This window comes from Nocardia sp. Root136, from assembly GCF_001427185.1.
In the GTDB taxonomy this organism is placed as follows: Bacteria; Actinomycetota; Actinomycetes; order Mycobacteriales; family Mycobacteriaceae; genus Nocardia; species Nocardia salmonicida.
Window position 1 is genome coordinate 112,113 of sequence record NZ_LMFE01000004.1, and the last position, 115,343, is coordinate 227,455.

Here is a 115,343-nt window from a genome sequence, read left to right on the forward strand (position 1 = left end):
TGGCTCGACCAGCAGGGCGGCATCGAAGCGCTCGCCGAAGATTTGCAGTAACGCACCCGCAACGACCGACTCGCAGAAGGTAATCATGAACGGCAGCAACATTTTTCGTCGGCCGGTGTCGACTACCGAGCGCATGTATTTCCCGATGCGCGAGCTGGCCCCGCCGTTCCTCATGCAGTTGGTCGTTCCCGGTGAGGGCAACATCGAACCGGAGTCATTGCGCACAGCGGTATCGGCAGCCGCATCGGTCACTCCCGGCGCGCGACTGCGACGCCACGGCACCGAGTGGATCGACAGCGAGATCGCCCCGGCGGTGCGGGTGATATCCGACCACCGGCTGAGCTACCCCGCGCTGGAGACCGACCCGGTCCTCACCGGTGAGATCGGGCCGACCCCCGACACCACCGTCGAGGTCCTGTTGCTCACCGGCGCATCGACGACGCTGATCTTCCGGGTCTTCCACGGCGTGATGGACGGCGTCGGCATGGTCGCGTGGGCGAGCAATGTGCTGCGCGCACTGCGCGGCGAGGACCTCGTTCCCCACCTCGATCCGGTCGCCGACCAGGAGCTCGTGGCGCGGGTCGGCGCACCGGGCAGGCCGACGCCGATGGTCCCGCGCTACCGCGCGGCCGTCGGGCGAGGCAGGCAGCATCGTGATCTCGCACCTCATCTGCTGCGTCATCGGCGCATCGATGCCGCCGGGCCCGGCGCGCTGGCCCGCGTCTGCGCCCTGCTGGCCGCCGAGACCCCGGGCATCTCGCGCATCATGATGCCCGTCGACCTCCGTCGCCACGACCCCGCGCTGCGTTCCACCGCCAACCTCGCGCTCCCGCTGTTCCTCGATATCGAACCCGGCCGTGAATGGACCGCGATCAAGGACCAGATCAAGACAGGACTACGCGAACGGCGTGAGCTGAATCAACTCGCCAACACCCGCATCACGCTGGTACCCGACCCGATCAACCGCGCCGTGCTGCGCACCACGAACTGGCTCGGTGCCCGCCTCGGCCGAAACCTGGCCTCGGCCACCGTGTCCCACATGGGTCGCTTCACCGCGGCGGAACTCGCCGTGCCCGGCTTCCGCCCGACCGGACTGTTCGTCCTGCCTCAGCACAGCATCGCCATGCCCCTGCTGTTCGGGCTGACCGAATTCGACGGCCACACCCACCTGACCGTGTCAGCACGCAACGGCGCGGGCATCGAGTCCCGCCTCGAAGCCCTACTCGACCGCATCGTCGCCATGCTCGAAGCCGAACTTCGCGCACCGAGCCCGGCAGACCAGCGGCCGTGACCCCGCCGCACGGCCGAGCGGCCAGGTCGCTACCGCGACTATCCTGAACCTCGTGGGCATCATCGGCGAACTCTTCCCAGGTAAGAAGCTGCAGAACGAAGGCAGCGGCGACTCCAACGGCCAACCCCACCTCGACTTGGATCTGGAGGCGGGCGTCATCCGTCTGTCCGGCACCACCACCCCGCACCCGACCGGCGACGAATCCGACGCCTGACCTGCGAACTCCCGTTGTCGGGTCCGCGCGCCCGGCTGGGCAGTGCACCACCGATCGCATCGCTGCAATGCGATCGACGCGCCCGCCGTCGGTGGACAGAATCACCCAGCTGAGCAGGTAGGTGTCGTCCACCAGATCGGCGGGCAGGCTACTGAGACGGTGTGGTCGTTGCGGTCCGGCTCGCGCGGCACTATCCACCGAGGAAGGCCGTCCAGGCGAACAGCGAGGCGGCGAGCGCGTTTTCCCATTCCGGTTCGCGCTCCCGCGGCTCGTTCGCCGACCCCGAAGGCGGAATCACCTGCCGATTCGCCGACCACACGACCCGATCCCGCCACCGGCGCCCACTCCAGTGGATGTCTTCACCGCCCATCGCTACCGTCGCCATCACAGCGCCGAGCGTGCGTCGGCCAGCGCCCCCCGGCACGGCCCAGGTAGCGCGTCTCACGACGCACCCGCGCTCACGACAGCGGCAACGAACGCGGCGGCGTCGGCCCCGCCGACCACCCGGCCCTCGTGTACCACCAGCACCTCACCGTGATAGCCGGCGAGCCGTGTCACCGCCGTACCCACCGGCTCGGTGGTGCCGACGAACGCGGGCGGCGGATCCAGATGCGCCTCGATCGGATCTTCATCGGGTGCGCCGACGAGCCGGGCCTGTGTCGCGGTACCGAGTACCTCGGCGACCACCACCGGCCCGGCGGTCTGCCTGGCGAGGACGACGGGAAGCGATCGGCGCGAAGCGAGTTCCCCGCGCACCGAGGACACCGTCGCTGTCGACGGGAGCAATCGAGCCTCGGCGAGCACCGACGAACCTGTCCCGGCCGAGCGGGCGCCCTCGACCACACCGAGCGCCGAACCGACTGTCGGCTCACCGTGTACCGCGAGCAACGGAAACCCGAACTGCCCGAGCCACCTGTCGTCGAAGTACTTCGACAGGTATCCGCGTCCCGAGTCGGGCGCGATCACCACCACCACATCCTCGGGTCCGAGCCCACGGGCCACCCGCAGCGCGGCGGCGATCGAGGTGCCGGAGGAACCGCCGAGCAGCAGGCCTTCCTCTTTGGCCAATCGGTGCAGCACCCGCAGCGATTCGCCGTCGGTGATCCGCTCGATCCGGTCGATCACCTCGGTGTGGTACGACTGCGGCCACTCGTCGAGTGCGGTTTCCGGATGCCGGTAGTGCCCCACCGATTCGACGTACCAGGCGCGACCGTCACCGCCGCCGTACACCGACGTCTCGGGATCGGCCCCGATGACCTGGACCCGACCGCCCGAGGCTTCCTTCAGGAATTCCCCTGTGCCGCTGACAGTTCCGCCGGTGCCGATGCCCGCCACATAGTGCGTGACGCCGCCCGCGGTCTGGGCCCAGATCTCGGGTCCGGTGGTTTCACGGTGCGCGGTGGGGTTGGCCGGGTTGTCGTACTGGCCTGCGAACCACGCGCCGGGGATCTCCTCGGTCAATCGCAGGCCGACGCTGCGCAGGTGCTCGGGGTGCCCGACCGGGCGACCGGCGGGAGTCACATGAACCTCGGCGCCGTAGGCCCGCAACAGCGCGATCTTGTCGCGGCTGGACTTGTCCGGCACGACCACCACCGTGCGATAGCCACGTGCCGCCGCGATGGCCGCCAACCCGATGCCGGTGTTGCCGGAGGTCGCCTCCACCACGACCCCACCGGGCCGTAGCTCCCCTGCGGCTTCGGCGGCGTCGAGCATGAACAGGGCCGCTCGATCCTTCACGCTCCCACCGGGATTGAGATACTCGAGCTTCACGTACACCGTGGCGGTGATGCCGTCGGTGATCCGGTTCAACCGAACCAGCGGGGTGTGCCCGATAGCCTGGTCGATGGAGTCGAACACCGCGGCGGTGCGCCGGGTGTCCTCGATGTCGATGGTCATGCCGCCGACCTTCCTGTCTCGCCGACGCTTCAGGGCGGTTTCCAGATTCCCCGCAACCCCACCGCGCCGACAGGTTTGTTCTCACCCGGATTCGATCGGCGCCTGATGAATTACTCGCACCGATGCGTCGAATCATTGCGCCTGGATAGCGCGATGACGATAGTTCTCGGCACGCCGTCGAGTAGGAGCAGGAGGCCGCCGTGACCGCGACCGAACCCCCACGTTCCGGTGCACAAGCCGTCGACCGTGCCGTGCACGTGTTGAACTGCTTTCAGGGCGGCGACCCGGAATTGTCGCTGAGCGAGTTGGCGCAGCGGGCCGGGTTCCCGGTGAGCACCACCTTCCGGCTGGCGCAGGCGCTGGTGCGCGGCAGGCTGTTGGAGCAGGACCCGTCGACCGATCGCTACCGGATCGGGCACGGACTGGCGTGCCTGGCCCGGCCCGCGCTGTCGCGGCTCGGCCTCGACGACGCGGCGCCACATTTGTACGCGTTGGCCGCCGGCATCAAGATCACCGTCAGTCTCAGCGTCGCCGATGCCGACGAAGCCCTCACGGTGTTCCAGGCTCGGCCACCGATCCACTTCTGCCACAACCAGATTCCGCAGGAGCGTAGACCGTTGAGCACCAGCGCCGTCGGTCACGCGCTGCTCGCGCACACCACGGCGGGACTCGACCGCGGCAACGGCGAGCTGTTCGACACCATCCGCCGTCGCGGGTTCGCCATCGAGGAGATCGACAGCGACGAACCGATCCGCGCGATCGCCGTTCCGGTCCTCGGGCCGGATCGACAGGTGTGGGGCGCGATCGGTGTGCAGGCGCGCGCGGTACGCCTCGATCGCGATCTGGTTCGCGCCGTACTGCCCGCCATCCACCAGATCGCGGTGCGCATCGGCCCCTATTTCCATAACGCAGCCACAGGTGAGGGATTCGACGCACCATGATTTTCACGATGTGGAAACAGTATTGCCGAGTCGTAATCTGTTGACGCACTATTGAATCGAGGCGGCGTCCCCTATGCCGACCACTTTCACGAAAGTCATACCATGATCGAATCCCCCGCGCTCGTTCGCCGCCGTACGGTGGACTTGATGCGCCTGTCCCCCGGATTCTGTCGCAGCTGAAATAGCGGCGACATTCCTCCGTCGTCGAACTCCACTTTCTCTCATACCCCGCTAATCCGCCCTTTGTGTGTGGATCGTCGCGGCGTGCGCCCGTTGCGGTCCGCCGCGTAGTCCTCCCACGCCGTAGAAAGAAATCGCGAACCATGTTGTCCACTACCTTCCGACGACGTCCGCTGCGTGCGCTCGCCGCCGCGCTCGTCGCACCCGCCGTCCTCGCGGTCGTCACCGCCTGCGGCGGCACCGATGCCGTGACGACCGCCGACGGCAAGACCGTGCTGCGCTACCAGGGACAGACCGGACAGGTCACGCCCTACGAGCTCGCCGACAACCTGGGCTACTTCACCAAGATCAGCTTTCAGTGGGAGGGTGACACCACCAGTGGCCCGGCTAATATCCAGGCGGCCGCCACCAAGCAGGTCGAATTCGGCAGCGCGTTCAACGGCGCGGTGGTCAAGCTCGCCGCGGGCGGCGCCCCGGTGCAAGCGGTGCTGAGCTCCTACGGCTCCGATACCAAGTCGTTCACCGGCTACTTCGTCCGCGACAATATCGGCATCACCAACGCCCGTGACCTGATCGGCAAGAAGGTCGGCGTCAACACCCTCGGCGCGCACCACGAGTTCGTCACCCGCGAATGGCTGCACCAGCAGGGCCTGAGCGAGGCCGAGATCAAGCAGGTCCAGCTGATCGTGGTGCCGCCGGTCAACACCGAGGAGGCGCTGCGCAGCGGGCAGATCGACGTCGGCGCGCTCGGCAGCGTATTCCGCGAGACCGCCGTCGAGCGCGGAGGCTTGCACCCGCTGTTCACCGACAAGGACATCTTCGGCGAATTCGATTACGGCACCTACGTTTTCCGCAAGGACTACATCGCGCAGAACCCCGAAGCCGTCAAGGACTTCGTGCAGGGCACCGCGCGCGCCACCCGCTGGCTGCAGCTCACCCCGCGTGATCAGGTCGTCGCCAAGTTCACCGAGATCATCAACAAGCGCGGCCGCAACGAGAACCTCAAGCTGCTCGACTACTGGCGCAGCCCCGGCCTGCCGGTGCCCGGAGCGGTGATCGCGGACAAGGAGATCCAGATCTGGATCGACTGGCTCGAGCGCAACGGCGAACTGCCCAAGGGCAAGATCACCGCCGAGGACCTGTTCACCAACAAGGACAACCCCTACGCCAACGGCACCTACCAGCCGACCAGCGGTCCGACCGGAGAGGTGGTGGCCGCGAAATGACCGGCACCCCAGCCAAACTCGCGCTGCGATCGGTGAGCAAACAGTTCGCCGTGCGCGGCACCGACGAGAAGTTCACCGCGATCGACGACATCTCCATCGAGGTCGGAGCAGGCGAGTTCCTCGTCCTGGTCGGGCCGAGCGGCTCGGGCAAGTCCACGCTGCTCGACCTGCTGGGTGGACTGAGCAAGCCCAGCTCCGGACAGATCCTGCTCGACGGCGCCCCGATCACCGGCCCCGGTCTCGACCGCGGAGTGGTGTTCCAGCAGTACGCGCTGCTGCCGTGGCGGACCGCTCGCGCCAATATCCAGTTCGGCCTCGAGGCCAAGGGCATCGCTCGCAAGGAGCGCAAGGCGATCGCCGAGCACTACCTCGAGTTGGTCGGCCTGGCCGGCTTCGGTGACCGGTACCCGCACGAGTTGTCCGGCGGTATGAAGCAGCGCGTGGCGATCGCCCGCAGCCTGGCCTTCGATCCCGAGGTGCTGCTGATGGACGAGCCGTTCGCGGCACTCGACGCACAGACCAGGGAGTCGCTGCAGGACGAGCTCCTGCGGATCTGGCGCACCACCGGCAAGACCATTCTGTTCATCACCCACGGCATCGATGAAGCGGTGTATCTGGGCCAGCGCGTCGCGGTGCTCACCTCACGCCCCGGCCGGGTGAAGGCCGTGATCGATATCGACATCGACCGCAGCGGCGATATCGACGTCCGCTCCAGCGAACAGTTCCGCGACTACCGCCATCGGATCTGGACGGAACTGCAGAGCGAGGTGAGCCGGGCCCAGCGCCTGGAACTCGCCGCCGACGACACCACGGCCGCCGCGGCGGTCGCGTCCACCGACAGGAGTCCCGCCCATGTCTAGCGCCGTCCCCCTGCTCGTGCGCCCCGTCGAGGTCGCCGCCGCACCGGCCGCACCCCCGCGTACACGCACCGCGGTGCCTGCCGCTCGGTCCGCGCTCGGTCGAGCGGTCGGCTCGGCAGGAAGCACTGCACTTCGCATCGCCAAACCACTGCTCGCCTTCGCGCTGCTGCTCGGCGCGTGGGAGTTGGCGCCACGGTTCGGTCTGGTCGACGAGGTATTCCTCCCGCCGTTCTCCACGGTGGTGCAGGCCTTCTTCGAGTTGGCGGGCAACGGCCAGCTGGCCGAACACACCTCGGCCAGCCTCACCCGATCGGTCACCGGCTTCTCCTTCGCCCTGGTGATCGCCGTCCCGGTCGGCATCGCCATCGCCTGGTACAAGCCGGTGTCGGATTTCCTCAATCCGGTCCTCGAACTGTTCCGCAACACCGCCGCGCTCGCGCTGCTTCCGGTGTTCGTGCTGATCCTCGGCATCGGCGAGACCTCGAAGATCGCGCTGATCGGCTACGCCACGTTCTTCCCGATCCTGCTCAACACCATCACCGGCGTGCGCACCGTCGACCCGCTGCTCGTGAAATCGGCAGTCTCACTGGGCTTCTCGCCACTGCGGTTGTTCCAGAAGGTGATCCTGCCCGCGGCGATCCCGTCCATCTTCACCGGCATCCGAATGGCCGCGGCCGGCTCGATCCTGGTCCTCATCGCCGCCGAGATGATCGGCGCGCGAGCCGGTCTGGGCTATCTCATCACCGCCGCGCAGCAGAACTTCCAGATTCCGCAGATGTACGCGGGAATCGTGGCGATCTCGCTGATCGGTCTCGGTTTCAACTTCGCCCTCGTCGCCCTGGAACGCCGGCTCTCGCGCTGGCGCACCTCACCGACCAACGCCTGATCAGGAGATCACCATGTCCGGCAGAACCTTTCACCTCAACGCCTTCCTGATGGGCGTCGGGCACCACGAGGCCGCGTGGCGCCATCCGCGCACCGACGAGCAGCGTGTGCTCGATGTGCGCCACTTCCAGGAACTGGCGCGCATCGCCGAGCGCGGCAAGCTCGACTCGGTGTTCTTCGCCGACACCCTCGCCGTGGGCCCGCGGATCGAACGCAACACCCTCACCGTGTTCGAACCGATCACCCTGCTGTCGGCGATCGCCGCGGTCACCGAGCGGATCGGCCTGATCGCCACCGCGTCGACCAGCTACAACGAACCGTTCAATCTCGCACGCAAGTTCGCCTCGCTCGACCACATCAGCGCGGGCCGTGCCGGGTGGAACATCGTCACCTCCGGCAATGTCGACGAGGCCTACAACTTCGGGCTCGACGCGATCCCCGAGCACGCCCGCCGCTACGAACGCGCCGAGGAGTTCGTCGACGTGGCCTTGGCCCTGTGGGACAGCTGGGAAGCCGAGGCGATCGTGCTCGATACCGAGACCGGAGTTTTCGCCGACCCTAGCCGGGTGCACACCCTCGACTACGAGGGCGAACGGTTCCGTGTACGCGGCCCACTGAACTCCCCCCGTGGACCGCAGGGTCGACCGCTGCTGGTCCAGGCCGGCTCCTCGGAATCGGGCAAGGAGTTCGCCGCCCACCGTGCCGAAGCCGTGTTCACCGCACAGCGCACCCTCGACGAGGGCGTGCAGTTCTACCGCGATCTCAAGTCGCGCCTGGCGAAATACGGTCGCGCACACGACGACTTGAAGGTGCTGCCGGGCCTGGTGCCGTTCATCGCCGACACCGTCGAGGAGGCAAAGGCCCTCGAGCAGGAGTTCACCGACCTGATCTCGCCCGATTACGCACTGCGCCAACTCTCCTCGATGCTCGGCGTCGACCTGACCGCACACGCGCTGGACGCACCGTTGCCGCCGTTGCCCGCCGAGAGCGAGATCGAGGGCGGCAAGAGCCGGTTCACACTGGTCAAGCAACTGGCCGAATCCGAGGACCTCACCGTGCGTCAGCTCATCGGCAAGCTGGGCGGCGGTCGTGGTCACCGCACTTTCGCCGGCACCCCCGAACAGGTGGCCGACGAGCTGCAGAGCTGGTTCGACGCGGGCGCGGCCGACGGATTCAACATCATGGCTCCCTACCTGCCCGGCGGCCTGGCCGATTTCGTGGACCGCGTGGTGCCGATCCTGCAGGAGCGCGGCCTGTTCCGCACCGAGTACGAATCCACCACACTGCGCGGTCATTACGGGCTCGCTCCGGTGGAAAGCCAGTTCGCCGAGCAGGATTCACGGGTGAGCGCCTGATGCGCGCCCGACGACTCGACATCGAGTTCATGCGGGTGGTGAGCAGTTCCTGTCGGGAATGACGACTTCCCACAACCCGGCGACAGACTTCACACGAAGGACCACCGACATGACCACCATCGAAAACCCCCGCGTCCGCACCGCTCTCGAGATCACCCAGGTCGCAGGCCACATCGGCGCCGAGGTGACCGGCGTCGACCTGCGCGAGGAACTCACCGACGCACAGGTCGACGAGCTCACCGCGGCGCTGCACCGGCACAAGGTGCTGTTCTTCCGCGACCAGCAGATCGGCCACACCGAACAGATCGCGTTCTCTCGCCGCTTCGGCGCGGTCACCCCGTCGCATCCCTACGACGACGACGCGCCCACCGAGCACCCGGAGATCCTGGCCGTCGACAGCCGCCTCTACGAGAAGAAGTTCGGCCGCAAGAAGTTCAGCTACACCAACAAATGGCACACCGATGTCTCGCCGCTGATCAACCCGCCCGCGGCCTCGATCCTGCGCGCCGAGATCGCACCTGAGACCGGCGGCGACACCCAGTGGACCAACCTGGCCGCGGCCTACGCCGGTCTGCCGGAATCGCTGCGCACCTTCGTCGACGGGCTGCGGGCCGAGCACCGCTTCGGTGGCCGGATTCCGCCGTGGGAGGCGGGTAGCGAGTACGCCCGCAAGATCGCCGCGGCACCGCTGGTGACCGAGCACCCTGTCGTGCGCGTCCACCCGGTGACCGGTGAGCGCGTGCTGTTCGTCAACCCCGGCTTCACCACCCGGATCCTCGGCCTGACCCCGCCCCAGAGCGATGCCCTGTTGCAGTTGCTGTTCGACGAGATCTCGCACCCCGCCTACACCGTCCGCTTCCGCTGGGAAAAGGGCAGCATCGCCTTCTGGGACAACCGCGCCACCGCGCACTTGGCTCCCAGCGACCTCGACCACCTCGACGTCACCCGGGTCCTCTACCGCACCACCCTCGAGGGCGACATCCCGGTCGGCGTCGACGGCGCGGCCTCCACGCCGATCGCCGGCGCGAAGTTCACCGGCGCCTGAGAACCGTTGCGGTGCCCGCACCTTCGTGTCGGGCACCGCACCCCGGCCCTCGGTGGCCACGACCCTGCGCGCGGCGCGCGCCGACACACACAGGAGCACATATGACCGAACCGTGGCACACCAGTACCGACGTGCTCATCATCGGCGGCGGTCCCGCGGCGTCCTGGGCCGCGATCCACGCCCGTGAAGCAGGCGCCGAGGTGATCCTTGTCGACAAGGGCTACTGCGGAACCAGCGGCGCCACAGCGCCTTCCGGTACCGGCGTCTGGTACGTGGCCCCCGAAGCCGCCGCCCGTGCCAACGCGAAGGCGAGCAGGGAGGCACTCGGCGGTCACCTCGCCGACCACTATTGGATGGATCGCGTCCTCGACCAGACCTACGCCAACATGAACCGGCTCGCCGTCGAGGGCCGCTACCCGTTCCCGGTGGACCCGGCCACCGGTGCGCAGTTACGCACCGGCGTGCAGGGGCCGGAGTACATGCGCCGAATGCGGGCGTGGCTCACCCGGCTCGGTGTGCAGGTCCACGATCACTCCCCCGCCCTGGAACTGCTCGTCGACGAGACGGGCGCGGTGCGTGGCGCGGCGGGCTATCAGCGTCAGCTGGATCGGGAGTACCGGATCACCGCGGGCGCGGTAGTGCTCGCCACCGGCGGTTGCGCGTTCCTCTCCCGCGCACTCGGCACCGATGTCGACACCGGCGACGGCGCGTTGATGGCGGCCGAGGCGGGCGCGCGGTTCTCCGGCATGGAGTTCTCCAACGCCTACGCCATCGTGCCCAAGGGTTCCACCATCACCAAGACCGCCTACTACGGCTATGCCACCTTCTTCGGCGAGGACGGCCGGGTGCTCGAGGAGGCCGGGTCGACCAAGGGTCGCTCGGTGATCGCCCGAACCCTGTTGCAGGAGAAGGTGTTCGCGCAGCTCGATCGCGCGGATGAAACGGTGCAGGCGCAGATGCGGATGGGTCAGCCGAACTTCTTCTTGCAGTTCGACCGGCGCGGTATCGATCCGTTCACCGACCGGTTCGAGATCGACCTGCTCGCCGAGGGCACGGTCCGCGGCACCGGCGGCATCGATGTGGTCGACGATCACTGCGCGACAACGGTTCCCGGCCTGTACGTCGCGGGCGACGCGGCCACCCGTGAGCGTATCTGTGGTGGTTTCACCGGCGGTGGTAGCCATAATGCCGCCTGGGCGATGTCGTCGGGAAGCTGGGCGGGCGCGGGCGCCGCGCACTATGCCACGACAGCTGACCGATCAGATGGTGCGGTGCGTGGAATCGGTGGAGTCGGCCTGCGCCCCACCGAATCACCGTCGGTCACCGCCGCCGAGGTCGTCACCGCCGCGCAGGACGAGTTGATCCCCTTCGAGAAGAACTATCTGCGCCACGGTGACCGGCTGCGCCCCGCTCTCGCCCGGCTCGACGACCTGTGGGATGCCGCGTCGGCGGGTCTGGGCGGCGGGACCGGCGACGAACGGGTCAGGGCCCGGCAGGCCGCGGCGATCACCGCGGTCGGGCGTCTCATGTACCGATCCACGTTGGCGCGCACCGAGACGCGCGGGATGAGTAAACGCGCCGATCATCCCGACCTCGATCCGGCACAGCATCACCACCTGCATTCGGGTGGGCTCGACGAGCCGTGGGTCGATTCGGCGAGCACCCGCAACTCGGGTCTGGCGGTGGCGTCGTGATCGAACTGCTGCGTGCGCAGGACTGCATCGGCTGCGACAAATGCGTGACGGCCTGCCCCACCAATGTCTTCGATCGCGTCGAGGGCGGGATCCCGGTTATCGCACGGCAATCGGACTGCCAGACCTGCTTCATGTGCGAGGCGTACTGCCCGACCGATGCCCTCTACGTCGCGCCCGAGGTCACGCCGCTGCCGCCGGACGCGGCGGTTCCCACCGAGCACATCGGCCGGTATCGCGAGAAGCTCGGTTGGGGGCACGGGCGCACCGCGGGCGCCCAGGTCGCGGTGGGGCCGCGACTCCCACACGGGGCGCCGCCGCCACGGCTCAACCCCTGAGCGTGGGCGGTATCGGGTGTCGCAGCGGGCCGAACAGCGGGTCGTCGAACACGCTCTGTTCGACGACCGGGTCCGGTTCACGCAGTAGGCCGGCGGTGCTGACATCAGACCAGTCGTATCGTCCGTCCTCGCACTGCAATTCGACCATCGAGACCGCGGATACCGTGTCGTCGAGGGCGAAGTCGTCCAACCCGTCCTCGGCGAGCGCGGTGCGGATCTCGTGCAGCGGTGTCGGGTGGGTCGCGTGGGCCAGCGCCAGGTAGGGGCGCAGCGGCTCACCGTAGTCGGGGATCCGTTCCCGGATCCACACCTCGGTCAGCGCGTCGGTCAAGTCCGCCCGCACCCGGAGCAGTTCGTCCGAGACGGTGATGGGCAATCGGATCGATTCGGCGGTGACCTCTGGCGGTCCGAACGCGAGTTGGAACGGCGCGAGCTGGGCGAGGAGATCGCGTGCGCCTGCCACCAGGGCCGCCAGGTGCACCCCTTTGACCCCGTCGGCGAACCCGATGCCCTGCACACCGATCCGCAGCCGCGCGGCGTCTACCTGTTCGAGGCCGGGCAGGCGTGAGAGGGTGGGCGCGAAGATCTCGAGCAGTTTGTCGGCGACCGGCTGGCTCGGCGTGATCTGCCAGTTGTAGAACGAACGACCCGGTGTCCACCCCGGACGCCACCACCAGCGGCTGGCAACGGTCATCTCGCTCGCGATCATGGTGCGCAACCTCCCGACCTCGCCCGGCACGATCGGCATCGATGCGATGCCGGCTACCTCACAGCGACGGTATTCCCGGTGTGATCGGCGAGCAACCTGGCGAGACCGTTCCGTTGCGCCTTCGACGCACTACACTGACTGCCATGCCCGTTCGTCGGCTGATCACGCTTTCCGCGTTCGCCCTCCTGCTTCCCCTCGCCGTTTCCGCGTGCACCATGACCGGACCCGGCACCACCTCCGAATGCACCGTGAGCGGCTGCACCGTCACCTTCGACCGGGGCGTGAGCGCCAAGGCCTCGATCCTCGGTATCGACACCGAACTCGTGGCCGTGAACGGTGACATGGTCACCCTGAGCGTCGGCGGCCAGCAGATCACGGTTCCGGTCGGCCAGTCCCAGGCCAGCAACGGCACCGATGTTCGCGTCAGCGAGGTGACCGACGACAAGGTCGTCGTCGTCTTCGCCACCGGCCTGAACCCGAACTGATCAGCCGGGCACGTTCGACCGAACTGCCGGTGCACCGACCACCCAGGGCGCGTTCGGTTGATCGAGGATCCAGCGCCAGCTGCCGTCGGGCTGCCTGCGTGCCACCTCCACGGTCGCGCCGGGGCCACCGGGCAGACGCGACGATGTCAGCGCCAGATCGCCCGCCAGTAAGGCGGGCGCCTGGTGACCGGGTTGGAACACGGGTCGATCGGCGACCAGTCGCGTATAGGCTGCCCTGATCTCGTCCACCCCGGTCGCGACGACCCCATCCGGCAGTGCGAGCACCGCGTCGGACTCGTACAGCTCGACGAGTCCGTCCACATCACCGGCGTTCAATCGCTCGACCACCAGCCGGCTCAGATCTTCCGGGCGCTGCGCACGTTCTCGCACATTCTCGGCCATCGCCACCCTCCCTCGACTCGGGTTGTGCGACAACGGTAACGCCGGGGTACGACACGAATCGGGCCTGCGGCACGGTGGTCAGGGGTGCTCGTGCAGCGTCACCGCGAATCGGTACCAATTACCGTCATAGGGCGTATAGACGGGCTGATATCCCGCACCGCCGTGATCCGGCGGCGGAGTTCCCGGCGGAAAGTAGGCCAAACCGCCGACGATCGCCATGTCATCGATAGTGAACTGGCATCCACCGTCGTCGGGCCTGACGCCAGTGGCCCGAATGACCCCGAACCACTGACCCTCCGATTCCCGGCAATTCCGGGCGGCATCGGTCATCGCCGCGGACGACAGCCACCATCCCACTTTGTCCGGCACCCCGAACCACACCAGGCCCAGCCCGACGATCACCACCACCGGGGCGACGACGACGGCCCGATACTCCCGATACCGAGCACACCCGATCGGCGCCAGGATCATCCAGGACACCCCGCAGGCCAGCAGCATCACTACCGCGACAACCCAGCCGAGAAGGTCGATGTGGGTGGCGTCGACCACGAGCGTCACCGCGATCGCCACCGTCGCGAACCCGGTGGTGACCCACATCGCCACCGACCATCGCCGTGGCGCCTGATCTGTCGTGCGCGTCCCCACCGTCGTCATCAGCCCACTCTACGATCGGCTCGCCCGCCGAGGAACGGCGAAACCCCCGAAAGCCAACGGCCTCCAGGGGTTTCACAGAAGCAGCGTGATCTCAGCCGATCACAGCGGCGGGAATCCCGACGATCCGGTCGCCATCCAGTTCCAGAACTCGGTGACGCGGTTGAGGACCAACGCCATGATGTCGAGGGCAGTGCTTCCCATTGTCTTCCTTCACATTCGGACGAACACTTCGCGCCTTCACCATAGCAACCGGCCTCGAGTGAGCAACGTTGTGATAACAGACAGATGACGACCCCCGTACTGGTTTCCGACAACGACCCCATACCGGTCACCGGCCCCGCGCGGCGGATATAACCGGCCGACAATCCGCGGATGCACCGATCGCCATATAACGAACGACATATATGAATCGCGGCAGGTGAACGCAAGGGAAACAAACTCGGACGACCGCCCCCGCCAGTGTGATCGTGCATACAAGGATCATCCCATCCGGAATGAACAAAATATCTGGAGACAATCACGTACCCGAATGCGCCTACTTCCAACACTGAAGCACGGCAAGAGAACCCGTCACGCGATGACATAAAACGGCAGGCGACAGACTTTTGTTCAATGAAACCGTGATGCCCGTCACCGTCTTCCTCTCAGCAGAATCACATATACGATCACTCACGCCGAGGCTTCACGGAAATGTCTTACCGCCGAAGTTCGACGCATCAGGTGACACAGTGCGGTGTTCTCCCGAATCCCACCCTTCCGCCGCTTCGGCATGCATTCGTCACGAGGTGAACCGGTCATGGAATACACCCACCTGTCCGAATTCGAAATCCGTTCAGGCGTTTTGTCGATGTGGACGCCCGAACTCGCCGCCGACGCATGGCGGCTCGACGATCGTCCGCTGACCAGCGTGCACGCCGATTACTGCGCGAGCGTCGATCCCGCCGATCCACTGCCCGGTCGCGGCCGCTGGATCGGCACCGTCTTCGAGATGGACGCCCCGCTCGACGCCCCCACCTGGGGCGAGACGCTGCGGCGCTGGCACGCCAGGCACGAGGGCCTGCGCACCACGGTGAGCACCGCGGCCTCGGGCGAACCGCGCAGACTCGTCGCCGCACCCGCCGCCGTCGGCATCGCCGAGCAGCCGGTAGCCGACCTCACCGACGGCACCCGGATCAATGAATTCCTTCGTGGCACGCTCGAAGAGCGTCTGTCGCCACTGGTGTGGCCACACTGCCTCGCGGCCACGATCGAGCACACCGACACCGGCGATTTCACGGTCCTCGTCGCCGCCGATCACTCCGTGATGGACGCCTATTCCCAAGCCATTCTGATCCTCGAGCTGCGCACGCTCTACCGCGAGGTCGCGGCGGGCGACCAGGCGCGCGAGTCCGTCACTTTCGGTAGCGCGGCCGACTTCGCCGTCCTGGAACGGGCGAGCGCGGCCGAACTGGTTCCGGCCTGCCCCGCGGTCGCGACCTGGCGCGAGTTCCTCGCAGACGGTGCGATGCCGCGCTTCGCCCCGCACGCCCAGCGGCCCGCTCCCGCGGACCTACCCCAGCCCAGCGTGTCGCGACGGCTGCTCGATCTCGACGAACTCGAGCAGATCGAAGCGATCCTCGACCAGGTGCGGCACCGGATGTCGGTAGCGGTCTTCGCCGCGTTGGCCGTGGCCAATCAGCAGCGGTTCGGCGCGAACCGGATGCGCACCGTGATGCCGATCGCGACCCGCCCCGACCTGCGCTGGATGGAATCGATGGGGTGGTTCGTCAATGTGGTGCCGGTCGATATCGCCCTGCCCACCGGCTCGGGCATCGCCGAGGCCATGGACCTCGCACGGGCCGCGTTACGTCGTTCGCGCACCGCCAACGACGCCTCCTGGTCGCGGGTGCTCGGTCTACTCGATGTCACCGAGACGCCGCGGTTCGGCATCTCCTTCCTCGATATCCGGGTCCTGCCGGGCTACGAGTTGGTCGCCGACCTGCGTGGGCGGACCTTGCGCGCGGAGTCGTACTCACCCGACGAGGTGTTCCTGTGGGTGGTGCGCGCGGCCGACGGGCTGTACGTGTCGACCCGGTACCCGGCGGGGTTCCCCGCCGAGGTGATGGACGAATTCCTGACCGCGTTCGGGCAGGCATTGTCGTCGGTCACCGCCGCGGTACATGCGGGTCCAGCTACCGACGCGCTCCGTGTCGCCGTGCAGGCGGGATGAGCGGATGCGGTCACTGTTGGCTTTCACCGGCAGCCGAGGAGACGCCCAGCCCGGCATCCTGCTGGCCCGTGCGCTGCGCGAGCGCGGTCACGACGTGACGTTGGCGCTCGCGCCGAACCTCGTCACCTTCGCCCATGACCACGGCGTTCCCGCGGTGCCGTTCGGCCGCGATACCGCCGATCTCCTGCACGCGCAGCGCACCGACCGACGCTTCACCAGCCGCGATCCACGCGCCCGGCTGCGGGCACTGTTCGACCTGCAGCGACGTGGGGTGCCCGAACAGATCGAGGACTTGCGTGCGCTGGCACCCGGACACGATGTGGTGGTCGCGGGAATGGCCGGCGAGGAAGCCGCCGAGTCGGTGGCGCGGGCGGTCGGACTGCCGTTCGCGGCCGTGCACTTCTTCCCGATCCAGCCCAACAGCGCGGTCCCTGTCGCACCGGTGCGCTGGGCTGCCCACCTCCCCGGGTTCCTGCACCGATGGGGTTGGTCGGTGCTGGCCCGCGCCCGAGCCGCGGCCCTTGCCCCGGTCCTGCCCGTCATCACCGAGCCGAATGCGGCCAGCGTGCGAATTCAGGCTTACGACCCACGACTGTTTTCTGGTGTAGACGAACAGTTGCCAGGTCCGTTCGTCGGTTTTCCGGTCGATTCGAACGGATTCCTCAGCAGTGCAGCGGTTTCCGAGCCCCCGATGTCGTCGCCGAGTCTGGATGCCTGGCTGGATGCGGGATCCGCGCCGATCTACGTCGGATTCGGCTCCATGGATGTCGGCGATCCGGCCGCGTTCGTCGCGACCCTGCGCGAGGTGTGTGCCCGGCGAGGTCGTCGGCTGCTGCTCGCGTCGGGCTGGGCGACGATCGGTCCGGGATTCGAGGACGCCGTCGCGATCGTCGGTCAGGTCGATCATGCCCGGGTGCTGCCGCGTTGTGTCGCGGCCGTGCACCACGGCGGCGCCGGGACGACCGCGGCCGCACTGAGAGCGGGTGTGCCGCAGGTGATCTGCTCGATCCAGGCAGACCAGCCCTACTGGGGCCAAGCGTTGCGGCGACTCGGCCTCGCGGCCACGATTCCCGCGAAGAAGCTCACCGGCGAACGCCTCGACGCACTACTCGATCTGGTCTCGCGTCCCGACGTGGTCCTGCGCGCGGCGTCCTACTCCGCCGATTTCGCCACCGACGGTGTCGAGCGAGCCGCCGATGTCGTCGAGGCGCTGGCAGGTTCTCCGGTCCCCGCCGACCTGCTCCATTCCGCCGGGAGGCAACTGTGAATACCGATATCGCCATCCGCACCACCGGTCTCGGCAAGTCCTACGGTGATTTCACCGCCGTCGGCAGCGTCGATCTCGCCATCGCGGCGGGCACCGTCTTCGCCCTGCTCGGCCCCAACGGCGCGGGCAAGACCACCACCGTCCGCATGCTCGCGACCCTGGTCCGTCCCGATCGCGGCACCGCCGAGATCTTCGGCTACGACATCGCGCGCGACGCCACCGCCGTGCGATCGATGATCGGGCTCACCGGCCAGTACGCATCGGTCGACGAAACCCTCACCGCCGGTGAGAATTTGCGGCTTTTCGGCCGTCTGCTCGGGCTCTCCCGCCGTGATGCCGCGCGCCGCAGTGTCGAACTCCTGGAAGAATTCGAACTGTCGAAGGTCACCGACCGGCCGGTGAATCAGTTCTCCGGCGGCATGCGGCGGCGGCTCGATCTGGCGGCCACCCTGATCACCGACCCGCCGCTGATCTTCCTCGACGAGCCGACCACCGGCCTCGACCCGCATACCCGCGAGAAGATGTGGGGCGTGATCCGGCGGCTCGTCGCCCGTGGCGCGACCGTCCTGCTCACGACGCAATACCTCGAAGAAGCCGACGCATTGGCCGACCGGATCGCCGTCATCGATCGCGGGACGATCGTCGCCGAGGGCACGGCGGCGCAGCTGAAGTCCTCGATCGGCGACCAGGTGCTGCGCCTGGAACTCGCCGATGCCGCCCAGTCCGCCCATGCGGAGGCCATCGTCGTCGAGCTCACCGGCGAGGTACCCGAAGGGTCTTCGGCGGGCATGCTCACCGTCGCGCTCACCGATGCCGGCACCGCCGCCGATATCGTCGCCGCCTGCCGCGCCGCGGGCATCGCGCTGCGCGGTTTCGCTGTCGACCGTCCCGATCTCAACGAAGTATTCCTCGCTCTGACCGGCACCGACCGCGTCGCCGCCTGATCCGAAAGACCGAGGCCACCATGACTGCCACCATCACCGAGATCGCCGTCGAGCAGACCACGCCTCCGATGATCGACCGCCGCCCCCGCATCACCCATGTCAGCCTGCGCGCCTCGCTGTTCCAGTCGCTGATGATGGCGTGGCGAGGTCTGCTCACCTTCCGGCACAGCCCGCAGTTGCTCTACGACGCGCTGCTGCTGCCGATCGTGGGGCCGCTGCTGTTCGGCAGCATTTTCGGCACGGCCATCGCGGGCAGCACGCAGGCATACCTACCGATTCTGATTCCCGGCGTGCTGGTGCAGATCGTGCTCACCTCGTCGGTCGCCACCGGAGTGCAACTGTCCGAGGACATTCGGTGCGGGGTCTTCGATCGGTTCGTCGCTATGCCGATCGCCCGGTCGGCGCCGGTCGCCGGGGCGCTGCTGGCCGGGGCCACCAGGTATGTCATCGCCGCGACCACGGTGGTGATCGTCGGGTTCGCGATGGGTTATCGCCCGGATCATCCGGTCGGATTCGTCGCCGGTGCGGTGCTCGTGGTCCTCGCCACCATCGCGATCAGCTGGTTGTTCGCGTTCATCGGAGTCATCGTGTCCAGACCCGCCGCGGTGCAGGGCATGTCGATGCTGGTGCTCACCTTCTTGAGTTTCGCTTCCAACGCGCTGGTGCCCGAGTCGGCGATGCCGACCTGGCTTGGCTACGTCTCCGACTACAACCCGGTGTCCTACCTCGTGTCCGCGGTGCGCGGGCTCGCCGAGGACGGTGTCGTCGGCACCGACGCGCTCTGGTCGGTGGTGGCCTCGCTCGTGATCGCCGCCGTCTTCGCGCCCCTGACCGTCCGCACCCTGCGTGCTCGCTGAGGAGTTCTGATGACGCTCACTGCCCCGGCCATCGTTACCGCGTCCGTTGCCGTCAACCGGCTCACCGCCGACGACGACCTGTTCCTCAAGCTGCACAGCCTCTACGGCAACGCGCTGGTCAATCAGCTCGCCTGGCGGTTCGACGAGCCACTGGCGCCCGAGCTGCTGGCCCGCTTCCACGCCCACTTGGCCCGGGGTTTCCTGGCCCGCCGTGTGCAACCGACCCGGGTTCCGTTCGCCCGTCCCTATTGGCTCCCCGCGACGGAATCGCTGCCGCTGGGCTGGGATCCGGTGCCCGTCGCCGACGAGGAGATCCTCGACTGGTATTTCGCGCAGAGCCGAGTGGACTTCGATCCCGAGACAGGACAGGTGTGGCGGCTGTCCGCGGCGCCGACCACGGCGGGTGGGACGCTGGTGTCGCTGGTGACCTCGCATGTGGCATCCGACGGCGGCGCGGTGCTGTTCGCCGTGGGCGACGCGCTGGCACGGCTCGATGAGAGCCCGGACTTCACAACCGGTTCGGGCCAGCTGGTGGGCAAACCACCGCAGAACTCGTTGAGCGCGAACGTGCTCGATGCAGGCCGACAGCTGCGTGCGGTCGCGAAGGGGATTCGCGCGGCGATCGCCACCCGTGGCGTCACCGAGCCGGACCGCACCGTCCGTCCCGCACTCCCAGCGCTCCCCCTTCCGACCCAGTGGTCACCGGCCGACCTGGTGGTCCAGCTCGACCTCGCCGAGTGGAACGCCGCCGCCACAAGGCATTCCGGCACCACGAACGGGCTCCTGATCGCGCTGGGCGCCGGCATCCTCGGTCGCAGCGGGCGCGTCGGCGACACCGCCGACATCCGCGTGGACATCCCCCATTCCATGCGCACGCCCGACGACCCCCGCGCCAACGCCACCACCGGCCTGCCGATCTCGGTCACCTACCGCACCGGCGAACGCATCGACCTCGCCGCCGTCCGCTCGGCCGTGAAGCGGGCCGCCACCGCCTACCGAGACCCGGCCACCACACCTGCCCTGCAACACCTACAACCGTTGCAGATGATCCTCCCCCGCTTCGTCCTGCGTCACTTCGCCCGCACCGCCAAAGCCCCGGAATGCCTGTGCACCAACCTCGGTGAAACCGCCAGCGGCGTAGCGGATTTCGCGGGCAATCACGCCTCCGCCGTTCTCATGCGCCCGGTCGTCTGCACCAACGACACCACCATGTTCCGTCGAGTAGAGGTAGGCGTGAACCTCTCCTTCTCCACCGACGGCCACATGGTCACCTTGGCTGTCACCGGTGCTGACCCCGACCGCTTCCCCACCCGCGCTGCCCTGCGCGAGCTGTTGTCGGCAGAGTTCGAATCGTGGGGCCTCACACCCAGCTTCTGGTGACTTTCGAGGTGGTCATCGACCCTCTGCCACCGCACGGACCGCTGCCCTCGCGGCGACGAGGACGGGGTCCCACACCGGTGAAAACGGTGGTGCGTAGCCGAGATCGAGGGCGGTGACCTGTTCGACTGTCATTCTCGCGGTGAGAGCCACCGCCGCGATGTCGATGCGCTTGGCGGCTCCATCGCGACCGACGATCTGCACACCGAGCAGGCGACCGGTGCGACGTTCGGCGAGCATCTTCACCGTCATGGGCTCCGCACCGGGAAAATACCCCGCGCGGCCGGTGGATTCGATGGTGACACAGTGGAACTGCAACCCGGCGCGCCGAGCGTCCTTCTCCCCCAAACCGGTTCGAGCCACCTCCAGGTCACACACTTTGCTCACCGCCGTGCCGACCACACCGGGGAAAGTGGCATAACCGCCACCGACGCCCGATCCGATCACCTGCCCGTGCTTGTTGGCGTGGGTGCCGAGCGGGATGTGCCGGAGTGTGCCCGACACCAGGTCCAGCACCTCCACGCAATCACCACCGGCCCAGATGTCGTCGTACCCGCGCACACGCTGGGCGAGATCGGTGAGCAGACCATCGCTCTCGCCCAGCGGAAGCCCCGCCTGACGGGCGAGATCAGTCGCCGGGCGTACGCCTATCCCCAGCACGACCACAGCGGCCGGATACTCGGCATCGGCGGTGGTCACCGCACAGACCTTGCCATCGGCGGCCGTCCGCATGCCGGTCACCTCGACATCACGGATGATCCGTATTCCCATCCCTTCCATAGCTTTTCGCACGAGCGCGCCCATGTCCGAGTCCAGCGTGGACATGGGTTCAGCGGCTCGGGTGATCATGGTGACCTCGAATCCCCGACGCACCAGTGCCTCAGCCATCTCGACACCGATATACCCCGCACCCACCACGACGGCTTCCCGTCCGGTCGCCGACTCCAGCCCGTCGATGAGCGCCTGCCCGTCATCGAGGGTCTGCACGCCGTACACGCCCTCGGCGTCGATACCGGGTAGCGGCGGGCGAACCGGCGTCGCGCCGGTGGCCAGCACGAGCTGGTCGTAACCCGTCCACCCCTGCGCACCGGTGTCGAGATCGCGAGAAAGCACCCGTCGCCCCACCGGGTCGATCTCGGTCACCTCGGTCCGCATCCGCAGATCGATATCACGAGCGCGGTGTTCGGCCACCGACCGCGCGATCAGATCATCGGCACCGGGAACATCCCCGGCCACCCAGTACGGAATCCCGCACGCCGAGTACGAGGAGTGGTTGCCCTTCTCGAACACCACGATCTCGAGCTCACCGACATCGCGCAACCTCCGCGCCTGCGACGCCGCCGCCATCCCTGTCGCATCCGCACCGACAACCACCAACCGTCCGCCCATGCCACCACCGTACGAGAGCACGTCGCGGTTTCGGCCACCAGCACCGCGAGTCACCGGTTCAGGACGGACGCCGAGTGCCGTTCTCGCGGACATATCGCGCGATTCCTAGATCGTGCGCCGCTCCCATTGCAATGCGTCGAGTCGACTTCCCTTGCGCTCCAACCACTCCCAGATGAGGTCAGCGACCGTTTCACCGTCTCGCACGGTCGTCGAGGCCAACTCGTCGAGGGAATCGGGTGAGCGGATCTCAAGGTAGTAGTCGGTGTCGCTGTGGCGGTAGGTCTGGATGAATTCGGGGTGGTCGGGACGGGATACCGTCATGAACGGGCCGCCGCGACTGTATTTCAGTTTGCTGATCCAATAGCCGAGTTGGATGCGGGTGAGTGTGGTCAGGGTGCGCTCGCCGACCGTCACGTCCAGGTTTCGGTGGATCGTCGGCGCCGCGTCCGGTAGTACATCGGTCCACTCGTGGCCGGTTTCGTCATTCTTCATCCGGATACCCCCAGTCGAAAGCCACGCGGGCCTGCGGGACGAGTGCTGTCACCCGGCGGGTGAGGCGATCTTCGAACGCCCCACTCCAGCGGAAGAATCCGCTGAAGATCACCGGGTAGTCCGATTTCGCGCGGACGAACAGGCCGTCCGCGGTCTCCTCCATCCAGACGAAGACCTCGTCCTCGAGTCGCTCGTCCTTGAAGACCTCGACGAGCAAGTCGGTCATCCCCACCCACTCGCGTTCGTTCGCGAGCCCCCGAACAGTCAGGGCGACATCGATATTCACTGACACCGGACGAGACTATCGTCAGGCACCGACAACTCTCCCGGGCTGCGCGCTCAGGATTCGCGGGCGGCGATCGCGGCTTGGATTCGGCGTAGCGTGCGCAGGCCCTTCTTCGCGGCGACGCTGACCATGCCGTCGAAGACGGTGGAGCCACGATCGTCGGCCATCAGTCGTTCCAGTGTCGGCACGGCGCGATCGTCGCCGGTCGAACCGAGGGCGACGGCCGCCCAGTACCGCTTGTCGGGATCGTCGCCTGCGGCCGCCTCGATCAGCCTCGGAATGATGTCCGGGGCGAATTCCGACAACGCGCTGGCGATGTAGCCGATGCGGTAGTAGCGGCGATTCTCGAATTCGTCCCAGAGGGCGGCCAGCGCCGCGTCGCCGCCGATCATGCCGAGCGCTTCGGCGGCGCGCTCGCGCATTCCGCTGATCGAGTCCTGCAGCAGGGGCGCGAGGACCGGGACGACCGATTCGTCGCCGAGTACGCCGAGGGCGATCACCGCCTGATCTCGGGCAATGTCCTGCGGGTGATCCAGCATCGCGACCAAGCCCGGGACCGCCTCCTGGATGCCGAGGGCCGCGCAGCCCATCGCGGCCCACGCCTGACAGTTGTAGCGAGTGTCGGCAAGGGACGCGAGCAAAGGTTCGCGCAGGGTGTCGTCACCGAAGACCTCCGCCCGGTTCAATGCCCTGCTGTAGAGCGACCGGTGGTAGTCGGGATAGTCACGCACGAGCGCACGCAATGTCTCCTTGGCGGATGTATCGCCGTCCTCAGCCCGCACGAGCAGGAGCCGCAGATTGTCCTCGCGGGTCTCGAGATCGCCGTCTTTCAGGAGTCGCACATCAGCTGGGTTCACCGCCCAACGGTACCTGGCGATCAGTCGGATACTCGACACGCCGCAGGTCACAGCGCCGTACCCTTGGTACACCATTGATCAGCGCCCAGACCACGCGAACGCTGGACCGACAAATCCCGCGTTTCTCGAATGTGCCCTCTTGGCGCCGCCGCTTCAGGAGGTCACTGAGTGAAGTAGATCAGTGCCACTGCCAATCGGGTCGGGAAGGCCACCACGGAAGATCTGGCGGGGCGGCCGGCGAGGGGCTCGAGCCGAACGGGCTCTCCGCGGTACTCGTGCTGCGGCGGTTCGCCGACCCCACCCTGCCGGTACCACCCCGAATCGCGGACCCGCCGTGAAGCTTTCGGGGACCAGCCTTCCGATCGCCAGCGGTGACATCTCGACAATCGCGCCCCGGCAGCTGCGTCGCCCGCTCGGATCGGGGTATCCCACACAGTGAAGGGCGGTGACGCCGGGTAACTGTGCACCATGGCATCCCGATCGTCGGTCCGCTCATCGACTCGACTCGCACGCGGCCGGCGGGCGAGCGGCACCACACGCATACCGGCGTCACCGGATTCGGAGACTGTCATGATTGTTTTCCTCGGCCTGGTCCTGCTCATCGCCGCGGTCGTGATCGGCACGGCGGGCGTACTGAGCAACAGCGGACCCGCCCACACACTCAGCGACGACTTCAGCCTGCTCGGCTACCACATCACCGCAACGTCGGGCACGTTGTTYCTGTGGGCAGTCGTGCTCGGAGCCCTCGGCATGCTCGGCCTGGTCCTGCTCACCGCCGGCGCGCACCGTTCGTCGCAGCGCCTGCGTCAGACCAAGGCCGATCTTCGGCTCGCCCGTCGCACCGGCACGAGCAGGCGGACCTTCCGTCCTTCGGCCGAACCGAAGGAGAAGGNACGGCGGGCGTACTGAGCAACAGCGGACCCGCCCACACACTCAGCGACGACTTCAGCCTGCTCGGCTACCACATCACCGCAACGTCGGGCACGTTGTTCCTGTGGGCAGTCGTGCTCGGAGCCCTCGGCATGCTCGGCCTGGTCCTGCTCACCGCCGGCGCGCACCGTTCATCGCAGCGCCTGCATCAGACCAAGGCCGATCTTCGGCTCGCCCGTCGCACCGGCACGAGCAGGCAGACCTTCCGTCCTTCAGCCGAACCGAAGGAGAAGGCGACCGTGCTCGCGAAGACACCGCGTAGTGCGAGCGCACGCCGCACCTGGCGACATCCCCTCGGTGACCGCTCCGCCGACGCCGTGACGCACTGACCCGACCGCACGGAATCGTCATCGACACCCACCGACACATTGCCTACGTGGCCAACCGCGAGACCGGTAGCGTCCACGCGATCGACATCCGTTCCCGGACACTGACAGCCACCGTGAAGGTCGTTCGCGACGCGGCACACCTTGCACTCGATACTGCGGCGAACACGGTCGTCGCAACGGTTGATGTCGGCGGCAAGCCGCAAGGCATTGCCGTTGATCCACGCACACAGAATGTGTATGCGACCGACTCGGAACGAGGCACGGTCATCGTACTCGCGGGGCGCCGGTAACTGCGTTGCCCCCGAGCCGTCTCTTGGGGATGGGAGTCCAGTATGCCCCGATTGGGATGCTCCGTGCTGGCTACGACGATCGGTAGACGCCCTCTGTACTCGAACGAAAATGGATCCCTATGGCACGCAAAGTCATTGTCAGCCTTGTTGATGACTTCGACGGCACCTCCGAGGCCGACGAGACCGCCACCTTCGAATCGACGGAGTCGCCTACGAAATCGACCTGTCCGATACCAACGCCACCAAGTTGCGCGACACGTTCGACCAGTGGCTCCCTTACGCCCGCCGAATCGGCCGCGCCAAGATATCCACCGGCCGACTCACCGCGCAAACTCCTGCGAGCGCACCGATTCGGCGCAACGATCTTGCTGACATTCGTGCATGGGCCAGCAAGAACGGTCACACAGTGTCGACCTGCGGACAGATCTCGACCGAATTTATCGCCGCCTACGAGGCTGCGTCTGCGTAGAGCAGAAGGTTGGTCGGCACGAAGCTGGGTGATGTTCACCTTGATACCGACGTCCCCACCTGCGGAGACCCCCGTCAGCGACACCAGTCCCGACCATCCGCCAACGGCGAGCAGCCCTGCGGTGTGCCCTGCGGTTCGGGTGACGCGACCGGGCCGGGTACTAACCGGCGCGTCGACGGAGGTTCTGAACGCTGCGGACCACTTCGACCCACCCGCTACGTCTGTGCAGCGGCCAGCAACCTCCGATCACTCTCGGCGCCTACGTGCTGTAAATCCTCAAGTAGCACAGCACACGGGCGGCCGAATCGAGTTGGTGCTCTGGTGATTCCATACTCGATGGACCAACATGGCTCGAAACCAGATCCTTCAGTTTCCGGTAGGCATCGGCCACCGCTTGACTAGCGGTATCGGACACCCCACCACTGCGCCTACCGCGACCGCCGCAGCCACGACTCCAGGCACCGACCCCCAGACTCGCCACACCCATGACCGGCGCAGCTCTGACATTCTGACCCGGAATGAGGCTGCTAGCGTAGACCATTCGGGAGGATGAAGGCCCCCGTCACTCCTCTCGGCAGGACACGCATACAAGAGTTGGGAGGGCCCCGACTCCTCCGAACCAACCAGGGTCGAATTCGGCCGCACGCTTCGCGTGATGGGCGCCGTCGGTCGTTACCCCGCGGTCGCGCCTTCTCGATGTCCGGTCATGCGCGCGGGCGGTCACTGCGTATCCTCAGGACCACCACGGCCGCTGAGCTCGGCCTCGACATGTACGGCCTCGACCTCCAAGGAAGCTGGTGTAGGCGTGGACGCGCACGAGCACGGCGTCGCAGTGGTCGAGGGGGCGTGTACCGATCGAGCCTACGGGTGCCGAGCCTGGCTCGGGCCCCGCCACCGAAGTCAACAGCGTCGCGGTCAACGCCGCCGAAGTAGCTGACTGCGGCCCGGTACGGTGACGACCTCTCTCCAATCCTCAGCGTCGGCTTCGGTCACCGGACTCTGCGATCAACCTAAAGGCATGCTCTCGGCGGAGATCGATTCGAAGGGTTCGGCAACACCATCGAGCACACAGCCGAACAGTGTCAGATCAGCGGACCGAGACCGCAAGAGTGAACGTGTTGCGCAGTCCAGAAAGAGAGCTTCTCGACCGCCGGCGTAGATGAAGCTGCGGGCGAATCGGCCAGCACTACCATTTGTTGACGTGCAGTACTGTGTCGAGCGGGGCGCGTTTGGCGAGCTTGAAGTCGGTGCCCTTCGTGTAGGCAACAGGCAAGAGCACACCCTGCCGAATACTCGGGGGAACTCCCAGCGCCTCGGCGACCTCTCGTTCGTACTCCAGATGCAGTGAGGTCCACGCAGACCCGAGGCCGCGCTCACGCAGTGCGAGCGCGAAGCTCCAGGCGGCGGGGAGCAGCGAACCCCACAGACCGGCCTGGTTCCCCTCCGGCATCTGCCCACCCGGAACGTGGATCGCACCGATCACCAGCACCGGTACCTGCTCCATCACCTCCGCCAGATAGGTCGCACTCGAAGCCACCTTCTCCGCGGTATCGGCGTCCTTCGGCGGCTTCGCCTGCCGCACGGCCGCACCCGCCGCAGCGTAGGCGGTGTAGGACTTGCGGTAGTACTCCGCCACGATCTTCTTGGGCTCGGGATCGGTCAGCACGATCCAATGCCAGCCTTGCAGGTTACTGCCCGACGGCGCCTGGAGCGCCACCTCCAATGCGTCGGTGACCACCTCCAGCGGCACCGGCCGATCCAGGTCGAGACGTTTGCGCACCGACCGGGTCGTGGTCAGTACCTCGTCAGCGGACAGGTCGAGATGCGGGAACTCGACAGTCATACGTTCTCCCATCTTGCGCTCGGTATCAGGATCGCCCCGTCATCCTGTCACGGGCATCGCCATCTTCAGCACACCACGAATTCGACTGCCCATCCGGTCGCGGGCTCGGCGATCCGGCTGTAATCAGAAATGCGGCCCGAGGGGCAGAGAATGAGCGTGCCCCGCGGCGCGCGCGGGGATCGCGCTAGTGATTTCTCGATTGATTGCGACCGCTTGTAACGGGAAGCCATGAACAACAACGATATCCGGCAACCGGAGTTCACTGGTGGCCTGTCGCGGTTCTCGCTGGTCGGCGATGCCGCACGATCGCAGGAGGTGTTGCATTGTCTGTCGACCAACGCGACGGGGATGTCGCGACGGGCGCTGACAGCTCCGTCGTCGCGCATCACAGCGAGGCCGAGGCCGCCGAACGATTCGCTGTCCGCAGTGCCGCGGCGTTACTCGGCGCTGTGGGCATCGGTATCGGGTTCGGGGTGCTCACCGCACTGGTCCGGACGCGGTGGGAACCGATGCAGACCGCGGATCAAACGGTCACCGACCACCTGGTCGCCGTGGTGGCGGATAACAAGGCCCTGCAGAGCATAGTCACCGGCATCACCGAACTCGGAGCGACCAGCACGCTGGTTGTGGTGCTGACCGTCGCCACCATCTGGCTGCTGCTGCGTCGTCTCCCCCGACTTGCCGTCTACGTGGTGCTCACCGCCGCGGGCGGCCTGATCCTCAACCCGGTCGTCAAAGAGCTTGTCGCACGGTTACGTCCGGTGGTGGACGAGCCCGTCTACACCACGGACGGTTGGAGCTTTCCCAGCGGACACGCGATGAGTTCACTGGTGTGTTACGGCGTTGTGCTGCTGGTCTTCACGCCCACCTGGCAAGCGGGCGCACGCCGCGCGGCGACCGTGTTCGCAGTGGGGATCGTGATCGCCATCGGGGTGAGCCGGATAGCGCTCGGCGTGCACTACCTCACCGATGTCCTCGGTGGCTGGTTGCTCGGCACATTGTGGCTCGTACTGGCAACTGTCGCCTTTCACCGGTGGCGTCGCGACGCCCGGATCGACAGCACCGGCCCCCTACCCGGCGACGTCGCCCCGGCCGAAGAAGACGACTTGCGACCGGTCCCGGTTCAGCATCCGCCCACGCTGCCGCACCCATGGCGAGGGATCGGCGAGCTCGCGGTCGCGTGGGTGCTGCTCGTCGGTGGGCTGGTGGGAATCGGCAAACTGGTGCGGACCTTGGACACCGACACCGCTGTCCTGGGGTGGGATCACCGCGTCGTGGCGATGCTCGCCGAGCACCGTAATTCCACGCTCACGTCGATCCTCGGTGTGTTCGGCGAGATCGGAAATACTTTCGCGATCATCACGGTCGCTCTGATCGTCGCAGCACTCGCGGTGGGCATCGCGCGCAGCTGGCGACCGGTGTTGTTCCTCGGCATGGCGCTGCTGGGCGAGATCACGCTATTCCTCACCACCGCTGCGATCGTCGACCGGGACCGGCCCCGGGTCGCACACCTCAATCCCGACCTTCCCCCCACGGCCAGTTTCCCTTCCGGGCACGTCGCCGCCTCACTGACGCTCTACGCCGGCACCGCCGCGCTGGTGTGGGCCACCACACGCCGATGGCAGTACCGGGTCTTCGCCGCCGCGGCACTCCTGATTTCGGCGCTGGTAGCGGCGCAGCGACTCTATGCCGGAGCCCACCACCCCACCGACATCATCGGCTCGATCCTGCTGGCCTCGATATGGACCGCGATCGTCTGGTGGGTCGTGCGACCCGTCTCGACCGGCGATAGGTCGGCACTCCCACAGGCTCGGCTTGCCCGGCGCAGTTCATCCGCGAGCTGATCGTCGGCCGAATCGACCAGGGCCACCCCGACCAGCGCACGGTGACGCTGACGATGCTCTCGCGCCTGCACGACCTGCTGTCGCTGTTCACCCGCGACGGCCGGTCCAAGCTGGTGGAAGAATGCACTACCCGCTGACCGGGCGCCGCTGCGTCGGCCGAATCTACAGCGACTACGCAAAATTCGAACTCGGCGCCGCACAGGTCGGTGTCCGCGCGACCTACGGTATCTCGCTCGACGAATTACGGATCAGAACGGGAATACACTTCGCACACTGAGCACTGAGCACTGAGCACTGAGCACTTCAACCGAAACGTCAACCTCCTAATACGCGAGGCCATTACCAGCTGGCCTCGAGACTCGATTAGGTCTGCGCCACCACTGGTTTGATACCGTGCCGATCTCCGATAGTGGGATGCTCGATGGATGAGTGTGCAGAACTTCCGGGACGTGGCCACAACCCGATTGCGCGGGTTCGATGTTCAAGCCGTGGCGGATGAACCTGGGAGGCGGCGCGCGACAGTGGTGCTGTGTGTGCTCGAACATGACGGACAGCCCTGCGTGATCGTGATCAAACGCGCCTACCGCGGCCGCAACGCCGGGCAATGGGGACTGCCCGGCGGACGGGTCGACGGCGACGAGACCACTGTCGCGGCCGGCCTGCGCGAATTGCAGGAGGAGCTCGGCCTCGATGCCTCCCCCGCAGAGGTGCTCGGCCGGCTGGACGATTTCCCCGCGGCCTCCGGTTTCGCGATCACGCCGATCGTAGTGGCGCTCGACAACCCCGGCGTCCTCTCTCCCAACCATGAGGTGCACCAGGTGCATTTCGTTGCTCTCGATCGGCTCGCCGCCGACGGGGTTCCATACTGGGCCGATCAACCGGATGGAACCCGCCTGCTGCAGATGCGACTCGGCGATGCCATGACCATCCACGCTCCGACCGGCGCGATGCTGCTGCAGTTCCGTGATGTCGTGCTACTCGGTCGCGAGACCAGGGTCGCGGACCTGCTGCAGCCCGTGTGGACACATAGGTAGCCGGTGACGACGGATTCCACATCGGCAGGTTTCAATGAGGTTGAGGACCGGGTTGTCGGCTTGGCAAGTGAGTTTCCTTGGCAGTCAGGCGGTCTCGACGATCTTTCGGAACTGCGGCGTCGATCGAGCCTTCCAGCCCGTCGGTTGGGCAGCGCACGTTCGATTCCACTCTGACCACCGGTAAGAGAGGGTTTTCGGCGGGAAGCTATGGCCTGGTCACCGGCGTGACGATGCTGCTGGCCACCTGTGGGGCGATCATCGCGGGTTCGCCCACGGCGTGGTTGCTGGAACGCTACAGCTGGCGGGAAGTCTTCGCGGTCGCCGCGGTCGCCGGAGTTGTGCTATCGGTCGCGGTGGCTGCCGTGGTTCGTAACCGGCCGCCACACAGTCTCGTTGAGGCCGGCGTCCCGAGCGGTGGGGCGCGGGCAGGTCTGCGCACCGCCCTGCGGCGACGCGAACTGTGGCCGTTGCTGTTGGCGACGGTCGGCACCAACAGCACCTTCTACGCCTTCGCTGGACTGTGGGGCGTTCCGTTGCTCACCGAAACCCGCAGCCTGTCCAATACCGTTGCCGCCGCGTACACCACCGCCGCATTGGCTGTGTACGGCGTGGGTTGTCCGGCGATCGGTGTGTGGTCGGACCGGGTCGGTAGCGATCGCAGGCGCAGCGAGGGCTTCTCGGGGGATGTCGACGGGCTACCTGGACGGCAGGACGCCAATTCGGAAAGTCGATCGGCTCGTGCCTGTACATTCGCCAAACCGCGGAAGCCAGGAAGGCTTCCGCCTCCTTCTCCCCCACCGTCTGAAGCACAGGAATCGCGATGGGGCCGTCCTTTTCAAAGACCCCGGCTCGTTCATGGATGGGCGATCGCCAAGCGGACATTGCAGTAAAGAAGCGCACGTCGCCAAGCCTCGAGTCATGCCCCCGAGGCTTGGCGATGAAGGACTTCCGATGCGATCAGGGCACCCTCACAGAAGCCGGCGACGCCAGCACATGGTCCATGATCTTCCGCGAGGGCTTTGATGGAGGGAAACGTCGAGCTCAACCACCCGTCGCGCGGATCGATGGTCCCCGCCTAATGGTTCAGTTGAACGTGCAGCCGGTGATCGGCTTATCGGCCAGGCGATCGAGCAGGTAGGTGATCGCGTTGTCAGGTCCGAATCCGTCGATCAATTCGGGTCCGAAGTGATTCGGAATGGTCGCGCCGGAAAGGATCGGCGGCAGGTTATTGGTGCGGAAGGTGACCGTGGCACCTTTCGCGCACCAATCTTCGGCGAGTTGGCGAGCCTGGCCGTAGGGGACGGTGTCGTCGTTGAGGCCGCTGGTGATCAGCACCGGTGTCGGAGGAGCGACGCTGCCGATACGAAGTTCGGCGAGGGCGGGAGCGGCCTCGGGGATGTCGCGCAGATGTTCGATCAGTGGGCGGCCGTCGTTGGTGAGCGAGCTGGTTTTGAGGAACGGGTGTTTGATGATGATGTCGCCGACGCACTCATTGCTGAGGGTTTCGAGCATGGCTCGTCCAGCCGGGCTGGTCACACGGTCAACAGCCGCGTTCAGTTCGGGGTAGCGGGCGAGCAGTCCGTTGATGGCGAATCCGATGGCGCCGCCGATCAGGGCACCGTCGATACGGGCAAGGATCGCGGCGAGATCGGCGGTGGGTCCGCCTGCCCAAGTGCCCTTGAGATTGAGTTCAGGTGCGTAGCTGTCGTGCAGTTCCGCGGCACCCGCGGTGGCGCCGCCGCCCTGGGAGTAACCCCAGAGGACAAGAGGTGTTTCCGGCCCGACGCCGCCGAGGGCGTTGGCTGCGCGAGCGCCGTCGAGGATGGCGTGCCCACCTTCGATCCGATTGGCGAAGGTATGGATGCCCGGAGTGCCCAGACCGATGTAGTCGGTGACCAGGACGCGCGCTCCCAGTGCACTCCAGGCCGCCGAGGACGGCAGTTCCTGGTTGGCCGACAACGACAGCGAGGGATCGGCGGACAAGGTGAGGCCGGTGGAGAAGGCGACCGACATGGCGCACTGATCGCCTTGGCCTGCGGTACCGGGCCCGATGACGACGGTCGGGCGAGCCCCCGCGCCCTGCCATGGCCCCTGGGGCTCGATGTAGGTTCCGGTGACCGCGGCGGGAGAGCCGTCCTGATACTGCGTCGTGTACATGACACGCGTGGCATCGATGGGCCAGCCCGCAGCGGTAGGCGCCGTCGCGAGGATACTCATCGGTTCGGTCTTGACGATCGCGCCGGGCGTGCTAGAAATCTGCGCGGGCGGGGTGTAGAACGCGCTCACCGGAGCAGCGGCAGCTTGGGGTACGCCGATGCCTCCCACTGCTACGCCGATGGTGGCGACACACGCAGTGGCTACCGTCGCGGCCACCACCCGAACCGAACTGGGCAGAGCACTCGCCATCGAGCGCAACCCATGATTCCTACGCATTCAGATACTCCCCGTGGATTCAATTCGGCACCGTCGCCGAGTAACTCAGGTCTCGATTGACATCAGAGATGATGTTCATCACGTCAACGCGACTTCGGAACGGTAACATGGTTACTCATCAGTACGGAACCCCTCGTTCGACGCCGCGCCTGACGGCGTCACCGGGTGATGGCCAAGGCCCTCTCGACACCCCACCACGGCCGTGATCAAGACGCCCCCGGTCAGACCCCCACCAGCAAGGAACCTCCACCGATGCTCAGCGCCGAATACGCCAACAACTCCCCATCGGCGGCATCTGGGATCCGTTCCCGCCCCACCAGAACAACGGCAGCTACATCGCCCCTGCCGTCTCGTCGCCCACTTCCACAGGGGTAGGTGGCGAGGGCGTGGATCGCTCAGCGGCCAGGGCGAACTCGGGCTCAAGCGTGTTGCGGGCGGCGTTAATAATGCGTAGATACGCATATCTAAATTTATACATGCATTTACAGAGCTGTTCAGGCAGTCCAATGAGCCTGCTGCGACGAGTACATCCACTTGATGCCGAACCACAGCATCCGGCCACCACTGCCTGAACGGACGCGTCCGACATGACTGCCGCGCCACCGATATCCGCCAAAGTTCAGCGCACCGAAGAGAACAACATGCGCACGGACCGCGCGCACGTCTTCTTCTGGACCGAGCTCTGCATCGCCGCTGGCGTCAGCGGGGTCGGCAACGCAACACAAGCCGTCCTCCACACAACCGCCCTGACAGCAGTCGCAGCCGCCGTTGCTGTCATCCCTTACCCGGATCACACATCTGGGCCCGAGAGGCAACTACGGCGGAAGTTATGCTGGCGGCCGATAGGTCACTTCTCTAGCTACCGCTTCGTCGATCTGCTCAGGAGTCAGCAGACCCACCGTGTGTGAGACAGCCGCACCAGCAGCTGCGGTACGAATCGCGAGCGCTGCGGCTGAGACATCGTCCGGCACATCGCCGATAACGATTAGGTCGTCCTCGCCGAATGCGAAGTAACAAGCTTCTACTCGGCCACCGACGCTCTCCACCATCTCGGTGATGGCCGCACGGCGGGCACTGCCGCCCTCTGCGAGGAGGCCTTGCGCTCCCTCTTGAAGATAGCTGACCCGCCACATGTATTTCGGCATACTTACCAGCCTCCGCTGCTCAGGGCGATCTCGGCGAGACCGACCATACGGCCTCCCACCAAGAGACCATCCGGGGCACAGACACCGTCGTCGCTTTGATGCGGCAACGTAACCACGGCGATATCCGAAACCCTGAGCGCTGGCTACGAGACCCCCGACGATTCTGCAACCGAGCCCGGTGTCCGAGCCGAGTTGATCTCAGCAGCCCGGTTCCGTGTGTGACCTTTTTGAGCGTGACAAGCTGGTATTCAAGGTGATCTCCGGTGACGGCAGAGGCCCCGCCTCGGATGTCTCCGACGCGGGGCCTCAAACGAAAAGAGCTGCTACGAGCTACTTTTCAAGAACGCGACACTACTACTTCTGCGCGGCCTTGAACTCGCGGCGGCGCCGGTGCAGGATCGGCTCGGTGTAGCCGTTGGGCTGCGTGGTGCCTTCCAAGACCAGTTCCTTGGCGGCCTGGAACGCGATGTTGTCATCGAAGTTCGGGGCCAGCGGGCGGTAGGTCTTGTCGTTCGCGTTCTGGCGGTCGACGACCGGGGCCAAATGCGTTGTGTCATAAAGTAATTCGCGCTCGCTCGTGCTGCCACTCCGGCCCATGCCCGCTCGGCTGGGCAGCCGTCGAAGGGACGTCCCTGCGAGAGCAGCGTTGCGGCGAAAGCGTGAAGCTGGGGGCGATCACAGAGTCACAACCACATTCGTATCGGTTACATTCGGGCACAGGCCGAGGATTGCGCGAAATCCTTCCGCTATCGAACCGGTCATGGCAGCAAGATCCGGGACCGCTTCGACATCGGCATTGATCCCGACGCAGCATCGCTCTGCGTAGGACAGCAGGGTGATGTTAAATGCCGACCCGAGTGTCGGGCTGAAGGCGTAGTAACGCAGAATCTCCGCCCCTGCGACGAACAGTGGTACCGGGGATCCGATGACGTTCGAGCCGACGAAGTCGACGTGTTTGAGCATGCTCCCGAGTATCGAAGCCGGAAGAAGATTCAATGCACCGGCGATTATCGGTGACAACGCGATCGCAGGCTCGTTGCGCCACGTCTCGGTGGTGGAATGCACTCTGCGTACCAGCTCACCGGGGTCAGCGATGTCGGCAGGGAGCGCAAATCGTGCCAAGCTGATGCGGTTGCCACCCAGCGGGTCCGTCTCGGCACGTAGGCTGATCGGCAGCGTCACCCGCAGTTCGCTGATCTCGGTGCTGTGATGTCGGTGATACCTCGCCATTCCCAGCAGGACGGCAGCCAGAAACGCGTCGTTGATCGAGCCGGCGGCGGCTGCGGCCGCCTGAGCCACCGCCCCCACCGGCACGTCGAGTACCGCGCAATGGCGCCGCGTGCTGCGTTCTGTCATCACAGGCGACAGCGTCGAGACGACAGGACGCGCAAGGCGCACCGTTGAGCCGGCAACCGCCGAGGCCTCACGACACGCGGAACCCGGATCGCGCATCACCCGAACACTGTTCCGGCCCAATGCGTTCGCCGCCCTCCGGGCCACGTCTTCCATTGTCGACCGATACCAGGAGAGGCAAGACGGCGAAGGCAACGAATCTCGGTGTGCCAGCGGCGACTCAGGGAACCCATCGCCCGCGTTCCGGACCCCCTCCCGGGTCAGATCCACGATCTCCCGGGCAATCTGCATACCCCCGACTCCGTCGGTGAGCGAGTGATGCACTTTCATCACCAGGACGGACCTCCCTTCGTGCAGTCCATCGAGAATCGTGAACTCCCAGAGCGGGCGATCCTTGTCGAACGCGGCCATCTCGGCTGTACGGACGAAGTCGAGAACCATATCCCACGTACCGGGTTCGGTCAGGGTGTAGCGACGAAGGTGCCAACTGAGATCGAAATCCTGATCGTCCACCCACCTCGGCGGGGCAAGGCCTTTCGAGTCCTCCACCTTTCGCCTGAAGAGAGGAACCAGGTCGACCGCCCGGTGCATCATGTCGACGAATCGGGACTGATCGGGACTGCGGTCGAGCAACGCGACCGCGACGATGGTCGAGCGGAGAATCGGATCTTCCTCCATCCGCCACGACATGAAATCGGTCTGGCTCATATATCTCTGATTCGCGTTGCTCACATCGGTCAACTCGTTCCTCGATGGGCCTGCTGTCAGATTGTCGTCGCGCTGCCCCAGTCCACCTCACGAGGTTGTCCGGGATGATGCCCACGATCAGCAGTCTCCAGAACGCGACGGCCTCCTCATTCCTGGTCAGCGGCATCATCGAGGTGATCCGCTGTACTACATCCAGTATCTGCCTCCGCGACCGATTTTTCACAATGTCTTTCGACCATTTCGGACCTCGACACGGGGCTTGCGCCATGTGATTGAATATCAGTCTCCGGAAGACGCTCCGGCTTCGGCGGTCACCGGAGTCAGTACCGCGATCGCACTGGCGAGGGCGAGTACAGGCCACACGAGACGACGCCGGGCCGCGGGCCACACGCTGCATACGGCGAGCAGGCCAGCGGTCAACCGAGCCAAGACCACGATGAAATGGACGAACAGTACGTGCGCGGGCAACCCGCCGACCGTAGACACACCTCAGTATCCTGCAGAGTCCCGTGAAAGCACTCTGAGCAAGGCGCCGAAATCCTCGCCGAAATCCAACGGTCTGTGACCGTTTTTGTGACCGGTTCGAGCGCGACGAGCCGGTATCCACGGTGATCTCCGGTGACGGCAGAGGCCCCGCCTCGGATGTCTCCGACGCGGGGCCTCAACTCGATATCACTACTTCTGCGCGGCCTTGAACTCACGACGACGCCGGTGCAGGATCGGCTCGGTGTAGCCGTTGGGCTGCGTGGTGCCTTCCAGGACCAATTCCTTGGCGGCCTGGAACGCGATGTTGTCATCGAAGTTCGGGGCCAGCGGGCGGTAGGTCTTGTCGTTCGCGTTCTGGCGGTCGACGACCGGGGCCAGGCGCAGCCAGTTGGCGACCAGCTGGCTCGAGATGCGCAGGGTGGCACGGTCTTCCATCAGGCCGATGTCGTTGATGTCGGGCACCTTGGAGCAGCCGACACCGTGATCGATCCAGCGGACCACGTAGCCCAGGATGCCCTGGGAGTTGTTGTCCAGCTCCTGACGCTTCTCCTCGTCGGTCCAGTCGGTGGACTGGGCGAGGGGGATCTCGAGGATCTGGTCGACGGTGGCGCGGGGGCCGCCCTTGGCGATCTGCGACTGCTGCTTGAACACGTCCACCAGGTGGTAGTGGGTGGCGTGCAGAGTGGCGGCGGTCGGCGAGGGCACCCACGCGGTGTTGGCGCCGGCCTTGGGGTGGCCGATCTTCTGCTCGAGCATGCCTGCCATCAGGTCGGGCATGGCCCACATACCCTTGCCGATCTGCGCCTTGCCGGGCAGACCCTTGGCCAGGCCGGTGTCGACGTTCCAGTCCTCGTAGGAGGTGATCCAGGTCTGGGCCTTCATCTCGGCCTTGCGGACCATCGGCCCGGCCTCCATGGAGGTGTGGATCTCGTCGCCGGTGCGGTCGAGGAAGCCGGTGTTGATGAACACCACGCGGTCCTTGGCGGCCTCGATCGAGCCGGCGAGGTTGACCGTGGTGCGGCGCTCCTCGTCCATGATGCCGACCTTGAGGGTGTTGCGGGTCAGGCCGAGGACGTCCTCGATCCGGCCGAACAGCTCGTTGGTGAACGCGGCCTCGTCGGGGCCGTGCATCTTCGGCTTCACGATGTAGACCGAGCCGGTGCGCGAGTTGAGGCGAGTGTTGTCACCGTTGAGCGAGTGCACGGCGATCAGCGAGGTGATCAGGCCGTCCAGGATGCCCTCGGGGACCTCGTTGCCCTCGGCGTCGATGATCGCGTCGGAGGTCATCAGGTGGCCCACGTTGCGCACGAACAGCAGCGAACGACCGTGCAGGACCAGCTCGGAACCGTCGAGTGCGGTGAACACGCGGTCGGGGTTCATGGTGCGGGTGAAGGTCTTGCCGCCCTTGGAGACTTCCTCGGCCAGGTCGCCCTTCATCAGGCCGAGCCAGTTGCGGTAACAGACGACCTTGTCGTCGGCGTCGACCGCGGCGACCGAGTCCTCGAAGTCCATGATCGTGGTGAGCGCGGACTCCAGGACGATGTCCTTGACACCGGCGGTGTCGGTGGAGCCGATCGGCGAGTCGGCGTCGACCTGGATCTCGATGTGCAGCCCGTTGTGCTTGAGCAGGATCGAGGTCGGGGCCTCGGGATCGCCCAGGTAGCCGACGAGCTGCGACGGGTCGGCCAGGCCGATGTCGGTGCCGTCTTCCAGGCCGATCTCGAGCTCGCCGTCGACGATCTTGTAGTACGACGAACCGATGTGCGAACCGGTGATCAGGGTGACGGCGTCGTCGAGGAAGTTACGGCCCCACTCGATGACCTTGTCGCCGCGCACGCGGTTGTAGCCGCTGCCCTTCTCCGCGCCGTTGGCCTCGGGGATGGCGTCGGTGCCGTAGAGCGCGTCGTAGAGCGAGCCCCAGCGCGCGTTGGCGGCGTTGATCGCGAAGCGCGCGTTCATCACCGGCACCACGAGCTGCGGGCCCGCGGTGGTGGCGATCTCGGTGTCGACGTTGCCGGTGCCGATCTGGAACGGCGCGGGCTCGGGCCGCAGGTAACCGATCTCGGTCAGGAACTGCTTGTAGGCGGCCTTGTCGTAGCCGGTGCCCGGGTTCTCGCCGTGCCACGCGTCGAGCTTGCCCTGGAACTCGTCGCGCTCAGCGAGCAGAGCGCGGTTGCGCGGGGCGAGGTCGTTGATGATCTGCTCGGCGCCTGCCCAGAACGCGGCGGAATCTACGCCGGTACCGGGGAGCGCCTCGTTCTCGATGAAATCGTGGAGAACGCTCGCCACCTGGAGCCCGCCGACCTGAATCCGCTCTGTCATCTACTGCCTCACTTTGGTGAAAACCGGGTGGGATAAGTCGATGTCATGTTACCCGTGGGTAGAGGTGACACCTCGTGTGGGTTCGAACGCCCTGCGGGCTCCGTCCATTCCGCCACGCCGAGCCGCCGAGGTCGGGGGCATGGGCGCGGCGGATCACCCCTTGATTGTAGGTGCGGGGACAATTAATGTACTGATCGGAACATTAAGTCGGGAGCCGGACCGAACGGAGGCGCCGTGACAACCGAACCGGTATCCCCCATGCGTCGTCGCGGACGTCCCCGGGCCACCGAGCGCGCGGACACACGGGAGCGGATCCACGACGCGGCACTCGAGCTGTTCGCCGAACGCGGTTTCCATGCCACCGGGGTCGCCGAGATCGGTGCGAAAGCCGACGTCCAGCGGGGTGCGCTGTACTACCACATCGGCTCGAAGGAAGACCTGCTGTGGGCGATCCTGCGCGACTACACCCGACTACTGCTCGCCGACGCCGAACGCATCGTCGAGGCAGGCGCCGACCCTCTCGAGACCGTGCGCCTGCTGATTCGCAGCCATGTCGAACTGATCATCACGCACCGGCGCGCGGTGGCGGTACACCTGCGCGACGCCGACGCGCTCACCCGCGAACACGCGGTCGTCCTGCAGCAGCTGCGCGACCGGCTCCAGCACCTCTGGCAAGACGTCATCGACGCGGGCCACGCGGCCGGGCAACTGCGCACCGCCGACCACATCGTCACCAACGGCATGCTCGGCATGCTCAATTCCCTCGGCTACTGGTACCGCGAGCGCGGCACCCACTCCCCTGCCGAGATCGCCGACATCCTCACCGACACCGTCCTGTCCGGGCTACGCGCCACCGGCGACAACACGAAAGGCTGACCATGGCTTGGGATTTCGAGACCGATCCGGAGTACCAGCGCAAGCTCGACTGGGTGGCGGAGTTCGTCCGCACCGAGGTCGAGCCCCTGGATCTGCTCTACCCCAACCCCTACGACCGGAGCGACCCCGAGATCCGGGCGCTGATGCGGCCGCTGCAACAGCAGGTCAAGGACGCGGGCCTGTGGGCTTGCCACCTCGGTCCCGAGCTCGGCGGGCCCGGGTTCGGTCAGCTCAAGCTGGCACTGCTCAACGAAGTACTCGGCACCTCGATGTGGGCACCGCTCGTCTTCGGTTGTCAGGCACCGGATTCCGGTAACGCCGAGATCCTGGCCCATTTCGGCACCGAGGAGCAGAAGGCGAAATATCTGCAGCCCTTGCTCGACGGCGAGATCGGCTCCTGCTACGCGATGACCGAGCCCACCGGCGGCTCGGACCCGACCGCGTTCCGGACCACCGCGGTGCGCGACGGTGACGAGTGGGTGATCAACGGCGAGAAGTGGTTCAACTCCGCCGCCGAGTTCGCCACCTTCCACATCGTGATGGTGGTGACCGATCCCGAGGCCGAACCCCACCAGCGGTTGTCGATGTTCATCGTCCCCGCCGATGCACCCGGCCTCGAACTGGTGCGCAACTTCACCGTGCCCGGGTTCAGCGAACACGAAGCACACCTGCGATTCACCGATGTCCGGGTGCCCGCCGATCATCTGCTCGGTGCCGAAGGCGCGGGGTTCGTCGTCGCGCAGACCCGTCTGGGCGGCGGCCGGGTGCACCACGCGATGCGCACGGTCGCGTTGGTACGCAAGGCCTTCGACATGATGTGTGAGCGCGCGGTCTCACGTCCGGCCCGCAAGGGCGTGCTCGGCGGCTTCCAGATGACCCAGGAGCGCATCGCCGACAGCTGGATCCAGATGGAGCAGTTCCGGCTGCTGGTCCTGCGCACCGCCTGGCGGATCGACCAGGCCCAGGACTACCGCGCCGTCCGCAAGGACATCGCCGCCATCAAGATCGCCATGCCGACCGTCATGAACGACATCGCCCGCCGCGCACTGCATCTGCACGGCGCGATGGGCGTGAGCACCGACCTCCCCTTCCTCGACATGACCACCTACGCCGAGGTCATGGCCATCGCCGACGGCCCCACCGAGGTCCACAAGATCACCCTCGCCAAGGAAGTGCTCAAGAATTACACACCGGCGGATCCGGTGTACCCCAGCGGCTTCCGACCCAAGCTCATCGAAGAAGCTCGCGACCTCGTCGCCCGCCGCCTCGAACGCGAGGTCGGCAACCTCTGATCGTGGGCCACCGAGAAGTTCGGACGGTCACCGGCGAGGGTCGATGTGTGGACTCAGTCCACTCGGCGCACGCCGGTGGTGTCGGCGGTGACCACCGCACCGGACCGATCGCGGGGAGACAGCTCGGCGAGCTGTCTCCCGTCACGGTCCACCAGTGTCGAGCGGGGTTCGTCTTCGGCGAAGGCATGGCGTTCTCCCCACTGCCGTAGCGTGACGATGGTGGTGAACAGGTCCTGCCCGGCGCGAGTCAGCTCGTAGACGTGACGCTTGCCGCACGGGGGTGGCGCTGGTGCGGAGGATGCCGTCCTCGACGAGTCGGCGGAGTCGGTCGGCGAGGATGTTGCGCGCGATGCCGAGCTGCTGCCGGAACTCGGTGAGCGAGGCCGGTCCGCGCCGGATTGTTCGCGGTCGTCGTGCAGGTTACGGTCGCCTATGTCGCCGCCGCGTCGGCGCCGGGTGAACGCGGCCGCAACGTCGGCGCCGTCACATCGGGTGTGGTGATCGGCATCCTCGGCGCCCGGGTCGTCGCGGGAGTATTGGGTGACGCGCTCGGCTGGCGATCGGTCTATGTCCTGCTCGCCGTGCTCTACGTGACACTCGCCCTGGTCACCCGAGGTAGCCTGGACCCCGACGTCAGAACATCCGGCGCGCGGTACACCCAGATTCTGCCCGGGTGGTCGCTGCTCTCGCTCGCCGCGTCCTGGCTGCTCATCGCTCGGACCGGTCCGACTCTGGCATTGCTGGTCATCGGGCCTCCTGCGTGACCGGCGCGTTCAACGCCGTGGCCGGTCTCGTCGTGTGGGCTTTCGTGACGGCTGGAACACGAGGTCGGCAACCGGTGAAGGTCCCCGATCTACGGGCGAGAACGAACTAGCCTGCCTCGCATGGGCGGTGTCAGCAAACCCGGAGACAACGGCACTGAACTTCCACCTACCGGGACCGCGCAGGACGTGGTCCCGGTACATCCCGTAGCCGGGCGGCGCTCGGTCAACAAACCGGTCTTCGGGCTCGCGGCCGGCACCGTGCTCGCCTTCGGGATCTGGGCGTTGGCCGCACCGGAGAGCGCCGAGACCGTTGTCGGCACGGTCAAGACCTTCATCTCCACCTGGTTCGGCTGGTGGTACTTCGTGCTCGCCACGGCCATCCTCGGCCTCGTCGTTTTCCTCGGTGCCAGCCGCTACGGCCGGTATCGGCTGGGGCCGGAGGAATCGCGGCCGGAGTACAGCCTGTTCTCCTGGACGTCGATGCTGTTCGCGGCCGGTATCGGCATCGATCTGATGTTCTTCTCGGTCGCCGAGCCGGTCTACAACTACCTGCATCCCCCACTCGGCGAGCCCGCCACCAACGCGACTGCCCGCAACGCGGTGGCCTGGACGATCTTCCACTACGGCATCACCGGCTGGGCGATGTACGCGCTGATGGGCGGCGCGCTCGCCTACTTCGCGTTTCGGCACAACCTGCCGTTGACGATCCGTGCCGCGCTCTATCCGATCTTCGGCAAGCGGGTCCACGGCCGGTGGGGCGACGCGATCGACGTGGCCGCGGTGCTCGGCACCATCTTCGGCATCGCCACCTCGCTCGGTATCGGCATCGTGCAGCTCAACTACGGCCTGAACCAGCTGTTCGGGATTTCCCAGGGCAAGGCCGCCCAGATCGGGCTCATCGCGCTGTCGGTCGCCATCACCACGATCTCGGCTACCACCGGAGTCGACAAGGGCATCCGGCGATTGTCGGAGCTCAATGTCATCATGGCGATCGCGCTGCTGATCTACATCCTGGTAGCGGGCAATACCTCTTTCCTGCTCAACGGTCTGGCCCAGAACGCGGGCGACTACCTGTCGACCTTCCCCGACCGGACCCTCGACACCTTCGCCTGGGAGCGCAATCCGGAGACGGCGAACACCCCGACGACCTGGCTGGACAGCTGGACGCTGTTCTTCTGGGCTTGGTGGGTGGCCTGGGCGCCGTTCGTCGGCCTGTTCCTGGCACGCATCTCGCGCGGGCGCACGCTGCGCCAGTTCATCTTCGGGGTGCTCGTGGTGCCGTTCAGCTTCACCCTGATGTGGATCTCGATCTTCGGCAACAGCGCGCTCGAGGTCGCCAGGGACGACACCGCCTTCGCCGAGAAGACCGCGGCCCAAGCCGAACTCGGCTTCTACTCCCTGCTCGAGAAATATCCCGGCGCGACGCTGTTGTTCGGCATCGCGACCATCACCGGGCTGCTCTTCTATGTGACAACCGCCGATTCGGGGTCACTGGTCATGGGCAATTTCACCTCGAAACTGCCCGATCCGATGGCCGACTGCGCCACCGGCACCCGGATCTTCTGGTCGGCCGCGATCGGTGTGCTCACCTTGTCGATGCTGTTCGCCGGTGCGGGCGGGTCCATCACGACCCTGCAGAACGCCACCATCATCATGGGGCTGCCGTTCTCGTTCGTCTTGGCGCTGATCGGCATCGCGTTGTTGCGCGCTGTCCACAACGAGTCCTTCAAGCTCGACAGCTACCGCACCTCGCTGCCCAAGGCATTCGCCGCGGGCCGTGGCCCGGCCGAACTCAGCAGTTGGCGTCGCCGGTTGCTCTCGACCATCAACTATCCGGGGGCCGCGGCGACGCGCAAATTCATCACCGGCACCGTCGATCCGGCGATGCACGATGTCGCGGCGGAATTCGAGCACATGGGCATGACGGCGACCATCGACGATTCGCAGTCCAACGAGGGTCTGCCGTCGCCGCGTCTGCTGGTCGATCAGGCCAGTGAGCCCCGGTTCGAGTACGGCATCTGGCCGGTTTCGGCACCGGCCCCGACCTACGCCGTGCTCGCGCAGCGGTCCGACGATCGCTACTTCCGCTGTGAGGTCTACCTCGCCGAGGGATCGCAGGGCTACTCCCTCAACGGCTACAGCCGCGAGCAGATCATCGGCGACATTCTCGACCAATACGAGCGCCACCTGGGTTACCTGCACCTGCGCCGCTCGGCGACAGATCACCACGAGCCCGAAGTAGGCGACAGCACCGACAGCGATCTGTGAAGGGATCCATCATGAGCGAAACCCTCTATATCGACGGCTCCTGGCGCCCGTCGGCGTCCGGGCAGACCCGCGAGATCCACTGTCCGGCAGACGGTTCCCTCGTCGGCATCGTCGCAGAGGCAGACCGAGACGACACCGTCGCCGCGATCGCCGCGGCCCGCCGGGCCTTCGACGACGGGCCGTGGCGCAAGACCACCGCCGCCGAACGAGGCGACCTGCTGCTGCGCGTCGCCGACGCCATCGACGACAGGCGGGCCGAGTTCGCGCGCGCCGAAACCCTCGATACCGGCAAGCGACCCTACGAGTCCGATATCGACATGTCCGATATCGCGAACTGCTTCCGGTATTTCGGCAAGCTCGCCGCCGACGACGCGGGCCGCGTCGTCGACGCGGGCTCATCCGACATCGACTCCCGCGTGGTCTATGAACCGGTCGGTGTCTGCGGATTGATCACACCCTGGAACTATCCCCTGTTGCAGGCGGCCTGGAAGGTCGCCCCGGCCTTGGCGGCCGGCAATACGTTCGTGCTCAAACCAGCCGAGCTGACCCCACACACCGCGATTCTGCTGATGCAGGTGCTCGACGATCTAGACGTGCCCGCCGGGGTAGCGAATCTGGTGCTCGGTGCGGGTGCGAGCGCGGGTGCGCCGCTGTCGGAGCATCCCGATGTCGACCTGGTCTCGTTCACCGGCGGGCTGGCCACCGGCAAGATCATCGCGCGCGAGGCGGCCGCCACGGTCAAGAAAGTGGCGCTCGAGCTGGGCGGCAAGAATCCGAATGTCGTCTTCGCCGACGCCTGCGACACCGACGAACGCCTCGCCGCGAGCGTCGACAATGCACTCAACGCCGCGTTCCTGCACTCCGGCCAGGTGTGTTCGGCGGGCGCTCGCCTGGTGATCGAGGAATCGGCGCACGACCGTTTCGTCGACGAGTTGGTGCGCCGCGCCGAGCAGATCCGGCTCGGGTTGCCGTTCGCCGAGGGCACCGAGACCGGGCCGCTGATCTCGGCGGCCCACCGCGACAAGGTGAACGCCTATGTCGACCAGGCCCGCGCCGAGGGTGCCGTCATCCGCACCGGTGGCGCCTTCGCCACCGGCGACGCGGGCTCCGGCAACCTCGACAACGGGTGGTTCTACCTGCCGACCGTCATCGACGGCGCCACCCGCGCGATGGCGTGTGTGCACGACGAGGCGTTCGGGCCCACCGTGACCGTGGAAACCTTCACCACCGAGGACGAGGCCGTCACCATCGCCAACGACACCGAATACGGTCTCGCGGGCGCGGTGTGGTCCGGTGACGCCGCACGCGCGCGTCGCGTCGCGACCCGGTTGCGGCACGGCACCGTGTGGGTCAACGACTTCGGGCCGTATCTGCCGCAGGCCGAGTGGGGTGGTTTCGGCCGCTCGGGAGTCGGCCGCGAGCTCGGTCCTTCCGGGCTGCACGAGTATCGCGAGGCCAAGCACGTCTACGAGAATCTCCGGCCGGGCGTCACCGGCTGGTTCGCCGATCGGGAGGAACAGCGGTGACCACATACGATTACGTGATTGTCGGCGGCGGTTCCGCGGGGGCGGCCGTCGCGTCGCGGCTGTCGGAAGATCCGTCGGTGACCGTCTGTCTGCTCGAGGCGGGACCCTCCGACGTCGACGACCCGGCCATCCTGCGACTCGATCGCTGGATGGAACTGCTGGAATCGGGCTACGACTGGGATTACCCGATCGAGCCACAGGAGAACGGCAATTCGTTCATGCGCCATGCCCGCGCCAAGGTGCTCGGCGGCTGCTCCTCGCACAACAGCTGTATCGCGTTCTGGGCTCCGCGCGAGGATCTCGACTCCTGGGAACGTGAGCACGGCGCCACCGGATGGGGCGCCGATTCGGTGTACCGGCTGTATCCGCGGATCGAGACCAACGACGCCCCCGGCGAGCACCACGGCCGCGGCGGCCCGGTGAACATCATGACGGTGCCGCCCAACGATCCGTGCGGGGTGGCGTTGCTCGACGCGTGCGAGGCTGCCGGCATCCCGCGCGCCGAGTTCAATTCCGGGCACACAGTAGTCAACGGCGCCAACTTCTTTCAGATCAACCGGCGTTCCGATGGCACGCGATCGTCGTCGTCGGTCAGCTACCTGCATCCGAATCTGGACCGGCCGAACCTCACCGTCCGGACCGGCGCCTGGGCCAAGAAGATCGTGATCGAGAACGGGCGGGCCGTCGGGGTCGACATCACCGACAACGCGTTCGGCCGCACCACCCGGATCACCGCCAACCGTGAGGTGATCGTCTCCGCAGGCGCCATCGACTCACCGAAGCTGCTCATGCTCTCGGGCATCGGACCCACGGTTCACCTGCGCGAGAACGGCATCGAGGTGATCGTCGACTCTCCCGGTGTCGGCGCGAACCTGCAGGACCACCCGGAGGGCGTGATCGGTTTCGAGACGACGCGACCGATGGTGGACAGCTCCACCCAATGGTGGGAGGCGGGCATCTTCACCACGACCGAAGACGGCCTCGACCGGCCCGATCTGATGATGCACTACGGCAGCGTCCCCTTCGACATGCACACGCTGCGGCAGGGCTACCCGACCGCCGAGAACACCTTCTGCCTGACCCCGAACGTCACCCATGCCCGCTCACGCGGCACCGTGCGGTTGCGCTCGCGCGACTTCCGGGACAAGCCGAAGGTGGACCCGCGCTACTTCACCGATCCCGACGGCCACGACATGCGGGTGATGATCGCCGGTCTGCGCAAGGCGCGCGAGATCGCCGCGACAGCGCCACTGTCGGACTGGGTGCGGCGTGAGCTGTATCCGGGGCCGGACGTGCGGACCGATGCCGAATTGGCCGACTACGTCCGCCTGACCCACAACACCGTCTATCACCCGGTGGGCACGGTCCGCATGGGTGCGGTCGACGACCCGATGAGTCCTCTCGACCCCGAGCTGCGGATCAAGGGTGTCGAGGGTCTGCGCGTGGCCGACGCCTCGGTGTTTCCCGCGCACACCACGGTCAACCCGAACATCACCGTGATGCTCGTCGGCGAGCGCTGCGCGGAACTCGTCGCCGCCGACCGAAAATAAATCAGCCGACATTTCGGACGCGGTATGCCACCATGATTTCACGCAGGTGATTCGCATCGGGCGAGGACCGACGAGCAGCATCGAGAGGAGGAGACGGCCGTGAAACAGCAAGCGCCACAGCGAGATTCGGAACATATCTATCGCCGCGCGAATTCGGCCCATAGCGCCATGCGCCTGGGTATCGATGGCTCCGGCCGTCTCCGGTTCGCGGCCTGACCGGCCGTTTCCCTTTCCGATCCCGACGTTCGTTCTCTTCGAAACATGGTGATTCCCATGATGATTCGTCATGCCGTCGACCCGACGGCCCCTGCTTCCGACACCTGGATACACACGAGGGTGCTCGTGCTGAACGCCAGCTACGAGGCCCTCGACGAAATCACCGCCGACCGAGCCGTGACATTGCTGATCAGCGGCGCCGCCGAGACCGTGATCGAGCGGGCGCCGCGGTTCCCGATCCGGTCGCAGCATCTGGTCATCGCGTTGCCGGAGACGATCCGGTTGGTGCGCTACGTCTACCTGGCCCACGTGGCGCCGATCGGTGACGACAGCCGCGCCACGCTGGCCGGGGTGCTGCGTCGCGACAAGCACCGGTGCGGTTACTGCGCCGACTGGGCCCACACCGTCGACCACATCCGCCCACGCAGCCGGGGCGGACCGAACACCTGGAGCAATCTCGTCGCCTGCTGCGCACCGTGCAATGCGGGCAAGGCCGACCGCACCCCGGAAGAGGCGGGGATGCGGCTGCTGTGGGAGCCCAAGGCTCCCGACCCGCTCGCCCGCAAGCAGCGCCGGATCTGGAAGGAGTACGCGCCGTGACCACCACCGACCTCGCACTGACCGAACTGCTGACCCTGTCCGATTCTGGGCAGTGGCACCGCGCCGCCTGCCGCGGTGACCCCAACCATGAGGCGTGGTTTCCGTACCCGTCTCAGGACTTCGACTACGCCCGCCGGATCTGCGCCGGTTGCCCGTTGCTCGCGGGGTGCGCCGAGTACGCGGCCCAGACCGGCCAGTCGGGGGTGTGGGGCGGTCGTGAATACGACCGTGGTCGCGTGATTCGTCCATGACCGGCCGGGGCCGGGTGTCGCCTGACACCCGGCCCCGTGTCCGTTCGGCATGTCGGGCTCTTACCGAGGCCGTGACCTGGGGTGATGCAGACGGGTATGCGCTGTGCCGTGTTGTCGCGTGATGTCCTTAAACTTGCCGCGTGGGTACGCATCGCAACGGGACCAGTTCTCGAAGTATCAGCAAGGGTCCGGTTATCGCGGCATCGGTTCTCGTTCTGGTGATCGTGGCCGTGTTCGCCTGGTTCCAACTCAGCGATCGCGCCGATTCGACAGACGTCGCCGCCGCTGCCGAGTGCGTCGAAGGGGCCGCGTCGCTCGACGTCACGGTCGATCCGGCCATCGCCGGTCCGGTTCGCGCCGCGGCCGAACGGTACAACGCGAGCAAGCCGCGGGTGCGTGACCACTGCGCGCGGGTGGAAGTATCCGCGCGCCCATCGACCGCCGTAGGCGCCGGTCTGGCCGATGTCGCGGCGTGGGATCCGGCGCTCGGGCCGAAGCCGGGGCTGTGGATCGCCGACTCGAGCCGGTCGGTCGAACTGGTCCGGGTGCCCGGTCTCATCGAGGGCACGCCCGCCTCCATCGCTACCAGTCCGATTGTCCTCGCCGTGCCCGACGCCCTGCGCCAGGCGCTCGAACAGCACCAGATCGCCTGGGCCGACCTGCCGCGATTGCAGCAGGGCTCGCTCGACGAAGTCGGTTTGACGGGGTGGGGCGGGCTGCGGATGGCGCTGCCCGCCGGTGACGCGACGACCGCCGCCGCGGCCGCTATCGGTTCCTCGATCTCGGGGACCGAGCCGTTGACCGAGCAGGCCGCCGGGTCCGGTCAGGTCGTTGCCGCGATCTCCGGGCTCGCCGCCGACGCGCAGGCACCGGCCGATCTGACGACCGCAATGTCGGCGATCAGCGCGAATCCCACCGACGACGAGGTGCACGCGGTCGCCGCGACCCAGCAGCAGCTCGGCACCGGCGGGCTCACCGCGTTTCGGCCTATCGGCATCGCGCCGCTGGCCGACTACCCCGCGGCGCTGGTGTCGGGTCCGTGGGTCGACAAGACCCAGAATCTGATCGCGTCGCGGTTCATCGACTTCCTGCGCGCACCGGAGCAGGCGGGTGCGCTCGCCACCGAGGGCTTCGGGCCCGCCATCGGCTCGGCACCGGCGAATCCGGTGCGCGCGGCGTTGGCGAAGGTGCAGTCGACGCTGGCGAACCCGGTCCTCGGCGTGAACGCCACGGTCCTGCTCGATGTGTCGTCGTCGATGGGCACCGCGGAGGGGTCGACCACCCGCCTGTCGAACGCGATAGCCGCCGTCGCCTCGACACTGCAGGTGATGCCGCCCGACTTCGGGCTCGGCCTGTGGACGTTCGGGAAGAACATCGACGGCACCACCCCGTACAAGGCGCAGGTGGCCACCGATCTGCTCACCGACGCCCAACGCAACGCGGTCGGCTCGGCGGTCACCGCGGTGAAACCGAGCCAGCTCACCGCCGATCAGGCCTATCCGAGCCTGCTCGCCGCCTACCGCGCCGCGGTGGCCGGTTACTCCCCCGGTCGCACGAACTCGATCCTGCTGATCACCGACGGCCCCGACGACGACTCGACGCTGACCGGCACCGCGCTGGTCGAGCAGATCACCGCGGCGACCACCTCGAGCAAACCCATCCGCATCGACGTCGTGGTGATCGGCGGCCAGGGCACCCAGACCCTGCAGACCCTCGCCGATCAGACGGGCGGCACCTACACCCGCATGCCGGCGAGCAACGACCTCGGCTTCGGCACCGCGGTGGTCAAGGCGCTCACCACGCCGTAGGTTTCGACGCCGCCGTCACGGCGCAACCCGCACCAGCGCACCGGATTCCATCGCTACCCAGAGGTCTCCAGCCGCGTCGACCGTGAGTCCGTGCGGTTCGGCGCCGGGTAGGTCGAGGTGGGTGATCTCGCCGTCGGTGGTGATCCGGCCGAGACGGCAGCTCGCCCACTCGGTGAACCACAGGGCACCATCGCTGCCTGCCACGATCGCGTGCGGGCGAGCCTCGGTGTCCGGGAGGGTGAACTCGGTGACGGTGCCGTCGAGGTCGATCCGGCCGATGGCACCTGCGCCGATTTCGGTGAACCACAGTGCCTTGTCGGGGCCTGCGGTGATGCCGACCGGTGCGGCCGCGGGCGTGGGCAGCGGGTGGACCCGGAGCGCGAGGTCGTTGTCGATCCGGGCGATCGCGTTGCCCTGGTTCATCGTGAGCCACACGGCCCCATCGGGCCCCGGCGTGATCATCGAGGGCATGCCGTCGACCTCGACGCGGGCGATGGTACCGTCCGCGCCGAGTCGCCCGACCCGACCCGCCTGCAACTCGGTGAACCACAGCGCCCCGTCCGACCCGACGCACGCACCGTAGGGGCCTTCCATGGACTGGCTCGTCACCGCACCGTCGACGGTGATGCGGCCGAGTCGACCACCGTGGAACTCGGTGAACCACAAAGCATTACCGGCCCCGGCCACGATCACCGTGGGTTGTCCGTCGGACTGCTCGAGCGGATAGGTCCGAACGAGCCCGTCGGCGAATCGTCCGATCACGCCCTGCGCGACCAGCGTGAACCACAGCGCCCCATCAGGACCGACTGTAATTCCGTAAGGCGCGCCCGGCACCTCGATCACGTGCACGATCTCAGCCAAGATCCTCAATTCCCTTCTGTATTACTGGAAACGACAGCGCAACGCCCGATCGCGCGACACCACGACCACCGCACCGCGGTAGTCGTTGAGTGGTCGAACAGTGCTCCAATCGCAACTCATGTAGCTTTAACCTACAAAACCGAGCCGACTAACGCAACGGGAGTAGTTTTTGGAGCCACAACGACGCCCCGGCGGACGGAGTGCCCGGGTCAGGGAGGCTGTTCTCGACGCGACGACGGCCGAACTCGCCGAGCAGGGCTATCAGGGCCTCACCGTGGACGCGGTCGCCCAGCGAGCCGGGGTGCACAAGACCACCGTCTACCGGCGCTGGCGCGGCCCGGAGGGCTTGGTGGCCGACGCCTTGGAACGCGCCGCGGAACAGTCGTGGCCGATCCCGGACACCGGCTCCCTCACCGGCGATCTGCGCGCACTCACCGAACTGGTGCGCGCGAGCTTCGCGGATCCCGAATCGGGCACGGTGGCAGCGGCTTTCGTCGCGGCGGGCATGCAGCACCCCGATGCCGCCGCCGCGCTGCGCGGGTTCTATGCCGCGCGTCACGACGAGGCGGCGCAGATCGTGCGGCGGGCGATCGTCCGTGGTGAGGTCGCGCCCGACGTCGACGCGACCGAGATCATCCGGCTGTCCATCGCACCGCTGTTCCACCGACTGTTCATCACCCACGAACCAGTCACCGTCGAGCAGGCACGCCGAGCCGCGGATGTCGCGGCAGCCGTCGCCAGAACAGATGCTTGAATCAGCCTGTGGTCACGCGCGAACGGCATACACCTCGTGCAGTTCGGTGCCTGCCAACGAGGGATCCTGGCGGCTTCGTGGAGTGAGGCCGTGGAGTTCGAGGACCTCACAGAATTCGGCGAGGCGGCCGTCGTGGTCGTGCACCTCGGCGACGACGGCGCGGATCCGGGACCAGTCGGATTCGGTGATGCCGAGCAGGACATCGAATTCGGCTCGTTCGACGTCGATCTTCAGAACGCCGATCTCGGCGGCCGGATCCTCCTGCGCCAGGATCGCCGACACCGTGGTGACCTCGACATCGATCTGCTCGCCGTCGTGCAGGCCGCGGGTGATGAGGGTGATCGCGTCGTCGGGCAGACCGCTGTTGCGCAGGAAGGTCTTCGTCGCGTCGTCGTCGGCCTCCCGATCGGCGTACAGGCTCGAGTTCGCGGTGGCTCGGGGGTACCAGGTGAACGGCAGCACACCGGGTGCGGCGCCCACCGCGACCTCGAGGGCGACACCGTCGGGCACGTGCGCCGACATGTTCCGGTGCAGGCACTCGTACGTGGCGGGGGCGGGTTCGGCCGCGATCACCCGCACGCCGGGGTGCGTTTCGGCGAACACCATCGCGCTGAGTCCGATATTTGCGCCGATGTCGACAACGAGGTCACCGGGTCGCAGGGTGGCGGCGGCTCGGCGGTAGTACCCGTCGGCGATCATCTCGTTCCAGAGCATGCGCGCTTCGGCAGGGCTGGTGCAGGTGACGGTGCGGCCGTCGTCGAGGCGCAACTGCTGCTGTGTCGTCGTCATCAGTTCATGAATCCTTCGAGGATCGGGCCGATCACGGCCAGCGCGGAGGGGTGGGTCAGCTCGAGATGGCGTGCGTCGAGAACAGTGTTGTGAATGCGGCCAGTGACATGGGGTCGCCATGTCTGCGCGACGGCTTCGGCGTCGTCACGATCCTTACCCGCGGTGAAGAAGATCAGGTCACCGTCGAAGGTCCGGGGCCGGTAGGCGTCGGCGAGTTCGCCTGCGGTGGAGAAGCTTTCCATCACCCGGTCGATCTGGTCGGCGGTGAACAAACCGGTGCCGGTGATCTGATCGCGGACCACCTGCCAGGCCTGCTCGGTGGTGCTCGCGGTGACGGTGTCGCCGAGGTCGAACAGTTCCCGCCAGCCACCCAGCAGGTCAGCCATCAACTCGCCCGGTGCGGAACCGGTGTCGGGCGTGATCGGCGGGGCGCCGACCGCGCTGTCCATCATCGCCAACAGCGCGACCTGTTCGCCCTGCTCCTGTAGCTGTGTCGCCACCGCATGGGCGATCTCGCCGCCCAGCGACCAGCCGAGCAGGTGGTAGGGCCCGCTGGACTGGGTTCGGCGGATCTCGTCGACGTAGCGGTGCGCGAGCTCATCGATCGAGGTGGCGCCGGGTTCGTCGGCGACGACGTGTGGGTCCTGCAAGCCGAAGACCGGCCGGTCGCCGCGCAGATTCCCCACCAGTCCGCCGTAGAACCAGGCGAGCCCGCCCGCCGGGTGGATCGCGAACAGCGGTGCGGCATCACCCGCGGGCCGCAGCGGCAGCAGCACCTGCATGCCCGATCCGCCCTCGGTGTCGTCGACTCTGCGGGCCAGAGCCCGCGGTGTCGCGTCGTCGAACATCCACGGCAGCTCGATCCGGACTCCACGGCCGTGGAGTTCTGCCACGGCCATGGTCGCCAGCAGCGAGTTGCCGCCGAGGTCGAAGAATCCGTCCGCGGCCCCAACCCTGGCCACGTTCAGGGTGTTGGCGAACACCTCGGCGATCGCGATCTCGGACTGTGTTCGCGGAGCGTCGTATTCACGCTCAGACGGTTCGAAGTCGGCTGTGGGCAAGGCATTTCGGTCGAGCTTGCCGTTGACCGTCACCGGCAGCGCGGACAGCACCACGATGGCCGAGGGCACCATGTAACCGGTGAGCAGCTCCGCGGCGGTGTCACGAACCTGCGCCGGGTCCAGTTCCTGCCCGTCGACGGGAACGACATAACCGATCAGCTGGTCGACGTCCTTGGCGTGGCGGTGCACCGCGGCAGCCGCCTGGGCAACGCCGGGATGGCCGAGCAGCGCCGATTCCACCTCACCCAATTCGATGCGGAAACCGCGCAATTGGATCTGCGCGTCGGCGCGTCCGAGGTAGTCCAGTTCCAGTCGGTGTTCGCCGCGACGCCACCGGCCGACGTCACCGGTCCGGTACAGGCGGCTACCCGGCATGCCGAACGGATCGGCGACGAATCGGCCCGCGGTGAGCGCGCCCGCGCCGTGGTAGCCGCGCGAGAGCTGTCCGCCGCCGACATAGAGGTCACCGGCGACACCGGCAGGCACCGGCCGCAACCGCTCGTCGAGCACGTACACCGTCATACCGGGCAGGGCACGACCGATCCCGCCGGTGCCGGCCTGATCGACTTCGGCATAGCTGACGTGGACGGTCGTCTCGGTGATGCCGTACATGTTCACCAGTCGTGGCGAGCCCGCCGGGTGGGCGAGCAACCAGCCGGTCAGCCGGGCCGGGTCGAGCGCTTCACCGCCGAACACGATGTAGCGCAATGCCAGCTCGTCCCCGCCCGCGCCACGGTAGCGGCGCTCCGCGTCGACGAATCCGTAGAACGCCGACGGCGTCTGGCTCAGCACGGTGACCTGTTCGCGCGCCACGAGCTCGACGAAGGCGTCGGGTGTGCGGGTGGTGTCGTAATCGACGACCACCAGACGCCCACCCGAGAGCAGAGCGCCCCACATCTCCCAGACCGCGAAATCGAAAGCGTAGGAATGGAACAGCGTCCACACATCGTCGGCCCCGACGTCGAAATTCTCCGCGGCGTTCGTGAGCAGGGTGACCACGTCGCGGTGGGTGACCGCGACACCCTTCGGCCGACCGGTGGAGCCGGAGGTATAGATCATGTAGGCGACATTGTCCGGGCGCGCGGCACCGTCGTGCCCGCTCTCGGCGACCGCGTCGTCGTCCACAAGCAGTATCGGCCCGCTGAATTCGGGCACCTGCGAAGACATCGTCGCGGTGGTCAGCATCGCCACCGGTCGCGCGTCGTCGAGCACGAAGCGCAGCCGCTCGGCCGGATACGCCACATCCAGGGGCAGATAGCCCGCACCCGACATGACCACGGCCAACAGTCCGACCGCCAGATCAGCGGTGCGCGGCAACGCCACGGCCACCAGCGTTTCGGGACCGGCGCCCGCCGCGATCAGCCGGGCGGCGAGGGCCTCGGCGCGCCGGTTCAGTTCCGCGTAGGTCAGAACAGTCGTCCCATCGGTCACTGCGACCGAATCCGGGGCGGCCGCCACCCGCCGTGCGAACAGACCACCGATCGTTTCCTCGGGAACCTGCGTGCCCGCCACACCTGCCGCATCGAGAACCTCGTGGCGCTGCGCCGGTTCCATGAACTCGATGTCGCCGATCACGGCCTGCGGGTCCGCGGTCACCGCCTCCAGGATCCGCACATACCACTGCGCGAACCGCTCCATCGATTCTTCGACGAAAAGGTCGGTGGCGTAGGTCAATCGGCCGAGTGTGCCCCGCGGGTTGCCGTCCGCGTCGAAGCGTTCGACCAGCTTCACGTTGAGATCGGACTGCGCCTGTTCGATGTAGTCCTCGACCGGATCCACTGTGATCCCCGGCAGTTCGAGGACCACCTGATCGAGGTTCTGGTAATCGATCGTCACCTGATAGAGCGGCAGGTGCGCGGTCGAACGTGTCGGGTTCAGCGCCTCCACGACCTGTTCGAAGGAGACCTCCGCGTGCGCGAGCGCTGCCAGGTCGGCGGCCATGACGTCGGCCAGGAGCGCGTCGAAGGGCTGCTCGGCCGACACCGCTGTACGCAGGACGACAGTGTTGACGAACATGCCGATCAGATCGTCGAGTTCGCGTTCCCCGCGCCCGGACACCGGTGTGCCGACCGCGATATCGCCGGTGCCCGCCAGCCGCGCGAGCAGCACGGTCAACGCGGCGTGCGCCACCATGAACGGCGTCGCGCCGGCCGCCCGCGCGACCGCGCCGATCCGCTCCTGCAGCCGTGCCTCGATGGCGAAGTCGACGATCCGGCCCCGCATGGACGCGACCGGCGGGCGGGGCATATCAGTGGGCAGCTCGAGCAGTTCCGGCAGCCCGGCGAGCGTGTCTCGCCAGAAGTCCAGCTGCCGCGACAGCAGCGACTGCGGATCGTGCTCGTCGCCGAGCAGAGCATGCTGCCACAGTGCGTAATCGGGGTACTGCACGGTGAGCGGTGGCCATGCGGGCGAGCTCGCGGTGGTCACGGCGTGATAAGCGGCCGCGACGTCGCGAGCCAGGGGAATCATCGAAAGGCCGTCCGCGCAGATGTGGTGTACGGCGATCACCAGTACGTACTCGTCGGACCCGAGGTCGAACAGTTCGGCCCGCACCGGCGGAGCCGCGGTGACCTGGAAGCTGGCCGACAGCACCGCCGTGGCGGCCTTCGACAGCACCGATTCCTCGATGGCGACCGGGATCAGGTCGGGCACGACCTCGTCGGCGTCGACGATCACCTGTTGCGGAATGCCGTCGACCACAGGGAATTTCGTGCGCAACGATTCGTGTCGCCCGATCACCATCGCGCAGGCGGTGCGCAGCGCCGAGATGTCGAGCCCTCCGCTCAGCCGGATCACCAGGGGCACGTTGTAGGCACCGACGGAGGCGTCGAGCTGGTTGAGGAACCACATCCGCTGCTGGGCGGGTGAGAGCGGCACCGGGCCGCTGTCGGGCCGCCGGGTCAGTGCGGGACGTTCGACGTGGTCGTGGCCGGAGAGCCGGGCGGCGAGGTCGACCATTCTCGGGTACTCGAACAGGTCGCGCACCGACACCCGGATGCCGAGAGCCGAGCTCAGTCGTGCGGTCAGCCTCGTCGCGGTCAGCGAGTTGCCGCCGAGGTCGAAGAAGTTGTCCCGCAGGCCGACTCGGGGTAGGTCGAGCACTTCGGCGCAGACCTCGGCGACGAGGCGCTCGGTCGGATCGCTCGGCGCCAGGTAGCCGACGGCGGCGAAGGTCGGCATCGGTAGAGCGCCACGGTCGAGCTTTCCGGTGGTGGTCAGTGGCAGCTGCCCCAGCACCACGCAGATGTCGGGAACCATGTGGGCGGGCAGTCGGCGGCGGGCCGAGGCGCGCACCTGCTCGGGGTCGACGGTGTCGCCGATGAGGTAGCCCACGAGCCGGTCCGTGCCGTGGTCGTCGGTACGCAGCAGCACTACCGCGTGGGCGACGGTGGGATGTTCGGCGAGGACGGCCTCGATCTCGCCGAGTTCGATCCGCTGGCCACGGATCTTGACCTGATGGTCGACCCGGCCGACGTAGTCGAGCGTGTGGTCGGCCGTCCAGCGAACGCGGTCGCCCGTCCGGTACATCCGGGTACCCGGGTCGTAGGGGTTGGCGAGAAATGTCGTGGCGGTGGCGGCCGGCCGGCCGAGGTATCCGCGCGCCAGCTGGATACCGCTGACGTAGAGCTCGCCGGTCACCCCGATCGGCACGGGCCGCAGGTGCGAATCCAGCACCACGGCGGAGGTCCCGCGAATCGGGCCGCCCAGGGTGATGGGCGCGGGAGGCGAAAGGGGCTCGCTGATCGCGACCATGATGGTGGTCTCGGTGGGTCCGTAGCCGTTGAACAGTCGGCGTCCCGGCGCCCAGAGGGCGGCGAGTTCGGCCGGTACCGCCTCACCACCGGCGACCAGTACCGCGAGGCTGTCGAGCCCGTTCGGTGACATGGTCGCGAGCACGGTCGGTGTGAGGAAGGCGTGGGTGACCGCGTTGTCCCGGATGATGTCGGCCAACCCGGTGCCCGCGTAGGTATCGGGCGGTGAGATGACCAGCGTCGCGCCGTGCGGATGGGCCATCAGGACTTCGAGCATGACCGCGTCGAATCCTGGTGCGGCACACTGCAGCACCCGCGAGTCCTGGGTGACCTGGTACCGATCCCGCTGCTCGGCAGCGAAATTCGCCATGCCCGCCTGGGTGACCGCCACCCCCTTCGGTCTGCCGGTGGTTCCGGAGGTGTAGATGACATAGGCCAGGTCGGTGTCGCGGACCGTGCGCGCGACAGCGCGCGCCGGTTGGTCCGCGATCTGGCGCACGGCGGCCGGATCGTCGACGACCAACCGTGCCCACTCCCCTTCCGGCACTCCGTCGCTCACCTCGTCGACGGTCAACACGACGCGGGCGCCGCAGTCGGACAGCATGACCGCGAGCCGCTCATCCGGGTTGCGCGGATCGAGCAGCGCACCCGCGGCCCCGACCTCGGCCAGCGCCCAGATCGTCGTGATCAACGAGGTCGAACGCGGCATGACCACGCCGACGGTGTCGCCCGTGTCGACGCCGCGCTCGATCAGCCAGTGCGCCAACCGATGTGCGCGAATATCCAGCTCGGCGAAGCTCACCGTCTCGAACCCGCTCATCACCGCCACACCGTCCGGGTGCCGGGTCGCGCCGTGCCGCAAGAGCTCCGTCAACGCCTCGGGCGCCACCCGCTCCGAGCCTCTGGCCGGAACCAGCGCCGCGTGCTCGGCCGCCGACAGCAGGTCGATGTCGCCGACGCGCCCGTTCGGGTCGGTGGCGACGGCGCGCAGCACGCGCTCGATACGGTCGGCCAGCCCGGCCGCGGTCGCGGCGTCGACGCGAGCCGCCTGGTACCGCACCCGGATGTGCAAGGTGTCGGTGTGGTGGGCCTGCACGGTGATCGGGTAGTGCGCGGCATCGGTGCCGACCACGTCGGTGACCCGGACCCCGTCGATGTCGGCGTCGCCGAGTCCGCTGCTGTCGACCGGGTAGGACTCGTACGCCACCAGGGTGTCGAACAGTTGTCCGCCGCCGACCGCGGCCATGATGCCGGACAGTTCGATGTGATGATGGTCGAGCAGCCGGGTCTTGTTCGCCTGCAACTGTTCCAGCGCGGCCGCGATGGTCCGGTCACCCTGTACATGGACCGGGACCGGCAGCGTGTTGATGAACAGCCCGATCATCGACTCGATGCCCGGCACCTCGGCCGGCCTGCCGGAGACCGTCTCGCCGAACACGATCCGCTCGCGACCGAGTTGGTTGGCCAGCACCGTCGCCCAGGCGAACTGCACGATCGTCGACATCGTGGCGCCGCATGCGCGGGCGAGTTCGGTCAGGGCGGTGGTGATGTCGTCGTCGAGATCGATGGTCAGGTCGGTCGGTACCTCGACGGTTGCCTCGCCGACCGTTTCGGCGATCAGGCTGGGTTCGGTGAAGCCCGCCATGGTCTCGCGCCAGATCTCGACCCCGGCGGTGGTGTCGCGCCGGTCCAGCCAGCCCAGGTAGTCGCCGTAGGACGGCGCGGGAGGCAGCAGGCTCGCGTCGGCACCGGCCGCGTAGAGCCCGACCAGATCGCGCAGCAGCAACGGCAGTGACCAACCGTCGAGCAGCAGGTGATGCGCGGTCATGATCAGCCGGAACTCAGCTGGCCCGACCTCGACGAGCACGAATCGCACCAGTGGCGGATCGGCGGGGTCGAAAGTCCGCTCGCGTTCGGACGCGAGGATCTCCGGCAGCGTCGCCTCAGCAGCCGCGACGGTGCGCCAGTGCACGGTGGCATCCACCGGAACGACCTGCGCGAGGACACCATCGATCGTCCGGGTGAACGCAGCCCGCAGGTTCGGATGCCGCCGCAGCAGGTCCGTCGCGGCCTGCCGAAGCCGGGCCTCGTCGACCGGCCCGGTGAGGGTCATCTCCGACTGCGCCGTGTACACATCGAGTTCGCCCACGGCCAGTTCGGCATGGAACAGCAGTCCCGCCTGCAAGGGCGCCATCGACCAGACTGCCTCGATCGGCCCGTAGCGTTCGGTGAAGATGTCCAGGTCCTGTTGGGTCAGCGCGACCAACGGGGTATCGGACGGGGACAGACCCCAATCGTGTTCTCGTGCCGCTATTTCCGCGATCTCACGCAGTGCCGCGGCCCACTCGTCGAGCAGTTCGCGGACCTCACCGTCATCGAGAAGCCTTGTGGCGTAACCGATCTGCGCGGACAGAATCGGGCCGTCGGGAGTGTCGACGATGCTGGTATCGATGGACAGTGTCGCCGCGGCAGGCATGTCGGGATCGAAGGCCGCCTGGTGGTCGAAGTCCTCCCCGGCGGGAATCCAGGCGACACCGGACAGCGCCGCGAGATCGACGCCCGCACGGCCCAGGTTGTTGAAACTGATCTGCGGTTCGGCCGACGCCACCAGTTGCGGGGCCGTCGCCGCGTGGAGGTACCGCAGCATGCCGTAACCGATGCCCTTGTCGGGCACGGCCCGCAACTGTTCCTTGACTGCCTTCACGGCGGCGCGCGGATCGGTGCCGTCGATGTCGAGGTCCACCGGGTAGGCGCTGGTGAACCAGCCGACGGTGCGCGAGAGGTCGGCGCCAGGGGCGAGCTGTTCGGCGCGCCCGTGGCTTTCGAGCAGGATGCGCGCACCGCGGTGCTCGACGCCGCGTTCGGCGCGCCAACGACCCAGTGCCAGCAGGAGACCCGCCAGCAGGGCGTCGTCGGTGGTGGCGTGCGCGGCATGTGGCACCGCACCCATCAGGGCGGTAGTCAGGGTGACAGGAAGCGTCAGCGTCATCCGCTCGACCGTGGCGTGCACGTCGACAGCCGGGTCGAGTGCGGCCCGCCCGAGCAGCGGTTCGGGACGGGACCCCATTCGCTGCCACAGTGCCAGCTCGTCGACGCGGCTGTCGGCTGCCGACGTTACGGCCTGCGCCCAGCGGCGCATCGATGTGCCGACTTCGGGCAGCTCGACCGCTCGGCCCTCGCCGAGCTGCTGCCACGCGGAGACGAAGTCGGGGATCAGGATGCGCCAGGAAACACCGTCGACCACCAGGTGGTGGATCACGATCAGCGCGCGCCCCCGCGAGGCCACGCCGGGCTCCGGCACCAGACAGACGACCTGCATCATCGCGGCATCGACGGGGCTCAGTCGGGCCGACGCTTCCTCGAGCGCGTCCTCGACGAGCGCCGTGAAACCCACACTGCCAGGCATGTTCTCGGGCCCGAAGGTGCGCACCGACACCACCCGCTCGGCAACGATCGCGCCGCGCGGCAAGACCTCGAGGTACGCGTCGACCTCCGCACCACTCAGCCGTGCGCGCAGCATGTCGTGTCGGTCGAGCACGGCGCCGACGGTGGCGACCACGTCGGTCTCCCGCGCGTCGCCGGGCAACTCGACCAGCAACGACTGCGCGAACCGGTCACCGGCCGGACGATCCAGGTACCAGGAAACGATCGGCGTCCGCGCTACCTCCCCGATGCCACCGCCGGGCAGTTCTTCCAGGGTCACCCGTCCCACATCCTCGGCCACGGCGGCCAGTCCGCGAACAGTCCGATGCTCGAAGATGTCTCGTGCCGTCACGACCACGCCGGCCGTCTTCAATCGCGATGCCAGCTGGATCGACATGATCGAGTCACCGCCGCGTGCGAAGAACGACTCGTCGGCCCCCACCGAGGCCACTCCGAGCACTTCAGCGAAGATCCCCGCGATGGTCGCTTCCAGTTCGGTCGCCGCGGCCGTGACCACCGAATCCAGCGCCTCGACATCGGGTTCGGGCAGTGCGCGCCGGTTCACCTTGCCCGTCGACGACACCGGCATCTCATCGAGAACCATGAACACGGCGGGCACCATGTGTTCGGGCAGCGCGCCCGAGATCTGCTCGCGGATCGCGGCCGTATCGATCGTTCGACCCTCGTCGGCCACCAGATAGGCGGCCAGCAGCGGTTGTCCCGCAGGGCCGCGCCTGCTCACGGTGACCGCGGTAGCGACGTTCGGGCAGGCCACCAGCGCCGCGTCGATCTCACCGAGTTCCACGCGCTGACCGCGGATCTTGACCTGGAAATCGGCGCGACCCACGTATTCGATGGTGTGCTCGGCGCTCCAGCGCACCAGGTCACCGGTGCGATACATCCGGGTGCCCTGCGCACCGTACGGGTCGGCCACGAACGCACCGGCGCTCGCCCCCGGCCGATTCAGGTATCCACGCGCCAGTGCCTTACCCGACAGATACAGCTCACCGACCACGCCCACCGGTACCGGTCGCAACCGAGCGTCGAGCACGACGGCGCGCACCCCGGGGATCGGGGTTCCGATGGTGATCGGATCACCTGGTGCCAACTCGGAGCTGACACAGACCGCGATCGTGGTCTCGGTCGGTCCGTACACATTGTGGAAGCGACGGCCGGGCGCCCACGCGGCGACGAGTTCGGCGGAGAGCGCTTCGCCGCCGATCGTCAGCATCTCCAGCGCGTCGAGGCCCTCGGGCCGCAAGGTCGCCAGCACGCTGGGTGTCATGAACGTGTGCGAAACCCGGTGCGTACGAATCAGTTCGGTCAGTTCCGTACCGGCGAACACCTCGGCGGGCGAGATGACCAGGGCGGCACCTGCGTCATAGGCCATCAGCGTTTCCATCATCACCGCGTCGAACGCGGGCGCGGAGACCTGCAGGACCCTCGACGCTCTATCCACCTGATAGTGCTGGTGCTTCGCCGCTGCGAAGGCCGACAGACCTCCGTGCGTGACGACCACGCCCTTCGGCTTGCCCGTCGAGCCGGAGGTGTACACCAAGTAGGCGGCATCATCCAGGCGCGCCGCCGCGAAGTGGTGATCCGGTGACGCGGTGGACAGTTCGGAGATCACCTGCTCGTCGTCGAGGCACACCCAGTCGACGGTGTCGGGCAGCGACGAACGCGCCGCGCTCAGTGTCACCCCGAGCGTGACACCGGAGTCCTGGGCCATGTGCGCGAGCCGATCCGCGGGGTAACGCAGGTCCATCGGCACGAACGCCGCACCGGTTTTCGCGATTGCCCACAGCACCACGTGGAAGGCCACCGAGCGCGGGACAGCCAGGGCGACATAGGTTCCCGGCATCGCACCTGCCCGGGCGAGCAGCACGGCGAGCCGGTCGGATCGCCGGTCGAGTTCGCCGTAGGTCAGGGTTTCGTCGTCACCGATCAGCGCGGTCGCCATCGGGTCGGCGGCAGCGGCGGCGAGCAGCGCGGGCAGCGTCTTCGGCGCCACCGCTGTCTCGCGCCCGGCGGGCAGCAGCTGCGCGGCCTCCTCGGGGCTCAGCAACTCGATGGCCTCGAGGGTCACGTCCGGCTCTGTGGTGATCGTGGCGAGAACGCGCAGGAGGCGCTCGGCGAATCGAGTCGCGGTGGCCTCGGTGAACAGGTCGGCGGCGTAGACGATCTCGCCGTCGATGCCCGCTCCGTCGGCGCGCTCGTTCAGCAGCACCGTGAGGTCGGTTTTGGCTTGTGCCACACCGGGATCGAGCACCTCGACGTCGATATCGTCGAGTTCGAAGCGCGTGGGATCGGCATTGTGGAAGCCGAGCATCACCTGAAACAGCGGTGAGTACGCGGTCGACCCGGCCCGGTCGAGCACCTCGACCAGACGCTCGAACGGCACGTCCGCGTGCGCGAGCCCCTCCAGATCTGTGCCGCGCACCTCCGCCAGGAACTCCCGGAACGACAGTCGCTCGGCGACGCGAGTGCGCAGGACCACCGTGTTGACGAACATCCCGACCAGATCGTCGAGTTCGGGGCGTCCGCGACCGCTCACCGGGGTGCCGATCGTGACGTCGTCGGTGTGGGCGGTGCGCGAGAGCAGGATCGCCAGCGCGGCGTGCAGAACCATGAACACCGTGGCGCCCTCACGGCGAGCGAGGTCGACGATAGCCTCGTGCAACGCCGGCTCGACGGTGAACCCGACACTGCCGCCGTCCATCGTCAGCACCGCGGGCCGTGGACGGTCGGTCGGCAGGGCGAGTAGTTCGGGGGCGTCGGCGAGAATTCGCTGCCAATAGGTGATTTGGCGCCCCGCCAGGGAAGTGGGGTCGTCCTCGGCACCGAGCAGCTCACGCTGCCAGACCGCGTAGTCGGCGTAGTCGACGGACAACGCCGGCCACAGCGGTGGCGTGTCGGTGCGACGAGACCGGTAGGCGGCGAACACATCTCGGGCCAGCGGCGCCATCGACGCACCATCTGCGGCGATGTGGTGCACCACCAGGATCAAGACATGTTCATCGGCATCCGTGCGATAGAGCCGCACGCGGACCGGCGTGTCGGTGGCGATGTCGAAGCCCGACTCCACCGCATCGCGCAGGCGATCTGCCAGCAGCGCCGGATCGTCGAGGGAGGCGAGTTCGATATCCGTGGCGCCGATCGTGCCGTCCTGGACGAGCTGGTGCGGTTGCCCGCCCACCGCGGGATAGATCGTGCGCAGGGTCTCGTGGCGGGTGATCACATCGGTCATCGCCGCACGCAGCGCCGCCACGTCGAGCGGTCCGGTCAGCCGGGCCGCGAATCCGATGTTGTACGCACCGGAGTCGGGGTCGAGCTGGTTGAGGATCCAGATGCGCCGCTGCGCCGCCGCCAGCGGAATCTCGGCGAGCTCGTTGCGGTGCACCAGCGGCACGCCGGCGTAACGGTCGCGCACCGCGATCCGTTCGGCCAGCGCCGCGATGGTGAGAGCCTCGAAGATGTCGCGAACACCGACCCGAACCCGCAGGGCGGCTTCGGCCCTGGCCGCGATCTGGGCCGCCGACAGCGAGTTCACGCCGATGTCGAACAGGTCGGCGCCGACGCTGACCCGGTCGGCGCCGACGATCTCGGCGACGATCTTGGCCAGCACGGCCTCCCGGTCGGTGCGCGGGGCGAGGAATTCGGCCGCGTCGTCGATGTCCGGGTGGGGCAGCACGGCGCGGTCCAGCTTGCCGTTCGCATTGAGCGGCAAGGTGTCGAGCACCAGCACCGCGCCGGGGACCAAGTAGGACGGCAGTAGCCGGGTGAGCGCACGGCGCACCTCCAGCCCGTCGAGTGCCGCGCCCGGCATCGGCGTGACATAGGCGGTGATCCGGTCCTCGGTGACGATCGCGACCGCGCGGGCGACCGCATCGATCGAGTGCATGGCAGCTTCGATGTCGCCGGGCTCGACGCGCTGGCCGTGGTACTTCACCTGGAAGTCGCTACGGCCGAAGAACTCCAGGGCGCCGGTGGGCGTCCAGCGGACCAGGTCGCCGGTGCGGTAGAGGCGCTCCCCCGGCGCGCCGAACGGGTCGGCGAGGAATACCCCACAGGTGAGATCGGGGCGGTCCTGGTAGCCGCGGGCCAGCTGGGCGCCCGAGACGTACAGGTCGCCGACGACACCGGCGGGGACCGGCCGCAGTCGTGCGTTCAGGACATAGGCGGACATCCCCGAGACCGGGTACCCGATCGGAACGCTCTGCGGCGCAGCGGGATCTGTCGTGCAGCGGTAGGCCGTCACGACCTCGGCTTCGGCGGGACCGTACCAGTTGACCACCTCGGCCCGATCGAAAACCTGTCCGGCGCGTTCAGCGGTGCGCTGGGCCAACGCCTCGCCCGCCGGGAAGAGGTAGCGAACCGAGGACAACTGGGTCGTGCCCGGGTGCTCGAGCAGCACATCGAGCATCGACGGGACGAAGTGCACGGTGCTCACCCGCTCGTCCGCGATGACCTCGGCCAGGTAAGCGGGATCGCGGTGGCCGCCGGGTTCGGCGACGACGATCTGCGCGCCGGTCTGCAACGGCCAGAACAACTCCCACACCGCGATGTCGAAGGTGATCGGGGTCTTGTGCAGCACCACATCCGAGGCATCGTGCGGGAATTCGCGTTGGGCCCAAGCCAACTGGTGGGTGGTGGCGCCATGGGAGAGCGCGACGCCCTTCGGCGCGCCGGTCGAGCCGGAGGTGAACAGCACATAGGCGGTGTTGTCGGCGCGCAGGGGTGCGCGGCGTTCGTCGTTGCCGACGGGTCCGGCGGGTTGTGCGCTCAGGTCGAGCTCGTCGAGCCGGACTCGAGACAGCTCGTCGGGAAGGGAGCTCTCGTCGCCCGTGACGGTGACGACCAGCAGCGGTCGGGCGACCGCCAGGACGTGGGCCAGCCGTGCGGTCGGGTAGTCGGGATCGAGCGGAACGAAGGCGGCACCGGACTTCACAACGGCGTAGACGGCGGTGACCAGATCGATCGAGCGGTGAATCGCCACCGCCACAGTGGTTTCGGGGCCCGCGCCGAGATCGATGAGGTGACGAGCGAGACGGTTCACGTCCGCGTCGAACTCACGGTAGGTGAGGACGCGACCGCCGGGCACTCGGATGGCGGAGGCGTCCGGGGTGCGTGCCACCTGCTCGTCGAAGGCGTCGACGAGCGTGCGGTGCGGGCTCACCAGTGGTGCGTCGTGCGGGCGCAGCAGACGGGTGCGGGTCGTTTCGTCGGCGAGGTCGATCTCGCCGACGATGGTCTGTGCGTCGGCGGTGACAGCGTCCAGCACGCGGACGAGCTGTTCGGTGAACCGGCGTGCGGTGGTGTCGTCGAACAGGTCGGTGGCGTAGGTCAGGCGCAGATTCATGCCCGTGATCTCGTTGTGCGGGCCTCGGTCCTCGGTGATCATCAGCAGCAGATCGCAGATCGCCGCGTCGGCGCCGACATCGATGCCCGCGATCTCGAGCCCCGGCACGTCGAGCTGGGCGGGCGCCATGTTCTGGTAGGCGAGCATCACCTGGAACAACGGTGAATGTGCGGTCGAGCGAGCCGGATTCAGCACTTCCACCAGCTGTTCGAACGGAACAGCGGCGTGATCGAAGGCCTCGATATCGGTGCGCCTGGTCAGTTCGATCAGGTCGGCGAACCGCTGCTCCGGGCGGACCCGGGTACGCAGGACGAGCGTGTTGACGAACATGCCGACGAGGTGGTCCAGCGCGCGGTCGCCGCGACCCGCGTACGGGATCCCGATGGCGATGTCGTCGCTGCTCGACAACTGCGCCAGCAGGACTGCCAAAGCGGTGTGCGCCACCATGAACGGGGTCACCCCGCCGCGTCGTGCCGACGCCGCCACGGCCTCCGCGACGTGAGCAGGTACCTCTGCGTGGACCGTCGCGCCGCGATGGGACTGTTCGAGCGGGCGCGGCCGATCGGTGGGCAGTGCGAGCACATCCGGGAGCCCCGCGAGCTGGGTGCGCCAGTACAGCAGGTCGCGGCCCGGCGCGGAATCGGGTGTGGCGAGCAGTTCGCGCTGCCACAGGGCGTAATCAGCGAATTGCACCGGCAGCGGAGCCCATTCGGGCGCCGCGCCGACTCTGCGTGCGCGGTAGGCCTCGATGATATCGGCGGCCAGCGGCGCCACCGAGTAGCCGTCGCAATTGATGTGGTGCACCGAGAGTGCCAGTGCGTGCGCGGTTTCGGTGATTCGGAACAGCGCCACCCGCAGCGGGGCGCCCACCGCGACATCGAATCCGACGCCGAAGAACCGCGTCAGCTCCTGGATCAGGGCATCCGCCGACACCGGGCGTACGGCGAGATCGCAGGACGCGACCACGTCCTCGGCACTCAGCACGACCTGCGCGGGGGTGCCGTCGTGGGCCGGATAGGTGGTTCGCAGGATCTCGTGTCGTTCGATCACATCGCGCAGCGCGGCCCGCATGGCCTCGGTATCGAGGTCACCGTCGAGGCTGATCGACAGTGGCACCACGTAACTCGCGGACTCGGGGTCCAACTGGTTGAGCAGCCACATCCGGCTCTGCGCGGGCGAGAGCGGGATGCGCTCGGGCCGCACCGCCGCCACCGGGCCAGCGACATCACCGACCGCGCGCTGACGTTCGACCCACCGAGCCAGCTCGGCCACGGTCGGGGCTTCGAAGATGGCGCGCACGGGAATCGTCACGCCGAGGACTTCGCCGATGCGGCTGAGCACTCGGGTCGCCAACAGCGAATTGCCACCGAGGGTGAAGAAATTCTCGTCGGCGCCGATCCACGGTGTCTGCACCAGTTCACCGATCACACCGGCGATCGTTTCCTCGACGATCCCGCTGGGAGCCCGGTACCGGGTCGAGCCGACGCGGGTGTCCGGAGCGGGGAGGGCGCGGTAGTCGATCTTGCCGTTGGGCGTGAGCGGCACCGCGTCGATCCGAATCACTTGGGCGGGCACCATATACGCGGGCAGGCGTCCCAGCAGATACGTCCGCAGCGAGTCGGGGTCGATCGCCTCCTCGCTCACCGTGTAGGCCACCAGCACCTGCCCGTCGGCGACCTGATGGACTCGAACGATCGCGGCGCCGATCTGGTCGTGTGCGCGGAACGCGGCTTCGATATCGCCGAGTTCGACGCGCAGGCCGCGAATCTTCACCTGGGAATCGCGGCGGCCGACGTAGCGCAGCCGGCCAGTCGTGTCCCAGCGGACCAGGTCGCCGGTGCGATAGAGACGAGCACCCGGTACCGAGCCGAACGGGTCGGCCACGAAGGCTGCGGCTGTGAGGTCCGCGCGGTCGTGATAGCCGCGGGCGAGTTGGATGCCACCGAGATAGAGCTCACCGGTGACGCCGGAGGGCACGGGGCGCAGTCGGGCGTCGAGGACGTGCGCGACGACATTCGCTTCGGGCGTGCCGATCGCCACGACGGGTCCGTCGAGCTCGCCGATTTCATAGGCGGTGACGCTGACGGCCGCTTCCGTCGGGCCGTACAGGTTGTCGATGCGCGCCTGGCTGACCTCGCGGAACCGGGCAACGGTCTCGGAGTCCAAAGCCTCACCGATGCACAGCACTTGGCGGATCGTGGCGAGGTCGTCGGGGCTCGCGAGGTCGAGGAACGCCGACAGCAGCGAGGGCACGAAATCGACCACGGTCACGCCGTGACGGGCGATCAGCCCGGCTACGGCAGCGGGGTCGGTGTGATCCTCGCGCCCGGCGACGACCAACGCGGCGCCGGAGGTGGGGGCGGTGAACAACTCCCACACCGACAGGTCGAAAGTGGCGGGGGTGCGCAGGAGCAGCACGTCGTCGGCGCCGATTCGGTAATGCGCTGTGAGCCAACGGAGTTGGTTGACGACCGCCTCGTGGGTGAGCGCGACACCCTTCGGAACGCCGGTCGACCCGGAGGTGAAGATGACATAGGCCAGATCGTTCGGGCGCAGTGGCCTGATCCGATCGGCATCGGTGACCGGCGCGGTATCGGTCGCGGCCGGGCTGAGGTCCGACAGCCGCCAGACCGGCGCCCGCGTCGGCAGGTCGATGTCGTCACGGATCAGCACACCGTCAGGTCGTGCGGCGGTGAGCACGGTGCGCAGCCGGTCGACGGGGTGGTCCGGATCCAGCGGGAGGTAGGCGGCGCCGGTCGCGTGGATGGCGTAGAGCGTGGTGAGCAGATCGACCGAACGGCGCATTGCCACGGCCACCAGACTTCCCGGCCCGATACCGTGGCCGATCAGCACTCGTGCCAGCGCGTTCACCTCGGCGCCGAACGCCGCGTAGGTGAACACGTCGTCGCTGTCGATGACCGCCGTGCGTTCCGGTGTCGCCGCGACCTGTTTCGCGAACAGGTCCGCGATCGTCGAGCCGTCCGTGGGAGCGTCCGGACCGGATTCCCGCAGCGACAGTTCGTCGAGTTCACGCGGGCTGAGCAGCGGCAGGTCGCCCACGGGCATGCCGGGATCGGCGACGACACCGCGCAGGATCGCGAGGAACCGCTCGAAGATCGGCGCGATCGTGGATTCGTCGAAAAGATCGGTCGCATAACCGAATTCGACCTGCATGTCGCCGGGGGCACCGTTCGAGTCGATCGTGTCGACCAGGGTCAGGTGCAGGTCGTACTTGGCGACACCCGGTTCGACGAGATCAGCGGCCACCGTGAGGCCGCCGAGTTGCAGCGTCGGGATGTCGATGTTCTGGAACGAGAAGCCGACCTGGGTCAACGGCTCGTGCGCGGTGCTACGCGGCGGATTGAGGACCTCCACCAGTTGTTCGAACGGGATGCCCGCGTTGTCGAACGCGCCGAGATCGCATTCGCGGGCGCGGTCGAGCACCTGGGTGAACGGCGCCGCGGGATCTACCCGCACGCGCAACACCAGCGTGTTGACGAACATGCCGATCAGCGGGTCGAGGGCGGGTTCGCCGCGCCCGGCGACCGGGGTGCCGACCGCGATGTCCTGGGTGCCCGACAGCCGTGCCAGCAGGACCGCGAATGCCGCATGGGTCACCATGAACAGTGTCGAGTCGTGGAGACGTGCGAGGGCGATGATGTCGCGATGCAGGTCGGCGGGAATCGTGGCCGACATGGTCGCGCCACGGTAGGACTGTCGCGCGGGACGGGGGCGGTCGGTCGGCAGATCGAGCATCTGCGGCAGGTCGGCCAGCGCCGCGACCCAGTACCGGATCTGGTCGGCGGTCACGCTCGCCGGGTCGTCCTGAGTGCCGAGGTTTCGCCGTTGCCACAGCGTGTAATCGGCGTACTGGACCGGCAGCGGCGTCAAAGCCGGTGTCTCGCCTGCCATCCGGGCCCGGTAGGCCACGGCCAGGTCGGCGGCCAGCGGCGCGAGCGAGGAACCGTCGATGGCGATGTGGTGCACGGTGAGCACCACCGTCCACTCCTCGGCCGCGGTGCGTAGCAAGGCGACCCGGAACGGCACCTCCGTGCTCACGTCGAATCCGAGGGCGGTCTCGCGTGCGATCCGGTCGTCGATCTCGGCCTCGGTGACCTCGACGCACGTGAGCCGCGGTTCCGAGTGCGGTGCCAGGATTTCCTGCCACGGTCCGCTGTCGCTGTCGGGGTATCGGGTGCGCAGCGTCTCGTGCCTGTCGATCACATCGGCGAGAGCCGACCGGAGCGCGTCGACATCGAGTCGTCCGGAGATCCGCACGACAACCGGCACGTTGTAGACCGCCGCCGAGGTGTCGAACTGGTTGAGGAACCACATCCGGGCCTGCGCGGGCGAGAGCGGAATCCGATCCGGCCGCTGCTGGGGCACCAGACGGCGGTGGCCCGTACCCGGACCGGCCTGCGGGCCGACCGAAGCCAGCTCGCGGGCGAGCGCGTCGACGGTGGGCGTCTCGAACAGCGCTCGCACCGCGACGTCGGTGCCGAACGCGTCGGACAGGCGCGCCGCGACCTTGGTCGCGGTGAGCGAGTTGCCGCCCAGGTCGAAGAAGTTGTCGAGCGCGCTCACCCGCGTCGCGCCGAGCACCTCGCGGTAGACATCGGCGACGAGTTGTTCGGCGGGTGTGCGCGGCGCGATGTCGGCAGCCGTGTGCGGGAACACCGGCTCCGGCAGCACCGCACGATCGAGCTTACCGCTCGCGGTCAGCGGGAACCGGTCGAGCACCATGCACACATCGGGCACCATGTGCGCGGGAAGTCGGTCGCGCGCGGTCGCGCGTACCTGCTCCGCGTCGATGCCCGCGCCGACCAGATAGCCGACGAGTCGGTCGGCACCTGTGCTGGCGTGGATCACCACGACGGCGTGGGTCACCGAGGGGTCCTGCGCGAGTACCGCTTCGATCTCCCCCAGTTCGGTGCGCTGCCCGCGGATCTTCACCTGATGGTCGGCGCGGCCCAGGTATTGCAGGGTCTGCTCCGAGGTCCACCGGACCAGATCGCCTGTGCGGTACATCCGGGTACCCGCACCGCGGGGGTCGGCGACGAAACTGGCAGCTGTCACCGTGGGCCGACCGAGGTAGCCGCGCGCCAATTGCACGCCACCGATGTAGAGTTCGCCCGCCGTACCGACCGGCACCGGCTGCATCCGGGCGTCGAGGACCTGCGCCGAGATGCCGCGAATAGGTCCGCCGATGGTGATCGGACCCTGCGGGGAGATCGGGTCGCTGATCGCGACCATGATCGTCGTTTCGGTGGGACCGTAGCCGTTGAACAGCCGACGCCCCGGCGCCCAGGTCGCGGCGAGATCGGCCGTCAAGGCTTCGCCACCGGAGACCAGCACCCGCAGGCACTCCAGGTTCTGCGGTGACATCGAGCCGAGGACGGTCGGCGTCAGGAAGGCATGGGTAACCCCTTGTGCCCGAATGAGTTCCGCCAGTTCCGCGCCCGCGTAGATCTCGGGCGGGGACACGATCAGTGCGGCGCCACCGGGGTGGGCGAGCAGAATCTCGAGCATCACCGCGTCGAACCCCGGACCCGCGGCCTGCAGGACCCGCACGGTGGGCTCGACGTCATAGCGGTCCTGCTGTTCGGCGGCGAAGTTCGCCAGCCCCTGGTTGGTGACCTCGACGCCCTTCGGAACACCGGTCGTGCCGGAGGTGTAGATCACGTACGCCACGTCGCCGGGGTGCACCGGCCTGCCTCGATCGATATCGGTTACCGGCGCCGAGGAGTACCCGGTGGTGACGGCGCGCGAGACGGGATCGGCCACCACCAGCAACGCCCACGGCCCCTCGGGCGCAGCGCCCTCGACCTCGGCGCTGGTCAAAACCACCCTGGGCGCGCTGTCAGCGAGCATCGAGCGGATCCGATCCTGCGGATTGCGCGGGTCGATCAGTACCAGGGCCGCGCCCGTTTTGGCGACGGCCCACACCGCCACCACGAAATCGAGCGAGCGCGGCAGGACCATCGCCACCACCTCGCCGGGTCGGGCGCCTTCGTCGAGCAGCCGGCGGGCGAACCGGTTCGACAGCCCGTCCAGCTCCGTGAAGTCCATCTGTTCGGTGCCGGAGACGATTGCCGGACCGTCCGGCGAGATCGTGGCGCCGCGAGCCAGCAGATCCGCCAGGGCTACGCCGGGTACCGCGTCCGCACCCCGAACAGGTTGCAGCGCGGCACGTTCGGCGGTGGACAGCAGCGCCACATCGCCGACCGGCACGGAGGGGTTCGCGACCACCGCGTCGAGAATGCGGCGCAGCCGTGCGGCCATCTGCTCGACGGTGGCTGGGTCGAACAGATCGGTCGCGTAGTTGATGCGCAGCGCGACGTCGCCGGTATCCGCGGCGTTCGCGTCGATGGTGACGACGAGGTCGACCTTCGCGGGTTCGGCGCCCGGATCGAGGACGTCCACCGTGAGGCCCGGCAGGGTCAGGCGGGGCAGTTCGGTGTTGTCGAAGGACAGATACACCTGACACACGGGCGCATAGGCCGCCGAGCGGCGCGGATCGAGCTCTTCCACGACCCGGTCGTACGGCAGGTCGCCGTGGGCGAAGGCGTCGATGTCGATGTCCTTGACGCGTTCGAGGAAGCCGGCGAACGATTCGTCGCCGCGGACCGGCGTGCGCAGCGCCACGGTGTTGACGAACATTCCCACCAGCGGCGCGAGGTCCGGCTCGCCGCGACCGGCCAGCGGGGCGCCGATGACGATGTCGCCGGTGCCCGACAGCCGAGCCAGCAGGACGGCGAGTGCGGCATGGACGACCATGAACGGAGTGAGGTCCGCGGCGCGGGCGAGTCGCTCGATGTCGGCATAGGTCCGTGCGGGAAGCGTGGTGGCGACGACCCCGCCGCGCATCGAACGGCGATCAGGCCGCGGCCGGTCCGACGGCAGCTCGAGCACCACGGGCGCATCGGCCAATTGAGTTGTCCAGTACTGCAATTGGTCCGCGGCGAGCGAGTCCGGATCGGTTTCGTCGCCGAGCAGGCGACGGTGCCAGTCCGCGTAGTCGGCGTACTGCACCCTCGGGGGCAGCTGGTCCGGAGCGATCTGCTGCGACCGGGCAGCGTAGGCGGTGGCGAAGTCGACGGCCAGGGGCGCCAGCGACGCACCGTCACAGCAGATGTGATGCAGGACGAGGACCAGCACGTGACTGTCGTGCCCGGTCGTGAGTAGGACCGCGCGCAGTGGTGGTCGAGCGCAGACATCGAAGCCGTCGGCGGTCAGCTCGCGAAGCCGGTCGGCGAGCCGCTGTTCCTCGACGTGTTCCGGGACGCAGGAGAATTCGGTCAGAGTCGCCTCGGTCGACAGGATCTCCTGTGTGCCGTGGCCGTCGTGGGCGGGGTAGCGGGTCCGCAGCGACTCGTGGCGATCGAGAACGTCGCCCAGCGCCGCGCGCAAGGCGGCGGAGTCGAGTCGGCCGGACAAACGCAGGACCAGGGGAATGTTGTAGGCGGCGGACTCCGGGTCGACGCGGTTGATCAACCACATCCGGTGCTGTGCGGGAGCCAGCGCCAACAGTCCGTCCCGCGCGATCGGTACCAGGGCGGACCGCACCCGGCGCCGCGCCCGGCCGACGTACTCGGCGAACCCGGCCACCGTCGGATGGGCGAACAGATCACGCACCGACAGTTCGCATTCGGTGGCATCGGCGACCCCCACGACGGCGCCCGCCGCGGTGAGCGAGTTGCCGCCCACCTCGAAGAAGCTGTCGAACGCGCCGATCCGTTCCACACCGAGCACCTCGGCGAAGACCTGCGCGACAGTCTCTTCGGCCTCGGTCCGCGGCGCGACATAGCTCGCCGTGGCCGCCGCTGCCGGTTCGGGCAGTGCGCGCAGGTCGAGCTTGCCGTTGACCGTCAACGGCAGTTCGTCCACGACCATGACGACATTCGGGATCATGTAGTCCGGCAGCAACGAACCCACTTGTGCGACAACGGCATCGACATCACAGCCGGTACCGGTCGCCACGACATAACCCACCAGACGTGCCGCGTCGGTATCGGCGCGATGCACCACCACGGCGGCCGAAGCCACCGCCGGATGAGCCAGCAGCGCGGCACGGACCTCGTCGAGTTCGATGCGGAACCCGCGCAGCTGCACCTGCTGATCCGCGCGGCCACGGTATTCGAGCTCGCCGTCGTGATCGCGGCGGGCAACATCGCCACTTCGGTACATCCGCTCCCCCGGCGCACCCCACGGGTCGGCGACGAACCGGCCCGCGCTCAGTGCGGGCTGACCGAGGTAGCCGCGGGCCAATTGCGTTCCCGCTACGTAGATCTCACCCCATGCGCCCACCGGCGTAGGCCGCAGGCGTCGATCGAGCACATAGGTGCGCAGGCCGGGCAGGGCCGTGCCGATCACGCTGGGTGCGCCGGGTACGGCCAGGTCGGCACTCATCTCGGTGCGGGTGACGAACACGGTGGTCTCGGTGATGCCGTAGCTGTTGACCAGGACCGGTCCGGCCGGGTTGTCCTGGTACCAGGGCGCCAACGCCGCCGGGTCCAGACCCTCACCGGACAGCACGACCACCCGCAGTGCCAGCTCCCCATCGGGTGTCTCGGCTGCGAGGTGCCGTCGGCGAGCCGCGGCGAATTGATAGAACGCCGAGGGAGTTTGGCTGAACACGGTGACGCCTTCACGGGCGGTCAGCCGCACCAGGTCATCCGGGGCGCGCGCTGTCAGCGTATCGACGACCACCACACGACCGCCGGTGACCAGCGGTCCGAAGACCTCCCAGATCGAGTAGTCGAAGGCCACCGAATGCAGCCATGTCCACACGTCGTCGGCCCGAATATCGAGAGCGGCACACGCATTCGCCAGGTAGGTGACAGCCGAACGGTGGCTGATCACCACACCCTTGGGTCGACCCGTGGAGCCGGAGGTGAAGATGACGTACGCGGCGTCGTCGGGTCGCAGTGGTGCGGTGCGGTCCTCATCGGTGATCCGATCAGCGGCACCGTCGAGGTCGTCGCCGGGCTCGAGAACCAGCCGATCACCGCCCACAGCCAGCGCGGAGTCCTCGACGATGACAACCGTGGGATCAGCCTGACCGACAATGTATTCCAGACGTTCGGAGGGATGACCGAGGTCCAAGGGCAGATACGCGGCACCGGATTTCAGGACCGCGAGCATCGCGACGATCAGCCGGGTACCGCGCGGCAGGGCGAGGGCGACCAGTGCACCCGGACCGGCGCCGCGGGCGATCAAACGCCGGGCGAGCCGAGTGGAACGCTCATCGAGGTCGCGATAGGTGATCGTCTCGCCGTCGGCGGTGACCGCCGCCGCGAGCGGGGTCGAATCGGCCTGTCGCGCCAGCGAATCCACCAATGTCTCAGCAGTGGCGACGCCCTCGACACCGGCCGACCCGTCGACGATCGCGTCCTCCTGCGCGGACGACACCAGCGGTAGTTCCACCACGCGCTTGTCGGAGTCGGCCTCGATGAAGCGGCGCAGGAATTCGATGAAGAAATCGGCGTGGGCGTCGATATCGCGCTTGCTGTAGAGATTGCCGTTGCCGTGCAGCTCGATGAGCAGCGGTGCGTCCGGCCCGGTCCGGTAGAGGTTGATCTGAAGGTCTTCGAGCGCGCCCGAGGTGAGCGCGTGGTAGCGACCGACGGCGTCGCCGAGGCGGATCTCGGAGTCGAAGAACAAGATGTTGAGGACGGGCCCGAAAGTGTTGGCGGAGTTGTCGATCGCGGGCGATTCGCGGCGCAGGTCCTCGAAGCGGTAACGCTGATGGCGCAACGCGGAGATCAGCTCGGCGATCGAGGCCTTGACCAACTGCGCCACGGTGGTCGCGTCGTCGATCGCGAAGCGGATCGGCACCATATTGGCCAGCATCGCCGCGGCATTGCGCAGCTTCACGGTGACCCTGGCGCTCATCGGGACAGAGAGCACCACCTCGTCGGCACCGGTCATCCGCGTGAAGAAGGCCGCGAACGCCGCGACGACGACCTGCGCGGCCGACGCGTCGAGCTCGGCCGAGCGGCGATCGAGCAGCGTCCACAGCTCGGCCGGAAGTTCGCGTGCGGCAACCTCGTCCACTGTTCCCGCGCGCGCCGAACGACCGGACAACCCGGTCGGCGCGGGCAGATCGGCGACCTTGTCCAGCCAGTACCGACGATCGGCCTCGAACCGTGAACCCGCCCGATAGGCCTGCTCCTCCGCGGCGATGTCACGCAGGGGAACCGCCATCAGCCGCGCCGGCGGCCTGCCTTCCAACATCGCGTTGTAGTGCTCGGCGACCCTGCTCAACACGTTGAACGCGCCGTACCCGTCGATGACGAGATGGTGCGCACGCGCGTACCACAGGTGCAGGTCGTCGCTGATTCTGATCAGTCGAGTGATCGCGAGTTGGTGCTGGGTGAGGTCGACCGGTCGGGTGTAGTCGTTGCGCATCCATTCCAGCGCCGCTGACATCGGATCGCCGTGCGTGCCGAGATCGAGTACGAGTTCGTTGAACGTGATGCCGCGGTCGACGACCTGGTAGGGACGCCCTTCCACCTCGACCACCCGCACCATGAGCGACTCGGTCTCTTCGCACGCCTCGTGCACTGCCCTGTTGAACAGGGCCACTTCGAGGGGCCCCTCGATCTCCACGTACTGGGCGATATTGGTCGCCGGTCCACTATGCGCGCCGTCCGCGAACCACATGCCAGTTTGCGCGGAGGAAAGCGGAATCAGATCCCGATTACCGGCACAGCTTTCGACAGACTCCATAATTACCCGACCCCTCGCATGGCTATAGACCCAACACGAAACTCCAAGTACGGAAATCCGTGCGCTTTCCTACCCCGCATATTCACGTGTACCACAACCGCCGAATGCGGGTCCATTACTGCCGAGCAACCATCCGTTTCCCCTCGCCGTTCTCAGGACCGAGAGGGATCCGATGGCCACCGATCCAACGTCCCGCGCGTGCGCTACCCAGACGATTCCGATCCGAAACCTGATACCGACATTAGCCTGGCAGCAAACATCTGGCATATGTTTTTCAGGGAACACCCTAGTAACAATTCAATCCAGGTCGACAGTCGATCCAGACATTCCACGCGAAACTAATATTCCGTCAACATCCCAGGTAGATGCCCTATAGCTGTCGATCTATCGCGTACAGCAGCGAAGTACCACAGTGGATGCTGATGGCATCCACGTTCACCATGGTGCACTCTCCCAGCGTAATAGGCAATTTCCGCAAATATCTCACTCGAACTGATCAACCGACCGGATATCTGCGGTGTCTGCCGTACCGGCATTAGACACGTCATGTAATCCCCGGGAGCGCTCCAGCGGCCCGATTCGAAGGCGAATATACAGATGTCGCGCGTGCCGTGTGGAGATATATCGATTCAATTCCCACCATTATTCGGGGCTTGACTTATTGACAAGTCTATTTTGCGCCCCGAGACATACTGGACATTCCCGGAAGAGTCGGAAACAAGGCACCCAGTATGTAACACGCCGAGAGTTCGGCCGATGAGAATTCACTTTCGGCAACTCTGCCGCGACTGCAATCTCGCATGGCCCGCAAAAACCCACACCAACGACAACGGGCCCCGCCGACTGGATCGGCGGGGCCCGTTGTCAGGGACAGGTCAGTCTTCGTACGCGTCCAGCGGCGGGCACGAACACACCAGATTGCGGTCACCGAACGCACCGTCGATGCGCCGCACAGACGGCCACACCTTCGGGCGGGCATGGCCGATTCCACGCGGATACACCGCGGTCTCACGGCTGTAGGGATGGTCCCACTCGGCGACCAGGCTGGCCGCGGTATGGGGCGCGCCGCGCAGCGGGTTGTCGGTCACCGGCCACACGCCGGCGCCCACCTGGTCGATCTCGCCACGAATGGCGATCATGGCGGCGATGAACTCGTCGATCTCTTCGAGGTTCTCGCTCTCGGTGGGTTCCACCATCAAGGTGCCCGCGACCGGGAAACTCATCGTCGGCGCGTGGAAACCGTAGTCGGCCAGCCGCTTCGCCACGTCGTCGACGGTGACGCCGGTCTGCTTGGTGATCTCGCGCAGATCGAGGATGCACTCGTGGGCGACCATACCGTTCTCGCCGGTGTAGAGCACCGGGAAGTAGGCGTCGAGGCGGCGGGCGATGTAGTTGGCCGACGCGATCGCGGTCAGGGTCGCCGCACGCAGGCCCTCGGCGCCCATCATCCGGATGTAGGCCCAGGTGATCGGCAGGATCGAGGCGGAGCCGTAGTTGGCCGCCGACACCGCGTGCGAACCGGCTTCGAGCGGGTCACCGGGAAGGTACTGCGCCAAGTGCGCACCCACCGCGACCGGGCCGACGCCGGGACCGCCGCCGCCGTGCGGGATGCAGAAGGTCTTGTGCAGGTTCAGGTGGCTCACGTCGCCGCCGAACCGGCCCGGGCGGGCAAGGCCGACAAGGGCATTGAGGTTCGCGCCGTCGACGTACACCTGGCCGCCCGCGTCGTGCACGAGCGCGCACAACTCGGCGACCTCGTGCTCGTAGACGCCGTGGGTGGACGGGTAGGTGATCATGATGCAGGCCAGCCGGTCGGCGTGGTCGGCGATCTTGGCGCGCAGATCGTCGAGATCGACGTCACCGTTCGCGCGGCACTTCACCACCTCGACGCGCATGCCGACCATAGCCGCCGAGGCCGCGTTGGTGCCGTGCGCGCTCGACGGGATGAGGCAGGTGTCGCGGTGGTCGTCGCCGCGATCGAGGTGGTAGCGGCGAATCGCGAGCAGGCCCGCGTACTCGCCCTGGCTACCGGCGTTGGGCTGCAGGCTCACCGCGTCGTAGCCGGTGATCTCGGCCAGCCACTGCTCGAGGTCGGCGACCAGCTTGCGGATGCCCAGGGAATCCTCGAGCGGCGCGAACGGGTGCAGGCGAGCGAAGCCGGGCCAGGTGATGGGCTCCATCTCCGCGGTCGCGTTGAGCTTCATGGTGCACGAACCGAGCGGAATCATGCTGCGGTCCAAGGCGATGTCCTTGTCCGAGAGCGCGCGCAGGTAGCGCAGCATGGCGGTCTCGGTGTGGTGGCGGGTGAACGCCGGGTGGGTCAGGTAATCCGAGGTGCGCGTCTCGATCGCGGTGAGCTCGGTGCCCGTGCCCGCGTCGGGAGTCAGTGCGGTGCCGAAGGATTCGACGACGGCGGCGACGTGCGCGTCGGTGGTGGCCTCGTCGCAGGCGATGGCGACATGGTCGGCATCGACGAGGCGCAGGTTGATGCCCTTCGACTTCGCCTTGGCGACAACGGCTTCCGCACCGCCGGGCACCTGGGCGAGCACGGTATCGAAGAAGGCGCCGTGCACCAGCGCCCCACCGAGACCGGTCGCGACGGCGGCGGCGTGCTCGTGCACCCGGCGCGCGATGGCGCGCAGACCGTTGGCACCGTGGTAGCTCGCGTACATCGCGGCGACGATGGCCAGCAGCACCTGGGCGGTACAGATGTTGGAGGTGGCCTTCTCCCGGCGGATGTGCTGCTCACGAGTCTGCAGCGCCAGCCGGTAGGCGAGCGCGCCGTCGGCATCGACGGACACCCCGACCAGGCGGCCGGGCAACTGGCGGGCGAAAGCGGTGCGCACGGCCAGGTAACCGGCGTGCGGGCCACCGAAGCCCATCGGCACACCGAAACGCTGGGTGGTGCCGAAGCAGACATCGGCGCCCTGTTCACCGGGCGGGGTGGTCAGCGTCATGGCGAGCAGATCGGCGCCCGCTGCCACCAGTGCGCCGCGCTCGTGGGCGGCGGCGAACAGCGACGTCCAGTCGACGATGCGGCCCGACGCACCCGGCGTCTGCACGATCACGCCGAAGAACTCGCCCTCGGGCAGCTGCCCGGTCGACAGGTCGGCCTCGACGATCTCGATGCCGAGCGGCTCGGCCCTGGTACCGATGATGGTCTTGGTCTGCGGGAACAGATCGGCGTCGACGAGCAGCCGGTTCGACTTCGACTTGCCCGCGCGGCGCAGCAGCGTCATCGCCTCGGCCGCGGCGGTGGCCTCGTCGAGCATGGAGGCGTTCGCGACGTCCATGCCGGTCAGATCCGACACCATGGTCTGGAAGTTGAGAAGCGCCTCGAGCCTGCCCTGGCTGATCTCGGGCTGGTACGGGGTGTAGGCGGTGTACCAGGCGGGGTTCTCGAGCAGATTGCGCACCAGCACCGGCGGGGTGAGGGTGTCGTAGTAGCCGAGACCGATCATCGAGGTGGCGACCGTGTTCGCCGCCGCCAGCGCGGCCAGTTCGTCGAGCACCTCGTGCTCGGAGGCGGGCGCGGGCAGCGCGCCGAGGCCGGATTCGTCGAGGATCGTGGCGGGCAGCGCCGTGGTCGCGAGTGCGTCGACGGACTCGACGCCGATGGTCGCGAGGATCCTGGCGAGTTCGTCGGAATCGGGTCCGATGTGGCGGTCGGCGAACGAACGGGTCACGGGCAGCTCCAGGTCGGGCGGGTCGACCTCGTGGTCGACGGGTACCAGCCCTCCCCCTCTGTCTGTGCGCCTGAGAGATTCGGTAACCCGGCCCCGAAGATCGGTGACCGTGCCCCTTTCCCCGTGGGCGGGCAGCCGGATGCCACCGCTTTCCAGAGGCGTCGAATCACCGTGCGGTCCCTGTTGCCTGAGAGATTGACGGGGAGGTGCTGCTCCTTCGGCGCCCCGATTCTCGCGAACCGAGGACTCTCCCGCACGGCGGCGACGCACCACTGATTCTAGATGCAGCAAACCCCCGGTCGCGCCACCAGGGGCACGCCGGGGGTGTAGTACTGGTCACTAACCTGTCTTGCGGTTCTCCCTCACCTTGCGCCGAAAAGACAGTTCGTCTTCGGGGCGGTCGGTGATGGCGGTGGCTCGTTCTGCCGGGAAGTCCGCGATCGCGCCGGTCAGCTCCCGCATGGCGCCACCGACGGCGATACCGAAGACGCCCTGTCCGCCCTGCAGTAAATCGACTACCTCCTCGGGCGAGGTGCACTCGTACACCGAGGTTCCGTCGGAGAACAGGGTGATCCCGGCGAGATCGCCGACGCCGCGGCTACGCAGGTGATCGACGGCGATCCGGATGTTCTGTAAAGAGATGCCCGCGTCCAGCAGTCGCTTCACGATCTTGAGGACAAGGATGTCCTTGAACGAGTACAGCCGCTGGCTGCCCGAACCCGCCGCACCACGGATCGACGGCACGACCAACCCGGTACGGGCCCAGTAGTCGAGCTGACGGTAGGTGATACCGGCGACCTGGCAGGCGCTCGGCACCCGGTAGCCGACCAGATCATCCGGAACCGAGTCGTCCGGGAACAAGCCAGGCTGTACGACATCCTGCGTTTGTTCTTCCACTGATCGCTCCTTCTGCCGACGTTCTCGGGTCGGAGTCACGACGGATGTTGCCCGACTTTCGAGGTTACTCCTGCCATTGTCGGACCTGCGGTGTTGTCACACCAAGCACCAAACGCCGCGATTCCCTGGACCTCTACTTCAGGTTTAGAAGATCGTGATCAACTGTCGGTCGCCTTGAAGTCGTCGGGCGAGACCGACTCCAGGAACTCCTTGAACTTCTCCACCTCGTCCTCGCGTTCGTCGGGCATCACCAGTCCCGCCTCGGCGAGGACCGGTTCCTCGGCGTAGATCGGGCACCCCACGCGCAAGGCGATCGCCACCGAATCCGAGGGCCGCGCCGAGACCCGCAGGTCGCCGTCGAAGACCAGGTCGGCGTAGAAGGTGCCCTCCTGCAGATCGACGATCCGCACTTCCTTGAGTGTGTGTCCCAGATCGGTGATCAAAATCTTGATCAGATCGTGAGTGAGCGGACGGATCGGAGTGACCCCCTCCTGCTCGAGCACGATCGCGGTGGCCTCGGCCTGCCCGATCCAGATCGGCAGATACCGCTCCCCTGATGCCTCCCGCAGCAGCAGCACGGGCTGGTTCTGTGGCTGCTCGACACGGATGCCGATGACACGCATCTCGCTCATGAGTAAGTCCTGCCTCCCATACTCGGCCGCCGGCCGGCACGACAGCTGCACAGCTCGCCGTATCAACGAGTCTAGGCGAATTCTGGGGCGCGCAAGGAAGACGTTCGAGCCGAAATCGGTGTGTAGCCCGGGCGATACCCGATCGCCCGGCCGGGTGTGTCAGCCGCCGAGGGCTGTGCGCACCGCGGCTTTCACCAGTGCGGCGTGCAAGTTCAGCGACAGTGCCGCGAGTTCGCGGACGGTCTCTTCCGCGCGTGCGCGCGCGTCGGCATCGCGACTCTTGGCGATGGGCGCGGCGATCTGCGCGATCAGAGCGGCCTCGCGGTCGGCGGCCAGCTTGAAGGCGCGCAGGTGGCGGGCCTCCAGACCGAATTCGGCCATGGCTTTGGCCGCGTGTGCCAGGGTCACCGCATCCGATTCGAAGAATCCACCGGCGCCGGGGACGATGAGTCCCGCGCGCAGCAGATCATCGAGGAAACGGTCGTCGATATCGGCTTTGGCGAGCAGATCGGCCCTGGTGAGCCGCACGGCGACGTCGACGCGCAGTTCCTCGGGCGAGATTTCACCGGAGACGATACCGAGGCGGCGCGGTGGCGCCGTGCTCATCGCCTCGTCGGTGCGCGCGGAGCCGGACATACCGTGCCCGGCCTCCGCGGAACCGTGGTGGGAGTGCGCGCGGGCGCGCGCTTCACGCACGCCCAACGTCGCCGCACCACTGTCGATCGCTTCCAACTGCTCCTTGATCACCTTCAACGGCAAGTACTGATCGCGTTGCGCGGTCAGTACGAAGCGCAGCCGTTCGTAGTCGGAAACCGAGAACCGCCGGTATCCCGACGGTGTCCGTTCCGGCCGGATCAGGCCCTCGGATTCGAGGAACCGGATCTTGGAGATGGTGATGTCAGGAAAATCTGGTCGCAGCAGGTCGAGTACGGAGCCGATCGACATTCCTCCGCGCGCCCACTGCGCCGCCCCTGTCACAGCACTGTGCCCTTCGCGGGCACCAGTACCGTTGGGGTCATCGCGACCCCGCGCCCGACGCCGACTCGTTCGCCTGCGCGCGCGGACCGGTCAGGAAGACCAGCCGGAACTTGCCGATCTGGACCTCGTCGCCGTTCTGCAGCTCCGAGGAGTCCACCGGCTCCCGGTTGACGTAGGTGCCGTTGAGGCTGCCCACATCGACGACCTGAAACGAATCGTCGTCCTGACGGAACTCGGCATGCCGACGGCTGACAGTGACGTCATCGAGAAAGATGTCACTGTCAGGATGGCGGCCGGCCGACGTGGTCGGCTGATCCAGCAGGAAACGCGAGCCCGCGTTCGGGCCACGCTTGACCACCAGGAGGGCCGCGCCGGCAGGCAGGCCCTCGACGCCCTGAACCGGCTGTTCGCCGGTCGGCTCTGCGGAGCGCGACGCGTCGACCTCGTTGAGGAAGTCCGCGCGGAAGACCGATGTCGTCTCGGCCGCGGTTTCCCCGTAACCCGGGTCCCTGTTCTCGCTCACCGTTTCTCTCCTCCTCGAACCTGATTATCCATGCAAGCAGGTGCTGTATTCGGCGACACGACCGGCGCGATCACATCGCCAGGAAAAGATCCCGGCGTCGATTCCCCGACGTATCCGCTTGGCTTTGACCGTACCCTGCCGGGGCGTGCCCGTGCAGGGAGAACTGTGAAGGCTGCGTCAGCCCCCGATAACTCCTTGGTAACCCGCTGCATCCAGCAGTTCACCGAGGGCGGAATCCAGGGTTGCCTCGTCGTCGAACGCGAGCTCGAACAACCAGCCCGCGTCGTAGGGATCGGTGTTGAGCGTCTCCGGTGATTGCACCAGATCCTCGTTCACCGCAACGACTTTGCCGCTGAGCGGAGCGTAGATGTCGGACACGCTCTTGGTCGACTCGACCTCGGCGATGCTGTCACCGACGGTCACATCTTTGTCGACGTCGGGCAGTTGGACGAAGACGACGTCACCCAGCTGTGACTGGGCGTAATCGGTGATGCCGACACGGACCGCCGTGGGGCTGGTCCGCCGCACCCATTCGTGCTCTTCGGTGTAGCGCAGTTCCTCAGGGGTCCGGGTCACAGGACGTCCTTTCATCGTCGATGTTGCACGCAACAGTATCGACTAGCTGCCACGGTGCGGCACAGGCGGTATCGATCGCGCGACCGCGACCGCGAGCCCCGCGTAGAGCACCCCGGTCCAGACATAGAGTGCCGTACCCCAGATCAGTAGTGCCCACCCGAAGGCCCACCCGAAACTCGCCCCCGCCCAGTCCATCTCCCCGGTCAGCATCCACGGCAGTGCCGACATCAGCGCGAAAGTGGCCGCTTTCCCCAGGTAGATCACCTCCGGCGCGGGCAGTTCGCGCCGTTTGTACACCGAAAGGGTCGCGGTGAGCACCAGATCACGTGCGATCAAGATCACCGCGAGCCACCACGGGAGCAGCCCTCGCGCGACGAACGCGACCAGAGTCGTCACCAGATACAGCCGGTCCACGAGCGGGTCGAGCAACGCGCCCAGACGCGAGGACTGATCGAGCAGCCGGGCGAGTTTGCCGTCGAGGAAATCGGTGAAGCCGCTGGCGATCAACAACGCGAACGCCCAGCCGTCGGCGTGGCGAACCAGCATCAGCCACAGGAAGACGGGGATGCCGATCAGCCGCAAGACGCTCAACGCATTCGGCACGGTCAGGATGCGGTCGCTGAACACGCCACCGGATTCGGTGTCGTGCGTGCCCGGCGTTCCTGATTCGGTTGCCACGCCCATGCTTACCGCAGCGACCCCCGCTCGCGCCATCCGGCCACGCCGAAACGCCGTCAACTCCGCTGCGTATCGAGCGTGGCGCTGCTCACCGTGCCGCAACCGGCTAGCCTGGGCAATCGTGTCCGACAGTGGTATTGATCTGCGCTCCTACGTCTCCGCCGAGGACGCCCGCGAGCGTGGTCGAGCTGCCAGGAAACGGGTCCCTGTCACCGAGCGTGACCGCGCCGCGGAGAGCCCAGAGCGGCCGACGGTGCGCGAGTTCATCGATATCAGCAATCGTGGGCGGATCGAGCGCCTGATTCCGCTGCGGATCGGCCGGATGATCGCCTCACCGTTCACCTTCTTCCGCGGCGCCGCCGGACTGATGGCCGCCGACCTCGCCGCCGGACCGGACAGCGGGCTGGCCGCTCAGATCTGTGGTGACGCCCACGCCGCGAACTTCGGCCTCTACGGGACCCAACGTGGCGAGATCGTGATGGATATCAACGACTTCGACGAGACGGTCATGGGCCCGTGGGAGTGGGATCTGGAACGCCTGGCGGCGAGCCTCGTGCTGGCCGGGCGAGAAAGCGGTGTCGACGAGGACGAGTGCCTGCGCGCGGCGCGCGATGCAGCCCGCTCCTACCGCCATACCGTCGCCGAATTGGCCGACATGCCGTTCATGCAGTCGTGGACGGTGTTGGCCGACGAGTCGATCCTGACCAGCGCCAAGGCCGAGGACCTGCTCGACGACTTCAAGAAGGCCGCCAAGAAGGCTCGCAAGAACACCAGCGCCAAAGTGGTGGCGAAGTGGACCGAGCACCTCGACGATCACGAGACCGACATCCGCAAGCACCGTTTCGTCAGCGATCCGCCGGTGCTGACCGCGGTCGATGCCCAGGTGTCGGAGGCGGTGATCGATGGCCTGGAGAGCTACGCGAGCACCATCCGGGAGTCCCGGCGCAATCTGCTGGCCCGATTCGCGGTCTCCGATGTCGCCTTCCGCATCGTCGGGACCGGCAGCGTCGGCCTGCACAGCTATGTGGCGCTGTTGCACGGCAACGATGGTGAGGCAGTGGTGCTGCAGGTCAAGCAGGCGCGTGCGTCCGCACTCGCCCCGTTCCTGCCCCCGACCGCACCCCGCCACGAGGGCGAGCGGATCGTGGTCGGCGCGCGGTCCGTGCAGTCGGAGACCGATATCCTGCTCGGCTGGACGACCATCGAACTCGACGAATCGCTGCCGTTCATCGTGCGCCAGTTCCGCAATCTCAAGGGCAGTATCGACCCGGCGGCCCTGTCCGCCGACGATCTCGACGACTACGGAAGACTCGCCGGTGCGTTGCTGGCCCGCGCGCATGCTCGCTCGCTGGACCCGCGCGCGCTGGCAGGCTACTTGGAAACCGACGACGACGAGGACGACCGGTTCGAGGAATCGGTAGCCGCCTTCGCGGTGCGCTATGCCGACCGCACCGAGGCCGATCACGCCGAACTCGTCGCCGCGGTGGACGCGGGCACGATCGCCGCCGAACAGGATTGACCCAGCTACGATGTACGCCAACGGTTCTCGGCGCAGTACAGGTGTGCCGAGCACCGCGCCAACGACCAACGAAGGGCGGTCTCCATGCTCGTGCGCGTGCAGAATGCGGCAGGCAGCGATGCCGAGGCGGCGCTGATCGACTGGTTGCGCACGTGGAAGGACCCGTCGAGCCCGCACGGTGTCGCCACGATCAACTGCAGCCTGTTCCATCAGGATCGGCTGCACCAGTTCGACGCGGTGGTCTGGACTCCGACCAGTTGCGTGGTGATCGAGGCGGAGACGTTCACCGCCCCGCAGGACGGCGTGCTGGAGATCCCGCTCAACGGTCCGTGGATGGTCTCCGGTGAGCTCGCCCAGTTCGCGGGTGCGGAGAAGTCCACGCCGCTGGAGCGTTCGCGTGATCACACCTTCGCGCTGCAGGACTATCTCGCCGCGCGCGGGCTCGGCCAGCGCGCGGTGCACGGTCTCGGCCTGATCGTGCCGATGCCCGGCGCCCAGATCGACGTGCACCAGGGCTGGAGCGACCCGAGTTTCGATGTGATCGTCACCGACGACCCGCACCGACTCGAGATGTACTTCGAGTTGCTGGCCGAGAAGGAACACAACCTCTGGACCGCCAACGACGTCGCCATCGCGTTCCGCGGCCTGGGCATCCTGCCGTTCCTGCCCGCGCCGCAGGATCTGCTCAACGAAGGCTTCCTCGGTCCGATCGACGTGACGCTGTGGCACGGCGGGCCCACCCAGGCGGCCGCGGAGGCCTACGCCGAGGAACAGGCCGAGCTCGAACACCAAGCGCAGTCCCGGGGCATGGTGGCGCCGTGGTACAGCCCGTGGAAGCTGTATCCGCGGGTCGGCGGCGATCTCGATTTCGGCCGGGCGTTCCTGCGGATCACCCTCGCCCTCGGCATGATCGTGGCCATTGTGTGGGTGCTGTGGTTCGTGGTCACGGCAGTGCTCACCTACGGTCCCGCCTGAGCGGGGCGGGGCGGGGGCTGTCGTCGCGTGACGTGATCGACCGTGTTCGCAGCACCACCGTTGTCCGGGCCACCGCGATCGGCGCCGGTGCCACACTGACCGTCGCGATTCCGTTGACGTTCCCCGCGAACGGTGGGGCGGGCGAGCTGGATGCCGTGGTGTCCGAGGACACCGTCTCCCCAGGTCTCGCACAGGCGCTCGTCACCCCGAGCAACGCACCGGTCGTCGTAGCGCTGCTGCTGGCCGCGTGCGCCTGGTTCGCGCTGCGTCGGCAGTGGTGGCAGGCGGTGACCATGCTGGCGGTTCCCGAGATCGCGTTGGCGGCCAACACCTGGTTGCTGAAACCGCTGTGGGATCGTCGACTCGACGACCATCTCGCCTACCCCAGCGGGCACACCGTCCATATGGTCGCTGTCGCAACCACTTTCGCGTGCCTGGTGACCGACCGCCGAATCCGTGTCCTGGTCGCGGCGCTGACCGTGCTCGCGCTGATCGCGATCACCCCCGCCATGGCCGAGTTGGGCTACCACCACCCCACCGATGTTTTCGGTGGGGCGGCGGCAGCGGCTGCGATGGCGATCGGGCTGTGCTGGCTCTCCGAGGCCTTACGGGACCGAAGCAGCGCCTAACGGCGATCGAAAACGCTGGCGTCGTGCAGCATGTCGGCGCGCAGCATCGTCTCCGGCACGCCCATCGCCTCCACCAGGGTCAGCGCGTCGGGACGCAGGCGATCGACGAGTTCGTTCACCCCGCGCCGCACCGCCTTCGCCCGCTCCACCGACATGAATCGGTGCATGATGTACCAGGCCAGGTTCTCCTCCAGCGAGGCGTACACATAGAGGTCGCACACTGTTTCGGCGAGGGCTTTCGCGTCCGGGTCCTCGATCTCGGCGATGCCGTCGACGAACTCCTCCAGCACGAGGCGATCGATGTGCGCGGCGCCGGCGGCCAGGATGTGGTCCTGGGCATTATTGAACGCCTCGAACGGTCCGGTGTCGGTGGCACGGGCGCGCAGCCGGTGCGCGGCGGTCCGCAGCAGGTAGTCCTCGCGGTCGGCGAACAGCTGCAGCTGGACATCGCGCTTGGACAGGTCGCCCTCGTCGACGGTCTCGTCGTTGCGGTCGCGCAGGGTCTGGATCAGCTGACGCACACCGGAGCGTTTACGCACCACGTCACCGGCCATGGTGGCGGCGAAGCGCACCCAGCCGAGCGCGTCGAGGTCGCGGACCTCGTCGGAGTAGGCCGTGAGCAGTTCCTTCGCCACGAGCTGGGTCAAGACGACATTGTCGCCTTCGAAGGTGGTGAACACATCGGTGTCGGCCTTCAGCGTCACCAGGCGGTTCTCGGTGAGATATCCCGCACCGCCGCAGGCTTCGCGACATTCCTGAATGGCCCGGGTGGCGTGGCGGGTCTGCGCGACCTTCAGACCGGCGGCGCGCTTCTCCAGCGCCCGCTGTGAGCTCGGTTCGGTGTTCTCCCCGCGCTGGATCTCATCCATCCGCCGAACGAGGTCGTTCTGGGCGAAGGCCAGCGCGAACGACTTCGCGACCAGGGGCAGCAGCCTGCGTTGATGGCTGCGGTAGTCCATCAGCAGGGTCTCGTCGCCGGTGTCGGGATCGGCGAACTGGCGGCGCGCCAGCGCGTACCGAACGGCGATACTCAGTGCCACCCGCGTGCCAGCGGCGGCCGCGCCGCCGACGCTGACCCGGCCACGTACCAGCGTGCCGAGGGTCGTGAAGAAGCGCCGGCTCGGGTTCTCGATCTCGGAATCGTAGGTGCCGTCCGGGGAGACGTCGGCGTAGCGGTTGAGCAGGTTCTCGCGCGGGATCCGCACCTGGTCGAAGACGATCCGGCCGTTGTCGACACCGGGCAGACCACCCTTGAGGCCGTCGTCGTAGGTGGTCACGCCGGGCAGGTCCGCGCCGAGTTCGTCGCGGATCGGCACCAGCAGACAGTGCACGCCCTTGCTCTCGCCGCCGACGATCAGCTGGGCGAACACCGCGGCCATCCGCGCGTGGACCGCGGCGCCGCCGATGTAGTCCTTGCGCGCCGACGGCGTCGGGGTGTTGACGACGAACTCCTGGGTGGCCGGATCGTAGGTGGCCGTGGTCTCCACGTTGGCGACGTCGCTGCCGTGCCCGGACTCGGTCATCGCGAAACAGCCGAGCAGATCGAGCGAGATCAGACGCTTGATGAAGTCACGATGCCGTTCGGTGCCCAGGTTCTCCACCGCGCCGCCGAACAGTCCCCACTGCACGCCGGACTTCACCCACAGCGACAGGTCGGTGTAGGCCAGCATCTCCAGCCCGGTGACCGCGCCGCCGGGATCGCCGGTGCCGCCGTTCTCGGGCCGGAAGCCGCGCTCGGGGTAGCCCATGGTCGCGATGACGCGCATCTGGTCGAGCACGCGCGCCCTGGCCGCGTGGATGTCGAGCTCGGGGTTGTCGGTGAATTCCTCGCCGGCGAGCTGCGTGCGTGCCTGTTCCCTGACCGCGCGCCACGGTCCGTCCAGCGCTGCGCGGAGATGTTCTGCCGTCGTCGATGTGCCGGTAGCCATGACTTCGACATTAGCTCGCGCGCGAGGTGTCACCCAGACCCGAAACTCGGTTCGGGCGAAAGTCTTGCCAACGGATTGAACACGCGTTTAACATATTGAACATGCGTTCAGCCGATCTCACCACCGCCGCCAGGATTCGCGATGCCGCGATCGAATTGTTCGGTGAGCAGGGGTTCGGCGTCGGCGTTCGGGCCATCGCCGCCGCAGCCGGGGTCTCGCCCGGGCTGGTGAACCATCACTTCGGGTCCAAGGACGGACTGCGCGCGGTCTGCGACGATCGTGTGCTCGAGATCATCCGCGACGAGAAGCTGCGCGCCATCCAGGCGCCCGGTCCCGCGGGGATCTTGGACGCGATGGCCGAGATCGAGATGTACGCACCCTTGGTGGCCTACATCCTGCGCAGCTTCCAGGCAGGCGGCCCGCTGTCGGAGTCATTGCTCGAGCACATGATCACCGACGCGGAGCAGTACATGCAGACCGCCGTCGACGAGGGCAAGGCCAAGCCGAGTCGCGACCACGCGGCCCGCGCTCGCTACATCGTGCTCTGCCATGTCGGCGCGATGAACCTCTATCTCCAGATGCGCATGCAGCGCGAAGGAAAACTCGATTACCGCAAGGCGATTCGTGAGCTGTCCGACGAGATCACCTTTCCGGCGCTCGAGCTCTACACCCAAGGATTGCTCACCGATTCCACCATGCTCGACACCCTTTTCGAGGAGTAGACGATGCCCTCCCCCACCGACGACCGGGTCATCGATGTCGCGGACCTGCGAAAGACGTTCGGCCGCTTCACCGCGCTCGACGGACTCGACCTCCACGTCGACACCGGCGAAATCCACGGTTTTCTCGGCCCCAACGGCTCAGGCAAGTCCACCACCATCCGAATCCTGCTCGGCGTTCTGCGCGCGACCGGTGGCCGAGCCGCGGTCTTCGGCCGTGACCCGTGGACCGATGCGGTCGCCCTGCATCGCCGAATCGCTTACGTCCCAGGCGATGTCACCCTGTGGCCGTCATTGTCTGGCGGCGAGACGATCGATCTACTCGCCCGCATGCGCGGTGGCCTCGACCGGACACGCCGGGGCGAGCTGATCGAACGCTTCGAGCTGGACCCGACCAAGAAGGCGCGTGCCTACTCCAAGGGCAACCGACAGAAAGTCGCACTGGTGTCGGCCTTTTCGGCGAATGCGGACCTGTTGATCCTCGACGAACCGACCTCGGGTCTCGACCCGCTCATGGAACAGGTCTTCCAGGACTGTGTGCGCGAGGCCGCGGCCCGTGGTGCGACGGTACTGCTGTCGAGCCACATCCTGTCCGAGGTCGAGCACCTGTGTGACCGGGTCACGATCATCCGGACCGGCCGAACCGTCGAATCCGGTTCGCTCAACGAACTTCGTCACCTGAGCCGCACCGCCATCACCGCGGACCTGATCGGCGATCCCGGCGATCTGAGCGCGATGCCCGGCGTCGGCGATGTCGAACAAGACGGTTCGACGCTGCGCTGCCAGGTCGACGCCGACCACCTCGGCGCCCTGATCCGGGTACTCGGTGACGCGGGCGTGCGCAGTCTGACCAGTGCGCCGCCGACGCTCGAGGATCTGTTCCTGCGCCACTACCACGTCGACAACACCGAGACCGCGGAGAAGGTGCGGGCATGACCACCACCGCCGCGGTCCCCCGTTTCACCGCAACCTCGCGCACCGCAGGCGAATTCGCCGGCACCGGTCAGATGCTGCGCCTGTATCTGCGCCGCGACCGGGTGGTCGCCCCGCTGTGGTCGCTGCTGATCGGGTTGATGCCCGCACTACAGATCGTCTCGATCAAGGACATCTACACCACGGGTGAACAGCTCGACAACTTCGCGGCGACCACGGCGGCGAGTCCGGCCCTGGTCGCCATGTACGGACCGGTTTTCAGCTCGGCACTGGGTTCCATCGGCACCTGGAAGGCCGGAGCGATGTACGCGATGATCGCGATCGCCGCGGTCCTCACGGTCATCCGCCACACCAGGGTCGAGGAGGAGACCGGGCGCGCGGAACTGGTCGGCGCCACCAGCATCGGCCGGTTCGCCGGCCTCACCGGAGCGCTCCTGCTCACCTACGGTGCGTCGGTCGTCGCCGGAATCGCTTGCGCCGCTTCACTGATGGCTACCGATCTGCCGGTCGCGGGCTCGGTGGCCTTCGGCGCCGCGCTCGCCGCGTCCGGTGTGGTCTGGGGCGCGGTGGCCGCTGTCGCCGCGCAGGTCAGCACCGGCGCCCGGCTCGCCCGTGGCATCGCGCTCGGCGCCTTGGGCGCGGCGTTCGCGGTGCGTGCGGTCGGCGACGCGGGAAACGGTGTGCTGTCGTGGTTCTCGCCGCTGGGTTGGTGCCTGCAGATCCGCCCGTTCGCCGACGAACGCTGGTGGGTACTGGTGCCGTTGGCCGCTCTCGGCGCCGGTGCCACTCTGCTCGCCTACCGACTGCTGCGGACCCGCGATATCGGCGCGGGCCTACTGGCCGAGCGCCCCGGACCGGCCGTCGGTGGCACCGCGCTGTCGGGTCCGGTGGGTCTGGCCTGGCGATTGCAGCGCGGTTCGCTGATCGCCTGGACGACCGGTTTCGCCCTGTACGGCCTGCTCATCGGTGGTGCGGTGAACAGTATCGGCGGCATGCTCGACGACAGCGGCACCCTGCAGGATGTGGTCACCTCGCTGGGTGGGTCGACGGATCTGGAGAAGTCGTTCATCGCCTACGCCGTCACCATGCTGGCCGCCGCGGCCGCCGCCTACTCGGTGTCAGCTGTGCTGCGGTTGCACGAGGAGGAGAACTCGGGCCGCGCCGAGACGGTCCTGGCCGCCGCGGTGGGGCGCGTGCGTTACGCGTCCAGCCACCTGCTGTTCGCGATCGGCGGTCCCGCCGTGGCCCTGCTGGCGGCGGGCCTGGCCATCGGAATCGTCTGGGGCGCCACCGATGGCGACCTACCCGGCAAAGTCGGCGAATCCGTGGGCGCGGTCGCGGTACAGCTTCCCGCGGTCTGGGTGATCACCGCCGTCGCGATGCTGTTGTTCGGCGCCCTCCCCAAGTACGCGGCACTCGCCTGGGGCGTACTGAGCGCGATGATCGTGATCTTCCTGCTGGGCTCACTCGGCAGCTTCCCGCAGTGGATTCTCGATCTGGTCCCCTTCATCCACCCGCCCAAGCTGCCGGGCGCGGCGTTCGACCTCGTGCCGATCGCTTACCTGATCGCCCTCGCGGGAGCGGGAATCCTGGTGGGGCTCATGGCCTTCCGCCGCCGGGACCTACGCTGACGGTGGGGTGAGGCCGATACCGAAGCGGGGTGGTGAGTCGACTCACCACCCCGCTTTTCAGTACGCGCCGTCACCGCGGGTGACCACCCCGATGGTGCGCGCGATCAACGCCAGATCCAGCACCATCGACCAGTTCTCGACATAGGACAGATCCAGCCGCACCGAATCCTCGGGCGACAGATCCGACCGACCGCTGACCTGCCACAACCCGGTGACGCCCGGTTTCACCAGCAGCCGCCTTCGCATCTCCCCGTCGTAGCTGTCGACCTCACGTTGCACCTGCGGCCGCGGCCCGACGACGCTCATGTCACCGCGCAGCACATTGAAGAACTGCGGCAATTCGTCGAGGCTGTACTTGCGCAGGAACCGGCCCACCGAGGTCACCCGCGGATCGTCTTTGACCTTGAAGAACAACGGATTTCCACCGTGGCGGTCGATGAGCGCCTCCACCGCGCTGTCGGCGTCGACGAGCATGCTGCGGAACTTGATCATCCGGAACGGAATACCGTCGCGCCCGATCCGCTCCGACAGGTAGAACACCGGTCCCGCACTCGTCATCTTCACGGCGATCGCGATAGCGGCCAGGGTCGGTGCGATGAACACCAACACGATCGCGGCGAAACACAGGTCGAACAGTGCTTTACGACTCGATTTCGCTCGTCCGTAGCGCGGCGGGTCGATGTGCAGCATCGGCATGCCCGCGACGATCCGGTTGGTCAGCCGCACCCCCGCGATGTCGACGACACCGGGCGCCACGATCAGATCGACGCCGAGCGGATCCAAGGCCCAGGCCATCCGCCGCAATTCGGCGGGTCCGAGATGATCGGTCGCGGCCACCGCCACCGAATCGGCGCCACTGCGGCGCACTGCCTCGAGCACCGAGCGATCGTCCCCGAGCACCAACGGGCTGCCGGTCGTATCGAACTGTGCGCCGAGGGCTCCCGCGGGCACGCACACGCCGACCACGCGGTAGCCGGAACCGGGATCGCCGGTGAACGCGGACGCCATCGCGTGCGCGGCCTCCGGCGAACCGACCACCAACACGGCGGTGTGGCACCGGCCCTGTGCGCGCCACCGACGCAACCGCCACCGCCATGCCAAGCGCCCTACCACCAGCGCGAGCAGCCCGGCGGGCAACGCGATCGCGAGATAGCCGCGCGCGACCTCCACCCGGAACAGCAGCGCCAGGATGGCCAGCACACCGAACAGGCGCATCGTCGCCGACACCAGCCTGCGGAATTCCTCACTGCCGGTACCGACCACCTGCGGCGTACGACTGCCGTACCCGTGCAGCAGCGCCAGCCACCCGACGGCCAAGGCCAGCGACACCACGGAGTAACCGACCTCGTAGGACAGGGGCCAGGCCAGTGGCGGCGCGGCGGGCCCACCGAAGCGGATCACCTGCGCGGCCCCGACCGCGCCGAATACCGCCAACACATCGGTCACGGCCAACCGCTGGACCAACGCGGTCTGCCAACTCTCACGCTGCGTACGGCGCAGCACCTGGACACCGTTGACAACATCGACGTCGCCACTACCAGTGAGCTCGTAGCTCATGAACCCACACCTCCCCTTCGGGAGACGAATCGTTTCCCGATCCCCGTCGACCGGAAAGCGGCCGTTGAGGCCGTCCTACTTCCCGTCGATTCGATACCCGCCAGCTGATTGTTACAGAGCCCCACCAGGCATTCTTGTCGAAGTCTCAGGGCCACAACAGGTTCCAAAAGTTAGCCATGCCACAGCGCAATCGGACAGCTATCACCGAATTGCTATCGCCTTTCGATATGAATGCAGGAAAACCACTTTCACAAGTGATCGGCATCACAGAGGAGTGAGGAATGGTCGCCCTCGCCAGCAATTTGCCAGTGCCGGAGCGACCTGGTCGAACTCTGAAAATTACCACGAATCTATTTCTGTCCCGGATGTTTCGGGGCGCCCCGGCGGGCTCGCTGTAACGTCTGTGCCCGTCTATCCGACTTCCGGCATGACCGGCATGAGCCGTGACAGCTTGGGTGAACGTGCAAGAAGGTGTGGGCTCCACGTGCAATGTCGACTCTGTGATTCCGAACGGCTCACGAGCGTGCTCGACCTGGGCGCCACCCCGCCGTGCGAGAGCTTTCTTGCCGTCGAGGAGCTCGACCTGCCGGAGGCGACATATCCGCTGCACCTGCGGCTGTGCGAGGAGTGCCTGTTGTTGCAGATCCCGGCGCTGATCACCCCCGAGGACACCTTCACCGAGTACGCGTACTTCTCCTCGTTCTCCGACAGTTGGGTCCGCCACGCCGAGCAGTTCGTCACCACCACCGCCGAGCGACTCGGCCTCGGCCCCGATTCGTTCGTCGTCGAGGTGGCCAGCAACGACGGCTACCTGTTGCGCCACGCGGTCGCCCGCGGCATCCGCTGCCTGGGCATCGAGCCGTCGGTCAATGTCGGTCTCGCCGCCCGCGAGGCAGGCGTGCCGACGGAAACGGCTTTCCTGGAACAGGATTCGGCCGCGCGGGTCCGTGCCGAGCACGGTCCGGCCGATCTGGTGGTCGCCAACAATGTCTACGCCCATGTGCCCGACCTGCGCGGGTTCACCCATGCGCTGCGCACCCTGCTCAGCGACGACGGCTGGTGCAGCATCGAAGTGCACCACGCGCTGAACCTGGTCCAGCTCGGCCAGTTCGACACCATCTATCACGAACATTTCCAGTACTACACCGTCCACTCCGCGCAGCGCGCGCTGGCGATCGCCGGCCTGACCGTCGTCGATGTGGAACTGCTCGACACCCACGGCGGCTCGATCCGGCTGTGGGCACGCCCCGACGCCGTCGCCGAGCCGACCGCCCGGGTCGGCGAGGTCCTCGACCTCGAGCGGGCAGCGGGCCTGCACGAACCCGCCGGATACGCCGCGCTCGGCGCCCGTGCGGAATCGGTCCGCCACGAGCTGCTGCGTTTCCTGCTCGACTGCCGCGCGGCGGGCAAGCGGGTCGTCGGCTACGGCGCACCAGGCAAGGGCAACACCCTGCTCAACTACTGCGGCATCCGGCCCGACCTGCTCGAGTACACCGTGGACCGCAATCCCTACAAGCACGGCCGCTACACCCCCGGCACCCGCATCCCGATCCATCCGCCCGAGCGCATCGACGCCGACGAACCCGATGTGGTGCTCGTGCTGCCGTGGAATCTGGAAACCGAGATCACCGCCCAACTCAGCCACGTCGGCCAGTGGGGTGGCGAACTGATCTATCCGCTGCCGGTGCTGCATCGCGGCACCATGATCAGCGAACCGGTCACGGCCGGCGCACACTCCGAAGGAAAGTGAACGAACCGATGAAGGTCGTCCTGTTCTGCGGCGGATACGGCATGCGCATGCGCGGCGGATCCGACGACGTCGTCCCCAAGCCGATGCAGCTGGTCGGCCCGCGCCCGCTGCTGTGGCACGTGATGCGCTACTACGCGCACTACGGCCACAAGGAATTCGTGCTGTGTCTGGGCTACGGCGCCGAACACATCAAGAACTTCTTCCTCACCTACCAGGAGTCGGCGTCCAACGACTTCGTGATCCGCAACGGTGAAGTGGAGCTGCTGGGCAGCGATATCAGCGACTGGTCGATCACCTTCGTCGACACCGGCGTCGAATCCGCGATCGGGGAACGACTGCGCCGCGTGCGCGAGCACCTCGACGGTGACGAGTACTTCCTGGCCAACTACGCCGACGTCCTCACCGACGCCCCGCTGGACACCATGATCGAACGCTTCCACGCCTCGGGCGCGGCCGCGTCGATGATGGTGGTGCCACCGCAGTCCTCGTTCCACTGCGTGGACATCTCCCCCACGGGCGAGGTGAAGGACATCGTGCCGGTGGCGCAGATGCCCCTGTGGGAGAACGGCGGCTACTTCGTACTCAGCCAGGAGATCTTCGATCTCCTGCCGCCGGGCGGCGATCTGGTGGCCGACGCGTGTGGCGCACTCGCCGGGCAGGGCAGGCTCTTCGGGTATCAGCACATGGGCTTCTGGAAGCCTGCCGACACCTTCAAGGAACGCGCCGAACTCGACGACGCCTACCGCAACGGCACCCGGCCGTGGATGGTGTGGGACCGACCGTGATCGGGTTGTTCACCCGCCCACCACGCCGGATCGCGGTGCTCGGCGCGCACTGCGACGATATCGCGATCGGGATGGGGGCGACACTGCTCGCGCTCACCGGCGCCGATCCCGAGGTCGAGGTGCGGGCCCTGGTGCTCTCCGGCGGCGGCACCGGCCGCGAGGTCGAGGAGCGCGCGGCGCTGACCGCGTTCTGCTCGGGCACCGAGCCGCAGCTGCACGTCCTCGATGTGCCCGACGGCCGCGCACCGGCACACTGGGACCGGATCAAGAACGCGCTCGCGGACTTTCGTCGTGGTGGCGAACCCGAGGTGGTGTTCGCGCCGCATCGTGGCGACGCCCATCAGGACCATCGCCTGCTCGCCGAACTGGTGCCGACCGAGTTCCGCGATCACCTGACCCTGGGCTACGAAATCCTCAAATGGGAGACCGACACCCCGACTCCCACGCTCTACCACCCGTTGAGTCAGGAACTGGCACAACAGAAGTCACGACTGCTGCACGAGCACTATCCGTCGCAGACGGGCCGCGACTGGTTCGACGAACAGGCCTTCCTCGGGCTGGCCCGGATGCGTGGCGTGCAGTGCCACGCACCGTATGCCGAGGCGTTCGTGCTCGACAAAGCGATCATCAGATGGGAACAGACGTGAACATGCGGGTACTGGTCACCGGGCACCAGGGCTATCTCGGCACCGTGATGGTGCCGGTGCTGCGGGCGGCGGGCCACGAGGTCACCGGCCTGGACATCGGCTACTTCGCCGACTGCGTGCTCGGCGAATTCGCCGGTGACCCCGAGGGTTCGGCGGTGGACCTGCGCGAGGTGACCGTCGAACAGCTGCGCGGTTTCGACGCGGTGATCCATCTTGCCGCGTTGTCGAACGATCCCCTCGGCGCCCTCGCGCCGGAGATCACCTACGACATCAACCATCACGCGTCGGTGCGTCTGGCCCGCCTCGCCAAAGAGGCCGGGGTCTCGCGGTTCCTCTACGCCTCGACCTGCTCGGTCTACGGCGCCGCCGGTGCCGAACTCGTCACCGAGGACGCCCCGCTGCGGCCCATCACCCCGTACGCCGAGAGCAAGGTCCGCGTCGAAGACGATGTGGCCGCCCTCGCCGACGACGATTTCGTCCCGGTGTTCCTGCGCAACGCCACGGCTTTCGGGTTCTCGCCGCGACTGCGGGCCGATATCGTGCTCAACAATCTGGTCGGCTACGCGGTGCTCACCGGCGAGGTGAAGGTGCTCTCCGACGGCACCCCGTGGCGCCCTCTGGTCCACGCCGCGGACATCGCCGCCGCGTTCGCCACCTGCCTCACCGCCCCCGCCGCCGATGTCTCGTGCCGGGCGTTCAATATCGGCACCGAGGTCAACAATCTGACCGTCGCCGAGATCGCCGCCTCGGTGGTCGACGCGGTACCGGGCTCGCGTCTGCTGATCACCGGCGAGAGCGGCGCGGACCCACGGTCCTACCGGGTCGATTTCTCCTACGCGCGTGAGGTTCTCGGCTTCGACGCACAGTGGACGGTGCCCGCGGGTGCGGCCGAGCTGTTCACCGAGTACACCGCGCGCGGGCTCACCTCGGACGCGTTCTTCCGGCGATTCACCCGGCTGCCGCATCTGCAGGGCCTGTGCGACTCCGGGGTGCTCGATGCACAGCTGCGCCGGATCAGTGCGTCGGCGTCAGCGTAGCCAGCAGCGCAGGCCAGCTCCCGGCCCGCGCGTCGCGCGCGGAGACCGGGCCGACGGGCAGCGGCCAGTCGATGGCCAGCTCGGGGTCGTCGTAGGCGACCCCGAGGTCCTCGGCGGGATCGTGCGGTCGGTCGATGCGATAGCAGACGTCGGCGATCTCGGTGAGTGCCTGGAATCCGTGCAGGAATCCCGGCGGCACGTACAGGTGGTGGAACTGCTCGTCGTCGAGCCGAAACGCTTGACGCGCACCGAAAGTCGGCGAACCGGGACGAATGTCGACGAGCACGTCGTGGACGGCGCCGTGCGCGCACCGCACCAGCTTGGCCTCACCGCGCCCGCCGCGACCGTGCATGCCACGGATCACCCCGCGCACCGACCGCGACTGCGAATCCTGCACGAAGGTCGCCGCCGCGCCCGGCACCCCGAGATGGGCGTCGAACTCGCCCGCGTCGAACGTGCGGGTGAACAGTCCACGCTCGTCCCGGAACGGTTCGGGAACGAGTACCACCACGTCGGCCAATTCGGTCCGCTCGATACGCACCAGGACATCCTGCCATGACCCGCCGATGCCGCGGCTGCGCGAAGACCGCGCTCACTCCCGTACTCGACCTGGGGTCGGTCCCTGCTGCGGACCACTTTCCGCCACGTGACGCTCCGATCGCCGACACCGAATCCGGCCATCCGCTACGAATGGACCAGTGCGCGGCCTGCGGACTGGCCCAACTCGCCGACGACGACACCGTCACGGCCGAACCCCGCGGCGTCGAACCGCAGGCACTGCGCGACCAGGCCGCGGACGCAGTGCGCCTGGTGCATACCGCCGGACTGTTGCGCGGTTCGACGGTCGCCGAATTCGGCAGCCCGCACGGCGGCACCTGGCTGCCCCTGCTCGCCGCCCACGGCTTCACCGAGAAGACCAGCGGACCGGCCGATGTGGTGCTCGACTGCTTCGGCATCATGCACGAACCCGATCAGCGGGCCGCCTTCGCGGCACGTGCCGCGGCGACGGCTCCCGACGGCGTGCTGCTGGTGCAGTACCACTCGCTGGCCGCCATCGTCGCGCAAGGGCAGTGGAATGCGTTGCGGCACGGGCACTTCGCGTACTACTCACTGGCCACCCTGCGCACGCTGCTGCGGGCTGCGGGAATGAGCGTGGTCACCGCGTGGGCGTTCGACCTCTACGGCGGCACCGTGCTGCTCGCGGTGCGCCACGGCGAGCACACTCCGGACAGCACCGTCGACGAACTGCTCGCGACCGAAGCCGATGCGCTGGGTTCCACTGCCGAGCTGCAACGCACGGTCGACCGCCACGTCCGCGCTTTGCGGGCGTGGTTGGACGACACTGCCGCACACCATCATCGGGTTTTCGCCTACGGTGCCGCGTCCCGGGCGGTGGCCCTGCTGAGTATGGCGGGCGCGCACCGTGGCCTGCTCGCCGGTGTCGCCGATGCCTCGCCCGGTAAACAGGGCCGTCGGATGCCCGGCACCGATGTGCCCATCATCTCCCCCGCCGACCTGGTAGCCGCCGAACCCGACCTCGTGCTGCTGACGCTGCCGGACCTGTTCACCGAGGTGAGCGCCGCACTGCCCGCACTCGACGGCCGATGGATGATCGACGACCCCGCGGGCCCACGCCGGCGATAGTCGCCCACGGTGGCTGTGTCCCAGGTGACCCTTTGCCGACCGACACATGATCGGATGGCGTGGGATACTCGGATCGCCCAGCGCCGCACCATGATCGAGTTCAGGTCACCGCTGGACCGTCGCAGTGTCGCGGTGGGCCGGTGCCCGGATCGCAGGGGGGCCGCGGCGTCGAACGCACGTTCGGCGGGCGAGTATCCAGGGGAAGAATTCTGATGAGGGGAACCACCGTGCTTGCACCGCGCGCGCTCCGGATGGTCGCGATGGCATCGGCCATCGCGGTCGGTCTCGCCATGGGGGCAGGCTCTGCCGCTGCCGGAATCGACAGCAGCAGCATTGTTCTCGACGGCAAGAACCGCACCGTCGAAGCTGTCCAGTCCGACACCCGGATCGACTTCGTCGCACCATTGGACGGCAATCCGCTCACCCGCGAGTGGTTCCACAGTGGCGCGGCGTCCTACCTGGTCACCGGCCCCGAGGCCGAGGCCTGGTCCGGCCACCTCATCGTGGGCTATCAGGTCGGCTACCCCGCCACCCTCGACGGCAGGCTCGAGTTCGAGTGGTCGACCCCGAGCCTGGGCCTCGAGGTCGGCGCCGACGGCCCCACCGTCAAACTCGACGGCCTCATCCCGCGCGCGGGCATCGAACTCGCCGCGGGCTTCGGCCCCGGCATCCGGGAGGTCGAGGTCGCCGGTGGCGAAATCTCCGGAGCCGAAGGTGTGCTGCGCCTTTCGGGCTTCCACGGCACCGTCACCGGTGTGCTCGGCCAGACCAACGTCCGCCCGTTCGTGAAGATCGTCGGCTCCACCGGCGACACCGTCGTCACCTACGGCAGGACTTTCTCGATCTGATCGGCGTCACCCCGGCGGGCCGTCACCCGTCGGGGTGCTGCGACCTCACCGGTCGGGGCCTCATTCGCCCGGGCGCACCGCGCCGACCGCGCCCAGGGTCCGCACCCGGACGCGCTCCATGATCTGCCCGACCAGGCGCAGGTCCCCGGTGAGTACGTCGGCTCGCGTCACCAATTCGGGGTGATCGACGACGAGGCGATGGTGGAAGCGGTACATGTCGGTGAGCTTGGACTTGGTGGTGGTACGGCTGCACAGGTTGAACGAGGAGTTGCGCCACGCGGCGACGATCCGTTCCATACCGACGAAGTGACCACCGGTGGCGACGCGGGCGAAGAGGTCGACATCCATCGGGAACACCAGGTCGGGGCGCAGACCGCCCACCCGCCGGTAGTCGGCCAGCCGGAACATCGCCGCGGCCGTCGGACCGAACTCGGCCGGACCGCGACGCACGATGACCTTGGCCAGTTCCCGTGGCGTGCGGCGACCGAGCAGGCCCGGCAGACCGAGGTCGGTCTCGAGCAAGTCGCCCTGCTCATCGATCACATCGAAGCGTCCCGCGCAGATCGCGACCGACGAGTCGGCCATCAGCGCCCACTGTTCGGTCAGCGCGCCGGGGCGCAGGATGTCGTCGGCGCACACCACTTTCACCAGTTCGCCGGAGGCGGCCCGGATCACCCGATCCCAGTTGGCCCCGATCGGCAACACCGACTCGTTGCGCAGCACCCGCACTCGGGGATCGCCGGTGGAGCGGGCGATCTCGCCGGTGCGGTCGGCGCTGGCGTTGTCGAGGACGAGCAGTTCGAAGTCGGCGTCCTCGGCGAGCACCGATTCCAGGGTCACCGCGAGCGTCCGCTCGGCGTCGTAGGCAGGCACACACACCGTCAACGCGGAAACCATCGTCGCACTCCCTGTCACCGGGTAATGCCCTGTTGCACTCCCGCCTTCCCCGGTGAGGAATCTACCCCACCCCCTGACTGGCTGCCGTCCGGTGGGCCCGAACGTGGTTACTCCCCTACACTGTGGGCCGATAGCGAATTCGCCGGTCGGGATGCACTTCGCGGGACACATGATGAAGGGTGCGGAGGTTGACGACTGCGACCGCAACGGTTGGTGTGCACATGACCGGATCGGAATGGTTCGGTGCCACTCCGGGCGGCCTCAACCGGTATTTCACCGATCTGTATCGAGCACTCGCACAGCAGCCGGAGATGGCGGTGACCGCGGCCGCGTTCGGCACCGCCGATCACGCGGGCGCCGGATCGTGGGGACCGACGGGCGGTTCGACACTGCACCGCACCCGCACCGCGCTGCTCGCCCGCTCCGAACTCGCCCCCGGCACCGTCCTGGACCGGCACTTCTGCCTCTACGGCCCCCTCGCCCGGACCGCGACGTCGAAGCTTCCGCTCGTGGTCCACTTCCACGGACCGTGGGCGCAGGAGAGCGCGATGGCGGGCGAATCGGCCCGTGCTGTGCGGGCCAAGTACCTGTTCGAACGACTGCGTTACCGCGGCGCCGACCGATTCATCGTGCTGTCGGGCCACTTCCGTGACGTGCTCGAACGCGACTACCACGTGCCCGCCGACCGGATCTCGGTCATCCCGCCCGGCGTCGACCTCGACCGATTCCACGCCGCGCCGCTCGACACCACCGCCACCACCCGGACCGTGTTGTGCGTGCGCAGGCTCGAGCGGCGCATGGGCATCGACGTGTTGTTGCGAGCATGGCCGCAGGTGTCGGCCGCCCATCCCGATGCCCGACTCGTCGTCGTCGGCACCGGTACCGCCGAAGCGGAGCTGCGGGCCGCGGCGGCCGAGCTCGGGGGCACCGTCGAGTTCACCGGCCGGGTCGGCGACAACGAACTCACCGACCTCTACGCCGAGGCCACCGTCTCCGTTGTCCCGACCGTCGCGCTGGAGGGCTTCGGGCTGATCGCCCTGGAATCCCTGGCCGCCGGGCGGGCACCGATCGTCACCGACTGTGGCGGATTGCCCGACGCCGTGCGCGGCCTCGACCCGACCCTCGTCGTTCCAGCGGGCGAGCCCGACGCGCTCGCCGCCCGGCTCGTCACCGCGCTGGACGGCACGGTTCCCGACCCGGCCGCCTGCCGCGCGCACGCGCAGACCTTCACCTGGGACATCGCCGCCGACCGCCACGCTGCCCTCTATCGGGACCTGCGGTGACCCGAGCTGTCTTCCTCGCACACACCGCGGCACCGTCGGGCGCCGAACTGTCCACCCTGCGACTGCTCGACGCCTTGCGCGCGACGGGGCGCTATCAGGTCACCATGATCTACACCGAGGACGGACCGATGGTGGCCCGGATGCGGGCACGTGACATCGAGACCCGAATCGTCACGGGACGATTCGACTCGCGCGCCATGCGCATCGGCACCGGAGTGCTCGGACTGCTCACCGGTTTCCTCGCCCTGCTGCGGTTGGGCTGGGCCGTCGGTGCGGTGGTCGCCGAGACCCGCGCCGATGTCGTCGTCGCCGAGAGCACCAAGGCACTGGTCCTGGGCGCTGTCGCCGCTCGCCGCGCGCGTGTTCCGCTGGTGTGGCAAGTCCACGACCGTGTCTCCCCCGATTACTTCGGCCGGATTCCGGCCCTGGCGATCCGCGTGCTGGCCCGGCTCGTGTGCCGCGGACAGCTGGCCAACAGCCGCGCGACCGCTGCCACCCTGCCCGCTGGACTGTCTACCGCGATCGCCTATCCCGGTGTCGAACTGCCTGCGACACCAGCGGATCCGCGTACCCGCTCGGCCGCGGAGGCGGTAGTGGTCGTCGTCGGCAGACTCAGTCCGTGGAAAGGCCAGGACGTCTTCCTGCGCGCGATCGCCGCGCTGCGGGTGCGGCCTGCCCGGGTGGTTCTGGTGGGCGGCACGTTCTTCGGCGAGGAAACGTATCGCGCACAGCTGGAGAAGCTCGCGGCCGAGTTGGGTGTGGCCGCCGAATTCACCGGCCATGTCGACGATCCCGCCGAATATCTCACCACCGCCGACATCCTCGTGCACTGCTCGGTGCTGCCGGAGCCCTTCGGGCAGGTCGTCGTCGAAGGCATGGCCGCGGGCTGCGCGGTGGTCGCGGCGAGACCGGGCGGTCCCGCCGAGATCATCGACACCGGGGTCGACGGCCTGCTCGTCCCCGGTGGCGATGTCGGCGCCCTCACCGCCGCGCTGGACACCCTCCTCCACGACCCCGCCGATCGCGCCCGCCTGGCTCTGGCAGGCCGCGACCGCGCGCGCGATTTCGACATCCACACCAGCGCCCGCACCGTCGCCGACTTCCTCGACACCATGGTGACCCGCGGTGACTGAGCACGATCGCTATCTGGCCGGCGTCACCACCGACGTCTTCCCACACGTGCAGCCGGTCCCCCGCGAGAACGACGCGCATCGCCGACCCGAGGACGACCACGGGTCCGACGGCGAGGGCAAACACAGCAAGTCCGGTCCGCTGGCTGTGCTGCGCGACATCGGGTTCGTCAGCTTCGGCAAGTACGGGCAGTATCTGGTCACCTTCATCACGGTGCCGCTGATCGCCCGGGTGCTCGGCGCGCACGGTCTCGGGCTGCTCGCGATGGCGATGTCGGCCTATTTCATCGGTTCGCTGATCGTCGACCTCGGCATCACGTCGTTCATGGCCGCACGGGTGCCCGATGCCGAGGACAACCACGGTGCCGGGACACGGTTCGCGGCCGTCAACCAGTTGCGCGGCGATTACCTCGCGGTCCGGCTGAGTCTGCTGCTGATCCTCGGGCTGGCGCTCGTCGCCGGTCTGGTGTTCGGTGTCCCCGAACCGGTGCAGATGATCCTGCTCGGTTTGTTCGCGGGCGGGTTCTGGTCGATGTCGGAGGACTGGCTGCTGATCGGGCAGGGCCGTTTCGGCGCGTCGACGGTCTATCAGGGCATCGGGCGGCTCGGCTATCTCGCCCTGCTGGTCGGCATACTGCCGCGCCTGCCGAGCGCTCAGGTCGCGGTGTTGTGCCTGCTGGTGTCGTCGGTGCCCACGGTCGTGGCCACCTGGATCGACACCTCCCGGCGGTACGGCCGACCGTCGCGACCCCGTGATGTCGGTGAGTTGCTCCGCACGGGCGCGCCGGTTTTCGCCTCGCGCTTGCTGATCACCACCTACGGCCAGGGTGCCGCCGCGATCTATTCGGTGGTGCTCAACGCGGCTGCCCTTGGCCTGTACTCGGCGGGCGATCGCCTCGTGCGGGCCTTGCAATCGCTGCTCGACCCGATCGGTTTCGCCCTGCTGCCGCGCCTGGCGCGACGCAGTTCCGACGGCAACTTCTGGCGTGACAGCGTGCGGGTGCTCGCGGCGTGCGTCGCGCTGGCCGCGCTGGTGAGCGCGCTGGTGTGGGTTACGGCGCCCTTCCTGATCGAAGTGATCTTCGGCACCGAATTCCTCGGCGCGACCTCACTGTTGCGGATCGAGATCCTGATCCTGCCCGCCACCACCGTCACCTCGTTCGTCACCACCGCGATCCTGCCGGTCCGCCAGGACACCTTCGGTGTGCTCACCGGTGCGGTGATCGGCACGGTGATCGCGGCCTGCGCGCTCGGGCTGACCTTCCGCACCCACTCGGTACACACCCTCGTCTACGGCAGCGTGCTGGTCGAATACACCGTCGCTGCCTGGTATCTCGCGCGGGTCAGGATGCTGGTCCTGCGCGACCGGCGCAACAAGGACCACCACGCATGAAAATCCTCTTCATCGGCGACGACTGGATCGGCAGCAACGCCCGTTCGCTGGCCGACGGTTTCCGCCAGGCCGGCCACAGTGTGCTCGTCGTCGACTCGACCGCGATCACGCTGCCGACCCGTTTGTCGCCGCCCTGGATCTATGCCAAAGCGCGGGGGGAACGGGCGCCGTGGCAGGTGCGCGCATTACACGAGCGAATCGAACGTAGCGCTGAGGCCTTCGATCCCGATATGGTGTTCGTGTTCAAGGGAATCCATCTCGACCAGCGCAGATTGCTCGATCTGCCTGCCGCGCTGCATGTGCATTACAGCGCCGACGATGTGGCGAACCCGGAAAATCTCACCCCCTCCTACCTCGCGCACGAATCCGAGTGGGATCTCGTGGTCACCACCAAGCGCCACAATGTGCCCGAGTTGCGGGCCCGCGGCGCCCGCGCCGTCGGTTTCGTTCGCAGTGCCTACGATCCGGCCTGGCATCACCGGACCGCCCGCCGCGACGGGCGTGACTACCTGGTCGGCTTCATCGGTGTGTGCCGTCCCGACCGCCGCGCCGCGATGGTCGAACTGGCCGGACGCTACGGCGATCGCATGCTGGTCCGTGGGCCCGGTTGGCGCCGGGTCCCCGAACTGCGCGCCACCGGCGCGCACGTGGGCGGCGCGGTCTACGGCGCCCAGTATTCGGCCGCGGTGGCCCAGGTCGGCGCGAACCTGGTGCTGCTGAACTCCGACAACCGCGACACCCACACCTGCCGCACGTTCGAAGTGCCCGCTGCCGGTGGCCTCTTCGTCGGCGAACGCACCGATGAGCACGCCGAGTTGCTCGACGACGCCACCGAGTGCTTCCTGTTCTCCGACACCGACGAACTCCACGACATCCTCGACCGCTGCGCGGCAGAACCGGACAGGGTCGCCGCGGTGGCCGACGCCGGACACCGCCGCGTGGTGGCCGACGGGCACCGCTATGTGGATCGGGCGCGCGAAATCGTCGCGCTGGCGCAGGAGGTCAGGTCCTGACCGGCTCCGCCACCGTCGCCACCGTCGCCGCCGTCGCCGCCGCGCTGCTGGTCATCGCGGTCGCTGCCCTCTGGGTGCCCGGCGTCGCCCGAGTGTTCCTCATCGCGCAGGCCGTGTTCTGGTCGCTGTCGTATGTGGCTCGACCGTTGGTGCTGCTCGCGGTGCGGCCCGAACCGCACTTCGGTGACAATGTGCCCGATCCGCGCCTGGCCGATCTCGGCTACGACCGGGGGATCGCGCTGGCATTGGAACATGTCGTGTTCGGACTGTGGGTGTACGCGGCGCTGGTTGTCGCCTACGCGATCTGGTCACATCGCAGGCCGCTGCGCCGCGCCGCCGCCCTCGACGATCCGGATTTCGTGCCCGCGCTGGTCGCGCTGTACGTGCTCGGCATGCTCGGGCGGGCGGCGGGCACCGCGTCCGGGTCGGCGGGCACCGCGGGCGAGGTCGACAGCGCCAACCCGATGCTGGCGTTCCTCGCGGTCCCGGCCTCGATCGCCGCGATCGGCCTGATCATCTTCCTGCGACCACCCGACCCGCGCCGCAGCGTCGTCATCCTCGGCGCGCTGTTGGCCGGCGAGCTGTGGTGGTCGTCGGTGGTGCAGTCCAAGACCCCGATCCTGGGCGCTGCCCTGGCACTGGCCATCCGGTTCTCGATGATCGGCTGGAACCGGCGCACCGCTCTCGGTGTCGCGGGTATCGGTGTGATCGGGGTCATCGGCTTCGGCTGGCTGCAGTCGTTCAAGTCCACCGGCACCGCGGCACGTGATGCGGCGTCGGTCGATTCGATCTATCCGGAGAACGTGCAACCGTTCCTGAGCATCCTGCGCCGGTTCGATCTGCTCGAAGCCGCGACCGACGCGCTGTTCTACGGTCCCGGCGGCTGGCTGACACCGGCCGAGGTGGCCCAACACGCGAGCCTGAGCCTCATTCCCGCACCGCTGCTGGGGCTCGAGAAGTTCCAGTCCGGGACGGCGTGGGCGAACGAGGTGCGCGGCGCCTCGGTGGATATGAGCACCGTTACGGTCTCACTCGCCGAGGGAAATTTCAACGAGGGCTACGTGCTCGGCGGTTACACCGGGGTCGTCGTGAGCGCGGTGTTCACCTTCGCGCTGCTGGTGGCCTGGTCGTATTCGCTGTATTCGCGGTGGTTTCCGGTGGTCGTGCTCGGCTTGGCGATCACCGGTGCCTCGACACTGTTCGAGCGCGGGATTCTCGGCAGCATGGAAAATCTCGGCAAATTCGTACAGACCGCCGTGCTGGCGTGGCTGGTGTACCTGGTCGTCGAGGAGTTCCGGCGCACCGAATCATGTGTGGTATCAGGGGAAATGGAGTCCCAGCGATGGGTTTGATCGATATCTGGCGCATCGTACGACAGCGGTGGCTGTTGATCGTGGGTGTCGTGCTGGTGTGCACGGCGGCCGCGTGGACTTACGCGCAGACGCTGCCGAACACCTATGCGGCGTCGAGTTCGATGTATGTGTCGATGGCGACGGGCACCTCGGTGAACGACTCGTATCAGGGTGGCCTGGCCGCGCAGCAGCGCGTGCGGTCCTACCTCGATCTGGCGGCCTCGACGACGGTCGCGGCGCGCGTGGTCGACGAGAAGGGATTGAAGGTCACCCCAGAGGAGATGCGCGCGCGGATCACCGCCAGTTCACCGCCCGCGACCTCGGTCATCGTGATCTCGGTGCAGGATTCGACACCGGCCGGCGCCCGCGATCTCACGGATGCGGCGGTGGCGCAGTTCCGCAAGCTCGTCGACGAACTCGAGTCCATCCAGCGTGACGCGGCACCGGCCGCGCGGGTCGCCGTGGTCGACCGGGCGCAGGCGCCGAGCGCACCGCTGGGACCGCCGCCGGGCCGGATCGTGCTGCTGGGCCTGATCGCCGGTCTCGCCCTCGGTGGCGGCGCGGCGCTGGTGCGCGAGCGCACCGACCGTTCGCTGCGGACTCCGGATGCCGTGGCGGCAGCGCTGCCCGTTCCGGTGCTGGGCGTGATCGAAGCGGGCTTGCCCGCTGCCGCAGGCGAGACGCGGCGGTTGCGCAGCCGGTTGTTGCAGCACGACCCCGCGAAGTCCGTGCAGTTGACGAGCCTGTCGACGCGGTCGGAGCCGGATGTGGCGATGGCTCTCGCCCGTTCGTTGTCCGACAGTGGACAGCACGTGGCGCTGGTCGACGCCGACACCAGTGGCGGCGGCAGCACCGAGTTCATCACCAGTGACAGCCCGGGGCTGGCCGCGGTGCTGCGCGGCACCCTGCCCGCCGCCAAGGCGCTGACGCCGTGGTCGGAGACCGGGATCGCGTTCCTGCCGCTCGGCGCGGCCGATCAGCTGACCCCTGATCTGCTCGTGTCGGCACGCTTCGCCGACCTGCTCACCGATCTGACATCGCGTTTCGACCATGTCATCGTGGAGACCGCCCCGGTCACCGTCGCCGCGGACGCGATCGGCGTGGCGCCGCTGTGCGATGCCACCCTCGGCGTCGTCGAGCTCGGTGCGCTGTCCGCGCCCGGATTGCGCGGCGCGCTCGCGACTCTCGGCGCCGCGAAACTCACCGGAGCGGTGGTGTACAGCAGACCGTCGGCTCCTCTGGCCCGGTTCCTGGAACGGTTGCCCCTGTGAACGAGGAATCAGTGGGGCGGCGGCGTCTGCTCGCCGCCACCTTCGGTGCGGCGGCAGTGCTGCCGCTGGCCGCGGCATGTGCCGCCGACCCGGAACCGAGCGCCGAGTTCCGCTCACCGCACGTCAGCGATACGCCCGCGGCGCGCAACGTCCGTGATTTCGGGGCGGTCGGCGACGGTAAGGCCGACGACACCGCCGCTATCGCCGCGGCGGTAGCGGCCACGGATCGACCGATGGTGTTGTACTTGCCCGCTGGCACCTACCGCGTCCGGTCGTGGCCCGCGATGCCCGACTACGCCACGGTGCTCGGCGACGGTGGGGACGCCAGCGTCGTGTTCTGTGAGGAGGATGTAACGCTGATCCGGTTGGAGCAGCGCAACCGGGTTCGGTTCGCCCGCATCGGCTTCTATCTCACCGGGCCGCGCGCCACCGGTTTCGTGCTCTCGGAATGCTTCCGCTGTTCGTTCGACAGTGTCGTGATCCGCGGAAATCATCTCAGCGACAACCACCCTCGCTTCCTCGCCCAGCGTGGTGTCGTGCTGGATCGCAATACCGGTGGCACCGCGTTCATCAACTGCGATATCAATAATTTCGGGGTCGGTCTGGAGACCCAGTGCATCCAGAACTACGTCACCTCATCGAAATTCACGAGCAATTACGTCGGCGTGCTCGGCACCGGCAACGACCACAATGCCGGATTGGCTTTGACCAACGTGGAATTCGTTTCCGATCGCGATCCTCGCACCACCGATCGCCATCTCATGGTCGACGGCGCGGCCAACGATTGGTGGCTCACCAATATCTGGTTCGAGGGCGCCGATATCGCGGTCTCGGTCGGGACGCGAGGCAAGGGCGGACCCGCCCAGTTCGGCATGGTCAATTGCAAGGTGGCGGCCCGTTCGGTCGGGGTCGATCTCGCTTACTGCAGGCAGCCATATCTGGCGAATGTGGTCTTCGATCAGGAATCCGACCGTCCCGCCGTCGAATTGCGCATCGACCCCACCGACTGCGCGGAGGGCACCGCGATCAATCTCATCTCCGGTTCCGCCGACGACCTGCGCGCCGGGGTGTTCCCCGACGGATGGCAGGTGATCGGGCGCAGCGGGATGCGTACCTCGCGCTTCACCGGCACGGTCATCACCAGGGCCGGGCACGGCGACGCCGATCTCTTCCAGGCGCAGGGCAACGACGGATCGGTCCGGTCGGCCGTATTGTCCAGCGGCGCTTGGTTATCCGATCACTCCGACGCCGGACTCGTCCTCAAGGACCCCGGGGGTGGTTACTGGCGGTTGGCCGTCGGTACCGACGGGGCGCTGCGCACCGTGGCAATGGGCAAACAACGGCCACGGCAATGAGTTCGTCCTATGCCTCGGTGGTCCTGGGACCGGTGCGTCTGCGCGGTGTCACGGTCCGGCTGCGACCACCGGCTTTCGGCGATTTCGCCGAGTGGCGACGGATTCGCCTGCGTGATCGCGCCTGCCTCGAACCGTTCTGGTTTCGTTCGTCGTCGACCTGGGAGCAGCGGCATACCGCGGCCCGCTGGGTGCGTGAATGTCTCACTGCCCGAGCCGAAGCCGAGGCCGGGCGACGGGTGAGTACGGTGCTCGAGATCGACGGCAGGTTCGCCGGGCAGCTCGAGCTGGTCGGTATCGACTCCGGCGCCGCCGAGCTCAGCGTGTGGGTCGACGCCGAGGTCGCCCGACGCGGTGCCAGCGGGCTCGCCGGGTCGCTGCTGCTCGACTTCGGGTTCGGCGCCGCGGGCCTGGAGCGGATCACCGCGCCGATCGCGGTCACCAATGCCGGCGCGCGGCGCGCGGTCCGGCAGCGCTGGACGATGGAAGCGGTCATGACCGGATATTTCGATGTCGGCAGCGGCCGCGTCGATCACGAACTGTGGTCGGTGACCAGCGATCGGACTCCCGCGGGCGGGTTCGCCGCCGACTGGCTGGAGGGCTATCTCGCGACGCACTCCGCTGTCGAGGATCCTGCCGACACCACCGGCTCGTCGACCGGTGCCGCAGTATCGCGGTACACGATTCTGCGGGCCCGCATACGGTATTGCCTCGGCCAGATGCGGCACCTGGCCGACCCGATGTGCACCGCCACCGCCGCAACGGCGCGCGCGGAGCACGGTTCGGTGACGATACGGCCCTGGCGCAGTGGCGATTTCAGGCTGCGCCGCGCCGCCCGGATCGCCGCTCGGCCGCTTCTCGCCCCGGCGACACCACTCGAGGACTGGACCCGGCTACACACCCGGCGGGAGTGGTGGCGAGCCAGGGCAGCGTCTCGGAGGGGGCTTCGCGGCAAGCACGGCGTCGTCCTGGTCGTCGAGGAAGCGGGCCGATACGTCGGCGAGTGTCGCCTCTTCGAGCAGGATATGTTCGATCGCAATGTCCGTGCCGCCGTGTGGGTTTCCCCGCAGGCAGCCCCGGAGGTCGCGGTCGGCGCGTTACGTCTGCTGATCGGGCACGCCACCGAGCGGCTCGGTATCTGGCGGGTGGCGCTGGCCGTACCGTCGGCCGACCGAGCGGGCGCGGCGGTCGCTCTCGACGCCGGTCTGCGCCACGAGGGCACCATGCACCGCTATCGCGGTGTCGACGGCGAACTCACCGATCACGAGCTGTGGGCGTTCAGCACCGCGCGTACCACCGCGGCGTGCGTCGGCGGCGCCGGAGAGGAACGGTCATGACAGCCCACCACGGTTTCGATCGCAGTAACGAGCTGCAAGCGCGCCTACACGACCTGGTTCCCGGCGGCGCGCACACCTACGCCCGCGGCGCCGACCAATATCCCGAGTTCATGGCGCCCATCCTGGTGCGCGGCGACGGCGCTCACGTCTGGGATGCCGATGGCAATCGATACGTCGAGTACGGGATGGGCCTGCGCGCGGTGACGCTGGGCCACGGCTACGCACCGGTGCTCGCCGCGGTGTCGCAGGTCATCGCCGACGGCGTGAGCTTCAGCAGGCCCACCGAACTGGAACTGCTCGCCGCGCAGGACTTCCTGTCGCTCGTGCCAGGGGCCGACATGGTGAAATTCGCCAAGAACGGCTCCGACGCCACCACCGCCGCGGTCCGCCTGGCCAGAGCGGTGACCGGCCGCACCACCATCGCCGTCTGCGATCAACCGTTCTTCTCCGTCGACGACTGGTTCATCGGCACCACCGAGATGGCAGGCGGCATCCCCGCCGTCGACGTCGTGAAGTTCGCGTACAACGATCTCGACGACCTCGCGGCGACACTGGCGGACGGCCGCGTGGCCGCGGTGTTCCTCGAGGCCGCGACCGCGATGGCCGAACCACTTCCGGGCTACCTGGAAGGTGTTCGCGCACTGTGTGATCGGTACGGCACACTGCTCGTGTTCGATGAGATGATCACCGGCTTCCGCTGGTCGGCCGGCGGCGCCCAAGCTGTCTACGGCGTGACCCCCGACCTGTCGTGCTGGGGCAAGGCGATGGGTAACGGCTTCCCGATCTCCGCGCTCGCGGGCAAGCGCGAGTACATGGAACGGGGCGGGCTGCGCACCGAGGAGGATCGCGTCTTCCTGCTCTCGACGACGCACGGTCCGGAAACGTCCTCGCTGGCCGCGTTCCGCGCCGTGGTGCACGCCTACCGCACCGAGGACCCCGTCGGGCGGATGGAACAGGCGGGCCGTGCCCTCTCCGACGGCGTCAACTCGATCGCCGCCGACCTCGGCATCGCCGATTTCCTCCAGGTGCGAGGCAGGCCGTCGTGCCTCATCTACCGCACCCTGGACGCCGAAGGCGCTCCCTCGCAAGCATTTCGGACCCTGTTCCTCCAGGAACTGCTGACCCGCGGCGTACTCGGCCAGTCGTTCGTCACCTCCGCCGCCCACGACTCGCAGGCGATCGCCACGACCGTCGCGGCCTGCGCCGAGGCGGCCGAGGTCTATCGCCGGGCAATCGAGCGCGGCTCCGTCGACGGGCTCTTGCGCGGCCGTCCCGTCGCCCCAGCACTGCGTCGCACCGCGGCGCCCCGACAGATCGAAGCGAGCACCCTCCGATGACCCGTGTCGCCATCGTCCACGAACGTTTCACCGAGTTCGGCGGCTCCGAGGCCGTTGTCGGCGAGTTCGTCGAAACCTGGCCCGATGCCGAGGTTTTCGCGCCGATCGTCGCACCGGGCGGCCTACGCGAGCCGGTGCGCACCGTCCACGACACCTGGCTGAGCAAGGCGCACACCTACACCGGCGGCAGACACGCTCCCCTGCTGCCGCTGGTCCCCCGGGCGCTGCGTCGCCTGCCGTTGCGCGACTTCGATGTCGTCGTGATCAGCCATCACGCGTTCGCCACCCAGGCCGCCCTGGCCACCGACGCGCCCGTCATCGCCTACGTGCACTCCCCCGCCCGCTGGGCCTGGGATCGCGAGTTCCGCGCACAGGAGGCCGGCGGCCGGGTCGGCCAACTCGCCCTCGGTGCGCTGGGCACGCTGGCTCGACGCGGCGAACTGCGGGCCGCGCCGCGGCTGACGCACGTCATCGCCAACTCGCACGCGGTCGCCGAACGCGTCACCGACTGGTGGGGCCTGCCCGCCTCGGTGGTCAATCCGCCCGTGCAGGTCAGCCACTTCACCCCCGACCCCTCGGTGGGGCGCGAGGACTTCTTCCTGTGCGCGGGCAGGCTGGTGCCGTACAAGCGCGCCGACCTCGCCATTCGCGCCGCGCAACGGACCGGGGTTCGCCTGGTGGTCCTCGGCGAGGGCCGCTTCCGCGCCCAGCTCGACGAGATCGCCGGATCGGAGACGACCTTCCTCGGGGCCACCTCCGGCGCGATGCTGCAGGACATGTACCGGCGCTGCCAGGCCGTGCTGATGCCGGGCATCGAGGACTTCGGCATCGTCCCGGTGGAGGCGATGGCCTGCGGCACGCCTGTGCTCGCGGTCGGTGCGGGCGGCGCCCTCGACACGGTGCGCCCCGGCGTCACCGGCGAATACGTCCCGGCGGGCTCCGATGAGGATGTCGTCGCGGCGCTGGCCGAGGTCATGCGCGAATTCCGTTCGACGGCCTACGATCCCGCCAAGATCCGCGAGCACGCCACCACCTTCGCGCCCGAGGTGTTCCGTGCCAGGATCGCGGGCACCGTCGATGACGTCCTGGCAGACCGGCCGTAGGGTAGCGACAAGTTGTCTGAAACTGTCAGTTACTGAAAATATCTGTCACACATACCCTTTGACCTGCGACGACAGGTGACAATTCCCACACGGTGATATCACGTCCTTCGCTTGCTCGTCTAGGTTACTGGCAAGTACGGTAGGCGTAGCCGGGACGACGATGTGCCCGGTTTCTCTCCAGCCACTTTTGCTGCTGGACCTCAACCGTTGATTTCGCATTCACCGCCGCATGCCGATCACTGTTGCGCGACACCGTGTTTCGAGATTTTCAGGAGGAGCGATGGTTTCCTACATCGTGACAGGCGGTACCGGATTTCTGGGTCGGCGTGTGGTGCGGGGGCTGCTCGCAGCCGACCCCACCGCGATCGTGCACGTACTGGTGCGCG

General features: G+C 67.5%; 85 protein-coding genes, 1 pseudogene and 1 riboswitch (2 of these 87 cut by a window edge). Of the genes and pseudogenes, 56 read left to right on the forward strand and 30 right to left on the reverse strand.

Features of this window, described 5'->3' with window-relative positions; all coding sequences use genetic code 11:
• The 3 genes in view from ASD42_RS16325 to ASD42_RS34935 are tightly spaced (at most 52 nt apart) and all read left to right on the forward strand, a layout consistent with a single transcriptional unit that may run on beyond the window.
• Positions 1–51, forward strand: the end of a protein-coding gene (locus ASD42_RS16325; RefSeq protein ID WP_056817576.1) for an NAD-dependent epimerase/dehydratase family protein. 993 nt of this gene lie to the left of the window's left edge; only the last 51 of its 1,044 coding nucleotides appear in the window; its start codon lies beyond the left edge, outside the window; it ends in the stop codon at positions 49–51.
• 34 nt (positions 52–85) lie between these two features.
• Entirely contained in the window at positions 86–1,291 is a 1,206-nt protein-coding gene (locus ASD42_RS16330; protein WP_056817578.1) for a hypothetical protein, read from the forward strand.
• 52 nt (positions 1,292–1,343) lie between these two features.
• Positions 1,344–1,505 (forward strand): hypothetical protein, encoded by a 162-nt coding sequence (locus ASD42_RS34935; RefSeq protein ID WP_200950469.1) that lies wholly within the window; start codon positions 1,344–1,346, stop codon positions 1,503–1,505.
• Positions 1,506–1,695: 190 nt separating this feature from the next.
• Here the strand turns inward: ASD42_RS34935 and ASD42_RS16335 are convergent, their stop codons facing one another.
• The gene (locus ASD42_RS16335) at positions 1,696–1,893 is read right to left on the reverse strand and encodes a hypothetical protein (protein WP_156677487.1); all 198 of its coding nucleotides are present in this window, start codon (positions 1,891–1,893) and stop codon (positions 1,696–1,698) included.
• A gap of 53 nt (positions 1,894–1,946) precedes the next feature.
• Entirely contained in the window at positions 1,947–3,401 is a 1,455-nt protein-coding gene (locus ASD42_RS16340; RefSeq protein ID WP_056817582.1) for a PLP-dependent cysteine synthase family protein, read from the reverse strand.
• Between the two features lie 200 nt (positions 3,402–3,601).
• On the opposite strand from ASD42_RS16340, the gene ASD42_RS16345 reads away from it, so the two are divergent.
• The 8 genes from ASD42_RS16345 to ASD42_RS16380 all read left to right on the forward strand — a co-directional run bounded on the left by ASD42_RS16345 (position 3,602) and on the right by ASD42_RS16380 (position 11,922).
• On the forward strand, positions 3,602–4,342 hold the full coding sequence (locus tag ASD42_RS16345; protein WP_056817583.1) for an IclR family transcriptional regulator: 741 nt from the start codon (positions 3,602–3,604) through the stop codon (positions 4,340–4,342).
• 323 nt (positions 4,343–4,665) lie between these two features.
• Positions 4,666–5,748 (forward strand): ABC transporter substrate-binding protein, encoded by a 1,083-nt coding sequence (locus ASD42_RS16350; RefSeq protein ID WP_056817585.1) that lies wholly within the window; start codon positions 4,666–4,668, stop codon positions 5,746–5,748.
• Positions 5,745–6,608: an ABC transporter ATP-binding protein gene (locus tag ASD42_RS16355; RefSeq protein WP_056817586.1), complete on the forward strand. Its 864-nt coding sequence runs from the start codon at positions 5,745–5,747 to the stop codon at positions 6,606–6,608. Before ASD42_RS16350 ends, ASD42_RS16355 begins: the two co-directional genes overlap by 4 nt.
• A complete protein-coding gene (locus ASD42_RS16360) occupies positions 6,601–7,494 on the forward strand; it encodes an ABC transporter permease (RefSeq protein WP_056817588.1) in 894 nt (297 codons plus the stop codon). The genes ASD42_RS16355 and ASD42_RS16360 overlap by 8 nt, the downstream gene beginning before the upstream one ends.
• 13 nt (positions 7,495–7,507) lie before the next feature.
• Positions 7,508–8,848 (forward strand): LLM class flavin-dependent oxidoreductase, encoded by a 1,341-nt coding sequence (locus tag ASD42_RS16365; protein WP_056817589.1) that lies wholly within the window; start codon positions 7,508–7,510, stop codon positions 8,846–8,848.
• Positions 8,849–8,957: 109 nt separating this feature from the next.
• On the forward strand, positions 8,958–9,893 hold the full coding sequence (locus ASD42_RS16370; RefSeq protein WP_056817590.1) for a TauD/TfdA dioxygenase family protein: 936 nt from the start codon (positions 8,958–8,960) through the stop codon (positions 9,891–9,893).
• A 101-nt stretch (positions 9,894–9,994) separates the two neighbouring features.
• The gene (locus tag ASD42_RS16375; RefSeq protein WP_056817591.1) at positions 9,995–11,587 is read left to right on the forward strand and encodes an FAD-dependent oxidoreductase; all 1,593 of its coding nucleotides are present in this window, start codon (positions 9,995–9,997) and stop codon (positions 11,585–11,587) included.
• Complete coding sequence (locus tag ASD42_RS16380; RefSeq protein ID WP_056817593.1) at positions 11,584–11,922, forward strand: 4Fe-4S dicluster domain-containing protein; 339 nt, start codon at positions 11,584–11,586, stop codon at positions 11,920–11,922. Before ASD42_RS16375 ends, ASD42_RS16380 begins: the two co-directional genes overlap by 4 nt.
• Here ASD42_RS16380 and ASD42_RS16385 read toward each other — a convergent pair.
• Positions 11,912–12,670, reverse strand: coding sequence for a 2'-5' RNA ligase family protein (locus ASD42_RS16385; RefSeq protein ID WP_056817594.1), 759 nt, complete (start codon positions 12,668–12,670; stop codon positions 11,912–11,914). The two genes, ASD42_RS16380 and ASD42_RS16385, sit on opposite strands and share 11 nt — an antisense overlap.
• 104 nt (positions 12,671–12,774) lie before the next feature.
• On the opposite strand from ASD42_RS16385, the gene ASD42_RS16390 reads away from it, so the two are divergent.
• The gene (locus ASD42_RS16390; protein WP_056817595.1) at positions 12,775–13,116 is read left to right on the forward strand and encodes a hypothetical protein; all 342 of its coding nucleotides are present in this window, start codon (positions 12,775–12,777) and stop codon (positions 13,114–13,116) included.
• Here ASD42_RS16390 and ASD42_RS16395 read toward each other — a convergent pair whose 3' ends face one another.
• Together ASD42_RS16395 and ASD42_RS16400 are read right to left on the reverse strand one after the other, a co-directional pair.
• A complete protein-coding gene (locus tag ASD42_RS16395; protein ID WP_056817596.1) occupies positions 13,117–13,518 on the reverse strand; it encodes a YybH family protein in 402 nt (133 codons plus the stop codon).
• Positions 13,519–13,596: 78 nt separating this feature from the next.
• Positions 13,597–14,172 carry a hypothetical protein gene (locus ASD42_RS16400; protein ID WP_156677488.1) on the reverse strand — a complete coding sequence of 192 codons (576 nt, stop codon included), beginning with the start codon at positions 14,170–14,172 and terminating at the stop codon, positions 13,597–13,599.
• Positions 14,173–14,968: 796 nt separating this feature from the next.
• On the opposite strand from ASD42_RS16400, the gene ASD42_RS16405 reads away from it, so the two are divergent.
• Genes ASD42_RS16405 through ASD42_RS16425 form a run of 5 tightly spaced genes read left to right on the forward strand, consistent with a single transcriptional unit; the run spans position 14,969 to position 20,829 of the window.
• Positions 14,969–16,381 (forward strand): condensation domain-containing protein, encoded by a 1,413-nt coding sequence (locus ASD42_RS16405; protein ID WP_084787178.1) that lies wholly within the window; start codon positions 14,969–14,971, stop codon positions 16,379–16,381.
• Between the two features lie 4 nt (positions 16,382–16,385).
• The gene (locus ASD42_RS16410; protein WP_056817601.1) at positions 16,386–17,648 is read left to right on the forward strand and encodes a glycosyltransferase; all 1,263 of its coding nucleotides are present in this window, start codon (positions 16,386–16,388) and stop codon (positions 17,646–17,648) included.
• Positions 17,645–18,592 (forward strand): ATP-binding cassette domain-containing protein, encoded by a 948-nt coding sequence (locus tag ASD42_RS16415; RefSeq protein WP_056817603.1) that lies wholly within the window; start codon positions 17,645–17,647, stop codon positions 18,590–18,592. The genes ASD42_RS16410 and ASD42_RS16415 overlap by 4 nt, the downstream gene beginning before the upstream one ends.
• A 20-nt stretch (positions 18,593–18,612) precedes the next feature.
• Positions 18,613–19,449 carry an ABC transporter permease gene (locus ASD42_RS16420; protein WP_056817605.1) on the forward strand — a complete coding sequence of 279 codons (837 nt, stop codon included), beginning with the start codon at positions 18,613–18,615 and terminating at the stop codon, positions 19,447–19,449.
• Positions 19,450–19,458: 9 nt separating this feature from the next.
• A complete protein-coding gene (locus ASD42_RS16425; protein ID WP_056817606.1) occupies positions 19,459–20,829 on the forward strand; it encodes a hypothetical protein in 1,371 nt (456 codons plus the stop codon).
• Positions 20,830–20,841: 12 nt separating this feature from the next.
• On the opposite strand, the gene ASD42_RS16430 is transcribed toward ASD42_RS16425, so the two are convergent.
• The 4 genes from ASD42_RS16430 to ASD42_RS16445 form a co-directional block, all read right to left on the reverse strand.
• Complete coding sequence (locus ASD42_RS16430; protein ID WP_056817607.1) at positions 20,842–22,215, reverse strand: FAD-dependent oxidoreductase; 1,374 nt, start codon at positions 22,213–22,215, stop codon at positions 20,842–20,844.
• Between the two features lie 105 nt (positions 22,216–22,320).
• A complete protein-coding gene (locus ASD42_RS16435; protein ID WP_056817609.1) occupies positions 22,321–22,707 on the reverse strand; it encodes a hypothetical protein in 387 nt (128 codons plus the stop codon).
• Positions 22,697–22,999: a hypothetical protein gene (locus tag ASD42_RS16440; RefSeq protein ID WP_131816481.1), complete on the reverse strand. Its 303-nt coding sequence runs from the start codon at positions 22,997–22,999 to the stop codon at positions 22,697–22,699. The genes ASD42_RS16435 and ASD42_RS16440 overlap by 11 nt, the downstream gene beginning before the upstream one ends.
• A 47-nt stretch (positions 23,000–23,046) precedes the next feature.
• A complete protein-coding gene (locus ASD42_RS16445; protein WP_162256210.1) occupies positions 23,047–23,850 on the reverse strand; it encodes a HEAT repeat domain-containing protein in 804 nt (267 codons plus the stop codon).
• 1,306 nt (positions 23,851–25,156) lie between these two features.
• Between ASD42_RS16445 and ASD42_RS16460 the strand changes: the two genes are divergently transcribed.
• Both ASD42_RS16460 and ASD42_RS33860 read left to right on the forward strand, forming a co-directional pair.
• On the forward strand, positions 25,157–25,399 hold the full coding sequence (locus ASD42_RS16460; RefSeq protein WP_056817615.1) for a YncE family protein: 243 nt from the start codon (positions 25,157–25,159) through the stop codon (positions 25,397–25,399).
• 223 nt (positions 25,400–25,622) lie between these two features.
• The gene (locus ASD42_RS33860; RefSeq protein WP_442938654.1) at positions 25,623–25,868 is read left to right on the forward strand and encodes an Lsr2 family DNA-binding protein; all 246 of its coding nucleotides are present in this window, start codon (positions 25,623–25,625) and stop codon (positions 25,866–25,868) included.
• A 1,186-nt stretch (positions 25,869–27,054) separates the two neighbouring features.
• Here ASD42_RS33860 and ASD42_RS16465 read toward each other — a convergent pair.
• Positions 27,055–27,711 (reverse strand): nitroreductase family protein, encoded by a 657-nt coding sequence (locus ASD42_RS16465; protein WP_056817616.1) that lies wholly within the window; start codon positions 27,709–27,711, stop codon positions 27,055–27,057.
• Between the two features lie 323 nt (positions 27,712–28,034).
• Between ASD42_RS16465 and ASD42_RS16470 the strand changes: the two genes are divergently transcribed.
• The 3 genes from ASD42_RS16470 to ASD42_RS16480 all read left to right on the forward strand — a co-directional run bounded on the left by ASD42_RS16470 (position 28,035) and on the right by ASD42_RS16480 (position 31,479).
• Entirely contained in the window at positions 28,035–29,555 is a 1,521-nt protein-coding gene (locus tag ASD42_RS16470; protein WP_056817618.1) for a phosphatase PAP2 family protein, read from the forward strand.
• A gap of 425 nt (positions 29,556–29,980) precedes the next feature.
• Positions 29,981–30,589 (forward strand): NUDIX hydrolase, encoded by a 609-nt coding sequence (locus ASD42_RS16475; protein ID WP_056817620.1) that lies wholly within the window; start codon positions 29,981–29,983, stop codon positions 30,587–30,589.
• 77 nt (positions 30,590–30,666) lie between these two features.
• Positions 30,667–31,479 carry an MFS transporter gene (locus ASD42_RS16480; RefSeq protein WP_268793528.1) on the forward strand — a complete coding sequence of 271 codons (813 nt, stop codon included), beginning with the start codon at positions 30,667–30,669 and terminating at the stop codon, positions 31,477–31,479.
• A 193-nt stretch (positions 31,480–31,672) separates the two neighbouring features.
• On the opposite strand, the gene ASD42_RS16485 is transcribed toward ASD42_RS16480, so the two are convergent.
• The 6 genes and pseudogenes from ASD42_RS16485 to ASD42_RS16510 all read right to left on the reverse strand — a co-directional run bounded on the left by ASD42_RS16485 (position 31,673) and on the right by ASD42_RS16510 (position 39,036).
• Entirely contained in the window at positions 31,673–32,995 is a 1,323-nt protein-coding gene (locus tag ASD42_RS16485; protein ID WP_439956246.1) for a lipase family protein, read from the reverse strand.
• Positions 32,996–33,849: 854 nt separating this feature from the next.
• Positions 33,850–34,167 carry a GYD domain-containing protein gene (locus ASD42_RS33865; protein ID WP_063005758.1) on the reverse strand — a complete coding sequence of 106 codons (318 nt, stop codon included), beginning with the start codon at positions 34,165–34,167 and terminating at the stop codon, positions 33,850–33,852.
• A 354-nt stretch (positions 34,168–34,521) separates the two neighbouring features.
• Positions 34,522–34,710, reverse strand: a pseudogene (locus tag ASD42_RS16495) (hypothetical protein); the annotation flags it as partial.
• Between the two features lie 132 nt (positions 34,711–34,842).
• Positions 34,843–36,261 carry a wax ester/triacylglycerol synthase domain-containing protein gene (locus ASD42_RS16500; RefSeq protein WP_056817628.1) on the reverse strand — a complete coding sequence of 473 codons (1,419 nt, stop codon included), beginning with the start codon at positions 36,259–36,261 and terminating at the stop codon, positions 34,843–34,845.
• Between the two features lie 246 nt (positions 36,262–36,507).
• Positions 36,508–36,696: a hypothetical protein gene (locus ASD42_RS33870; protein ID WP_063005754.1), complete on the reverse strand. Its 189-nt coding sequence runs from the start codon at positions 36,694–36,696 to the stop codon at positions 36,508–36,510.
• Between the two features lie 207 nt (positions 36,697–36,903).
• Positions 36,904–39,036, reverse strand: coding sequence for a malate synthase G (locus ASD42_RS16510; RefSeq protein WP_056817632.1), 2,133 nt, complete (start codon positions 39,034–39,036; stop codon positions 36,904–36,906).
• A 258-nt stretch (positions 39,037–39,294) separates the two neighbouring features.
• Between ASD42_RS16510 and ASD42_RS16515 the strand changes: the two genes are divergently transcribed.
• The 10 genes from ASD42_RS16515 to ASD42_RS16560 all read left to right on the forward strand — a co-directional run bounded on the left by ASD42_RS16515 (position 39,295) and on the right by ASD42_RS16560 (position 50,187).
• Positions 39,295–39,912, forward strand: coding sequence for a TetR/AcrR family transcriptional regulator (locus ASD42_RS16515; RefSeq protein ID WP_056817634.1), 618 nt, complete (start codon positions 39,295–39,297; stop codon positions 39,910–39,912).
• Between the two features lie 2 nt (positions 39,913–39,914).
• Positions 39,915–41,204, forward strand: coding sequence for an acyl-CoA dehydrogenase family protein (locus tag ASD42_RS16520; RefSeq protein ID WP_056817637.1), 1,290 nt, complete (start codon positions 39,915–39,917; stop codon positions 41,202–41,204).
• 47 nt (positions 41,205–41,251) lie between these two features.
• The gene (locus ASD42_RS34425; RefSeq protein WP_156677489.1) at positions 41,252–41,413 is read left to right on the forward strand and encodes a hypothetical protein; all 162 of its coding nucleotides are present in this window, start codon (positions 41,252–41,254) and stop codon (positions 41,411–41,413) included.
• 204 nt (positions 41,414–41,617) lie between these two features.
• Entirely contained in the window at positions 41,618–41,968 is a 351-nt protein-coding gene (locus tag ASD42_RS16530) for an MFS transporter (protein ID WP_235569612.1), read from the forward strand.
• A 120-nt stretch (positions 41,969–42,088) separates the two neighbouring features.
• Complete coding sequence (betT, locus tag ASD42_RS16535; RefSeq protein WP_084787171.1) at positions 42,089–44,236, forward strand: choline BCCT transporter BetT; 2,148 nt, start codon at positions 42,089–42,091, stop codon at positions 44,234–44,236.
• Positions 44,237–44,247: 11 nt separating this feature from the next.
• Positions 44,248–45,762, forward strand: coding sequence for an aldehyde dehydrogenase family protein (locus ASD42_RS16540; RefSeq protein ID WP_056817721.1), 1,515 nt, complete (start codon positions 44,248–44,250; stop codon positions 45,760–45,762).
• A complete protein-coding gene (locus ASD42_RS16545) occupies positions 45,759–47,312 on the forward strand; it encodes a GMC family oxidoreductase (RefSeq protein ID WP_056817643.1) in 1,554 nt (517 codons plus the stop codon). Before ASD42_RS16540 ends, ASD42_RS16545 begins: the two co-directional genes overlap by 4 nt.
• A 273-nt stretch (positions 47,313–47,585) precedes the next feature.
• Positions 47,586–48,128, forward strand: a complete 543-nt coding sequence (locus ASD42_RS16550; protein WP_165610283.1) for an HNH endonuclease — start codon at positions 47,586–47,588, stop codon at positions 48,126–48,128.
• Positions 48,125–48,379 (forward strand): WhiB family transcriptional regulator, encoded by a 255-nt coding sequence (locus tag ASD42_RS16555; RefSeq protein ID WP_056817644.1) that lies wholly within the window; start codon positions 48,125–48,127, stop codon positions 48,377–48,379. The genes ASD42_RS16550 and ASD42_RS16555 overlap by 4 nt, the downstream gene beginning before the upstream one ends.
• A gap of 140 nt (positions 48,380–48,519) precedes the next feature.
• On the forward strand, positions 48,520–50,187 hold the full coding sequence (locus ASD42_RS16560) for a VWA domain-containing protein (protein WP_063893659.1): 1,668 nt from the start codon (positions 48,520–48,522) through the stop codon (positions 50,185–50,187).
• 15 nt (positions 50,188–50,202) lie between these two features.
• On the opposite strand, the gene ASD42_RS16565 is transcribed toward ASD42_RS16560, so the two are convergent.
• Complete coding sequence (locus tag ASD42_RS16565) at positions 50,203–51,048, reverse strand: Vgb family protein (RefSeq protein ID WP_056817645.1); 846 nt, start codon at positions 51,046–51,048, stop codon at positions 50,203–50,205.
• 169 nt (positions 51,049–51,217) lie between these two features.
• Between ASD42_RS16565 and ASD42_RS16570 the strand changes: the two genes are divergently transcribed.
• Positions 51,218–51,802 (forward strand): TetR/AcrR family transcriptional regulator, encoded by a 585-nt coding sequence (locus ASD42_RS16570; RefSeq protein ID WP_056817647.1) that lies wholly within the window; start codon positions 51,218–51,220, stop codon positions 51,800–51,802.
• Between the two features lie 12 nt (positions 51,803–51,814).
• Here ASD42_RS16570 and ASD42_RS16575 read toward each other — a convergent pair whose 3' ends face one another.
• The 9 genes from ASD42_RS16575 to ASD42_RS16615 all read right to left on the reverse strand — a co-directional run bounded on the left by ASD42_RS16575 (position 51,815) and on the right by ASD42_RS16615 (position 84,893).
• Complete coding sequence (locus ASD42_RS16575) at positions 51,815–52,591, reverse strand: FkbM family methyltransferase (RefSeq protein WP_056817648.1); 777 nt, start codon at positions 52,589–52,591, stop codon at positions 51,815–51,817.
• Entirely contained in the window at positions 52,591–76,917 is a 24,327-nt protein-coding gene (locus ASD42_RS16580; RefSeq protein ID WP_084787172.1) for a non-ribosomal peptide synthetase, read from the reverse strand. Before ASD42_RS16580 ends, ASD42_RS16575 begins: the two co-directional genes overlap by 1 nt.
• Before the next feature lie 875 nt (positions 76,918–77,792).
• Complete coding sequence (gcvP, locus tag ASD42_RS16585; RefSeq protein ID WP_056817652.1) at positions 77,793–80,603, reverse strand: aminomethyl-transferring glycine dehydrogenase; 2,811 nt, start codon at positions 80,601–80,603, stop codon at positions 77,793–77,795.
• 164 nt (positions 80,604–80,767) lie between these two features.
• Positions 80,768–80,867: riboswitch (glycine riboswitch) on the reverse strand.
• A gap of 75 nt (positions 80,868–80,942) precedes the next feature.
• Positions 80,943–81,500: a MerR family transcriptional regulator gene (locus ASD42_RS16590; RefSeq protein WP_131816826.1), complete on the reverse strand. Its 558-nt coding sequence runs from the start codon at positions 81,498–81,500 to the stop codon at positions 80,943–80,945.
• 158 nt (positions 81,501–81,658) lie between these two features.
• Positions 81,659–82,132, reverse strand: a complete 474-nt coding sequence (locus ASD42_RS16595; RefSeq protein WP_056817654.1) for a bifunctional nuclease family protein — start codon at positions 82,130–82,132, stop codon at positions 81,659–81,661.
• A gap of 159 nt (positions 82,133–82,291) precedes the next feature.
• On the reverse strand, positions 82,292–83,077 hold the full coding sequence (gene ftsR, locus ASD42_RS16600) for a transcriptional regulator FtsR (RefSeq protein WP_131816825.1): 786 nt from the start codon (positions 83,075–83,077) through the stop codon (positions 82,292–82,294).
• Between the two features lie 70 nt (positions 83,078–83,147).
• The gene (gene odhI / locus ASD42_RS16605) at positions 83,148–83,633 is read right to left on the reverse strand and encodes an oxoglutarate dehydrogenase inhibitor Odhl (RefSeq protein WP_056817657.1); all 486 of its coding nucleotides are present in this window, start codon (positions 83,631–83,633) and stop codon (positions 83,148–83,150) included.
• A 177-nt stretch (positions 83,634–83,810) separates the two neighbouring features.
• Positions 83,811–84,209: a glycine cleavage system protein GcvH gene (gene gcvH, locus ASD42_RS16610; protein ID WP_235569613.1), complete on the reverse strand. Its 399-nt coding sequence runs from the start codon at positions 84,207–84,209 to the stop codon at positions 83,811–83,813.
• A gap of 42 nt (positions 84,210–84,251) precedes the next feature.
• Positions 84,252–84,893 (reverse strand): CDP-alcohol phosphatidyltransferase family protein, encoded by a 642-nt coding sequence (locus ASD42_RS16615; RefSeq protein WP_056817659.1) that lies wholly within the window; start codon positions 84,891–84,893, stop codon positions 84,252–84,254.
• 115 nt (positions 84,894–85,008) lie between these two features.
• Between ASD42_RS16615 and ASD42_RS16620 the strand changes: the two genes are divergently transcribed.
• From ASD42_RS16620 to ASD42_RS16630, 3 genes are all read left to right on the forward strand, one after another.
• Positions 85,009–86,406 carry a DUF2252 domain-containing protein gene (locus tag ASD42_RS16620; RefSeq protein ID WP_056817660.1) on the forward strand — a complete coding sequence of 466 codons (1,398 nt, stop codon included), beginning with the start codon at positions 85,009–85,011 and terminating at the stop codon, positions 86,404–86,406.
• Between the two features lie 96 nt (positions 86,407–86,502).
• Positions 86,503–87,381 (forward strand): nuclease-related domain-containing protein, encoded by an 879-nt coding sequence (locus tag ASD42_RS16625; RefSeq protein ID WP_235569615.1) that lies wholly within the window; start codon positions 86,503–86,505, stop codon positions 87,379–87,381.
• A gap of 32 nt (positions 87,382–87,413) precedes the next feature.
• Positions 87,414–88,010 (forward strand): phosphatase PAP2 family protein, encoded by a 597-nt coding sequence (locus tag ASD42_RS16630; protein WP_063893661.1) that lies wholly within the window; start codon positions 87,414–87,416, stop codon positions 88,008–88,010.
• On the opposite strand, the gene ASD42_RS16635 is transcribed toward ASD42_RS16630, so the two are convergent.
• Positions 88,007–89,938 carry an acyl-CoA dehydrogenase family protein gene (locus ASD42_RS16635; RefSeq protein WP_056817663.1) on the reverse strand — a complete coding sequence of 644 codons (1,932 nt, stop codon included), beginning with the start codon at positions 89,936–89,938 and terminating at the stop codon, positions 88,007–88,009. The two genes, ASD42_RS16630 and ASD42_RS16635, sit on opposite strands and share 4 nt — an antisense overlap.
• Positions 89,939–90,039: 101 nt before the next feature.
• On the opposite strand from ASD42_RS16635, the gene ASD42_RS16640 reads away from it, so the two are divergent.
• The 3 genes from ASD42_RS16640 to ASD42_RS16650 are packed head-to-tail and all read left to right on the forward strand — an operon-like array spanning position 90,040 to position 93,221.
• Positions 90,040–90,660, forward strand: coding sequence for a TetR/AcrR family transcriptional regulator (locus ASD42_RS16640; RefSeq protein WP_056817664.1), 621 nt, complete (start codon positions 90,040–90,042; stop codon positions 90,658–90,660).
• A gap of 3 nt (positions 90,661–90,663) precedes the next feature.
• Entirely contained in the window at positions 90,664–91,593 is a 930-nt protein-coding gene (locus tag ASD42_RS16645; RefSeq protein WP_056817665.1) for an ABC transporter ATP-binding protein, read from the forward strand.
• Positions 91,590–93,221, forward strand: a complete 1,632-nt coding sequence (locus tag ASD42_RS16650) for an ABC transporter permease (RefSeq protein ID WP_056817666.1) — start codon at positions 91,590–91,592, stop codon at positions 93,219–93,221. The genes ASD42_RS16645 and ASD42_RS16650 overlap by 4 nt, the downstream gene beginning before the upstream one ends.
• Positions 93,222–93,278: 57 nt before the next feature.
• On the opposite strand, the gene ASD42_RS16655 is transcribed toward ASD42_RS16650, so the two are convergent.
• Entirely contained in the window at positions 93,279–94,778 is a 1,500-nt protein-coding gene (locus tag ASD42_RS16655; RefSeq protein WP_056817667.1) for a sugar transferase, read from the reverse strand.
• Positions 94,779–95,262: 484 nt separating this feature from the next.
• On the opposite strand from ASD42_RS16655, the gene ASD42_RS16660 reads away from it, so the two are divergent.
• Genes ASD42_RS16660 through ASD42_RS16675 form a run of 4 tightly spaced genes read left to right on the forward strand, consistent with a single transcriptional unit; the run spans position 95,263 to position 98,997 of the window.
• Positions 95,263–96,528 carry a class I SAM-dependent methyltransferase gene (locus ASD42_RS16660; protein ID WP_056817669.1) on the forward strand — a complete coding sequence of 422 codons (1,266 nt, stop codon included), beginning with the start codon at positions 95,263–95,265 and terminating at the stop codon, positions 96,526–96,528.
• A gap of 8 nt (positions 96,529–96,536) precedes the next feature.
• A complete protein-coding gene (locus ASD42_RS16665; RefSeq protein WP_056817729.1) occupies positions 96,537–97,313 on the forward strand; it encodes a hypothetical protein in 777 nt (258 codons plus the stop codon).
• A complete protein-coding gene (locus tag ASD42_RS16670; protein WP_056817731.1) occupies positions 97,310–97,960 on the forward strand; it encodes a PIG-L deacetylase family protein in 651 nt (216 codons plus the stop codon). The genes ASD42_RS16665 and ASD42_RS16670 overlap by 4 nt, the downstream gene beginning before the upstream one ends.
• Before the next feature lie 2 nt (positions 97,961–97,962).
• Positions 97,963–98,997: an NAD-dependent epimerase/dehydratase family protein gene (locus ASD42_RS16675; protein ID WP_056817670.1), complete on the forward strand. Its 1,035-nt coding sequence runs from the start codon at positions 97,963–97,965 to the stop codon at positions 98,995–98,997.
• Here the strand turns inward: ASD42_RS16675 and rfbC are convergent.
• A complete protein-coding gene (gene rfbC / locus ASD42_RS16680; RefSeq protein ID WP_056817671.1) occupies positions 98,975–99,538 on the reverse strand; it encodes a dTDP-4-dehydrorhamnose 3,5-epimerase in 564 nt (187 codons plus the stop codon). The two genes, ASD42_RS16675 and rfbC, sit on opposite strands and share 23 nt — an antisense overlap.
• A 14-nt stretch (positions 99,539–99,552) precedes the next feature.
• Here rfbC and ASD42_RS16685 point away from each other — a divergent pair, with 14 nt between their 5' ends.
• Both ASD42_RS16685 and ASD42_RS16690 read left to right on the forward strand, forming a co-directional pair.
• Positions 99,553–100,641 (forward strand): class I SAM-dependent methyltransferase, encoded by a 1,089-nt coding sequence (locus ASD42_RS16685; protein WP_056817673.1) that lies wholly within the window; start codon positions 99,553–99,555, stop codon positions 100,639–100,641.
• A gap of 212 nt (positions 100,642–100,853) precedes the next feature.
• The gene (locus tag ASD42_RS16690; protein ID WP_084787174.1) at positions 100,854–101,489 is read left to right on the forward strand and encodes an MspA family porin; all 636 of its coding nucleotides are present in this window, start codon (positions 100,854–100,856) and stop codon (positions 101,487–101,489) included.
• Between the two features lie 60 nt (positions 101,490–101,549).
• On the opposite strand, the gene ASD42_RS16695 is transcribed toward ASD42_RS16690, so the two are convergent.
• A complete protein-coding gene (locus tag ASD42_RS16695; protein WP_056817674.1) occupies positions 101,550–102,386 on the reverse strand; it encodes a glycosyltransferase family 2 protein in 837 nt (278 codons plus the stop codon).
• A gap of 221 nt (positions 102,387–102,607) precedes the next feature.
• Here ASD42_RS16695 and ASD42_RS16700 point away from each other — a divergent pair, with 221 nt between their 5' ends.
• The 11 genes from ASD42_RS16700 to ASD42_RS16750 all read left to right on the forward strand — a co-directional run.
• Positions 102,608–103,669 carry a glycosyltransferase family 4 protein gene (locus ASD42_RS16700; protein WP_056817675.1) on the forward strand — a complete coding sequence of 354 codons (1,062 nt, stop codon included), beginning with the start codon at positions 102,608–102,610 and terminating at the stop codon, positions 103,667–103,669.
• Positions 103,666–104,802 carry a glycosyltransferase family 4 protein gene (locus ASD42_RS16705; protein WP_056817676.1) on the forward strand — a complete coding sequence of 379 codons (1,137 nt, stop codon included), beginning with the start codon at positions 103,666–103,668 and terminating at the stop codon, positions 104,800–104,802. Before ASD42_RS16700 ends, ASD42_RS16705 begins: the two co-directional genes overlap by 4 nt.
• A 139-nt stretch (positions 104,803–104,941) precedes the next feature.
• Entirely contained in the window at positions 104,942–106,192 is a 1,251-nt protein-coding gene (locus tag ASD42_RS16710; protein ID WP_056817735.1) for an oligosaccharide flippase family protein, read from the forward strand.
• The gene (locus ASD42_RS16715; RefSeq protein WP_056817678.1) at positions 106,189–107,205 is read left to right on the forward strand and encodes a CgeB family protein; all 1,017 of its coding nucleotides are present in this window, start codon (positions 106,189–106,191) and stop codon (positions 107,203–107,205) included. The genes ASD42_RS16710 and ASD42_RS16715 overlap by 4 nt, the downstream gene beginning before the upstream one ends.
• Before the next feature lie 74 nt (positions 107,206–107,279).
• Entirely contained in the window at positions 107,280–108,557 is a 1,278-nt protein-coding gene (locus ASD42_RS16720; protein ID WP_131817269.1) for a hypothetical protein, read from the forward strand.
• Entirely contained in the window at positions 108,548–109,828 is a 1,281-nt protein-coding gene (locus ASD42_RS16725; RefSeq protein WP_056817681.1) for a Wzz/FepE/Etk N-terminal domain-containing protein, read from the forward strand. The genes ASD42_RS16720 and ASD42_RS16725 overlap by 10 nt, the downstream gene beginning before the upstream one ends.
• On the forward strand, positions 109,825–111,183 hold the full coding sequence (locus tag ASD42_RS16730; RefSeq protein WP_056817682.1) for a glycosyl hydrolase family 28-related protein: 1,359 nt from the start codon (positions 109,825–109,827) through the stop codon (positions 111,181–111,183). Before ASD42_RS16725 ends, ASD42_RS16730 begins: the two co-directional genes overlap by 4 nt.
• Positions 111,180–112,517 carry a GNAT family N-acetyltransferase gene (locus ASD42_RS16735; RefSeq protein WP_056817683.1) on the forward strand — a complete coding sequence of 446 codons (1,338 nt, stop codon included), beginning with the start codon at positions 111,180–111,182 and terminating at the stop codon, positions 112,515–112,517. The genes ASD42_RS16730 and ASD42_RS16735 overlap by 4 nt, the downstream gene beginning before the upstream one ends.
• Positions 112,514–113,854 (forward strand): glutamate-1-semialdehyde 2,1-aminomutase, encoded by a 1,341-nt coding sequence (locus tag ASD42_RS16740; RefSeq protein ID WP_056817684.1) that lies wholly within the window; start codon positions 112,514–112,516, stop codon positions 113,852–113,854. Before ASD42_RS16735 ends, ASD42_RS16740 begins: the two co-directional genes overlap by 4 nt.
• The gene (locus ASD42_RS16745; protein ID WP_056817685.1) at positions 113,851–114,957 is read left to right on the forward strand and encodes a glycosyltransferase; all 1,107 of its coding nucleotides are present in this window, start codon (positions 113,851–113,853) and stop codon (positions 114,955–114,957) included. The genes ASD42_RS16740 and ASD42_RS16745 overlap by 4 nt, the downstream gene beginning before the upstream one ends.
• A 280-nt stretch (positions 114,958–115,237) precedes the next feature.
• Positions 115,238–115,343, forward strand: the beginning of a protein-coding gene (locus ASD42_RS16750) for an SDR family oxidoreductase (RefSeq protein ID WP_056817687.1). The gene runs 1,907 nt beyond the window's last position; 106 of the gene's 2,013 nt are visible here — the first part of the coding sequence; its start codon is at positions 115,238–115,240; its stop codon lies beyond the right edge, outside the window.

Bases quoted from the DNA above. Each gene is read 5' to 3' on its own strand.
- ASD42_RS16330 (WP_056817578.1), top strand. From the start codon at position 86: ATGAACGGCAGCAACATTTTTCGTCGGCCGGTGTCGACTACCGAGCGC.
- ASD42_RS16340 (WP_056817582.1), bottom strand. From the start codon at position 3,401: ATGACCATCGACATCGAGGACACCCGGCGCACCGCCGCGGTGTTCGAC.
- ASD42_RS16350 (WP_056817585.1), top strand. From the start codon at position 4,666: ATGTTGTCCACTACCTTCCGACGACGTCCGCTGCGTGCGCTCGCCGCC.
- ASD42_RS16355 (WP_056817586.1), top strand. From the start codon at position 5,745: ATGACCGGCACCCCAGCCAAACTCGCGCTGCGATCGGTGAGCAAACAG.
- ASD42_RS16360 (WP_056817588.1), top strand. From the start codon at position 6,601: ATGTCTAGCGCCGTCCCCCTGCTCGTGCGCCCCGTCGAGGTCGCCGCC.
- ASD42_RS16365 (WP_056817589.1), top strand. From the start codon at position 7,508: ATGTCCGGCAGAACCTTTCACCTCAACGCCTTCCTGATGGGCGTCGGG.
- ASD42_RS16370 (WP_056817590.1), top strand. From the start codon at position 8,958: ATGACCACCATCGAAAACCCCCGCGTCCGCACCGCTCTCGAGATCACC.
- ASD42_RS16375 (WP_056817591.1), top strand. From the start codon at position 9,995: ATGACCGAACCGTGGCACACCAGTACCGACGTGCTCATCATCGGCGGC.
- ASD42_RS16385 (WP_056817594.1), bottom strand. From the start codon at position 12,670: ATGCCGATCGTGCCGGGCGAGGTCGGGAGGTTGCGCACCATGATCGCG.
- ASD42_RS16390 (WP_056817595.1), top strand. From the start codon at position 12,775: ATGCCCGTTCGTCGGCTGATCACGCTTTCCGCGTTCGCCCTCCTGCTT.
- ASD42_RS16395 (WP_056817596.1), bottom strand. From the start codon at position 13,518: ATGGCCGAGAATGTGCGAGAACGTGCGCAGCGCCCGGAAGATCTGAGC.
- ASD42_RS16400 (WP_156677488.1), bottom strand. From the start codon at position 14,172: ATGACGACGGTGGGGACGCGCACGACAGATCAGGCGCCACGGCGATGG.
- ASD42_RS16405 (WP_084787178.1), top strand. From the start codon at position 14,969: ATGGAATACACCCACCTGTCCGAATTCGAAATCCGTTCAGGCGTTTTG.
- ASD42_RS16410 (WP_056817601.1), top strand. From the start codon at position 16,386: ATGCGGTCACTGTTGGCTTTCACCGGCAGCCGAGGAGACGCCCAGCCC.
- ASD42_RS16420 (WP_056817605.1), top strand. From the start codon at position 18,613: ATGACTGCCACCATCACCGAGATCGCCGTCGAGCAGACCACGCCTCCG.
- ASD42_RS16425 (WP_056817606.1), top strand. From the start codon at position 19,459: ATGACGCTCACTGCCCCGGCCATCGTTACCGCGTCCGTTGCCGTCAAC.
- ASD42_RS16430 (WP_056817607.1), bottom strand. From the start codon at position 22,215: ATGGGCGGACGGTTGGTGGTTGTCGGTGCGGATGCGACAGGGATGGCG.
- ASD42_RS16435 (WP_056817609.1), bottom strand. From the start codon at position 22,707: ATGAAGAATGACGAAACCGGCCACGAGTGGACCGATGTACTACCGGAC.
- ASD42_RS16465 (WP_056817616.1), bottom strand. From the start codon at position 27,711: ATGACTGTCGAGTTCCCGCATCTCGACCTGTCCGCTGACGAGGTACTG.
- ASD42_RS16475 (WP_056817620.1), top strand. From the start codon at position 29,981: ATGAGTGTGCAGAACTTCCGGGACGTGGCCACAACCCGATTGCGCGGG.
- ASD42_RS16485 (WP_439956246.1), bottom strand. From the start codon at position 32,995: ATGGCGAGTGCTCTGCCCAGTTCGGTTCGGGTGGTGGCCGCGACGGTA.
- ASD42_RS33865 (WP_063005758.1), bottom strand. From the start codon at position 34,167: ATGCCGAAATACATGTGGCGGGTCAGCTATCTTCAAGAGGGAGCGCAA.
- ASD42_RS16510 (WP_056817632.1), bottom strand. From the start codon at position 39,036: ATGACAGAGCGGATTCAGGTCGGCGGGCTCCAGGTGGCGAGCGTTCTC.
- ASD42_RS16515 (WP_056817634.1), top strand. From the start codon at position 39,295: ATGCGTCGTCGCGGACGTCCCCGGGCCACCGAGCGCGCGGACACACGG.
- ASD42_RS16520 (WP_056817637.1), top strand. From the start codon at position 39,915: ATGGCTTGGGATTTCGAGACCGATCCGGAGTACCAGCGCAAGCTCGAC.
- betT (WP_084787171.1), top strand. From the start codon at position 42,089: ATGGGCGGTGTCAGCAAACCCGGAGACAACGGCACTGAACTTCCACCT.
- ASD42_RS16540 (WP_056817721.1), top strand. From the start codon at position 44,248: ATGAGCGAAACCCTCTATATCGACGGCTCCTGGCGCCCGTCGGCGTCC.
- ASD42_RS16550 (WP_165610283.1), top strand. From the start codon at position 47,586: ATGATGATTCGTCATGCCGTCGACCCGACGGCCCCTGCTTCCGACACC.
- ASD42_RS16575 (WP_056817648.1), bottom strand. From the start codon at position 52,591: ATGACGACGACACAGCAGCAGTTGCGCCTCGACGACGGCCGCACCGTC.
- ASD42_RS16580 (WP_084787172.1), bottom strand. From the start codon at position 76,917: ATGGAGTCTGTCGAAAGCTGTGCCGGTAATCGGGATCTGATTCCGCTT.
- ASD42_RS16595 (WP_056817654.1), bottom strand. From the start codon at position 82,132: ATGAGCGAGATGCGTGTCATCGGCATCCGTGTCGAGCAGCCACAGAAC.
- ftsR (WP_131816825.1), bottom strand. From the start codon at position 83,077: ATGTCGATCGGCTCCGTACTCGACCTGCTGCGACCAGATTTTCCTGAC.
- ASD42_RS16615 (WP_056817659.1), bottom strand. From the start codon at position 84,893: ATGGGCGTGGCAACCGAATCAGGAACGCCGGGCACGCACGACACCGAA.
- ASD42_RS16635 (WP_056817663.1), bottom strand. From the start codon at position 89,938: ATGGCTACCGGCACATCGACGACGGCAGAACATCTCCGCGCAGCGCTG.
- ASD42_RS16640 (WP_056817664.1), top strand. From the start codon at position 90,040: ATGCGTTCAGCCGATCTCACCACCGCCGCCAGGATTCGCGATGCCGCG.
- ASD42_RS16645 (WP_056817665.1), top strand. From the start codon at position 90,664: ATGCCCTCCCCCACCGACGACCGGGTCATCGATGTCGCGGACCTGCGA.
- ASD42_RS16650 (WP_056817666.1), top strand. From the start codon at position 91,590: ATGACCACCACCGCCGCGGTCCCCCGTTTCACCGCAACCTCGCGCACC.
- ASD42_RS16655 (WP_056817667.1), bottom strand. From the start codon at position 94,778: ATGAGCTACGAGCTCACTGGTAGTGGCGACGTCGATGTTGTCAACGGT.
- ASD42_RS16665 (WP_056817729.1), top strand. From the start codon at position 96,537: ATGAAGGTCGTCCTGTTCTGCGGCGGATACGGCATGCGCATGCGCGGC.
- ASD42_RS16675 (WP_056817670.1), top strand. From the start codon at position 97,963: ATGCGGGTACTGGTCACCGGGCACCAGGGCTATCTCGGCACCGTGATG.
- ASD42_RS16685 (WP_056817673.1), top strand. From the start codon at position 99,553: ATGACCCGCCGATGCCGCGGCTGCGCGAAGACCGCGCTCACTCCCGTA.
- ASD42_RS16690 (WP_084787174.1), top strand. From the start codon at position 100,854: ATGAGGGGAACCACCGTGCTTGCACCGCGCGCGCTCCGGATGGTCGCG.
- ASD42_RS16695 (WP_056817674.1), bottom strand. From the start codon at position 102,386: ATGGTTTCCGCGTTGACGGTGTGTGTGCCTGCCTACGACGCCGAGCGG.
- ASD42_RS16700 (WP_056817675.1), top strand. From the start codon at position 102,608: ATGACCGGATCGGAATGGTTCGGTGCCACTCCGGGCGGCCTCAACCGG.
- ASD42_RS16715 (WP_056817678.1), top strand. From the start codon at position 106,189: ATGAAAATCCTCTTCATCGGCGACGACTGGATCGGCAGCAACGCCCGT.
- ASD42_RS16725 (WP_056817681.1), top strand. From the start codon at position 108,548: ATGGGTTTGATCGATATCTGGCGCATCGTACGACAGCGGTGGCTGTTG.
- ASD42_RS16735 (WP_056817683.1), top strand. From the start codon at position 111,180: ATGAGTTCGTCCTATGCCTCGGTGGTCCTGGGACCGGTGCGTCTGCGC.
- ASD42_RS16740 (WP_056817684.1), top strand. From the start codon at position 112,514: ATGACAGCCCACCACGGTTTCGATCGCAGTAACGAGCTGCAAGCGCGC.
- ASD42_RS16745 (WP_056817685.1), top strand. From the start codon at position 113,851: ATGACCCGTGTCGCCATCGTCCACGAACGTTTCACCGAGTTCGGCGGC.